This is a genomic window from Bifidobacterium sp. ESL0745 (genome assembly GCF_029433335.1).
In the GTDB taxonomy this organism is placed as follows: Bacteria; Actinomycetota; Actinomycetes; order Actinomycetales; family Bifidobacteriaceae; genus Bifidobacterium.
Map to the genome: position 1 here is coordinate 461,370 of NZ_JAQTHX010000001.1, position 115,343 is coordinate 576,712.

General features: G+C 53.6%; 83 protein-coding genes, 2 tRNA genes and 4 pseudogenes (2 of these 89 cut by a window edge). 54 read left to right on the top strand and 35 right to left on the bottom strand.

The features are described from left to right. The 10 genes from PT275_RS01665 to PT275_RS01710 all read left to right on the top strand — a co-directional run. Window positions 1-4,085 carry the 3' portion of a type ISP restriction/modification enzyme gene (locus PT275_RS01665; protein ID WP_277151746.1) on the top strand. The gene continues 841 nt to the left of window position 1, outside the view, so the window shows 4,085 of its 4,926 coding nt (coding positions 842-4,926); its start codon lies beyond the left edge, outside the window; its stop codon occupies window positions 4,083-4,085. Between the two features lie 145 nt (window positions 4,086-4,230). Continuing rightward, complete coding sequence (locus PT275_RS01670; RefSeq protein ID WP_277151748.1) at window positions 4,231-4,530, top strand: hypothetical protein; 300 nt, start codon at window positions 4,231-4,233, stop codon at window positions 4,528-4,530. 35 nt (window positions 4,531-4,565) lie between these two features. Continuing rightward, window positions 4,566-5,270, top strand: a complete 705-nt coding sequence (locus tag PT275_RS01675) for a hypothetical protein (protein ID WP_277151750.1) — start codon at window positions 4,566-4,568, stop codon at window positions 5,268-5,270. Continuing rightward, the gene (locus PT275_RS01680) at window positions 5,267-6,904 is read left to right on the top strand and encodes a hypothetical protein (RefSeq protein ID WP_277151752.1); all 1,638 of its coding nucleotides are present in this window, start codon (window positions 5,267-5,269) and stop codon (window positions 6,902-6,904) included. Before PT275_RS01675 ends, PT275_RS01680 begins: the two co-directional genes overlap by 4 nt. 53 nt (window positions 6,905-6,957) lie before the next feature. Continuing rightward, a complete protein-coding gene (locus tag PT275_RS01685) occupies window positions 6,958-7,446 on the top strand; it encodes an S-ribosylhomocysteine lyase (RefSeq protein WP_277151754.1) in 489 nt (162 codons plus the stop codon). Between the two features lie 476 nt (window positions 7,447-7,922). Then, window positions 7,923-8,459: an N-acetyltransferase gene (locus PT275_RS01690; protein ID WP_277151757.1), complete on the top strand. Its 537-nt coding sequence runs from the start codon at window positions 7,923-7,925 to the stop codon at window positions 8,457-8,459. A gap of 298 nt (window positions 8,460-8,757) precedes the next feature. Beyond that, a complete protein-coding gene (gene alr, locus PT275_RS01695; protein WP_277151759.1) occupies window positions 8,758-10,116 on the top strand; it encodes an alanine racemase in 1,359 nt (452 codons plus the stop codon). A gap of 136 nt (window positions 10,117-10,252) precedes the next feature. Then, window positions 10,253-11,545: a deoxyguanosinetriphosphate triphosphohydrolase gene (locus tag PT275_RS01700; protein WP_277151761.1), complete on the top strand. Its 1,293-nt coding sequence runs from the start codon at window positions 10,253-10,255 to the stop codon at window positions 11,543-11,545. Window positions 11,546-11,723: 178 nt separating this feature from the next. Continuing rightward, on the top strand, window positions 11,724-13,859 hold the full coding sequence (gene dnaG, locus PT275_RS01705) for a DNA primase (RefSeq protein WP_277151763.1): 2,136 nt from the start codon (window positions 11,724-11,726) through the stop codon (window positions 13,857-13,859). Window positions 13,860-14,328: 469 nt separating this feature from the next. After that, window positions 14,329-15,522: an SLC13 family permease gene (locus PT275_RS01710; RefSeq protein WP_277151765.1), complete on the top strand. Its 1,194-nt coding sequence runs from the start codon at window positions 14,329-14,331 to the stop codon at window positions 15,520-15,522. Window positions 15,523-15,713: 191 nt separating this feature from the next. Here PT275_RS01710 and PT275_RS01715 read toward each other — a convergent pair whose 3' ends face one another. Beyond that, window positions 15,714-16,973, bottom strand: coding sequence for an ATP-binding protein (locus tag PT275_RS01715; RefSeq protein WP_277151767.1), 1,260 nt, complete (start codon window positions 16,971-16,973; stop codon window positions 15,714-15,716). A gap of 226 nt (window positions 16,974-17,199) precedes the next feature. Here PT275_RS01715 and PT275_RS01720 point away from each other — a divergent pair, with 226 nt between their 5' ends. After that, window positions 17,200-17,979, top strand: coding sequence for an ABC transporter ATP-binding protein (locus PT275_RS01720; protein ID WP_277151769.1), 780 nt, complete (start codon window positions 17,200-17,202; stop codon window positions 17,977-17,979). Continuing rightward, complete coding sequence (locus PT275_RS01725) at window positions 17,972-20,017, top strand: hypothetical protein (RefSeq protein WP_277151771.1); 2,046 nt, start codon at window positions 17,972-17,974, stop codon at window positions 20,015-20,017. The genes PT275_RS01720 and PT275_RS01725 overlap by 8 nt, the downstream gene beginning before the upstream one ends. Window positions 20,018-20,188: 171 nt before the next feature. Here the strand turns inward: PT275_RS01725 and PT275_RS01730 are convergent, their stop codons facing one another. The 4 genes from PT275_RS01730 to PT275_RS01745 form a co-directional block, all read right to left on the bottom strand. Further along, window positions 20,189-21,079, bottom strand: a complete 891-nt coding sequence (locus PT275_RS01730) for a response regulator transcription factor (RefSeq protein WP_277151773.1) — start codon at window positions 21,077-21,079, stop codon at window positions 20,189-20,191. Then, window positions 21,076-22,281 (bottom strand): sensor histidine kinase, encoded by a 1,206-nt coding sequence (locus tag PT275_RS01735; protein WP_277151775.1) that lies wholly within the window; start codon window positions 22,279-22,281, stop codon window positions 21,076-21,078. The genes PT275_RS01730 and PT275_RS01735 overlap by 4 nt, the downstream gene beginning before the upstream one ends. A 153-nt stretch (window positions 22,282-22,434) precedes the next feature. Further along, window positions 22,435-22,508, bottom strand: a tRNA-Arg gene (locus PT275_RS01740). Window positions 22,509-22,647: 139 nt separating this feature from the next. After that, the gene (locus tag PT275_RS01745) at window positions 22,648-23,751 is read right to left on the bottom strand and encodes a glycerol dehydrogenase (protein WP_277151777.1); all 1,104 of its coding nucleotides are present in this window, start codon (window positions 23,749-23,751) and stop codon (window positions 22,648-22,650) included. A 244-nt stretch (window positions 23,752-23,995) separates the two neighbouring features. On the opposite strand from PT275_RS01745, the gene PT275_RS01750 reads away from it, so the two are divergent. The 4 genes from PT275_RS01750 to PT275_RS01765 all read left to right on the top strand — a co-directional run bounded on the left by PT275_RS01750 (window position 23,996) and on the right by PT275_RS01765 (window position 27,016). Continuing rightward, window positions 23,996-24,298 carry a YhbY family RNA-binding protein gene (locus PT275_RS01750; protein ID WP_277151779.1) on the top strand — a complete coding sequence of 101 codons (303 nt, stop codon included), beginning with the start codon at window positions 23,996-23,998 and terminating at the stop codon, window positions 24,296-24,298. 368 nt (window positions 24,299-24,666) lie between these two features. After that, entirely contained in the window at window positions 24,667-25,164 is a 498-nt protein-coding gene (gene purE, locus PT275_RS01755) for a 5-(carboxyamino)imidazole ribonucleotide mutase (protein WP_277151781.1), read from the top strand. Continuing rightward, a complete protein-coding gene (gene purK / locus PT275_RS01760; protein WP_277151783.1) occupies window positions 25,148-26,317 on the top strand; it encodes a 5-(carboxyamino)imidazole ribonucleotide synthase in 1,170 nt (389 codons plus the stop codon). Before purE ends, purK begins: the two co-directional genes overlap by 17 nt. Window positions 26,318-26,575: 258 nt before the next feature. Beyond that, entirely contained in the window at window positions 26,576-27,016 is a 441-nt protein-coding gene (locus PT275_RS01765; RefSeq protein ID WP_277153617.1) for a transcriptional repressor, read from the top strand. A 189-nt stretch (window positions 27,017-27,205) separates the two neighbouring features. On the opposite strand, the gene PT275_RS01770 is transcribed toward PT275_RS01765, so the two are convergent. Together PT275_RS01770 and PT275_RS01775 are read right to left on the bottom strand one after the other, a co-directional pair. Next, a complete protein-coding gene (locus PT275_RS01770) occupies window positions 27,206-30,301 on the bottom strand; it encodes a phosphatidylglycerol lysyltransferase domain-containing protein (RefSeq protein WP_277151786.1) in 3,096 nt (1,031 codons plus the stop codon). Between the two features lie 100 nt (window positions 30,302-30,401). Continuing rightward, on the bottom strand, window positions 30,402-31,796 hold the full coding sequence (locus PT275_RS01775) for an alpha/beta hydrolase-fold protein (RefSeq protein ID WP_277151788.1): 1,395 nt from the start codon (window positions 31,794-31,796) through the stop codon (window positions 30,402-30,404). 293 nt (window positions 31,797-32,089) lie between these two features. Here PT275_RS01775 and PT275_RS01780 point away from each other — a divergent pair, with 293 nt between their 5' ends. The 3 genes from PT275_RS01780 to PT275_RS01790 all read left to right on the top strand — a co-directional run bounded on the left by PT275_RS01780 (window position 32,090) and on the right by PT275_RS01790 (window position 36,716). Then, complete coding sequence (locus tag PT275_RS01780; protein ID WP_277151790.1) at window positions 32,090-34,297, top strand: LTA synthase family protein; 2,208 nt, start codon at window positions 32,090-32,092, stop codon at window positions 34,295-34,297. A 184-nt stretch (window positions 34,298-34,481) separates the two neighbouring features. Then, the gene (locus PT275_RS01785; protein WP_277151792.1) at window positions 34,482-35,147 is read left to right on the top strand and encodes a response regulator transcription factor; all 666 of its coding nucleotides are present in this window, start codon (window positions 34,482-34,484) and stop codon (window positions 35,145-35,147) included. 174 nt (window positions 35,148-35,321) lie between these two features. Further along, window positions 35,322-36,716 (top strand): hypothetical protein, encoded by a 1,395-nt coding sequence (locus PT275_RS01790; RefSeq protein WP_277151795.1) that lies wholly within the window; start codon window positions 35,322-35,324, stop codon window positions 36,714-36,716. 82 nt (window positions 36,717-36,798) lie between these two features. Here PT275_RS01790 and purD read toward each other — a convergent pair whose 3' ends face one another. From purD to purT, 7 genes and pseudogenes are all read right to left on the bottom strand, one after another. Beyond that, entirely contained in the window at window positions 36,799-38,124 is a 1,326-nt protein-coding gene (purD, locus tag PT275_RS01795; protein WP_277151797.1) for a phosphoribosylamine--glycine ligase, read from the bottom strand. 251 nt (window positions 38,125-38,375) lie between these two features. After that, window positions 38,376-39,413 carry a phosphoribosylformylglycinamidine cyclo-ligase gene (purM, locus tag PT275_RS01800; protein ID WP_277151800.1) on the bottom strand — a complete coding sequence of 346 codons (1,038 nt, stop codon included), beginning with the start codon at window positions 39,411-39,413 and terminating at the stop codon, window positions 38,376-38,378. Window position 39,414: 1 nt separating this feature from the next. Beyond that, window positions 39,415-40,980, bottom strand: a complete 1,566-nt coding sequence (gene purF / locus PT275_RS01805) for an amidophosphoribosyltransferase (RefSeq protein ID WP_277151802.1) — start codon at window positions 40,978-40,980, stop codon at window positions 39,415-39,417. Between the two features lie 103 nt (window positions 40,981-41,083). Beyond that, window positions 41,084-42,418: pseudogene (locus PT275_RS09195) on the bottom strand (phosphoribosylformylglycinamidine synthase subunit PurQ); the annotation flags it as partial. A gap of 141 nt (window positions 42,419-42,559) precedes the next feature. Next, window positions 42,560-45,058, bottom strand: a pseudogene (locus PT275_RS09200) (phosphoribosylformylglycinamidine synthase); the annotation flags it as partial. A 136-nt stretch (window positions 45,059-45,194) separates the two neighbouring features. Then, the gene (gene purC, locus PT275_RS01815) at window positions 45,195-45,944 is read right to left on the bottom strand and encodes a phosphoribosylaminoimidazolesuccinocarboxamide synthase (protein WP_277151804.1); all 750 of its coding nucleotides are present in this window, start codon (window positions 45,942-45,944) and stop codon (window positions 45,195-45,197) included. 375 nt (window positions 45,945-46,319) lie between these two features. Beyond that, the gene (purT, locus tag PT275_RS01820) at window positions 46,320-47,591 is read right to left on the bottom strand and encodes a formate-dependent phosphoribosylglycinamide formyltransferase (RefSeq protein WP_277151806.1); all 1,272 of its coding nucleotides are present in this window, start codon (window positions 47,589-47,591) and stop codon (window positions 46,320-46,322) included. A gap of 236 nt (window positions 47,592-47,827) precedes the next feature. On the opposite strand from purT, the gene PT275_RS01825 reads away from it, so the two are divergent. Then, on the top strand, window positions 47,828-49,213 hold the full coding sequence (locus PT275_RS01825) for a glycosyltransferase (protein ID WP_277151808.1): 1,386 nt from the start codon (window positions 47,828-47,830) through the stop codon (window positions 49,211-49,213). A 169-nt stretch (window positions 49,214-49,382) separates the two neighbouring features. On the opposite strand, the gene PT275_RS01830 is transcribed toward PT275_RS01825, so the two are convergent. Beyond that, window positions 49,383-50,408: an aminotransferase class I/II-fold pyridoxal phosphate-dependent enzyme gene (locus PT275_RS01830; protein ID WP_277151810.1), complete on the bottom strand. Its 1,026-nt coding sequence runs from the start codon at window positions 50,406-50,408 to the stop codon at window positions 49,383-49,385. Between the two features lie 209 nt (window positions 50,409-50,617). After that, a complete protein-coding gene (locus PT275_RS01835) occupies window positions 50,618-51,511 on the bottom strand; it encodes a formate/nitrite transporter family protein (RefSeq protein ID WP_277151812.1) in 894 nt (297 codons plus the stop codon). A 275-nt stretch (window positions 51,512-51,786) separates the two neighbouring features. On the opposite strand from PT275_RS01835, the gene PT275_RS01840 reads away from it, so the two are divergent. Then, window positions 51,787-51,862 (top strand) — tRNA-His (locus PT275_RS01840). A gap of 83 nt (window positions 51,863-51,945) precedes the next feature. On the opposite strand, the gene PT275_RS01845 is transcribed toward PT275_RS01840, so the two are convergent. Next, window positions 51,946-52,902 carry a DUF4236 domain-containing protein gene (locus tag PT275_RS01845; protein WP_277151814.1) on the bottom strand — a complete coding sequence of 319 codons (957 nt, stop codon included), beginning with the start codon at window positions 52,900-52,902 and terminating at the stop codon, window positions 51,946-51,948. Between the two features lie 173 nt (window positions 52,903-53,075). On the opposite strand from PT275_RS01845, the gene PT275_RS01850 reads away from it, so the two are divergent. Further along, window positions 53,076-53,801, top strand: coding sequence for a potassium channel family protein (locus PT275_RS01850; RefSeq protein ID WP_277151816.1), 726 nt, complete (start codon window positions 53,076-53,078; stop codon window positions 53,799-53,801). Between the two features lie 96 nt (window positions 53,802-53,897). Here PT275_RS01850 and PT275_RS01855 read toward each other — a convergent pair whose 3' ends face one another. After that, window positions 53,898-55,262 carry an aldehyde dehydrogenase family protein gene (locus tag PT275_RS01855; protein WP_277153618.1) on the bottom strand — a complete coding sequence of 455 codons (1,365 nt, stop codon included), beginning with the start codon at window positions 55,260-55,262 and terminating at the stop codon, window positions 53,898-53,900. Between the two features lie 170 nt (window positions 55,263-55,432). On the opposite strand from PT275_RS01855, the gene PT275_RS01860 reads away from it, so the two are divergent. The 5 genes from PT275_RS01860 (at window position 55,433) to tuf (ending at window position 61,278) form a co-directional block, all read left to right on the top strand. Continuing rightward, entirely contained in the window at window positions 55,433-56,449 is a 1,017-nt protein-coding gene (locus tag PT275_RS01860; RefSeq protein ID WP_277151819.1) for an adenosine deaminase, read from the top strand. A 448-nt stretch (window positions 56,450-56,897) separates the two neighbouring features. After that, window positions 56,898-57,269 (top strand): 30S ribosomal protein S12, encoded by a 372-nt coding sequence (gene rpsL / locus PT275_RS01865; RefSeq protein WP_277141808.1) that lies wholly within the window; start codon window positions 56,898-56,900, stop codon window positions 57,267-57,269. A 5-nt stretch (window positions 57,270-57,274) separates the two neighbouring features. Beyond that, the gene (gene rpsG / locus PT275_RS01870; protein ID WP_277141807.1) at window positions 57,275-57,745 is read left to right on the top strand and encodes a 30S ribosomal protein S7; all 471 of its coding nucleotides are present in this window, start codon (window positions 57,275-57,277) and stop codon (window positions 57,743-57,745) included. Between the two features lie 33 nt (window positions 57,746-57,778). Beyond that, a complete protein-coding gene (gene fusA, locus PT275_RS01875; protein ID WP_277151821.1) occupies window positions 57,779-59,908 on the top strand; it encodes an elongation factor G in 2,130 nt (709 codons plus the stop codon). A 167-nt stretch (window positions 59,909-60,075) separates the two neighbouring features. Then, on the top strand, window positions 60,076-61,278 hold the full coding sequence (tuf, locus tag PT275_RS01880) for an elongation factor Tu (protein ID WP_277151823.1): 1,203 nt from the start codon (window positions 60,076-60,078) through the stop codon (window positions 61,276-61,278). A gap of 343 nt (window positions 61,279-61,621) precedes the next feature. On the opposite strand, the gene PT275_RS01885 is transcribed toward tuf, so the two are convergent. Together PT275_RS01885 and PT275_RS01890 are read right to left on the bottom strand one after the other, a co-directional pair. Further along, complete coding sequence (locus PT275_RS01885) at window positions 61,622-65,401, bottom strand: hypothetical protein (RefSeq protein ID WP_277151825.1); 3,780 nt, start codon at window positions 65,399-65,401, stop codon at window positions 61,622-61,624. Window positions 65,402-65,462: 61 nt separating this feature from the next. Continuing rightward, window positions 65,463-66,101 (bottom strand): hypothetical protein, encoded by a 639-nt coding sequence (locus PT275_RS01890; protein WP_277151828.1) that lies wholly within the window; start codon window positions 66,099-66,101, stop codon window positions 65,463-65,465. Window positions 66,102-66,124: 23 nt separating this feature from the next. On the opposite strand from PT275_RS01890, the gene PT275_RS01895 reads away from it, so the two are divergent. The 5 genes and pseudogenes from PT275_RS01895 (at window position 66,125) to carB (ending at window position 73,818) form a co-directional block, all read left to right on the top strand. Beyond that, window positions 66,125-67,270 carry an AbaSI family restriction endonuclease gene (locus tag PT275_RS01895; protein WP_277151830.1) on the top strand — a complete coding sequence of 382 codons (1,146 nt, stop codon included), beginning with the start codon at window positions 66,125-66,127 and terminating at the stop codon, window positions 67,268-67,270. A 161-nt stretch (window positions 67,271-67,431) separates the two neighbouring features. Then, window positions 67,432-67,998 carry an elongation factor P gene (gene efp / locus PT275_RS01900; RefSeq protein WP_277150715.1) on the top strand — a complete coding sequence of 189 codons (567 nt, stop codon included), beginning with the start codon at window positions 67,432-67,434 and terminating at the stop codon, window positions 67,996-67,998. Window positions 67,999-68,098: 100 nt separating this feature from the next. Continuing rightward, window positions 68,099-68,485 (top strand): annotated as a pseudogene (gene nusB / locus PT275_RS01905) (transcription antitermination factor NusB); the annotation flags it as partial. 657 nt (window positions 68,486-69,142) lie between these two features. Then, entirely contained in the window at window positions 69,143-70,447 is a 1,305-nt protein-coding gene (gene carA, locus PT275_RS01910) for a glutamine-hydrolyzing carbamoyl-phosphate synthase small subunit (RefSeq protein WP_277151832.1), read from the top strand. Beyond that, window positions 70,447-73,818, top strand: coding sequence for a carbamoyl-phosphate synthase large subunit (carB, locus tag PT275_RS01915; RefSeq protein WP_277151835.1), 3,372 nt, complete (start codon window positions 70,447-70,449; stop codon window positions 73,816-73,818). Before carA ends, carB begins: the two co-directional genes overlap by 1 nt. Before the next feature lie 99 nt (window positions 73,819-73,917). Here carB and PT275_RS01920 read toward each other — a convergent pair whose 3' ends face one another. Beyond that, complete coding sequence (locus PT275_RS01920; protein WP_277151837.1) at window positions 73,918-74,196, bottom strand: helix-turn-helix transcriptional regulator; 279 nt, start codon at window positions 74,194-74,196, stop codon at window positions 73,918-73,920. 242 nt (window positions 74,197-74,438) lie between these two features. On the opposite strand from PT275_RS01920, the gene PT275_RS01925 reads away from it, so the two are divergent. The 11 genes from PT275_RS01925 (at window position 74,439) to gmk (ending at window position 82,738) form a co-directional block, all read left to right on the top strand. Continuing rightward, on the top strand, window positions 74,439-74,840 hold the full coding sequence (locus tag PT275_RS01925) for a hypothetical protein (protein WP_277151839.1): 402 nt from the start codon (window positions 74,439-74,441) through the stop codon (window positions 74,838-74,840). A gap of 56 nt (window positions 74,841-74,896) precedes the next feature. Further along, window positions 74,897-75,304, top strand: a complete 408-nt coding sequence (locus PT275_RS01930) for a hypothetical protein (protein ID WP_277151841.1) — start codon at window positions 74,897-74,899, stop codon at window positions 75,302-75,304. Window positions 75,305-75,372: 68 nt separating this feature from the next. Continuing rightward, entirely contained in the window at window positions 75,373-75,690 is a 318-nt protein-coding gene (locus tag PT275_RS01935) for a hypothetical protein (protein WP_277151843.1), read from the top strand. A 46-nt stretch (window positions 75,691-75,736) separates the two neighbouring features. Continuing rightward, the gene (locus PT275_RS01940; protein WP_277151845.1) at window positions 75,737-76,495 is read left to right on the top strand and encodes a hypothetical protein; all 759 of its coding nucleotides are present in this window, start codon (window positions 75,737-75,739) and stop codon (window positions 76,493-76,495) included. A gap of 83 nt (window positions 76,496-76,578) precedes the next feature. After that, window positions 76,579-77,463 carry a hypothetical protein gene (locus PT275_RS01945; RefSeq protein WP_277151847.1) on the top strand — a complete coding sequence of 295 codons (885 nt, stop codon included), beginning with the start codon at window positions 76,579-76,581 and terminating at the stop codon, window positions 77,461-77,463. Window positions 77,464-77,646: 183 nt separating this feature from the next. After that, complete coding sequence (locus PT275_RS01950) at window positions 77,647-78,540, top strand: hypothetical protein (protein ID WP_277151849.1); 894 nt, start codon at window positions 77,647-77,649, stop codon at window positions 78,538-78,540. Between the two features lie 67 nt (window positions 78,541-78,607). After that, entirely contained in the window at window positions 78,608-79,048 is a 441-nt protein-coding gene (locus tag PT275_RS01955) for a hypothetical protein (protein WP_277151851.1), read from the top strand. A 13-nt stretch (window positions 79,049-79,061) separates the two neighbouring features. Then, a complete protein-coding gene (locus PT275_RS01960) occupies window positions 79,062-79,355 on the top strand; it encodes a hypothetical protein (protein WP_277151853.1) in 294 nt (97 codons plus the stop codon). Between the two features lie 443 nt (window positions 79,356-79,798). Further along, entirely contained in the window at window positions 79,799-80,551 is a 753-nt protein-coding gene (locus PT275_RS01965) for a hypothetical protein (protein ID WP_277151855.1), read from the top strand. Between the two features lie 256 nt (window positions 80,552-80,807). Beyond that, window positions 80,808-81,641, top strand: coding sequence for a hypothetical protein (locus PT275_RS01970; RefSeq protein ID WP_277151857.1), 834 nt, complete (start codon window positions 80,808-80,810; stop codon window positions 81,639-81,641). A gap of 476 nt (window positions 81,642-82,117) precedes the next feature. Then, window positions 82,118-82,738 carry a guanylate kinase gene (gene gmk, locus PT275_RS01975; protein WP_277151859.1) on the top strand — a complete coding sequence of 207 codons (621 nt, stop codon included), beginning with the start codon at window positions 82,118-82,120 and terminating at the stop codon, window positions 82,736-82,738. Between the two features lie 77 nt (window positions 82,739-82,815). On the opposite strand, the gene PT275_RS01980 is transcribed toward gmk, so the two are convergent. Both PT275_RS01980 and PT275_RS01985 read right to left on the bottom strand, forming a co-directional pair. Beyond that, window positions 82,816-83,193, bottom strand: a complete 378-nt coding sequence (locus tag PT275_RS01980; RefSeq protein WP_277151861.1) for a hypothetical protein — start codon at window positions 83,191-83,193, stop codon at window positions 82,816-82,818. Further along, a complete protein-coding gene (locus tag PT275_RS01985) occupies window positions 83,190-83,402 on the bottom strand; it encodes a hypothetical protein (protein WP_277151863.1) in 213 nt (70 codons plus the stop codon). The genes PT275_RS01980 and PT275_RS01985 overlap by 4 nt, the downstream gene beginning before the upstream one ends. Window positions 83,403-83,614: 212 nt before the next feature. Between PT275_RS01985 and PT275_RS01990 the strand changes: the two genes are divergently transcribed. After that, window positions 83,615-83,857, top strand: a complete 243-nt coding sequence (locus PT275_RS01990) for a hypothetical protein (RefSeq protein ID WP_277151865.1) — start codon at window positions 83,615-83,617, stop codon at window positions 83,855-83,857. A 230-nt stretch (window positions 83,858-84,087) separates the two neighbouring features. After that, window positions 84,088-86,376 carry an excinuclease ABC subunit UvrA gene (locus PT275_RS01995; RefSeq protein WP_277151867.1) on the top strand — a complete coding sequence of 763 codons (2,289 nt, stop codon included), beginning with the start codon at window positions 84,088-84,090 and terminating at the stop codon, window positions 86,374-86,376. 227 nt (window positions 86,377-86,603) lie between these two features. Here PT275_RS01995 and ilvD read toward each other — a convergent pair whose 3' ends face one another. Then, complete coding sequence (ilvD, locus tag PT275_RS02000) at window positions 86,604-88,463, bottom strand: dihydroxy-acid dehydratase (protein ID WP_277151869.1); 1,860 nt, start codon at window positions 88,461-88,463, stop codon at window positions 86,604-86,606. A 166-nt stretch (window positions 88,464-88,629) separates the two neighbouring features. Between ilvD and rpoZ the strand changes: the two genes are divergently transcribed. The 9 genes and pseudogenes from rpoZ to PT275_RS02045 form a co-directional block, all read left to right on the top strand. Then, window positions 88,630-88,923 carry a DNA-directed RNA polymerase subunit omega gene (gene rpoZ / locus PT275_RS02005; RefSeq protein WP_277151871.1) on the top strand — a complete coding sequence of 98 codons (294 nt, stop codon included), beginning with the start codon at window positions 88,630-88,632 and terminating at the stop codon, window positions 88,921-88,923. A 191-nt stretch (window positions 88,924-89,114) separates the two neighbouring features. Beyond that, window positions 89,115-90,338, top strand: coding sequence for a methionine adenosyltransferase (metK, locus tag PT275_RS02010; RefSeq protein ID WP_277153619.1), 1,224 nt, complete (start codon window positions 89,115-89,117; stop codon window positions 90,336-90,338). A gap of 423 nt (window positions 90,339-90,761) precedes the next feature. Beyond that, window positions 90,762-92,072, top strand: coding sequence for a class I SAM-dependent methyltransferase (locus PT275_RS02015; RefSeq protein WP_277151873.1), 1,311 nt, complete (start codon window positions 90,762-90,764; stop codon window positions 92,070-92,072). Between the two features lie 307 nt (window positions 92,073-92,379). After that, window positions 92,380-95,073, top strand: a complete 2,694-nt coding sequence (locus PT275_RS02020; protein WP_277151875.1) for a primosomal protein N' — start codon at window positions 92,380-92,382, stop codon at window positions 95,071-95,073. 91 nt (window positions 95,074-95,164) lie between these two features. After that, the gene (locus PT275_RS02025; RefSeq protein WP_277151877.1) at window positions 95,165-95,875 is read left to right on the top strand and encodes an HAD family phosphatase; all 711 of its coding nucleotides are present in this window, start codon (window positions 95,165-95,167) and stop codon (window positions 95,873-95,875) included. A 144-nt stretch (window positions 95,876-96,019) separates the two neighbouring features. Next, the gene (gene fmt / locus PT275_RS02030) at window positions 96,020-97,051 is read left to right on the top strand and encodes a methionyl-tRNA formyltransferase (protein WP_277151879.1); all 1,032 of its coding nucleotides are present in this window, start codon (window positions 96,020-96,022) and stop codon (window positions 97,049-97,051) included. A 222-nt stretch (window positions 97,052-97,273) separates the two neighbouring features. Further along, window positions 97,274-98,128: an aldo/keto reductase gene (locus PT275_RS02035; RefSeq protein ID WP_277151881.1), complete on the top strand. Its 855-nt coding sequence runs from the start codon at window positions 97,274-97,276 to the stop codon at window positions 98,126-98,128. A 137-nt stretch (window positions 98,129-98,265) separates the two neighbouring features. After that, window positions 98,266-99,828, top strand: coding sequence for a proteasome ATPase (gene arc / locus PT275_RS02040; RefSeq protein WP_277153620.1), 1,563 nt, complete (start codon window positions 98,266-98,268; stop codon window positions 99,826-99,828). A gap of 169 nt (window positions 99,829-99,997) precedes the next feature. Beyond that, window positions 99,998-101,584, top strand: a pseudogene (locus tag PT275_RS02045) (proteasome accessory factor PafA2 family protein); the annotation flags it as partial. 422 nt (window positions 101,585-102,006) lie between these two features. On the opposite strand, the gene PT275_RS02050 reads toward PT275_RS02045, so the two are convergent. The 11 genes from PT275_RS02050 to PT275_RS02100 all read right to left on the bottom strand — a co-directional run. After that, window positions 102,007-103,026, bottom strand: a complete 1,020-nt coding sequence (locus PT275_RS02050) for a class C sortase (protein ID WP_277151883.1) — start codon at window positions 103,024-103,026, stop codon at window positions 102,007-102,009. A gap of 25 nt (window positions 103,027-103,051) precedes the next feature. Continuing rightward, window positions 103,052-104,809 (bottom strand): isopeptide-forming domain-containing fimbrial protein, encoded by a 1,758-nt coding sequence (locus tag PT275_RS02055; RefSeq protein ID WP_277151885.1) that lies wholly within the window; start codon window positions 104,807-104,809, stop codon window positions 103,052-103,054. A gap of 811 nt (window positions 104,810-105,620) precedes the next feature. Continuing rightward, window positions 105,621-107,162, bottom strand: a complete 1,542-nt coding sequence (locus PT275_RS02060; RefSeq protein WP_277151888.1) for a proteasome accessory factor PafA2 family protein — start codon at window positions 107,160-107,162, stop codon at window positions 105,621-105,623. After that, entirely contained in the window at window positions 107,162-107,356 is a 195-nt protein-coding gene (locus PT275_RS02065) for a ubiquitin-like protein Pup (RefSeq protein ID WP_277151890.1), read from the bottom strand. Before PT275_RS02065 ends, PT275_RS02060 begins: the two co-directional genes overlap by 1 nt. A 211-nt stretch (window positions 107,357-107,567) precedes the next feature. Then, the gene (locus tag PT275_RS02070) at window positions 107,568-108,425 is read right to left on the bottom strand and encodes an inositol monophosphatase family protein (protein ID WP_277151892.1); all 858 of its coding nucleotides are present in this window, start codon (window positions 108,423-108,425) and stop codon (window positions 107,568-107,570) included. Between the two features lie 132 nt (window positions 108,426-108,557). Then, a complete protein-coding gene (locus PT275_RS02075; protein WP_033521170.1) occupies window positions 108,558-108,842 on the bottom strand; it encodes an HU family DNA-binding protein in 285 nt (94 codons plus the stop codon). Between the two features lie 216 nt (window positions 108,843-109,058). Then, entirely contained in the window at window positions 109,059-111,590 is a 2,532-nt protein-coding gene (locus PT275_RS02080) for a lysylphosphatidylglycerol synthase transmembrane domain-containing protein (protein WP_277151893.1), read from the bottom strand. Then, window positions 111,587-113,032 carry an adenylosuccinate lyase gene (gene purB / locus PT275_RS02085; RefSeq protein ID WP_277151894.1) on the bottom strand — a complete coding sequence of 482 codons (1,446 nt, stop codon included), beginning with the start codon at window positions 113,030-113,032 and terminating at the stop codon, window positions 111,587-111,589. The genes PT275_RS02080 and purB overlap by 4 nt, the downstream gene beginning before the upstream one ends. 89 nt (window positions 113,033-113,121) lie before the next feature. Then, complete coding sequence (locus PT275_RS02090) at window positions 113,122-113,766, bottom strand: DUF6466 family protein (protein ID WP_277151896.1); 645 nt, start codon at window positions 113,764-113,766, stop codon at window positions 113,122-113,124. Next, window positions 113,763-114,821 (bottom strand): VWA domain-containing protein, encoded by a 1,059-nt coding sequence (locus PT275_RS02095; protein ID WP_277151898.1) that lies wholly within the window; start codon window positions 114,819-114,821, stop codon window positions 113,763-113,765. The genes PT275_RS02090 and PT275_RS02095 overlap by 4 nt, the downstream gene beginning before the upstream one ends. Continuing rightward, a protein-coding gene (locus tag PT275_RS02100; RefSeq protein ID WP_277151900.1) for a VWA domain-containing protein crosses the window boundary here: on the bottom strand, window positions 114,818-115,343 show its end. It continues 533 nt past the right edge of the window; 526 of the gene's 1,059 nt are visible here — the last part of the coding sequence; its start codon lies off the right edge, out of view; it ends in the stop codon at window positions 114,818-114,820. The genes PT275_RS02095 and PT275_RS02100 overlap by 4 nt, the downstream gene beginning before the upstream one ends.

A 115,343-nucleotide genomic window follows, 5' to 3' on the forward strand; every position in this document is an offset into this window, starting at 1 on the left:
TTACCAAGAAAGATGATGCACTGAATGTTATTTTTTCGACGTATCAAAGCATTCAAGTCATTCATGACGCCCAAGAAGAAGGTCTGCCTGACTTTGATTTGACGATTTGCGATGAGGCTCATCGAACGACCGGTGTGGTCGATGGCGAAGGCGCTTTCCAAAAAGTGCATGACAATAACTTCATTCATTCTTCTAAGCGTCTGTATATGACGGCGACTCCGCGAATCTTCAGCGAGGGAGCCAAGAATAAGGCAAATCAGGGTGCCATTGAAATTGCGAGTATGGATGACGAAAGTAAATACGGCAAAGTCGCGTACCGTTTGAGCTTTGGTAAGGCCGTAGATGCCAGGTTGCTCACAGATTACAAGATTGTGATCATGCAAGTCACCGAGGACATGATGGGCAAACCCGTGCAGGATGCTTATAGTGATGAAAACTCAGAAGTCCAGCTTCCAGACGCTATGAAATTCGTTGGTTGTTGGAAAGCGCTTTTTGATAGACGGCATGCCAGAGCTATTAATCAGCCATCTAATGGTGGCAAACATTCGGTAGCTGTTGGAGCTGATGACACCGAGCGTGTTCTTCATCATGCCATTGCATTTGCCCCATCGATTAAGGCTTCCAAGGCGTTGACTTCCAACTTCCGCGCGGTTATTGACAAGTACACTTCTGCTTTGCCCGATACAGAAGGGAATGAAGCCACACTTGAAGCCGGGCATGATGTGCATGTGCAGTTCGACCATGTTGATGGAACGATGGATGCCGCAACACGCCATACGAAACTTGACTGGTTGGCTGCCGATACCGAGCCTAACGAATGTCATGTCTTGTCCAATGCAAGATGCCTCGCTGAAGGCGTCGACGTTCCTGATTTGGACGCTGTGATGTACCTTTCGGCCCGCAGCAGCAAAATCGACATCATCCAATCCGTAGGACGCGTGATGCGTAAATCTCCTGGCAAGGAATATGGGTACATCATCATTCCTGTAGCAGTGAAACCTGGTACGGATCCAGCGATGGCGCTTTCCTCGGATTCCTACAAGATTGTTTGGGATGTGGTTCGTGCTCTTCGAAGCCATGATGAGCGGCTTGACGCCATCATCAACGCCGCAGCACTTGGTGATACCGATTCGTTGAGCAAAATTGTGGAGGTTGAGGTTCTTGACGAGTCGAAGCTGAAGAAGCATAAGCCGAAAAAGCCTGAAGGCCCTCATATCGGTGATCCTGACCCGGATGAACATACGAAGTGCGGTGATGGGGGAGAGAGCGGTTTAATTGTCGACGCTCCCGAAAACCATCAAGCAACCCAGCCTGAACTTGATTTGGAGATGGCTGAACTTGCTAAAGGCATTAATGCGCAGATAGTCCGCAAATGTGGAACTAAAATCTACTGGGGCGAATGGACTGACGATATTGCCGATATCACCCGTCACCGTGCCGCTCAGATTGCCGAGCTTGTTGATAGTGACAAGGCTCATGGCCCGTTCATGGAGTTCGTGCAAGGTCTCCGTGACTCGTTGAATTCCGGCTATTCCGAGACAGACGCCATTGCGGTTTTAGCTCAGCATGAGGTTACCAAACCTATTTTCGAGACTCTGTTTACCAATCGTGAGGTGCTCGAAGGCAATCCTATTGTTCAAGGTCTTGATCGGGCGTTGGATTCGCTCTATGCGGCAGGACTTCCTCAGGACATTGACAACCCGACATTGCGCGATTTGTATGCATCGGTTCAGCTTTCGGCCAGTCAGCTTGAAAGCGATGATGCCAAGCAGAACCTTATCAAGGAAATTTACAATGAGTTCTTTACCAAGGCGTTCCGAGAAACGGCCGACAGCCTTGGCATCGTATATACGCCGGTAGAAGTAGTTGACGCCCAGTTGCACATGGTTCAGCGTGTCTTGCAGCAGGAGTTCCATCAATCGCTGGGAACTCGGGGAGTGCATATTCTTGATGGCTTCGCTGGCACGGGTACTTATCTTTGCCGTCTCATCGAAGATAAGAGTCTTATCAAAGATGAAGACTTGCCATACAAATATGAGCATGATTTACATTCCAATGAGATTGTGCCGCTCGCGGCAACGATTATGGATATTAACATCGAGCAGTCCTATCACAAGCGTATGGGTGGCGACTACAAGCCGTTCCCGGGTGCATTGCTGACTGATACGTTCCAGATGTATGAGCAGGATGATCCGCTCGATTTGGGTGTGTTCAAGGAAAACACTGAGCGTGTAAAAGCTCAGAAGGAATTACCTATCAAAGTCATCATCGGCAATCCGCCTTATCGAGCTGGAGATTCAGAAAACACAGGCAATCAGAACACTAAATATTCAGGGCTTGATAAACGGGTTGAAGAGACTTATGTAGCGAATTCCGATGCTACTCTTAATAATTCTTTGTATGACCACTATATCCGTGCTTTCCGTTGGGCAAGTGATCGCATTGGTGATTCAGGAATAGTTTGCTTTGTTTCTAATGGAGGCTGGTTGACTAGTGCTTCTGGAGCTGGAGTTAGACGCTGCTTTAGTAATGAATTTAACGATATCTATGTGTATAACCTGCGGGGCAATGCTAGATGTCAAGGAGAGGAAAGACGAAAAGAAAAAGATAATGTTTTTGGAGCTGGAACGCGCACGACAATTACTATTACTCTGCTAGTAAAGAATCCTGATTCTACAGAAAAAGGAATAATACATTATCTTGATATAGGTGATTATTTGTCGCAAGACCAGAAACTTGGAATACTTCGTGACACAGTTAAGAATAATCCAGACTGGAGCAATCTTCTGCATCAAGATGAAGATGGTGATTGGTTGAATCATCGCGACACGAGCTACTCGAAATTTATTCCAATGGGAATTCAGGAAGGCAACAAGAAATTACCGACTGGTTTGTTCTCTACTTGGTCGGCAGGTGTAAAAACTAATCGAGACGATTGGTGTTATAACTCCAGTCAGCGGATAGTTCGTGCCGACATGCAGAAGACTGTGGAAACCTACAAGGCAGAGCTTAAAAGATGGACTGAGTCAGATAAAAAAGAGGATGTAAAGATATTCCTGACTAATGACAGTCATAAAATCAAGTGGACACGGGAGCTTTATCAGGGCATAGAGCGTGGAGATGATGCAGAATTTAATGAATCGCATATTCGTCTCTCTTCGTATCGTCCATTTTTTAAGCAGTGGCAATATTTGGATTCGCAATTCAACAACTGCGTTTATTTACAGCCGCAGTTTTTCCCATATTCAGAAGCAGACAATTTCGAAATTTGTTTGTCTCATGGATTTACATTGATTACAGATTGCGTTCCTGATTTGCATTTCGTTGGTGACAGCCAATGCTTCTCAAGGTATTGGTATGAAAAGGCCGGAAGTGACGGGATTCTGAATTTAGATGATGATACAAAGACTGACGACTACGGATATGTTCGGCATGATTCGATAACGGATCAAACGCTGAAGGTATTCCAAACGGCTTACTCAAATTCGCATATTGCTAAAGATGATGTTTTTTATTATGTCTATGGAATATTGCATAGTCCTGAATATCGTGAACGTTTTGCCAACAATTTAAGCAAAGAACTTCCACGTATCCCATTGGCCAAGGATTTCAAAGCGTTTATGAAAGCTGGACGTGAGCTTGCTCAGCTTCATTTGAACTATGAGACTATGGATAAATGGGCAGTAAAGGAAACTGGTAATTCTACAGATCCTGGTCGCACGATAAAAATGTCCTATCCTAACAAGGTGAAAGATTCTGAAACCGGCAAGAAAGTCAAGGATTTGACTGTCTTAAAGGTTGCCGAAAATCTCATCATCGAGGGGATACCTCTTCGTGCATACGATTATGTCGTCAACGGCAAGAGTGCGATAGGCTGGCTCATTGACCGTTACCAGATCAGAACCGATAAAAAGAGTGGAATCGTCAATGATCCCAACGATTACAGCGACGACCCACGCTACATCGTCGACCTAGTAGAGCGAGTCATCACCGTCAGCATGAGAACCTTAGACATTATGGATTCCCTCCCCCCACTAAGCGAGCTCCCGCAGATCGCCAACTGGCCTCAGGCGTGGAATGAATAAACTGAAAATTTAGGTAACGCAGCTTAATGTTTAATAGGTGATTTTGAGGTATTTACTTAGGGAGTGGAGGATAGAATAATTAATTTGAGTATAAAGGTGCCGTACAATATTGAATATAAAATCATTCAAAGAATGCTGAGTAATAATGGTTTCCTATACTTTTGCTTCATCTGAACGAACAACTGCTTCAGGTAACGATGGTGAGACCAAGGCAATGCTGCATTTGCTGGATTTTGATGAGCAAAATGATGAGATTTCTGCATTTGCAATTGATTGTTTTAATGACGTAACGGGGATGGATCATAATTCGTTTCGTCTTTATGATGTTCAGTCAAAAGCCTCAAAAAACAATTCACCTAAAAAAATTGGTGAATCTCTTGTGACATTATTCCATAATTTTACTAGCGAATTTAGCGATTATTTTGTTGAAGAGATTCTTTTTTAGGTGGCATTTCAAATAGCTGCGTCAAGGAAAAGAATTTGGAAATTTTTAAGTATAGAGATTTTACCGATTCCGCTCAGGAAAAAATTTATACTGCTCTTACGGATATTTGCAATGAAAAGACATATATACGTTCCAACACAATTTCTGAACAAGCAATTAATTTATTTTTAAATAATGTTATTTTTGTAATTGCAAAGGATTCAAAGGCTGATTATATCCGTCCTCTTATTAAGGCGAGCGTTCGTCTTCAGCCGCCAGATAGCTCATTGGAAAGGATATTTAATGAAATCCGAGACAAACAAGCAAGTTTAAAAAATAACGAACAGATAAATGCTGTGACTATTAATTATCCAGATGAAGTTGGGAAATATGGGCGAGTTCTTAAGCGAAAAGAAATAGAGTTAATGGTCATAGAACGTGTGATTAATGGCAATCCCTTTGATAAAGGATGCCCTACAGGTTTCCGTTCTTTTTTGGATAAGCAGCCTCCGGGGATGGACGAAGACATCATTGAAGATTGTCAGCAAGATTTAGCTCTGCAAATGTTCGATAAAAATAATTCTCAGGCATTTTGGAATTTGTGGGATGCGATTGTCACCACGATTAGAGCAAATCCAGAGAAGGATGTTTATTATATTTATCGATTATTAAGTCCGGCTGTACTTATGGATTGCAAGCAAATGCACCCTTTAGATTTTGAGTATTTTATTGCTTTTGTTAAGGAAAGGATGGGGAAATGATAAAAGTTGACGCTGTCTATATCGGTAATGGAAAAGAATCGTTCATTGAAGATAATTTCGAATCGGGAATGAACGTAATTTTTAGTGATGACAATGATGTCGGGAAAACAATTGTAATGCAATCGATTATGTATGGGCTTGGAGCAGTCCCGATTTTTCCTAAGGGATTTGATTTTAGGCATTATTTCTACATTGTAAAACTCGATAACAATGGCACTGAGATAGAAATTTTACGAGATAAAAATACCTTTATTGTTTTGAAGAATCAGCGGATTTTGCCGTTCGAGAGTGTTAAAGCTTTTCAACAATTTTGGAATCAAAATATCACCCAACTCCCGGAGATTATAAAGGATAGCCGTCCTGTTCAAGTCGGTTTAGAGCTATATACACAAATCTTTTTTGTTGCTCAGGACAAACGGAATTCTTCAAGAGTTAACTCCTCTTGGTTCAACAAACATGATTTTGTGGAGATGCTCTATGGAATAAAAAAGCTTAATGCCAACTCTTTAGACAGTAAGCAAATTAGCGAGTTAAAACAACAACAAGCTTCACTCAAGTCAGAAAAAAGCGACCTTTTAAAACAAGTGAAAGTAATACGTGAGATTGGGACGCCGGTTTCATTTATTAGCCCGACCGCTGACGCTAATGAGCAAGATGAACTTTTACAAAGACTTAATGCTTTGAAAAAAGAAATTGCTGGTTTACGCAAGGAACGAAATCACGATTTGGCGCGAAAAACAAAAAATGAGACTGTGCTTTCTGAGTTAATATCATTAAATCGAGATATATCGGTCGGGTCTGTTTTATGTTTAAACTGCGGCTCTAAAAATGTTGGCTATAAACCTCAAAATGCTGATTATGTTTTTGATATTACAACAGCATCTGTTAGGAAACAGATTATTGATTCAGTACAACAGAAAATCGAATATTATGATGATCGTATCAATTCGATTAATGCACAATTGAGAAAATCGCAAGATGAATTGGAAAATCTACTTGTGGACAAGGAGGTCACTTTAGCTGATATTGTTTCTACTCAAGATGACTATCTTTCAGAACGCGAAATTGACCTTAAAATCGGTACTATTAATAGCGAATTAGAAGATATTAAAAGAAAAATTGAAACTAAAAAACAGGTTTCAGATCAGACTCAAAAAAATCGGGAAAATTTTATGGATACGCTACTTTCCGATATGAATTATGCTAGGAAAAAGTTCAGTGATGAAAATGAAAAGGAATATAACGCCCTTTTTACAACAGAGGATAACGTTTATTCGGGTAGTGAATTACCTGAATTCTTGACTGCGCGTGTATATGCACTTGCAAAAGAGCTTCATCATAATTTGCCAATAGTAATCGATTCGTTTAGAGAAGGTGAACTTTCTACAGGTAGAGAGAATAATTTGATTGATTTGTTGGGCGAGCTTTCTAACCAAATTATTCTAACTGCTACTGTTAAAAAAGAAGAGGGAACAGCCAAATATAGCCATGATTTGCGTTTGCATGCCATTAATTACTCTGGACACACAAAGAATAAGATTTTAACTTCTAAGGATAATGAGGAATTCAAAGCTGAGGTAAAAAAATTTGGAATAGTCTTTTCTGAAGATTCGGATATAACATCCTTAAACTAAACTGGTGATTATAGATTTGTTATCGGATCTATTTAAAACCGAAAGGAAACCAAATGTCAAAAGAAAACAAGCCGGAACCGGAGAGCTTTAAGCTCGATCACACCAAGGTGAAGGCGCCGTATGTGCGCTTTATCGATACCGAGACGGGCGAGAAGGGCGACGTGATCTCCAATTATGACCTGCGCCTGGTGCAGCCCAACGAGAACGCCATCCCGACCGGCGGCCTGCACACCATCGAGCACACCATCGCGGTGCTGCTGCGCGAGCGCATTCCGGGCTACATCGACTGTTCCCCGTTCGGCTGCCGCACCGGCTTCCACCTGCTGACTTGGGGCGAGCACAGCACCGAGGACGTGGCGAAGGCGCTCAAGGAATCGCTCGAGTTCATCGCCTACAAGGCGACCTGGGACGACGTGCCGGCCACGGACATCAAGAGCTGCGGCAACTACCGCGACCACAGCCTCTTCACCGCCAAGGAATGGTGCAAGAAGATCTTGGACGAGGGCATCAGCTCCGACCCATACGTCCGCAAGGTGGTCTGATTTCACAAGGTTTGCAGGCTCGTTCAATTGTCTGCAAATGTTCGAATCTTCGAAAACGAGAGGCGTTGGCAATGTATTTGCCGGCGTCTCTTGCGTTTTATGTGATGATATCTGAACAAGTTTTTAGAATCAGGCAAACAAAAGTGCGTCCGCACTCCCAACTGTCGGCAAATGCCGATAGACCCAGGAGTTTGGACACTTTGGGTATTGGGATTTGATTGGGACACGACCCTGCCTGTGTACGATTTCCAATCGTTTACAAAGAAAACTGATTGGAAGACAGATGGTTGTCATGTCCGATGCATATATCAAGTAAATCACTTGTAATTCCAGCGATACCGTGATGCTTGAAATGTTCGCCTTTGTGCAAGCGTGAACGGCGGTTCTCACTGAGCAATAATTTTGCCTTACCGGAAAGCCCCGTGTTAGGCTTTCGTTCGGTATTTATAACAAATGTAAGCGAGGTAGGTAGTTTCATGAGCGGGCAGCAGTCGGGCGAACATATTCGGAAGGCGACGCAGGCGGATTTCGAAGCGATCCAACGCAACTTTGACCGTGCGCGCAAGCTCATGGCGCGCAACGGCAACCCGACGCAATGGGGCACGACCTGGCCACCGGCCGAACTTGTCCAGAAGGACATCGACGGCGGCAACGCGTTTCTCTTGGTGGACAACAAGGGCGAAAACGGCTCGGAACGCATTCTCGCCCAGTTCGCCATGTTCACGGGGCTGGAACCGACCTACGCCGAAATCGAAGGCAAGTGGCTTGACGACGACGATTACGCGACGATGCACCGTCTCGCGGCTTCCGGGCTCAAGCATCACAGCGCCAAGACCTGCCTCGATTGGGCGGTCGAACAATACGGCAATGTGCGCTGCGACACGCATCCCGACAACAAGGCCATGCAGCACGTCTTCGAGGCCGACGGCTTCCAGCGTTGCGGGCTGATCCACGTCATGAACATCACCGACAAGCCCGACGTGCGCGTCGCCTACCAGCGTCACGATCATTGAGGATATGGCCTTGTGGCATCGAAGTGGAAAGTTCTCGGTTATAGCCGAAAGTTCGGAGTAAATAAAGATTCCGCTTGGTTGCGAATCAACGAATGGCGACCGAACGAGGAAGCGGCCAAATCCTCATTCGGTCATTTTCTGAATAAGTGAATGATTGATAAGTCAAAGGTCGTAAGATAAATTGACATTGCATATTCTGGGCGTGTCAATTTGTTCCATGTCACGGTAATTTGCCAATTGTGTAGCACTTTCAGCTTGATGATTGCGTTCGTCACCTGCCCGCGACACAATAATGACTATGACATTGAACGCACTCGATCCATGGCCTTTTTCCTCCACTCTCGGCAAGGCGAATTACGTTGCCGCACTGCGACGTTACCCCGGGCAGGCCATTGTCGATCTTAGGGCGATGCGCGACAATATGCGGCACCTGGTCGAGGTCGTCGGCGGACCTAAGTCCGGTACGGCCGTGATGGGCGTGGTGAAAGCCGATGGTTACGGGCACGGATTGATTCCTTCCGCCTTGGCAGCGCTCGCGGGCGGAGCGACGTGGCTGGGAACCGCACAACCGCGTGAGGCGCTGTTGCTGCGCATGGCCGGCATCGATTCGAGCCGCTGCCATATTCTCACGTGGATGTACAACGGGCGCAATGCCCCGCTGATCGAGCTCATCGCCAGCGACATCGACATTTCCGTGGGCTCGCTTGACGGCATCGACGCCGTGGCCGCCGCCGCGCGCAAACTTGGCATACCCGCGCGTGTGCACGTCAAGGTGGACACCGGCTTTGGCCGCAACGGCTTTACTGCAGAAGGTTTCCAAGCTGCGCTCGACAAACTGGTTCCGCTGGCCAAGGAAGGCGTGCTTGACATCGTAGGGCAGTGGAGCCACTTCTCCGTGGCCGACGCGCCCGACGTTCCGGAATTCGTGGAAGCCACCGACCAGCAGCTTGAAAGCTTCAAGCAGTTCACCGCGCGCATGGAGAAGGCCGGCATCCCGCCACGTATCCGTCACATCGCTAATACCGCGGCCACGCTTTCGCGCCCAGAAACGCGCTTCGAGCTGACCCGTCCGGGTATCGGGCTTTACGGCTACGAGGCCGATCCGGCGATGGGCGTGCCGGCGAACTACGATCTGAAACCCGCCATGACGCTTCAGGCCCAGCTGGCCACGGTAAAAGGCGTGGAGGCGGGACACGGCATTTCCTACGGGCGCACCTACATCACCGACGAAGCCACCAGCACGGCCATTGTGCCGCTGGGGTACGCCGATGGCATCCACCGCTCCGCCTCTGGATTCGATGAAGCAGGGGCCAAACATACACGCAAACCCGGAGGTCCGGTACGTGTGATGACCAATGAGGGGCCAAAGCTGATGCGCGTTTCGGGTCGCGTATGCATGGATCAGTTCATTATCGATCTGCATGGCGACTGCGAGAAACTCGGCGTGCACGAGGGCGATACCGTGGAGCTGTTCGGGCCAGGCCGTGGCGAACAGTACGTGGAGCCGACTGCGGACGATTGGGCTCGTGCCGCCGACACCATCAGCTACGAGATCTTCACCTGCCTGCGTACGCGTATCCCGCGGCTTTATCTGCACGCTGCAGAAGTGCTCGACCCCCAGGATATGAGCAAACTCAGCGCAAAGACGCTGTTGTAGACGAGAAAATGACATTATGCTGGCAACGATTCGCAGCAGCTGACAGTGCGATGGGTTTCGCTACGAGGCCGACAGTGCGATATATGGCTTTATATTGATGATTGGTGGACAATATCAGGCCAGTTGAAAGGAAGCTATGACCAAGACGCATACCGCAGATGGCGAGGAAGTGCTGGCAGAGGAGGGCTATGACGCCTTCGATGAGGAGCGCTGGGCTCCCGAGCCCCCGAAATCGCAGTCCCGTACTGCCTTCCAACGCGACCGCGCGCGTCTCATTCATTCCTCGGCCTTGCGCCGGCTTGGTGCGAAAAGTCAGATTCTTGTAGCCGGTACTGATGATTTTGCCCGTACCCGGCTGACCCATACGCTGGAAGTCGCCCAGATCGGCCGCCAGATCGGCTCGATGCTCGGCTGTGATCCGGACGTGGTCGACTGTGCCTGCTTGGCTCACGACCTTGGCCATCCGCCGTTTGGACACAACGGCGAGCGGGTGCTGGCCGATATCGCCTCTGGCATCGGCGGATTCGAAGGCAATGCGCAAACGCTTCGGTTGCTGACACGGCTTGAACCGAAAGTTTTTTTGCCTGACGGGCGTTCCGCAGGCGTCAACCTCACCCGCGCCTCGCTGGACGCGGCGGTGAAATACCCATGGACGCTTGAGGAGGCCTCGAAGCACCCGAAAGGGGAGCGCAGCCTGAAATTCTGCGTTTATCCCGATGATGTCGACGTGTTCAACTGGCTCAAACAGGGTGCACCGAAAGACGCCAAACCGATGGAATGCCAGGTCATGGACCTTTCCGACGACATCGCCTACAGTGTCCACGACGTGGAGGATGCCATCGCCACTGGTGCTTTTAATCCGTTGGCGCTGGCCGATTCCCGCGTTCTCGACGGCGTGGTGGAGCTCACCCGCGAATGGTATGGACAGCAGTGGGATCCGGACGAGCTGCTCAAGGCATTGCAACGGCTGAAGAAACGGCACATGTTCCCCTCCCATTTCAACGGCTCGCGTCAGGCGTTGGCGCAGTTGAAGAATATCACCAGTTCGCTTATCGGTCGGTTCGCCGGTTCGGTCGAGCAGGCGACCCGCGAACAATATGGGCAGGGCAGGCTGACGCGATACAGCGCCAACGTGGTTATTCCCGACGAAACCAATTACGAAATCGTTGCGCTCAAGGGCATCGCCGTCTATTTTGTCATGGCGCCGCGTGAACGCGAACCGTTACACGAGCAGGAGCAGCAGATCGTCGCCGACCTGGTCGACGTGCTCATGGCCGATTCGCCGCGTCCTTCCGATGCGTTGGAAACGGTGTTCCTTGAGGATTGGAACGAATCCACCAACGATGACGAGCGCCTGCGCGTCGCCATTGACCAGGTGGCCAGCCTGACCGATGGTTCGGCGATGACCCTGCACTCCTTGATTTGCTGAATTCTGGTCTTGTCTGTTTGAAAAGTGGTGCGAAACGGAGGGGTTTATCCGCCTTGCAACGGTTTTGCTGCCTCTGTGTGCATTCGTCTTTCTATCGATATCAAGAAATCTTGATTTTTGACTCTCAGCGTGCGTTTTGATTGTGCCTCATGCACGCCGCGCGGTAAGGTGAACAATTATGGCTGGAATGATTCTCAAATCGGACGTGGAAAAGGTGCGTGCCACGGCGGACCTGTATGACATCGTCTCCTCGACGGTGACGCTCAAGGCCGCAGGCACCGGTACATTCATGGGTCTGTGCCCCTTCCACGACGAAAAAACACCCAGCTTCAGCGTCCGACCTTCGCTAGGGGTGTGGCATTGCTTCGGTTGTGGACTCGGCGGGGATGTCTTTGCCTACGTCGAACACCGTGAGAACATCGACTTTCGCGAGGCTGTGGAACTTCTTGCCGACAAATACCATATCGAGCTTCATTACGAGAAAGGCGACGGGACTGAGGAAGAACATCGTGGCTCCAAGCGTGCCCGACTGTTGGAAGCCAACGAAGAGGCTCAGCGCTTTTTCGTCTCCCAGATCATGACGTCTGAGGCGTTGGCGGCACGAAAGCTTCTGGGCGGACGCAACTTCAGCCAGGCCGATTGCCAGCGCTTCGGCTGCGGCTATGCCCCTCAGGGTTGGGACAATCTTGTCCGTCATCTGGCCAACAAAGGCTTTACCCAGCAGGAGATGCTTGATGCCGGGCTTGCACGGCAGGGGCAGCGCGGCATCTACGACTATTTCCGAGGCCGGGCCACTTGGCCGATTCGTGATTCGACGGGGCGGACGCTCGGCTTTGGTGCCCGCAAGTTGTATGACGATGACGCTATCAACGCCAAATACATCAACACCCCCGACACCCAGCTTTATCGCAAAACGCAGGTGCTTTACGGCATCGACTTGGCCAAATCGAGCATCGTCAAGAAGCGCCAAGCCGTCATCGTCGAAGGCTATACGGATGTGATGGCCTGCCATCTGGCCGGTATCGACACCGCCGTCGCCACCTGCGGCACCGCGTTCGGCGAGGAACACGCCAAGATCATCCGCAGGCTCATTTCCGACGATTCCTTGGGTGCCGTCCAGCTGGTCGGTCCGCTGAAAGTCGAGGGGCAATCCTTGAGCTCACGCATCGTCTTCACGTTCGATGGAGACGCGGCAGGGCAGAAAGCCGCTATCCATGCCTTCGGACTGGATTCGGCGTTTCTTTCCCAGACGTTCGTGGCGGTGGCCGACAACAACCTCGACCCCTGCGACCTGCGTATCCAACAGGGCAACGAGGCGGTGCGTTCGTTGATCGATCACGCCAAACCGCTCTATGATTTCGTCATCGACACTGCCATCAACCGGTTCGACACCTCATATACCACCGGTCAGATGGGTGCGGTCAAGGCCGTGGCGCCTCTGATCGCGCAGATCCGCGATCGTTCGCTGCTCGATATCTATACCCGCAAGGCGACTCGTCGCATCGGTGTGGACCTTGACATCATGCGCCGTGAGGTCAACAACGCGCGACGTCAGCTACACGTACGCGATGATGATGCCTACGCTCCCAAACGTCGGATCGGTGGCTTCGAGAACCATAACCGCAACAATGAGAACACCTATGCCAATCCGGCCGCGCGCAAGGCGCTGCAACACCGTGATGCCGCCGATCAGGCCTATTTCCGCGTCGACGATGCCGTGTTCATTTGCGAGCAGCAGTTCATGGCGGTGCTCATCCAAGTGCCCCGGGCCGTCGATGTGAACGCATTCGCCCGACTGACATTGGCCGACTTCATGACCCCTGTATTCCGCACCCTGTTCCAGGCCATCGCAGCGGCCGGAGGATTGCCGGACGGGAATACCCCGCAAGGCCTTTGGCTTCACAATCTGACCAAGGCCGGCGGCCCGATGCTCGAGCAGGTCATCAACGAGCTGGCCGTCATGCCGCTGCCTTTGCCCAATGGCGATGACCAGAACGGCAACGCCAACGAGGCGAACGGTGCCGGTGCCGCCATTGGGCAGAACGGTGGGGGTGTCAACGGCAATGCTGACGGCATGCCCAATCCCACCGCAGCCCAGTTACGGTCCCCGACTCAGGAAGAGCAACGCTATGCCGCGGAATTGACCGCCAGGTTGTTGGATGTCGGCTATATGCGTCGTATCGGCGCCGCGAAACGCAAGATGGCGCAGCTTCCTGATGGCGAGGAGAAAATCAGGATTTTGGGTCAGATCACCGACATGGAAGCGGACCGGAAAGATCTGCAAGCGCAGGTCTATGGCAACGCCATCGCCTGAAGCGACTATGGGCTCATGAGAAGGTGTCTTGCAAGGAAAGGCATTATAAGCACCATTTCCTCCCGAAACCGTCTATAACGAAGCGGGCACGGCATTTTTTCAAGTTTTTTTGAGAATTTTGGTCGCTTTTTGCTAACCCAAAAGAAGCCAATAAAATCTAGGATTTTTCTCCCAATTTCTTGGCCGATACCTGAAAACGGTCGCTAAAAGCCCGTTTTTCCGTCTCAAACCACTCCAGATTGCCCATACAATAAGAGGGAAGAACACGAATATGCGCACCGATTCAAGTCCAGGATCATTGTGAACGCGCGTCTTCGCGGATATGTGAGTCATGTGATGGATGGGAACATAGGATGGTCGAGATGTTTGCAGGTATCTGGCGACAATGTCGCCTCGTGATCGGACTGCATCAATGAGTCGCGGTCATGATGTCGCGTATTTCCCGACGATGGTTTGGCTGGCGTAACTGATGCGTAAGTGGATTGTCAGGGAACTGAAAAACGACACCATTTTGGTGGTGGCGACGATACTCGCCATCATTTCGTGTTTCATCGTCCCGCCGGACAAACAGTACCTCGGCTATATCCACATGAACACCATTGGCCAGCTGATCTGCCTTATGCTGGTGGTCTGCGGGTTCCAGCGCATCGGCGTCTTCCACTTCATCGGCACCAAACTTCTTGAACATGTGCATACCGAAAGCATGTTGGTCGTTTCACTGGTTTTCCTGGCATTCTTCTCCGCGATTTTCATCACCAATGACGTTTCCCTGGTCACGTTCATCCCGTTCGCGATCTCGGTGCTGGTGATGGCCAAAATGGAGGACAAGGCCGTTCTGGTGGTGACGTTGATGACCATCGGTGCCAATACCGGCAGCATGCTGACCCCCGTCGGCAACGCCCACAACCTTTATCTCAAATCCGTTTCCAAGATGCCGACCTCGGAGTTTTTGGAAGTGATGGGCCCGTTCTCGCTTGCTGCGGCCATCATGCTGCTCATCATCGTTCTGGTTGCATTCCGTCGGCGTAGCAGCCAGGCCGATTTCGCAGGTCTGGGACGCAAAGGTATCGAGCAATCGCTGTTCGCGCCGCAAAGTGAGAAGCAACCCGACGAAGTGCGTGTGCTCGATTACGGGGCCGGGTACGGCGGTTGGCGGGCAGTCGTCTACCTTGTTCTGTTCCTCATCTGCATTTTCACGGTCGGCGGCTCGATTCCGCTGTGGCTGATGTGCCTGCTGGTGTTCGGCGCGTTCCTGGTCTGCGACCGTCGTGCGTTCCTCAAAGTCGACTGGACCCTGCCGCTTACCTTCGTCATGTTCTTCATTTTCATCGGCAACATGCGCCGAGTACCGGAGTTCTCGAACTTTGTGGCCTCGATTGTCAACCAGCATCCGATGGAAGTCGCCGTCGCTTCCAGCCAGCTCATCAGCAACGTGCCTACTTCCATTTTGCTTTCGGGTTTCTGCAACCAGTGGCGTGAGTTGATCATCGGCACCAATCTGGGTGGTTTGGGCACGTTGATCGCGTCGATGGCCTCGCTGATCTCCTACCAGCAGATCGCCCGTAAATACCCAGACAAAAAGGGTCATTACCTGCTGGTCTACACGGTGACCAATGTGCTGTTTTTGGCGGTGTTGCTGGGGTTGGCGTTGATCATCAATTAAGGCGAGAGGCCAATAATACGTTGTAATTCAATTTGTTTATGATCTTTTGATATTTAACTTTTGGTCCGTGTGGTTTTGTCTGATTTGCTTAAAATTTCATCTGTATTGGGCAGCCGAAATAACCATGGCAACACCAAAGGTGACATCAGCAGTTGCATGTAAAACAGCTTGATATGACCACCAATAATTGTTTAGCGTGGTAACGCGTATGTCGTCGTTGCGCCACAGGTGGTGCTTTGCAATTCGCCCTTTTGAGTAAGGCCCTCAAGTACATCCACGATTTGTCCGGAATCAGTGCCCAATTCGGTTTGGATCTGTTTGAGGCTCATCGCTTCTTTCCGCTCTGACAAGAGACGTTTGGTGATTTGCTCAAGCGTGTCGATTTCGAATTGATGTGTTTCTGTGCCGGTTTTCCATTGCTGCAATTGAGATTTGACACTATTGGGCAGTCCGTCCAGTGTTTTCTGGTCGGGGTTGCCAGTAAGCAGCTGCCAGACTTTGCTTCCCGCAAAGACCACGGACGAGAGTGGGGTGACAGCAAGTACTTGGCCTTCGACACGGGCCTCGGTTGGATTGGTGGTGAAAAGGTGCGGTCCGCCCAGCGGGAACGTGTAGCGTTTGGCTTTTCCGGAACCGGCATCGGGATTATCGCTATCGAAACTATCCGTTTTGTTTCCGGATTCTTCCTCGTTTCCGTTAGCGGAATGAGGCTCAGTCCACACCGAATCGAGTACCGGCTTTGGCAGAATCATCGCCACTGAACCCGGGCCAACCCGAAGTTGGGGGCTGGCAAGGCTTTCGGAATACGAGTCAAGGATGCGTTGTACGCCCGTACCGCAGTTTTCGCTCAAATGCAGGGCCTCGAACACGTCGGCAAGCCACGGGTTGCGTGATTCGCTGACACCATTCAAGAGATCATTGACTTCAAAGCCGTCGACCAAACCGCCGGGAGAAACGATTTCAACGCTGGAATCGAAAAGACTAATGAGTATTGGCCCGTTCTTGTCGTAATCGCGGTGCAGAACGGCGTTGACCAGCGATTCACGCAACGCATCTTCCGGCCAAGCGTTTTCGGTATTGTGTTGGTTCAGGAACATCATCGTGGCATCGATTTGGTTCAGAACCGAGCCGGAAACATTCTGACGTTCGGTCAGATTTGCCTTGGTGTCGCCGTCGAACACCGCGCATTTGACAAGATAAGGGCATTGGTCGGAGAGTAGGAGAGCGGTGTTGCCGGCTTGCTTTTCAGCATCGAAAAGATGGAGCCGAACAAGATTCTCGTCAGACCATTCGAGTCCGGCCGATGCAAACGCCGGTTTTGCATATTCGAAGGTCAGGTTCTGATTGGCGCTTAAACGATGATCAAAGGGCATCGCGGATGAAGACGCGTCGGCGGCTTGCCGGGCGTCGTCGTTGTCAGCAGTCTGAGACGTTTCCCTGTCCGAATCCATGGTTCGAGCTTATCGTCACTTTGCGACACAAATATTACATTTTTATTGAAATTCCGCCATAATTCAGCACTTTACGATTTCCACACCAGTCATCTGGTTTTTCCGATTATTTGCCATTTTCGTATCGGCTATCGGTGGTTTTCAGCTCGGTATTTTGGAGCACCTAAGGGAAAACAGTGACTTTCGGCATGGGGCATGGTCTCTTGGAATATGTGACGATAAAAATATGAAAAAAGAAAACATCACAAGATATGCAACGCAGACGTATCCTACACAACAAAAGACGGGAACCAAGGAGATTTTGCGGGCCGAAGGGCTGGTCCGTGACTTTGGGTTCAAGTTGGGGCCGATCGACTTGACGCTTCGCGAAGGCGAGACGGTGGCGGTTATCGGACCTTCGGGATGTGGCAAGTCGTCATTGCTCCGGGCGATGGCCGGAATGGACAAGCCTACACATGGAACAGTGATGTTTGATGGCAAAGTGCTGGCAAAGCTTGGTGAGAAGAAACTGGCCAAACTGCGTGCCTCGCGTTTCGCGTTCATTTTCCAAGACTATATGCTGCTCGAAAACCTGACTGTAGGGGAGAACGTGGCATTGCCCGCTTCGATTCGAGGCGAGCGGATGGGTGACGACGAGATGCTGCGTGCTCTGGCATGCGTCGGTCTCGCCGACAAACCGCCGGATACGCCGGTCACCAGTCTTTCCGGCGGGCAGCAGCAGCGTGTCGCCATCGCCAGGGCGCTCGCGATCGGTGCCGATGTGCTCTTCGCCGATGAGCCGACCGGCAATCTCGACCCGAAGGCGCGCGACGAGGTCATCGAAACCATCCGTGCCTCCATGCGCGCCGGACTCAAAGCCGCTTTGATTGTTACGCACGATCCGGTGGTCGCCTCGTCGGCCGACCGCGTGGTGCTGATGGCCGATGGTCATGTAGTGCGTGAATATGGCGATGGGCTTTCCGCCCCTCAGATTGAGACTTTGTTGCTGGGAGGCCGTCATGAGTAAGCCCGGAACCGAGAGAGTGAGGAGCGTGAGCGAGGAAGGTTCCGAAGTCGGTATGCGTAATACAATTGGTATGAGCGGCGCAGGCAGTACAGGGAATGGACTACGAAACAGCGTCAGGATGAGCGGCGTGCATATCGTCTCTTCGCTTTGGAGAGGCAACAGGCGCTTGCAGCTGCTCAACGGTGCGGCGAACATGGCGGCAATGACGCTGATATTCGTGCTTGCATGGGCTGTGAACTCGGTTCCCAGCGTGGCCGGTGACTTGGGAACGTTTCTTGTCTTCATGGTTGTTGCCGCAGTGCTGATCGACAAGACGACCACCGACCATGCCTTCATTGCCAAGTGGGACGACCTGATGCGCTTGAGGATAATGGGTGCCACTCCGCGTTGGCTCATCGTCGCCATGATCGGCGTGCAGGTGCCCATTGCCTTCGTCTCGGCGCTTGGCGCGTGTATCCTCGGTGTGCCGGGCAACGCATTGTTCTACTTTCTCTTCAGACTCATCGGTACGGATGCGGTTAAGCGCACCGGTTTCGGGTTCCTTAACGCGGTTTGGCAGACCATTCTGATTTCTTTGACGTGTGCGGCGGTCTCCGCTTACCTCTCCGGGAGGAAAGTCGGCAAATCGCGTCTAGCGCTTTCCGCCGTCCCGGAGCGTAGTGCTAAGAGGGGTGCATATACTCGGATTTCCGCTATTATTCGCAGCCTCGTCACGGTGGTCATGTTCGTCGTCGGTATTGGCTGGGGTATCGCGTCTTCACGCTCTAACAGCGATGCGGCGCAGGTAGGCAACGGTGTGATGCCGCTCTTGGTCTGTTGGGGTATCGCCCGGCTGGCCAAACCGATGTTGCGTGGCATCGGCGGTGGCATAAGTAAACGGCTGCATGGCCGTTCGTGGACGGACATCGCCCTGCGCGACGTGACAGCGCTCAAATCCGTGTCGATTTTCAGCATCACCGTTGTGGCTGTGGCTGTTTTCGTGTTCTTTTATGGGTTGCAGACCTTCCAAGACCATGCCGCCAGCTCCTCGTTGCACGCGATTTTCGATGGCACATCGGTGATGGAGACCGGACAGGCAGGAAAAGCCGGCACAAGGAATCTGCGTGAATTGGCAACCAAAGCCGATTCTCGCGCATTGGTGCTGGCGCCGACTACGCAGGTGAGATATCTGTACTCTGATTCTAGTGGCTGCGACAAACAGATGAAAGAGGATTTGGCCGAAGGCTACCCGTCTGGTGAAGGCCTCTCTTCTGTAATCGATAGCGGCTCGCTTTCGGATTTCATACCGGTCGGCGCGAGGCAAGGCGACGTGGATGCCCGCAATGGCGTGGTATCAGCTGGGGAAGGCAAAATCGGTCAGCCTGTCTGTATAGCGGGAGCGGACGGTCACTGGCATCGTAGCAAAATCACTTCTGTCATACGAATGGGTGGCGGGATGACTGGCAATCTTTATGTACCGCGTTCGCTTAATCCATTGGAAAACCATCATGGCCACCGTATGGCGATCATTCACCACGACCGTGTGGGTCAGGCACGTGCGATGGCAGTCGGTAAAGAAGGTCGCTTCTTAAGCGTTTCGGACACCAAGAATGCTATCAACAAGTTGCCGTTTGGCGCGGTGTCCCAGCGTGAGTCCGCGGGTGGCAACCGAGTCGGTGTATATTTCTTCGTCTACCCGATTCTGCTCATCTCCGTGGTAGGTCTGGTTTCCGTGGTCGCCAACGATGCGGAATCGCGCCGCCGTGAGGCCAGGGCTGCATGGATGATTGGCATGAGCGAACGGCAATGGGCTATGACCGGCTGTATTCGTACGGGTATCGAGGTCGGTACGGCAGGGCTGCTCTCGATGGCGACTGTCGCCATTTCCGCCAACCTCACCGAGCAACCTAGGCTTGCCAGCTATTGGCATGCGGCGCGGGTGTATGTGCCATGGCCGCAGCTGGGCATGATGGCGCTCGCGTTGCTGTTTGTCATCGGCTGCGGTGGACTGCTTTACCGTTCGGTTTATCGGGGCATTGTCCGAAACAGCGGTCGATGATTGCCTTCCTGCACCGCCCGCTACCAAACAGGATAATTCTCTAACCGTCGAAAGGCTTTATGTAGCCAATGGCGCTATTCGACGGTCTGTTCTTCGCTCATATAAATATTCCAGGAATTTCGCGTGATGGATGGTTGTGTTCGGGCAAGCGGGGATATCCAGATTGTAGGTTCAATCCAATGTGCCACCGAGCATGGCGGTCAGTTCGGTGCGGTTGCGAACGTTGAGGCTGGCGAAGATGTGGCTGGCGTGGTTCTTCACCGTTCCGGGGGAGAGGAACAGCTTGTCGGCGATTTCCGAATTGGTGTGGCCTTGGGCGATAAGCAGGGCAATCTGCTGGTTTCGCGGTGTCAATTCGGCGAGCAATCCGCGGGTCTCCGGACTCGCTTGAGTGATGTCGGAAACGTCGCTTGTTGCGATATAGGAGTCTTCATCAGCTTCCGTGTCTCTGTCGGTGTGCTTGTCGGGTATGGATTTGTGAGCGGTTACGGTAGAGGAGACATCGGGTTTCTTCGCGGTTCTTTCGCTCACAACTTGTTCGCCGGAGTTGGCTGAGAAAGCAGCATTATCACTCTCTTCATCATCGCGATTGCCTGATTGCGAGATGAGACGCATGACATGTGCGGTGGCGCTGGCGCCGATGATCCGACCTCCTTCGGCCGCGCGATGGATGGCGTCGGCGAGGTCGGCTGTGGAGATGTCCTTGAGCAGATAGCCGACAGCACCGGCTTTCAGGGAATTGATCAGATTATCGTCCTCATCGAACGCGGTGAGCAGAATGCATTTGATGTCAGGATATTTGTCATGCAATCGTGCGATCAGCTCGGGCCCGTCCATCTGCGGCATGCGAGCGTCGATCAGCGCGACATCAATCGAGTTGAGTGTGTTCTCTGGCAGCTGAAGCACCCCCTGGCCGCTTTGTGATTGCGCGGTTACCTCTATGCCGGGCATATAGGTAACGAGTTCGGCAAGTCCTGTGAGGATAAGTTCCTGATCGTCCACGATGAGCAGATGGATGGACTGGCCGGGAGTGGTTGCTTCGGATTCGAGAGCATCGCTCATGACTCGTCCGCTCCTTTTGCGGTTGACGTTGCGTTATTTCCCCTGCTTTTCTTAGAAGCACGGCTTGAGGTATTCGAATTCGATGATTGTGATGGCTCTGTTGGTTCCTTCCCGCTTGGGTTCGGAATGGTCACCGTGATACTGGCCCCACCAAGCGATTGCGATTCCCCTAACTTGAGGTTTCCGCCGATCTGCTCCATGCGCTGGCGCAACGACGCAAGACCGAAGCCGTGATCGATGTCGTCTGCATCGATGCCGGGTCCGTCGTCCTCGACCCGCAACGTCGTCTCGTGGCCGCCGACGGCGATGGTGAGCCGTACCTTGGTGGCGTGGGCGTGGCGCACGGCATTGGTCAGCGTTTCCTGCAAGGCGCGGAACAGCAGCGTTTGCTCGTCGCTTCCCAGCAAACCGACTTCTCCGGTGATATCGGTCTGCATCTCAAGTCCTGCTTGGCCGAACGAGCGTGCCATCGCGTCGATCGACTCATTGGTGAGCGTTTGACCGAACGCCGCCGGATCCAGGGCGCGTGCCATCTGACGGACTTCGGACAAGGCGTCTTCGGCAATCTCATCGGCCCTGGCGATGGGCTTGCTGATGGCTGCCCGTTCTGCTTCGGTCAGGCTGGTGGCGGCAGTCGTGGCATTGGCCGCGGATTCATGAGCATAGTGTATCGCAGTAAGTTGTTGGCCTATGGAATCGTGCATTTCGCTGGCCATTCGTGCCCGTTCGCGCGAAAGAGTCAGCGATTCGATCTGTTGTATATTGTCTTGGAGTTGCTCGTTTGCCCGTTGCAGTTTCTCCGATTGAACGGTGTAGACCATGAAGAGGATGCCGGCGAACAGGATGTAGCTTGATGTGGCGATGAAATCAGGAGTATGCAGGCTTTGCAGATTATTAAGTATCGGCGAAAGTATCCACATGGCAGCTGCGGAAATCGCGATGGCGATGTACCCGAATGTGGCATTGAACAGTATTGATGCTTCGGTTATGACGATATAGGTCAACAGTTGCCCGCCGTGGCGCAGATACGGCGCCGACCAGATGCAGACCACTATCAGAATCAGCGCCGCCGCACGTTGCCAGAACAGTTTTGGCGCTTTGAGCATGGCAACATAGAACAGCAGAATAAGTATCGGCTGCAGAATCATGAGTACGAAGCGGCCCATATACGCCGACTCGGGAAGCAGAAAAACGAATCCCAAAGCAAAAATCGGCGCGGAATATTTTGGAAACCGGCGTTTGGGTGCTTGCAAGTCGATGCTTGTTCCTGATGATTTCGTCATTGAGGTGTCTCTGTCGTATCGTATCGTCCGGTTTCTGCGGCGAGAGGGATTGCTTCCCGTCTCCAGACCAAGTGACCCCGGCGAGATTCGAACTCGCGACCTACAGATTAGAAGTCAGTTGCTCTATCCAACTGAGCTACGGGGCCGAACAACAATCCTTTATTGTATCAGCACTCCTGACGCAAAAATGGCAGGAACGCCGCCATAATCATCTTCGGCGACGTTCCTGCCATTCATCCAGTTACCAATCGGTCATTCGATCGTCGAACGGCCGACCTTAAGAATTTAGTAGACGGAGGCCACTTCGGTGGCGGCGCGCAGCGCGATCGCCACGTCCTTCGGGGTCACCTCGAACGGCATGTTGGACATGGTGTCATCCTTGCTGCAGGCGAGTTCGCCGACCTTCAAGAGGTCCTCGTCGCTCGGGTTCTCGACGCCGATCTCGGCGAGGGTGGTGGGCAGGCCGACCTTGCGGAAGAAGCCGTAGGCCTCGCGCAGGTCCGCTTCGGGGCGGTCCTCAAGCACGAACTGGGTGAGCGTGCCGTAGGCTACCTTTTCGCCGTGCAGGTACTTGTGTGTGCCGGGCAGCACGGTGAGCGCGTCGTGGATGGCGTGCGCTGCGGCGAGGCCGCTGGACTCGAAGCCGAGGCCGCTTAAGAGGGTGTTGGCCTCGATGACGTTCTCGACCGCGGGGCTGCACAGACCCTGACGCACTGCGGCGACGGCCTTGGGACCATCGGCGATGAGCAGGTCGTGGCAGAGCTTGGCCAGCGCGATGGCCGCGTTGGTGGAATGGCCGCCGGTCATGGTGATCGCGTTCGACTGCTTGCATGCCAGCGCCTCGAAATAGGTCGCGTAGGCGTCGCCGAGCCCGGAGATCAGGAAGCGCACCGGTGCCTTCGAAATGATGGTGGTGTCCATGATCACCATGTCAGGGTTCTTGGGCAGGGGCAGGTAGTGGTCGAACTCGCCGCCGTCGGTGTAGACCACGGAAAGGCGCGAGCACGGTGCGTCGGAGGAGGCAGCGGTCGGGGAGATGATTACCGGACGCTTGCCGAAGTGCGCGACGGCCTTCGAGGTGTCGAGCGTCTTGCCGCCGCCGATGCCGATGACGGCGTCGTTTTCGCCGAGGGCTGCAACATGCTTGTTGATCTCGTTGTCGGAGCACTCGCCGCCGAACACCACGAGCTGGTACGGGGTGTTGCTGCTTTCAAAGCTGGAGACGATCTGATTGTGATAGGTCTTCTCGATGAACGGATCGACGATGATGTAGGCGCCTTTGCTGCCAAGGGTGCGGTACTGGTCCGCAAGTTCGATGATGGCGTTGGGTTCTTGGATATAGCTTCCAGGTGAGCACAGAATTTTCTTCAAGGTGTCCTTCTTTGACATTGATGAATATAAAACGTGATGTACATCACATCACTTTCTATTGTATTAAATTAACGTTAGATGTACACCTGTATTACGTGAGCGTTAACAATCTTATATTCGCAACGCTTATGCCAAGTATGTTCGCAGGACAAGCCGTCAGGATACAGTAGAGACAGCGAAAATACCTATTGCTGATGTGTTAATCAGGCCTGAAAAGCGCAAACGACAATCGGCAAGCACAATGATTGGAACGTAAGTGGCAATGAAACTGAACAAACGACAAGTCAAGCAACTCAAGGCACTGGCGAGCAAGATTTCGCCGATGTTGTGGATTGGCAAGAATGGGGTCACGGATGCCGCCGTGAAGCAGGCATCGGAGACGCTCGAATCGCACGAATTGCTCAAGGGCGTGGTGCAGGACGGCTGCCCGATTGACGAGCAGGAAGTCGGGGAGACTCTGGCGGGTCAGATCGGGGCGGAGCTGGTACAGGTCATTGGCCATCGTTTCGTGCTCTATCGGCCTTCGAAGAAGCCCGGCATCACCAAAATCGAACTCGTCCACTGACGAAGACGTTTGACATCGGGAAGCGTCGTCTGAAGAATCATTGGCGTCGGTTTACTGGCATTAGGGTGTGTTCAATTGTATTGGTGCTGGTAAATGGTATCTGAACGAAAACAAAAGTCTGTTTGTCGGCATAAATGCGCGTCCGGCTGTATTGGTGCCGGGGAACGGGATTTAAAGAATAGTCAGAGTCTGGTTGCCGGCATCAGCCCAAGCACAAATATAGTCATCAATAAAATGCCACTGGTGTTTGTCGATGACATTTTGCTGAAATCGTACGTTTTGCAAGGAATTGAACAGACGGGTTTTCTCGTTCCCGCCGCGTAAAGTGGGAGCCGGCTCTGGTTTCCCAACGATACTTCGGAGGTATCATGGCAGCTCACGCACCAAAAGTAGCAGTGATTATGGGTTCGGCAAGCGATTGGGAGACGATGCGTCACGCTTGCGAGACCCTCGACCAGTTCAATGTCTCCTATTCCAAACAAGTCATTTCCGCCCACCGGACTCCCGAATTGATGGCGGATTTCGCGCATAACGCCCGCAGAAACGGCATCAAGGTCATCATCGCCGGAGCTGGGGGAGCCGCGCACCTCCCCGGTATGGTTGCCGCGCAGACCACGTTGCCGGTGATTGGTGTACCGGTGAAATCGCACGCGCTTTCCGGTGTGGATTCTCTGCTTTCCATCGTCCAGATGCCCGGCGGCATTCCCGTGGCGACGACGGCCATCGGCAATTCCGGTGCCCAGAACGCCGGCTTGCTGGCGGTCAGTATTTTAAGTATTACAGACGATTCCTTGGCGCAGGCACTCGCGGACTATCGCGAAGGCCTCAAGAAGAAGGTGGAGGAATCCAATGCCCAGCTTGTCTGAAGAGACCAACGGCAAGATCGAAACGCTGATGCCGGGCGCTACCATCGGCATCATCGGCGGCGGACAGCTTGGACGTATGATGGCGCTTTCCGCGCGCTACCACGGCTTCCGCATCGGCGTGCTCGATCCGACGCCGGATTGCCCGGTCGCGCAGGTCGCCGATTTTCAGGTCACGGCCGATTACGATGACAAAGCCGCCATCCGCGAGTTGGCCGAGCGTAGTGACGTGCTCACCTACGAGTTTGAAAACGTGGATGCCGACGCCATCGACGAGGTGCGTGGCAGCGTCGCCGTTCCGCAGGGAACCGACTTGCTGCGCGTGACGCAAGACCGCGTGTTCGAGAAACAATTCATCAACGACCACGGTACGCAGACCGCGCCGTGGCGTCAGGTTGACAGCCTCGCAGAATTGGATAGGACCATCGAGGAAATCGGCTATCCGGCGGTGCTGAAAACCCGTCGCGGCGGATATGACGGCCATGGCCAGGTCGTTCTGCACGGGCCGGAAGATCTGGCGAAAGTTCATGAACGCGACAAGCGGGGTACTTTCCCGCCGTCCGTCTTGGAAGGTTTCGTCGATTTCGCGTTTGAGGCCTCGATCCTCATTTCCGGCAACGGCAAGGATTTCGTCACGTTCCCCATCGTGCGCAATGAGCATCGCCACAATATCCTGCACCTGACCATTGCGCCGGCGCAGGTCAGCGATGAGATCGCCGAGGAGGCCAAGGCCTTGGCGCTGCGTCTTGCGAAAGGCTTTGAGCTGGCCGGTACGTTGGCCATAGAGCTTTTCATCACCAAAGACGGTCGTGTGGTGGTCAACGAGCTCGCCCCGCGCCCGCACAATTCCGGCCATTACACCATCGAGGCCTGTTCCATCGACCAGTTCGATGCCCACATCCGTGGCATTGCCGGCTGGCCGCTGCCACAGCCGAAGCTTTTGAGCCCGGCCGTGATGGTCAACGTCTTGGGCCAGCACGTCGCTCCGACGCGCAAGCTCATCTCCAAACACCCTGAATGGTACGTCCACGACTATGGCAAGGCGCAAGTGCGTCAGGACCGCAAGATGGGTCATATCACGGTGCTTACCGATGATACGCAACGCACGGTCGACGAACTTGAGGCCACGGGCTGCTGGAACGATCTGCGGCAATAACAGCTGGGATTTGCAGCGTTGCCCGTCATTCGGCGTTTGCTTGGCATGGTGTAAGCCAGAAGTGACGGTTCGGTTGTTGTGGTCTCTGGGAGCCGAACAGGTCTTTTCAAGGCGGGCAAATGCAGGTAAAATGGTTTTGCCTGTGAAAGATGCCGTGAATCCCAATGGCGGCAACCAGGCGATAGGTGTGATTGACGAAAGAGGCTTGCGACGGTGACAACCTACGAGCAACGCGATAAAGAACGTTCCGTGAACAGGATGCTGGGACGTACTGGCAGGCGCGGAAGCCAGCATACCTGGCAGAAGGACGCCGTACTCAGTGCGCTTAGTAATTGCGATGATTTCGTTTCCGCCCAGGATCTTTACCGGATATTGAGCGAGGACGGGCAGGGGATTGGTCTTTCCACGGTCTACCGCCAGCTCAATGCCTTGGCCGATGACGGCAGGGCCGATACCATCCACCTGAACGACCAGCAGATGTTCCGCATCTGCAAGGACGGTGAGCACCATCATCATCTGGTCTGTGAGAACTGCGGCAAGACGGTGGAGATCGAACCGCCGGAAGAGTGGGTGCGCAACATCGCCGAGGAACATGGTTTCAGCGTGATCTCCCATACGCTGGAGGTATTCGGGCTTTGTCCGGAGTGCCAACAGTTGCAAAAGCGTATTGACGGTTCCGGCAAAGTTACAGACGATTGATATTTAGTGCTTTGTAAAACTAAATAATGGTGTGTTATGGTTGGCGATTTAACGGTATCGCAGCACCATCGTTGATTTATGAGTTGTCATAGCTCTAAAAGGCTGGCGGTCATCTTCTTTCAGGAAGATGACCGCCAGCCTTTTAGAGCTCGTTGCTTTTATCCTTGGACGATAAAGCAACCGCTATTGCTATTGCTTATCGGGTTTGTCGGTCTTGCCCGTCGATGTCATTTGTTTGACGATTTCAACGACCTGCTTCGGCTTGAGTTCCGGCACGTAGGCGTTGATGACCGCGAAGGCGATTTGCGCAAGCTTGGCCGAATCCGGGTAGCAAATATAAATCGGGGCCGGGCTGGGCTGAAACTTCTTCTTGAAGAAGAACAGCGACTTGAAAGCATAGGCGGGTTCAAGTATATCGGCTGCGATTTGCAGGGCATGTTCGATGATTTCGGTACCGCTGGGCGAATTCTGCTTCTGCTTGCTTTCGGACTGGGAGGAAGCACTTTTATCCGTCGAATCGTTTCTGGCGTGATCTTCGTTCTTCGATTCTGCTGGCGATGCCGCGCTGGCATCAGAGGAGACTTGTGATTCCTGCTTTTGCGCGTCGGTGTTGTCCGATTCATCAGCTTTTGCGGGTTTGTCCGTCTTAGCCTTTTTCTTTTCGCCTTCTACAGCCTTGTCGGCGGCCGCAGGGGCTTTTTCACCCATACCGGCCAGCGGAGCCGCGGAAAGGCTCATGAACTCGATGGCATTTGCAGGATTCTCCAGACCTTGGTCGCGCAGGCGTTCGGCCATACGGGCGATGAGGAATTCCATGATGCCATTGGGACTGTCAGTACGGTGACGCATGAAATCAAGGGTCCATCCGATGACCCGGCCGTCACGATAAGTCGGCAGCCAGCTGGTGACACCCAGTACCTTGCCTTCGGCGTCCACCGCATACAGCAACGCCACGCGGTCGTCTCGCAGTTCCTCGATGCCGCCGAGTGTGAATTTCATTTCCGGCAGCGCCTTGAGCTGCGACCACTGTTCGGAGATGTCGACGATCTGCTGGTCGATGTTGAAGCCGGCCTGGTCGTACGTGGTGAGCACGTCGGTGATTCCGTCACGCTTGGCCTTGTTGATGGCGGTGCGGATGTCCTGCCATTTCTTGCCGCGTGTCTGCCAGCGGTTCGGATCGAGCACCATTTCGGTGCCGACCTGAATGGAGGACCAGCCCATGGATTCCAGTTCCTCGCGCTGGTCGTCGTGAACCGCGTAGAAGGAAGGCGACCAGCCTTTTGCGTCGCAGAACGAGCTGAATTCGCGCAGGTCATCGATGTATTCATTCGGATCACCGAACGGTCCGGTGACGGTCAGCGCGATGCCGTGCAGCACGCGGTAGGCGATGGCGGAATGGCCGCTGGGGGAGAACCAGTAGTGGTTTCCTTCCCAAGTGGTCATGAAGCTCATGGATTCGCCGCCCAATGTGACCAGCGCTTCGGCCTTGACACGGTCACGTTCGTCGGGGGTCACGTTGTCGCGGAACCACAGGACGAAGACGATGAGCACGGTGAGCCAGAAGATGACCGTCAGACCTTCGCTGACCAATGTCGCCATAAGTGTCTGAGGGACGATCAGGGAAGTGGACTTGCGGCCGCCGAACCCAGTGGGCAGAAGCCTGCGCAGCATGTCCATGATGAGCAGTTTGAAGGTGGGCCTCGGCCTGAAGTCCTGAGGGGCTGCCACGGCAAATCCGATATACACGAAGCTGGTGAGCAGGAGCATGCCGACCATCGCGATGATGCCGTTGCGAACCCGCCACGATTCGGTCGAGACGCTGAAGTGCGGCAGCTCACGGACCATCAGGACAATGAGTACCAAAGGCGGAAGTGCTGTGGTGATGAAGGCCGGCATGAAGTTGTATTTATCGGCCATGCTGGTACTGAGCGGTGTGATGGTCAGCGGGAAGACGACATAGTAGAGCAGTGCGAACACGACTGCCGCGCCATTGAGTACGATACTGACCCAAGCCGCCAACCGACGCCCGTGGTACAGTCCCCACGCCACCAGAGCCAAGGCAGCGATGGGCAGGAGCATATGCAGCCATAAACCGGCAATGGCCAGATGTTGTCTGGTCGCCACCAGACGCAGACAGCTGGTCAAGGAGCTGTTGACGCTGCAGGAAGCCAGGAGCGAAGAATCGCCCCATATGGAAGATGTGAAGAGCCCGAACGTCGTCAAGGGGCCAAGGTGTGAGGTGGAGGTCAGCGCCAGCAGTGGGCCGACGGCGAGTACCAGTTGAGCGAAGGCGAACAGACGCCTGACCTCATAGTCGGAGGTATTGGCCCATCGGATACGGTTTTTGATCGGGCCATGCATCAGAAGGCCGGTAAGTTGGCCGACGATGGCGGCGCCGAGTGTGCAGTAATCGCCGGGGTTGCCGCTGAACAGCAGCAATGTGCCGATGACGGTATAGCCGATGAGAATGATGCGCCGTCGCCAGAGTACGGATTCGTAGGCGCTGTCGGCCATCAATGCGCCGATGATGATGGTCAGGGGCGAAAGCAGGACGGGTAGGCGTTCCATGCTCTGCCAGCTATGCATGGCCATATCGACCAGCACACAGACCAAAAGACCCAAAGTCGAGCCGATGATGGCACTGAACAGTGCCGCGAATGTTGTCTTCAACGCCCCCATTTTGGATTGTGCCACAGAAAGAATGACGACAATCAGCAGGGTGTAGATGATGAGCATCAACGGGCTGCGTACGAATACGGCCGATCGCAGGATTTTTGTCAGCCATGGGATGATGTCTTGGCCATGCAGTGGCTGTTGGAACGGGTCACGTGGTTTTCCGCCGTTGCGCATGCGCCCAAGCAGGATTTCGGTAAGGCTGATGGTGCGACTTGAAGCCGGGCCGTGCAAATGACGCATGGCCGAAAGCACCATGTCGACGATGTTGACCGCGAGAAACACCACGGCAACGACGATGGTGAACAGGTGGGCGCGCATCCATCCCAGGATGTCATGGCCCAACACCATCCAGCTCGACGGATTGTGTTTTTTGGTTTTTTTCGGTGCGGGTCGCGAATTGTCGTGTTTTGGCGTTTGGGGGTTCACGGTCGGACCAGTATTGCCTGAATTGTCGGCATTCCCGGGGTTTTTGGCCTTGCCACCATCGGGTTGCTGGCCTTGTGCAGATGTTTTCGATGCATCCGGTACAGACGGAGTCTCGGCGCTCAGCGTAGAAGGCACAGGTGAATGTGCCGTTGGCTCGGTATTGTGCTCTTCGTGTTGTTGCATCTTTGTGACTTTCGTTCTTCAATCGTAAGGTTTATTGTTTCCTGATGCAACAACGGCGTCTGAAGACTTCGCCTGTATTTATTGCATTAAGGAAACGTTGCTAATCGCTTTCGCGGTTGGTGTTCGCGGTTACCACTTGAAGATTGGGATAAGAGGAGATTTCCCTGCCGGTGTCACCCAGCCCGGTTTCGGTGCCGAACAGGTCGATCTGTGCGGTCATTCCGGCATTCACGGTATGCCAGTCGTGTGCGGTCCCCTTGACGACGACCGTGGTCACTGACATGCCTGCCTTCATGGCCTCCATGGATATGGTTTTTTGGTTCTTCTGGGATTTGGTGTCAAGCTGTCCGGCGGCAGAGAACCAGGTCTGTGTAGAGGGAGCGTGGCTGCGGATGATGGAAATGGGGACGTGCTTGTCGAATTCCTTTTCATCGCCGCCAAAGAAGCGTTTCACCGTGGATTTGTGTGATCCGTCGGTGGGTTCGATTTCGCCTCCGGCGCTATAGATGTGTCCGTAAAGGTTGGGATAGGCGGGGCCAAGCTGGGTGGCGCACGTTCCACCTTGCGAATAGCCGCCGATAAGCCATTTGTCCGGTGTTTTCTCGACAGGCAGAGTCGTCTTGATCCAGTTGGTCACGTCTTTGGTCAAATAGGTTTCGGCATTTCCGAACACCGGTGTGTCCGAGCACAGGGAGTTGTGGGTGATGGTCCCGTTCTGGTCGGGGGAAACGGCGATGGGAGCCAGACCGTAATGTTTTGCCGCATAGTCATCGAGCTTCTGACCCAATTCACCGGCGCTGAAGAAACGGTCCGGAGTGCCCGGCTGTCCGGCCATCACAATCATGACGGGCAGTTTTGGCGGATTCTTGGTCAAAGCGGCCGGAGGAAGATAGACGTTGGCCGTCCTCGCCTTGAAATGCGAGGTGGTTGCAGGAATATCGACCGAACGGACGATGCCACGTTTGGGCATTTCAGGCAGTTTGTTCTCTTGGCCGAGCTTTTTCCATTCGTCCACGGTATTGGGCTGTGTGGCCGAGGCCTTGTGCACGTTCTTCGATTCGAGGGCGGCGAACGCATTGCGGCCGAACAGTGAACCGACGGTGGCATATTCGCCATAGATAATATCTACTCGCAGCGCGAATGTGATCAGCGTCAGAATGGCCGTGATAATGGCCAGCACGCGACGCAGTGTTCCCGAATCGAAGCACATGGCTATCAGTGCCGCGATAAACCCGATGCCGAAAGCGATGTTGAATTCGATGACTCGTCCAAGACTCACGCCGAACACCATGAATACGTCGGAAAGCAGCCAGATGAGGACATAACCGCCGATGGTGCCGATGAATCCCCAACCAAACTGCTTGAGTAGGGGATTGAGCCAGCCATCTTTGGATTTAAGGACGATGACGGCCACAAAACCAATCAGGGTGGCTATTTTCAACGTACTGGGCAGCCATCCCTCAAGCAGCTTGATATTGTAAAACCAATCCATCATTTCCCCTCGCCGAGTAAAGCGCGAATATTATTACGTGATGATTCTAGACTCATGAGCTGGATAGCGTCCATCAGTCCTGAGAATGATTCCGTTTTCGACGCAATTGTGTGCCGTGGATATAATAACGTGCCATTATGATTTATGATTATTGACGTGCATAATTGACGAGGCGGAAAAGAATTTACAGTTTTCCTGCATATCGGCGTGATATAGATATATAACGATGACATTCATCGGGTTCGATACGAATCAAGGCATAGCCCGAATATTTGGAATTAGGGGAAAAGGACGATATGGACGAAGTCGAAGGACAGGAATTCACTCAGGGCAAACCTGTCAATGCGGTTGACCAGACAGCGTTTGATACCGCCTCGAAGAAAACCGGAAAATCCGCGAAGTTCGGCTCGGCTCCCCGACATATGCACATTCCGTCTTGGGGCTATGTGCTGCTGTTCCTGTTTTTCGACATCGCTATGGTGCTTGTTCTGCAGCAAGGCGTCTCTCAAAGCAACACCCGTGTAAAGCTTGCCAGTCCGCTTAATGGCGTATGGGATCTGATCTCCAAGATGTGGACCAAGTTCAACTTCGTCTTTGTGCTCAACCTGCTGTTGCTTGGATTCATCTATTTGGCAGTCCTTATGCTTTTCAATCGCTTCTGGATTGCCACGCCGATACTGTTCGTATTGGTCATCCTGATTGCGGTCATCGAGCATTTCAAGGTGAGTGTTCGCTATGAGACGATTCTGCCTTCCGACCTGAGTTTCGTCTCGAACGGCGACGCCGGGTCGTTGATGAGCTTCATTCCTTCAGGCTCCGGTGGGCTTATCGCCGGTGTCGTTGTCGCGATGGTGGCGGTTGTCGTGCTGTTCGTGGTTTTGAATCATTTCGATGCTCGGCATGGCAAAGTGTTTGGTTTTGAAAGCTGCGGGTCCGGTGATAATGGCGGTGCCCATGGCAAGGGTGCAAGTAGGGACGAGGCCGAGAGAAACGGTAACGATAAGGAAGGCAACGGCAAGACGAAAAGCAAAAGCCTTGGTGCCGCGTTGCGTCTTGTGCTCATTGTTGTGCCGCTGCTTTTGGTGGTCGGCTTCAGCTATCAGGTAGGTCAGGTCAATACCTTTACCAACTCCTTCGCCAAGGTGATGGGCTACACGCCTTCGATGTGGGATTCCGTTTACGACGCCCAGCGCAACGGCCCGCTGGTCTCCTTCCTTGGCCAGGCCCATCCCAAGGTGATGGATCAGCCAGGCGATTACAACGAGAAGACGATGAAAACGATCGCCAAGCGTTATTCAGCCAAGGCCACTGAAATCAACAAAACCCGCAGCGCGAACATGAACGACAGCAGCGTTGTTTTCATTCTTTCCGAATCGTATTCCGATCCCTCGCGCGTGCCCGGTCTCAAGCTCAACCACGATCCGATGCCCAATATCCGCGATATCAAGGAGCATACGACCGGAGGCTATATGCTTTCTTCGGGCTATGGCGGAGGCACTGCCAACCTTGAATACATGAGCCTTACCGGCATGTCGATGGCCAATTTCGATGCATCGCTGACTAGCCCATACCAGCAGCTCATTCCGGGCGAAAAATGGACGCCGACAGTCAATCAGCTGTGGGGAAGCAAGGAACATTCGGTGGCGTTCCATCCCTACGAGCCCTCGATGTATCTGCGCGCCAACAACTACAAGAAGTTCGGCTTCTCGCATTTCTATACCTTGGAGCCGCCTGAAATTATCGCGCACCGGCAGAAGATCGATTCCTCGCCTTACGTTTCCGACGCTTCGGCTTATCAGAGCGTCTATGAATCGATGAAAAAGAATCCGCAGAACGAATTCGTCCAGCTCGCCACGATGCAGAACCATATGCCGTATCACAGCTGGTACAAGGGCAACACATTCAAGGCGACATCCACGGATTCCTCCGATTCGCTCGGAACGGATGAGAACAAGTCGATCAACACCTATGCCAAAGGCGTGGATATCACCGACAAGGCCACCGCGAAGTTCCTCGATCAGATGGATTCGCTCAGCAAGCCCGTCACTGTTGTCTTCTATGGCGACCACCTGCCCGGCATCTACAAGAGCGCATCGGCCGATGAGAAGAACTCGCTGGCACTGCACACCACCGACTATTTCATCTGGTCGAACAAGGCAAGTGGACGGCAGGGCTACAAGAGCCCGAACGGGACGTATTCCTCGCCGAACTTCTTCATCGCGCAGACCGCCGAACAGACCGATTCAAAGGTCACGCCGTTCCTTGCCTTCCTCACCCAACTGCACGGCAAGGTCGCCGCGATGGAACCGCCTGTGGTCAACCAGATCCAGGGTTGGTCGCGCATCCCCGACGGTCAGCCGATCTACCTCGATCCCAATGGCCAGCCGATGGTCGCCAGCGACTTCGACAAGGAGACCAAGCAGCTCATGCACGACTATAAGTTGATCCAGTATGACGTCACCGCCGGTAAGGGTTACCTCAAGGACGCCGGGTTTATGGGGTAGCTGTCGCTTCTTTAACAAAAGTTCGATTGACATCAACTAAAATGGTTGTTTTTACTATTCCGGATTTGGTACCGATCGAACTTTTGTTGTTTTGGAAGTTGTTTCTTCCGTAATTGGTGAATGCTGTAAAGTTATTAGGCAAATAGTGACTCAACGGTAATGGATTACTCTTGGCGGGAGGGTGATGGCGCAACGCAGCGTGGGGATTCTTGACAATGACGAGCTGACGGTGATGATGCTTTCGCACTTCCTTGAGGCCAATGGGTTGGGGATTGCTTGGTGCGCGACCACGGGGAAGACTGCAATCGAACAGTGTCGTTCGGATCGTGATATGCCCGATTTGTTACTTGCGGATATGTCGCTTAACGACATGACCGGGGTCGAGGTTATCGAAAAGCTCAGAGTTGCGGACAATTTTGTGCCGGCGCTCGCGTTGACCTCGTTTCCGTTGGAACGTTACGCACAGCAGGTCGCTGATGCCGGAGGACAGGGCATCGTTGCGAAACGGAGTCTGAAAGGGATAGCTCAGGCAGTAATCGTGGTGCTTGCTGGTGGAACATGGAACAAAGATATTGAAGAAGTGTCGTTTCCGACGATTGGGCAATGTCGGGAAAGCAATCGGAACCCGCGAGTTTCCTTGAAGTCATTATCGCAATCCGATAAAAGTGTGGCGCTTACTCCACGCGAACAGACGGTGATGGGTCTGTTTTCCCATGGCCTTACCAGTGGCGAAGCGGCGGAACACATGGGCATCAGTGTCAATACCGTCAAGACCTTGGCCTCGAGAGTGTACGCCAAGCTGGGTGCCGTGAACCGCAGCGAGGCCGTGTCGATCTGGTTGAAGCGATGAGTTTCTAAAAACGGAATACACCCGTTTGGGTGACAAATCGATTGCTCAATAATAAAGAATGACAATATGAGGATTAGACATTGCCGATTGGAGTTGTCGATATCTGTTTGAGAACACTCACATCGGCATTGGCGATGATATCAAGTGATTTAGGACGAACGTGACGAGGTAATCATGGAAACGAAACGAACAGATGAAACCACGCTGGCGGACGAATTGACGCCGTTGCATGGCGAGTTCACCAGTCAACGACGTTTTCTGGTGGTGGTTTCGCCGCTCTGCGTGATGTATGCGGTTTCAGCGCTGCTATATAGACATTCCCGTTCTCAGATTGTCATGTGGTGCAACGTCGCCGCTTTGCTGTTGCTTGTTGTGATGTTGGTGTGGTTCATGTCCCGAAAACCGTCCAAGAACGACTCACGAGGATCCGGAACCCCGCTTCATACGCCGCGATGGGTCGACTTGTTGTTGCGTTTGGCCGGCAGTGATGTGTGGTTCTTCGGCATGACCGTGGCGCTGCCGATCGTGTTGATTGTCGTTTCCGTATTGGCCGACCAGCTACAGGTAGGCGGCGCGTGGCTAGGGTGGGTTGATTCGGTGCTGGGTGCCGTTTACTTGATGTACCTGTTGGTACTGATATTTGCCGCCGGCTACCGTGCGATTGTCGTGCTGCTGACTGCAAACCAGCGCGAATTGCAACATGCGCAACATGAAGCTGCCATCATGCGGCGGCAGAATGAATTGGCTAGCAAAACCCATGACACCGTCGCCAACAGGCTTTCCGACATCGCGATGCTGGCCGAGCAATTCTGCGATGAGACTAGGGCTGCCGATAGTTCTATGGGCAATGTGATAGCTAACAACGTTGATGGGTCCAACGCCAATAGTGGAGGCGCTGATGACGCTGAAAAAAGGGCTTGGCATCTGGTACACGATGTCGCCTTGCATTCATTGGATAATCTTCACGCTGTTATTGATTTGCTGGGAGTGCCTGAGACCAGTAAATCCGAGGCAGAGACCGCTGCATCTTCGGTGAATGAAAAGGTCATAGAGGGCCAAGTAAAGATAGCCCAATCTTCCGTGACTACAGAAGCAAGAGGAAGCAAAGCAACAAAAAATAGTGCCAATGGAGGAGTCCCAGCGTCATTGGCGGATGAGCTAGGCCAAATGATCGAGCGTGGCGAAGCATCATTGCGGCGGCAAGGATTCAGCGGTCATACCGAAACGAAAAATCTTTCGTTACTACCGGTAAGAAGTGTTAAAAATGCGGAACAATACGACGAATTACTGAGCCTAATCGGCGAAATCTACGCAAACATCGCTTATCACGCCGACAAACCACAACCATGGAAAATGAGTGTTACCTATCGTGATGGCACAATCACGATCAAGCAAAGCAATACCGTCGCACCGCTTTACGACCAATCCATACGCAAGCGCATCCCCTCAGCCCGTGGCCTCAACCTGCATAAGCAAACTATTCAAGATCTAAACGGTACGCTGGAAACGCAAATGAATAAGGGGATGTGGAAGCTTACAGTTCACTTGCCAATTTCAAGTAACCAATAATCCATATAGTTGGAAGGTCATAGATTATTGGGTACATAAACCACTGAAGAACGAGGTTCATGTACCCAATATTTTCGATGGATTATTTGTTGTCTGGAACGACGGCTTCCAAGGCCTTGGCACCGATGTCGTGACGGTAGAAGAAGCCGGTGGTGTCCAAGGCATTCAGGGTGTCGTAAATCTTGGATTGGGCGTCCTGAAGGGTCGGGGCGACGGTTTCGTAGACCAAGACGCGGCCGGAGGACGAGACCAGGCCAGTTGACGAGGTCGAATCGGTAGTCTTCTTTTCTACAGGGTTCTTCGCGTTTTTCACACCGGCGTAATAGATATGGGAATCAGCGTCGGCTGGGATAGTCGGGACCGGGGTCCCCTTCTTCGGCTTGTCGGGATAGCCGTCGGCCGCCAGAACGACGCCAAGTCCGGTGGCGTCCGTGCGCCAGGTGAACGTCGGCTGTTCGTCGTTGAGGATTGCGTTGATGCCTTCGCCTAGGTCGCTGGTGAGCAACGGCAACACGACCTCCGTCTCGGGGTCTCCGAAGCGGGCATTGAACTCGATGACTTTCGGGCCCTCGTCAGTGGCGATGAGACCGGCATAAAGGATGCCCGTGAATGGCATGCCTTCTTCGGCCAACGCTTCAACGGTTGGGCGCACGATGGTGTTGATGGCCTGTTCGACCGTGTCATCGCTGATTTGCGGAACGGGGCTATAGGCTCCCATGCCACCAGTGTTGGGGCCTTTATCGTCGTCGTAGGCACGCTTGTGGTCCTGCGAAATCGGCATGGGCCAGAATTCGGTGCCGTTGACAAAGCTCATCAGCGAAAATTCCTGACCTTCGAGGAACTCCTCGATGACGACCTTGAGTCCGGCGTTGCCGAAACGACGCTCGAAGAAGATGTTTTCAAGAGCGCCAAGTGCCGTTTGCACATCGAGTGCGACGGTTACGCCTTTGCCGGCAGCAAGTCCGTCGGCCTTGATGACGATGGGTGCACCGTGTTTGGTAACGTACGCAGCGGCGGCTTCGTAGTCGGTGAAGCTACGGTAGGAAGCGGTCGGGATGGCATGACGGGCCATCAGTTGTTTTGCGAATTCCTTGGATCCTTCGACCTGCGCCGCGGCTCGGGTGGGGCCAAAGGCCTTGAGCCCGACTTCGTGGAAGTCATCGACGATACCATGTATCAGCGGAACTTCAGGACCGATCAGAGCCCAGTCGTAGCCGCTCGACTGCATGAATTCAATCAGCGCCGCATGGTTCGACGGATCGATATGCGTGGTGCGGATGCCGTCGAGTTCCATGCCCGGATTGCCGGGAGCCACGGTGACTTCGTCGACGCTGGCGCCCTTGAGCAGAGTAGTGGCAATGGCGTGCTCGCGTGCTCCCGATCCGATGACCAAAATCTTCATACCCATTTCATGTCCTTTCCGCAGTTTGTGCCGGTGGAGGTTTGTCGTTGAGTGTCCTCTTGATTCGTCCGCCGGAAGTTTTCCGATACCCATACCAAGTATAGGTGAACGATTCCAGGTACAGGCACTGTTGCCTGCTGAAACCTTTCATTTGCCAAGTCCTGATGAACGGTTTGCAACATGATTACCAGTTTGTGCCGGAAACCATTCGTTGGTGGCCGCTGAATGAACGGTTTCCGGACATTCAGCTTGCCTCATCAGACGAACAAGACCCGTCCCTGTTGCGAATCCGGAACGATTGAGCCGATGGTGTGGCCGGTTTCGCCCACTGATTCGAGGGTTTTGAGTGCCTGATCCACGTTTGCCGGATCGACGGCCAAAACCATGCCGATGCCCATATTGAAGACGTTGAACATCTCTTGATGATCAATGCCGCCGGCACGTTCGATAATGTCGAAAATCGGCGGAATGCTCCATGTGCCGATTTTGATTGATGCAGCGAGTCCTGCCGGGATCATGCGGGGAATGTTTTCGATGAACCCGCCGCCGGTGATGTGCGCGACGCCCTTGATCAGTCCGGTGGTGAAAAGCGGCTTGAGTGCCTTGACGTAGATTTTCGTCGGGGTAAGCAGCACATCGCCCAAGGTAGCATCGCCGAGTTCGTCAAGTTTCGTGTCGACGCTGTACCCGGCTTCATTGAACAGAGCTTCGCGTACCAGCGAAAATCCGTTGGAATGAAGCCCAGATGATTCCAGTCCGATTAGCGTGTCACCTTCGCGGATGCCCGAACCGTCCACAATCGCGGACTTTTCGGCCACGCCGACCGCGAACCCGGCCAGATCGTATTCGTCGGTCGCATACATGCCCGGCATCTCCGCCGTTTCACCGCCGATGAGCGCCGATTCGGCTTGAACGCAACCATCGGCCACGCCGGAGACGACCTGTTCCAGAAGGGCGGGGTCGTTCTTGCCGCAGGCGATGTAGTCGAGGAAAAAGAGCGGTTGTGCACCCTGGGCGGCGATATCGTTGACACACATCGCCACACAGTCGACGCCGATGGTGTTGTGCTTGCCAGCCATTTTGGCGACCACGAGCTTGGTGCCCACGCCGTCGGTGCCGGAGACCAGCATCGGTTCCTTATAGCCGAGGCTCGCCAGGTCAAAAAGCCCACCGAATCCGCCGATGCCGCCGACAACACCGGGTCGGTTGGTTCGTGCGACGTGCGACTTGATGCGGCGAACGACCTCGTAACCGGCCTCGACGCTGACTCCCGCTTGTTCGTATGCTTGAGGCATGCTATGCCCTCCCTGTGGTGGTGTTGATGGTATTCGTGGCGTTTGCTCCGGTGACGCCGTGTGCATTCGATTCGATGCTGTGGTACTCGTTGTCCACGTACTGGCTTTCGTATTTGGCGAAATGCGGCAGGCGTTCGCGTTCTTCGGGTTTCAACGAAGCGAGGAATTCGTCTTCGTAATCATCCAGAGCGGTGGGGTAGTCGCCATTGAAATAGGCGACGCACAGACCACTGTATGGTGCGTCGGCGTTGAGGCCAATGGATTCAATAAGGCCGTCAAGGCTCAGGAATTGCAGGGAATCCGCACCGATGTACTTGCGGATTCCCTCGACGCTCATGCGTGCGGCGATCAGTTCGCGGGTGGTGGAGATGTCGATGCCGTAGAAGCAAGGGTATTTCAGCGGCGGCGAGCTGATGCGCATGTGCACTTCCGCTGCTCCCGCTTCGCGCAGGAGCTGAACGATGCGTTTGGAAGTGGTGCCGCGCACGATGGAATCGTCGATGACGATGACCCGTTTGTCTTTGACCACGCCGCGGACCGCCGAAAGCTTCATCCGCACACCTTGTTCGCGCAGTTCCTGAGTGGGCTGGATGAAGGTGCGGGCGACGTATTGGTTCTTGATAAGTCCCATCTCATTGGGCAGGCCACTGGCCTCGGCATAGCCGGAAGCCGCGGAAAGAGAGGAATTCGGCACCCCGATAACCATGTCGGCGTCGACCGGCGCTTCTTTGGCAAGGCGCGCGCCCATACGTTTGCGGGCGGAATGGACGTTGACACCGTAGATATTGGAGTCGGGGCGGGCGAAATAGATGAATTCCATGGAGCAGATCGCCAGTTGGGTTTTGTCGGTATAGGTCAGAATCTGATAGCCGCTGTCGTTCACGACTACGATTTCACCAGGCTTGATGTCGCGAACCAGCTCAGCGCCCACGGTATCGAGCGCGCAGGTCTCGCTGGCGAGCACATAGGCTCCGTTGCTCATGCGTCCGAGTGAAAGCGGGCGGAAACCGTTCGGGTCGAGTGCGCCGATCATCGCATTTTTGGTCATCAGCAGGTAGGCGAACCCACCGTGGACGATATTCAGCGCTTCCTTGAGTTTTTCGATGAATGTTGGCTTGTTCGATCGGCGAATCAGGTGCATGAGCACTTCGGTATCCGAGTTCGAATGGAAAATGGCACCTTCGTCCTCGAGTTTGGCGCGTAGTGCGATGCAGTTGGTGAGATTGCCGTTGTGGGCCAGCGCTATGTCGCCGTCGTGGAAGGAGAAGATGAACGGCTGGATGTTGTCGATGCCGCTGGAACCGCTGGTGGCATAGCGAACGTGGCCGATGGCCCGGTCGCCGGTGAGCCGTTCGATTTCGTGCTCGTCGTGGAACACTTCGGTCAACAGTCCCAGCCCGCGATGGCCGATAAGCCTGCCGTGGTCGTTGGAGACCATGCCGGCGCCTTCCTGCCCGCGGTGCTGGAGGGCGTGCAGGCCGAAATAAGTCAGGCGCGAGGCGTCGGGATGGCCCCAGACGCCGAACAGGCCGCATTCCTCGTGAATGTTTTCCAGTTCGAATGACATCTCAGGCCTCGCTTTCGTCGGTCGGGTTGGCAGGATCGGTCAGGTTGGCGATGCCGTTAAGGTAGGCGGTTTCGGTTGTCTCGTCTTGTTTTGTCGTTTTGCCGGTGAAATACCGAACTCCCGCTTCGAAAATCGGCTGGAACTCGCGGCCCGGAACGTTCAAATACAGTCCGTTGCCGCGGCGTTCGGAATGTCCCATTTTCCCAAGTATGCGGCCGTCCGGGCTGGTCAGCGCTTCGACGGCGGCCATGGACCCATTGGGATTGTCAGCCAGGTCCATACTGGCGTTGCCGTTCTCATCCACGTACTGTGCAGCGATCTGTCCATTGCTCGCAAGCTGCCCGATTTGCTCTGTCGTGGCCACGAACCGGCCTTCGCCGTGTGAAATCGGAATGGTGTAGATATCACCAACATCGCTACCGGCCATCCAAGGCGAAAGGTCGCTGGAGATGCGGGTGCGCACCAAGCGGCTTTGATGCCGTCCGATGGTGTTGAACGTCAGCGTCGGCTGATTCTCGCTCGGCTCGACGATGTCGCCGTAGGGCACGAGGCCGAGTTTGATGAGTGCCTGGAAACCGTTGCAGATGCCGAGCATCAATCCGTCGCGGTTGTTCAGCAGGTCACGCACGGCATCGGCCACGGCAGGGGCCCGGAAAAACGCGGTAATGAATTTCGCTGATCCGTCCGGTTCATCCCCACCTGAGAAACCGCCGGGAATCATCACGATCTGGCTGGCCCTGATCTCCTCGGCCAATTGGCGCGAGGATTGTGCCACGGCATCGGGGGAGAGATTGTTGACGATAAGTGTTTTTGGATCGGCGCCGGCCGCCGCGAACGCAGCCGCAGCATCATACTCGCAGTTGTTACCGGGGAATACGGGAATCAGCACACGTGGTTTGGCCTTGATCGGGTTGCCGATGTAGAAAGCCTGCCGACCATTGCGATAGCTGATGGTCTCCGCGTCCATTCCATTTTTGGCGGAAAGCCTTGTAGAAGAGCCGTTTGAGGCTGTTTGGAAGGTTTCTGCTCTGATGTCCCCGTCTTCGGTGTTCTCGCTGCGATAGGGGAATATCTCTTCCATCGCCGATTCCCAGACATCCTGAGCTTCACCGAGATCGATGGTCTCACCGGCTGCAGCGAATTCGTAGGTAGCAGTGGTCGTGCCGATAATTTCGACGTCGAGCTGTCCATCACTTTCCGGTACTTCGGCACTTTCGGCCAGTTCCACGATAAAGGAACCGTACGCAGGCTTGAACAAGGCATCAAGGTTGATGTCGTTGTTCAGCCTGACACCGAACTGATTGCCTAAAGTCATCTTGAACAAGGCTTCGGCAGTGGCGCCGTACCCGGGTGTCGAAATCGCGAGAGCTTCGTTGGCGGCGGTCAGTTGTTCAACGGTCGCTATGACGTCGAGCAAATCGTCAGGATTCGGGATAAGCCGGTAGGCGCTTGCGGAAGCAATATCGTTTCCGGGGATGGGAGCGTTCCCCGCCCTGCTTGTGGAGGTATCTTCGTTCCGTCTTGCGGAATCTCGCCCATTCCGATCCGTGGAGACCTGCCCACTTTGGTTTTGGGAATCACCGTCGTACCCATATCGCTTTGGTGTAATACGAATGATACGATGTCCGAAACCTTTGAATTCCGGCGATACCGTACGCGCCGTGTCTCCGATCGACACGGCAAAGGAAATCAGCGTAGGCGGCACGTCCATCTCTTTGCCATCCTGCTCGAAGCTGCCGCTCATCGAGTCCTTGCCGCCGATGGCCCCGACCTTCAAGTCAAGCTGGGCACTCAGTGCGCCGAGCAATGCGGCGGTGGGTTTGCCCCAGCGTTCGGGGTCCTGATGAAGCTTGCCGAAATACTCCTGGAAACTCAGATAGGCGTTCTCTCTGGTGAAGCCGGTCCCGACGAGCTTGCACACCGATTCGACCACGGACAGGTAGGCTCCCGCGAACTGGTTGCGTTCCGTGATATACGGGTTGAAGCCCCAAGCCATGGCGCTCGCCGTGTGGGTCAGTCCGCCGGGAACCGGCAGTTTGGCAACCATGGCCTGACTCGGCGTGAGCTGTTCGCGTCCGCCGAACGGCATGAGCACCGTGCCTGCGCCGATAGTGGAATCGAAGCGTTCGGCAAGGCCCTTGTTGCCGGCGATGTTGATATCGCTGACCAATGATGTCAAGCGCTGCTTGAAATCGCCGGATTTCCAAGCTTTTGGAACCGTATAATCTTTAGCCTGCACCACACGGACGTTCTGATGTTTGGCCGCACCGTTGGAGGCGAGGAACTCGCGGGAAAGGTCGACGATGCGTTTGCCGCGCCAATCCATGACCATGCGTGGCTCTTCAGTGACGGTGGCGATGACCGTGGCCTCAAGGTTTTCCTCATGTGCGTAGCGTAGGAATTTGTCTACGTCCTCGGCCGCCACGTCGACGGCCATGCGTTCCTGCGACTCGGAAATGGCCAGTTCCGTGCCGTCTAAGCCTTCGTATTTCTTGGGGACTTTGTCAAGGTCGATCTGCAAACCGTCGGCGATTTCGCCGGTCGCCACGGAAACACCGCCGGCGCCGAAATCATTGCAGCGCTTGATGAGCACGCTGGCATCACGTCGGCGGAAGAGCCGTTGCAGCTTGCGTTCGACGGTCGCGTTGCCCTTCTGTACCTCGGCACCAGATTCCACCAAGCTGTCGGTGTCCTGCGCCTTGGAAGCGCCCGTCGCCCCGCCGATGCCGTCGCGTCCGGTACGTCCGCCGAGCAGGATGATCTTGTCACCGGGTGCTGGAGTTTCGCGACGTACGTTTTTCGCCGGTGCCGCGCCGACGACGGCCCCGACTTCCATGCGTTTGGCGACATATCCGGGATGATAGATTTCATCAACTTGTCCGGTCGCAAGCCCGATTTGGTTGCCGTATGAGGAGTAGCCCTGTGCAGCGGTGGTAACGAGTTTGCGTTGTGGCAGCTTGCCTTCCAGCGTCTGCGAAACGGGAACGCGCGGGTCTCCGGCTCCGGTGACGCGCATGGCCTGATAGACGTAGGCGCGCCCGCTTAGCGGGTCTCGGATGCAGCCGCCGATGCAGGTGGCGGCCCCGCCGAACGGTTCTATCTCCGTGGGATGGTTGTGGGTCTCGTTTTTGAAGAGAAAGAGCCAATCTTGGAGCTCGCCGTCGACGTCGACCTTGATTTTGACAGTGCAGGCATTGATTTCTTCGGACTTGTCGAGTCCGCTCAGTTCGCCCTTGGCTTCGAGTTCCTTGGCGCCGATGGTGCCCATGTCCATAAGTGTCACCGGTTTGTTGGTGCGGCCCAAGTCCTGACGGACTTTCAGATAACGCTCGAACGCAGTTTTGACCACATCATCGTCGATATTGACTTGTGTCAGCTCGGTGCCGAAGGTGGTGTGACGGCAGTGGTCGGACCAATAGGTGTCGATGACCTTGATTTCCGTGATGGTCGGTTCGCGGTGTTCGCCGCGGAAATAGGCCTGGCAGCACCGCGCGTCACCCAAATCCATCGCCAACCCGCGCCGGTCGATAAAACGCTGCAATCCGGCGTCGTCAAGTTCGTTGAACCCGTCGATCACTTCGACGTCGTCCGGAACTTTGACCTCGGTTTCCAAGGTCTTGTGGATCTCAAGGCCGGTTTCGTGCGCGTCGACAGGGTTGATGACATAGCGTTTGATGGCTGCGACATCTTCAGGCGAAAGCTCGCCGTATAACGCATAGATTTTCGCCGTGCGAACGTCCGGACGTGTTCCTTGGCCGAGCAACTGGATGCACTGGCTTGCCGATTCTGCCCGCTGGTCGAATTGTCCCGGCAGATATTCCACCGCGAAAACCTGCGCACCTTGCAAATCGGGCAGATTCCGATTCGCCGTATCGACAGGAGGCTCGCTGAAAACCGTGGGAATGGCCGCTTTAAAAAGCCGGGCTTCCAAGCCCTGTGCATCGTATCGGTTGATGATACGCATGTGATCGAGTCCGGTAAGTCCGAGTACATCCCGCAACTCGTTGGCGAGGTTGGAGGCCTCGACGTCAAAGCCGGGTTTCTTTTCTACATACACACGAAAAACTGTTGAAAGCACTGATATTCCTTAGCACTACTGATCAAGAAGGGTGAAGTTATAAAGTCGGAAGGCACAACGTGCTGATTAAAGGCAAGGCCTGCAGGCGACAGCCAAAAACGCTCGCATACCTATGAGAAGGTATGCGAGCGATATGTCATTCGATCTTGACGCCTCGGCGATTGGCCAGGTCAAGCAGTCGTTTGTAGATTTCCTCGTAGGCGGGGATGATGTCACCAAGGTTTCGCCGGAAAAGGTCCTTGTCGAGATGTTCGACTTTGCCGGAACCATCTTTCATATCCCAGAGTCGGCAGGTGTCTGGCGTGATTTCGTCGGCCAGGACGATTTCACCGTCCTTGTTCTTGCCTTCCTCGATTTTGAAATCGACCAGTTTCACGTCGATGTCGCGGAAGATCTTGGTGAGCTTTTCGTTGATGTCGCGGGTCTGCCGTGAAACCTCAGCCATATCTTCGTCTGTTGCCAGACCGAGTGCCACGATGCCGTCGACGTTGATGAACGGGTCGTGCAGTTCGTCGGACTTGAAGCAGAATTCGAGGATCGGGCGCTTGAGTTCGGTGCCTTCTTCAATGCCGTAACGCTTGGCGAAGGAGCCTGCAGCGGTGTTGCGCATGATGATTTCAAGCGGGAACATCGTGATTTTCTCGTTGAGCTGCTCGGTGTCGGAAACGCGGCGGATGAAATCCGTCTCGACGCCCTCGGCCTCCAAGAGCCGGAAGAGCACCGTGGTGATGCGGTTGTTGAGGCTTCCTTTTCCTTGAATCTGGGCTTTTTTCGCGCCGTCGCCGGCGGTGGCCTGATTCATATATTCGACCCAGAGTACATTCGGGTCATCCGTTGAATAGAGTTTCTTGGCCTTGCCCTTGTAGAGCATATCCAGTTTCTCCATGATTCGCCCTTCCCGTAGAGTAACGAGATTGATTGAATGAGGTGAACTTACAACAAAAATATACCAAGTGAAGCCAACAAGTCGGTAAAGTGATATTTGCGAAAATGCGACAATCAATACTTTATTTATCTGGCACAGTTTTGGTGGTTACGTTGTTTCTCAACGAATTCGGACATTGTAAATTCCTTGTTACATCTTGCCGCGGCGGATAAGGATTTCTTCGCCTACCGTTGTCAAGTTGTGATTGGAATTGTGCGAGGAAATCTAAACGGTAACCGGACGGTTTTTGAAAGCTGTCGTCACGATTGATACGTACTTCCGGCTTTTGACGTCACGTCAGATGAATGTTCGAAGTGCGGTTTCGACCCTGCGCATTCAACTGATGGCGAGGTTGAGCCTTTCCGCCGTTTTTGCGGCGCTGTCTCTTGCTTCCGTCTCATCGCGGCCGATGGCCAGGGTAACGGCCATACGACGGTGGCCGTTTACCATCGGCTTGCCGAAAATGCGCAGGTCTGTATCGGGTTGTGATAGGGCTTGAGGGATGTCGGTAAAGGTTACTTCGCCGTTTCCGGTGACCACGACGGCATGGCTTGCTGCGACCTCACCGTTTTTGAGGCCAAGCGCAACGCTTGTTTCGGTGACGGGAATGCCGAGAATGGCTCTGGCATGCAGCGCGAATTCGCTGAGATGCTGGGAGATCATCGTCACCATGCCGGTGTCGTGCGGGCGCGGGGAGACTTCGTTGAACAGGACTTCGCCGTTCTTCAAAACGAACAGTTCGACGCCGAAAACGCCCCAGCCGTGTTCGCCGTCCTTATGGGCGATGCCGACCAACCCGCCGACAGCCTTGCGTGCGATGTCCTGCGCTTTTTCGAGCGTGTTGGGTTCGACTTGGGCCGGTTGCCATGATTCGCGGTAATCGCCGTCTTCCTGGCGTTGACCGATGGGGGAGCAGACCACGATACCCGCACCGGAAGAGACGGTAAGCATGGTCAGTTCGTAGTCAAGCGGTGCGAACGCCTCGACGATGACCCGCGAAATTCCGCCGTCTTTGGCATCCCTGCGTCCGGTCTGCGCCTCCTTCCAAGCCTTTTCAAGATCGCTGTCCGAACGTAATACAGATTGTCCGTGTCCGGAAGAACTCATGACCGGCTTTACTACGCACGGATAGCCGACGGTTTGTGCGCCGGCTTTGAATTCGTCGAACGAACCGGCGAAACGGTATGGCGTGGTCGGCAGACCCAGCGTTTCATGCATCAAGGTTCGTAAAGCCTCGCGGTCCATGCAGATCGCCGCGATACGGGAGCTGGGCACCACCTGAACGCCGTTTGAGGCCGCTTCGGCCAATCCCGCGGTTGCGATGGCCTCGATTTCCGGAATGATGATGGAAGGGCTGACTTTTGCAATCAAATTGCTTAACGCCGTAGGATCGGTCATGTCCAGCACATGGCTTTCCTGCGCGATTTGCATGGCCGGTGCGTGCTCGTAACTGTCGGCGGCAACGACGAACGCGCCAAGTCTGGTCAGCTCGATGGCGATTTCGCGTCCCAATTCCCCCGAGCCCAGAAGCAGCACTCGCGTTTGGTGGTTTGCAGCGGGATTGCCAAGCGGATAGTTGGCGGAAGATGATGCAGTTTCAGCGCTCATAATTTCATTGTCGCATGGGATGACCCCGAAGCAGGTCAATGTTCGATGGATATTGATGGATTGTGAGGTTCGCAATGCTGATTTTTGAAGACGTCATTAAGATTTTGGCCATTAACGGATTGGAATGAAACCGAAAATGCATCAATTAAATAACCAAGAATGGCATTGAGCCAACGCGAAATTCGCTTGACGTGTTTCGGTAGCCGTGAATCACTCGACAGCGTTAGGATTGAACCATGCCAGATTCCCGAAACGCTGCAGGCGAGGCCGACAATCCACTGACCATTGCACTGGTCGTGGATTCGGTCGGCAACAGGGGCAATGGCACTTCCAATTCGGCGTTGCAATATGCCAAAGAGCTTGAGCGACAAGGACACCATGTCAGGCTGGTCGGCGTAGGTGCGCCGGACTATCCGGTCGAGGTCCACCATCTGCCGTTCGTTTCATGGCTTGCGGCAAAACAGCAGATGCAGTTTGCGCAGCCTGATGATGTGGTTTTCCGGCGGGCATTCGAGGACGTCGACGCGGTGCATATCTACATGCCGTTCAAGTTCGGCAGGCGTGCGCTGGCCATTGCGCGTTCGATGGGCATTCCGGTAACCGCAGGCTTCCACCTCCAACCGGAAAACGTCACGTATTCGGCCGGTCCGTTGCGTTATATCCCCGGTATTCCGTCGCTGATCTACTACCTGTTCGATTTCTGGTTGTATCGGCATGTCGGCCATATTCACACTCCGAGCCAGATGATTGCCCGTCAGCTACGCGCCCACGGTTATCATGCGCGACTGCACGTTATCTCCAACGGATATTCGAGCCGTTTCCATCCTGCGCAAGCCGAATCTAATAATGAAGAAGATGATGAATGCGACCAGCACAGTAGAACAAGTGCTGATATTAGAACTTTGGATGGAGGTATAAGTGAACGCCATAACAGCGATCTAGCTGGTGTCGACAAAGACGACAGCGCGGAGATCGTGGTCCAGGATTCTCATGGAACTCGACCCATGTTTTCGAAAAGGCGTGTTTCCTTGGCCGCGGCGCCTGAAGTTCAAGACTCTCATGGTTCTCAGCGTGCGTTCCGTATCATCGCTTCGGGGCGACTTACCCACGAAAAGGACCACGAGACGCTGATTCGTGCCATCGCGTTAAGCAAGCATGCCTCTCAAATCGATCTGACCATCTGCGGCACCGGCCCGTTGCAATTCCGTCTACGGCGACTTGCCAGGCGGCTGTTGCCCCGGCCTGCGCATATCGGCTTCCATGCCAATGAAGATATGCCGAACCTGTTGCGGCAGGCCGATTTGCTGGTTCACCCTTCCATCGTCGACATCGAATCGCTCAGTGTGCTCGAAGGCATCGCCTCCGGTCTGGTGCCGGTTATCGCCGATTCGCCGCTTTCGGCCGCCAGCCAGTTCGCGCTGACCGATTCCTCGGTTTCCCCGGCTCGCAATGCCAAGGCGCTCGCGCGTCGCATCGATTGGTGGATCGAACATCCGCAAGAGCGTGCACAGTGGGGGCCAAGATACGCACAGGAAGCACGCGAGAAATACGCGTTGCCGCAGTGCGTCCGTCAATTCGTTGTGATGGAGCGTGAAGCCATCGCCGACGCCCGGCGTCAATAGACAGACATCCATGTTAGTGCGACGAAAAGCACGGAAAAAGATGAAAAAGCGTGCTTTTGGTCGCGGTATGGATTTCGGCGCGACGAAAAGCATGAAAAATCCTGCTTTTTGTCGCACTAGTTCATGAATCTGCGACACAAAGCAGGATGATCAGCAGCTTCAGCAGATGTTACAGCAGCGCGATGAGCTGGTCGGTGTGCTCCTGGGTTGTCGCCCAGCTGGTGCAGATGCGCATCACCGAATGCGTGTCGTCGTACTTCTCGAGGAAGCCCATGGCGACCTGCGGGGAAAGACGGTTGATGGTCGGTTGATCCATCGCCACAAAGATTTGGTTGGTCATATTCGGATATACAAGCTGATAGCCCTTGGCCTTGAGCGCCGTGCGAATCTGATCAGCCATTACGTTGGCATTTCTGGCGATCTTCGTGTAAAGCCCGTCGGTAAACAGCGTGTCGAACTGCAGACCGAGTAGCCAACCCTTGGCCAATAGCGCGCCATGCTGCTTGATCTGCGTGAGGAAATGCTTGGGCGTGTTGTGCTTGGTGAAGACGACCGCCTCTCCGAACAGGGCTCCGACTTTGGTGCCGCCGATATAGAAAACGTCGGCGATGCGTGCGATGTCTTCAAGCGTCAGGTCGTTGCCGGCGGCGGTGAGCCCGTAGCCCAGGCGCGCTCCGTCAAGGAAGAGCGGCATATCGTATTTGTGCGCGACTTCGGCGATGGCCGTGAGTTCCGCCTTGGTATACATCGTGCCGTATTCGGTGGGGTGCGAGACATAGACGCAACCGGGGAAGACCATATGGGTGTAGTTGCCATCGGCATAGAAATCCTTGCAGTATTGGTCTAAATCGGCCGCGTCGATCTTGCCTTCATGGCTTGGTAGCGTGAGCACTTTGTGCCCGGTCGATTCCACGGCTCCCGCCTCATGGACGTTGATGTGTCCGTTAGTCGCGGCGACTGCGCCGGCGTAGGCCGGGGTTATGGTGTCGATAACCGTCTGATTGGCCTGCGTGCCGCCGACGAGGAACCAGACATCGGCGTCCGGGCATCCGCAAGCCTGGCGGATCTTTTCTTTGGCGGAATCGCAATACTTGTCCGATCCATAGCCAGGCAGCTGCTCCATATTGGTCTCGGCCATTCGCTTGAGGATTTCGGGATGGGCGCCTTCCGTGTAATCACTGGTGAAATCCAGCATGTTGCTCCTTAATTCGCGTATGAGGATATGCCCCACCATAATCCCACCGGTGGTTATGAAGGACGGAAATGTGCGATTTGTGGAAAACCTGGTTTCGTTTTTATAAAGGTAAAAGGGATGTCGGCAATCGAAGTGCGAACACCCCTTTTGTTCAGGATTGGACTTGTCCGAACGGTAGAAGCGACGAAGGCTGCAAGTCTGAATTTGTGTTATTTGTTTGTTTCCGTTGCCGTGGTGATGCCGCGTTCGTCGTTCATGGTCGCGAAATTGAGTCCGATGAGGATACCGCCGCCCACGAGGTTGCCGAGGATGGCCACCACGATCACCAGGATCGCCTTCCACGCGTTGATTACCCCATACATACCGAGGATGAGGAACATCGCGGAATCGGCCACGGAGTGTTCGAAGCCGCAGAAGGTGAAGACCAGCACCGCCACCACCATGATGATGCACTTGGTGAAATCGTTGGAAAGCTTGCCGTTATAGACCATGAGCATGGCGATGTTGATGCAGAAGTTGCAGAAGATCGCGCGCACGAAGAGGTCGCCGATCCCGTCCGCGGAGTTGAGATAGTTGAGTTTGGTGTTGGCCGCCGCGAGCATGACGTCATAACTTGCCCCGGAAATGATGGTCGAGAAGCGCAGGATGACGGCCACGATGAGCGCGCCCAGAAGATTGCCGAGTAGGCACAGGCCGAGGAGCTTCAACGATTGTAACCAACCGATGCGCTTGTGATAGGCACCGACGCTGACAACCATCATATTGGAGGTCAGCAGTTCCGAATTGGTGTAGTAGATGAGCACCAGCGCCCAGCCGAAAGTGGTTCCGGCCAGTACTTTGCCCGCCAGCAGCAGCCCCGGTCCGCCTTTGGAGCTTGCCCCCATGATGACCCAGAACGCGGTGAAAAAGACGCCGACCAGAATGCCTGCCATGGTTGCGCGCTGGATGTAGCGTCCGGTCATCTTGCCGGTCATGGTCTCTTTGCTGTCAAGCGCATCGAGCACGGTCGAGATGAACGCGCGTCCTGGGAACAGTGGTCTGGTCTCGTCCTCGGTCCTTTCGACCTCGGCGATGGTGGTCTTGATTTCGGATAATTTTCCCATGGTTCTTTCTGTGTTTTTGCTCTGTCTATTGATTGATTGGAACGCCAAAAAGTTCGTAGAACTTCATTATGGGCCTGTATGTTCGCCGATTGGTTGGAATATGGTATTTTTGTAACCAAGAACACATGGCAGTTGTGAGAGACGTCACAAATAGCTTGTCATTGCTTTCTTTACGACGCGCCGATGACCCAAGGTCTTGAGAATCATGTATAGTTCTTATCTGTTGTGCGGATGTTGATCTGGTTCATTGAAACGATCGGTGTCCGACTTCGATGGTGGCCATAGCTCAGCAGGTAGAGCATCTGATTGTGGTTCAGAAGGTCGCGCGTTCGAACCGCGTTGGCCACCCCATCAATCCTCGGAATCGCAAGGTTCCGGGGATTTTGTCTTTGGAATTTTGAGTCCAACCCAATATTAGTTAATTTAGGATAACGTTAATTCTTCCAGCGCAGTCTTCCGTCGGATGCTACACGGCAGGTCAATGTATTCGAACTGCGGTCTGATTGTGCCTGTGCGCCCTCTGGTGTGCAAAATGCGCCGCCGTGTGCCTTGCCCATCGATGGTTTTTGAACCTCTTGAGGTGTAGGTTGAGGCTGTGGAACAGGTTGCGTAGCGGGCTGAGGTGCAGGTAGAGGTTGTGGCGCTGGTTTCGCAGGTTGTGCCGCCTGTTGCTGGGCCGGCTTCTGAGTAGGTTGTTGAGCTTGTTGCAGGGCCTGTTGGGAAGATTGTTGTTGATCCTGTTGAGCAGCCGCTTCTTGTTGTGCTTTCTGCTGGTCGTCTGCCTGCTGTTTCTCCTTCAGATCGGCTTGTTCTTTATCCCACTTGTCGGCTTTTTCCTGCGCAGATTTGAGATCTTTCTTTGTTTGATTCAGATCTTTTTCATTTTTCTGGTACTGGGTTTCGAGTTGCTGATAACTGTTGTTCAGCTCTCTGTATTCGGTCGAATCCTTTGGGTTGGAACTCCCGCCTCCACCCATGGCAAAGCCAATAATAAGCGCGATGAAAGCTGCCAGTATGGTCTTCCAATGACGTTTCAGAAAGCCTGGTTTCTTATTTCCCTTTCCTTTGCCATTCTCTGGGAAGTGCTTATTCGGAGATCCGCCCACTGGTGGCAATTGCTGTGTAGGAGCGGGGTTCGCTGCATTCATAGTGTTGGCATCTGCATTTATTCCGCCTTCTGCGGTACCTGTGCTCGTGGTGGCGCTTTTCAACGGCTCGGAATAATACAGTCCCGTGCCGGGTATGGAGGCGCCGACCGTGGCGCCGTTTTTGTTGACCGTGACATGTGGCTCCCCGTGCTTGCCAACAGTGAGCCCGGTTATTCCTTTTTTGCCAATGTTGACGCGCAGGTCTTTGCCTAAATTGACGCTCTTCCTCAATCTCCATCCCATGATCTTCTCTTTCGTTTGGCGATGGTGCCATGTCTAGTTTACTGCAATATCTGCGAAATTTCGTCAATAAAGCGATGTCAGATAAGGTCAGAGCGTTATTTCCCGTTATGCGGCCTTACCTTGGAGGCGTTATCGAAACGTAATACGTCTTGTGATATGAAGAGAATGATGATATGAGATTGAAAAGATGGGAGTCGGCTACCGAATGGCCATTGACGATTCTTTCGGTTGTTTTTCTTGTGATTTATGCCTGGCAGATTCTCGCGGAACCAAGAGGGTTTTGGGGCAGTGTCTCAGAATGGTCGATGAATGCGCTTTGGCTGCTTTTTGCCATTGACTATGTGGTTTCTTTCCTGCTTGCCGATGGCAAATGGAATTTCTTCAAATCGCATCTGTTCGACTTGGCTGTTGTGGCATTGCCGATCATCCGACCATTGCGGGCGTTGCGCGTTCTCAGCGCACTGAATGCGCTGCACAAGACCAGCGGCATGGCACTTCGGGGCAAAATTGTGATTTACGTGGTTGCATGCGCCGTTCTTCTGGTAATCGTAGGCTCTCTCGCCGTACTTGACGAGGAGCGTTACGCGCCAGGAGCCACCATCAAAACGTGGCCGGACGCGCTATGGTGGACGTTCGTCACCATCACCACGGTGGGGTATGGCGACTATGCCCCGGTCACAGCGACCGGAAGGGTGATAGCGTTTGTTCTTATGGTCGCCGGTATCGGCATTATCGGTGTTGTCACAGGCACTTTTGGCTCGTGGATCGTCGACCAGGTAAGCGTCGACGAGGAAAAGAACACTGAAATAACACGTCAGCAGATCGAGGAGTTGTCACAGCGTCTCGAGCATATCGAGCAGATGCTGGAAAAGGAGAATAGCGACGTTCCTTCTAATTAGGGTATGTCCAATAAGATAATGTCCCTCATTTGCCGGTATAAGGTCATAGTCCAACGATGGTGTCGAGACCGGCCGAAAGACAATTCAAGTTATCGGCTACCGCAAAGTCGATTTTGCGTTTTTGAACCTTGGATACGGCGGATAAGTCAGTCTCAACGTATCCGGGAACGTTGGCTTGCTGGTCACGGTTTTGACGTGGCTGAACTCGAGAAAACCGGTTTTGCCGTGGTAGGAACCCATGCCGGAGGCCCCGGCGCCGCCGAAGGGCAGACGACTGGAAAGCAAGTGTCCAAGTGGCAGGTTGAATCCGAGCGCGCCTGAGCTGGTATGCCGTTCGAAGAGCTGCCGGGTGGCCTTGGAACGGGTAAATACATATAACGCCAACGGTTTCGGGCGTTTGTTGATGAACGTAACCGCCTCTTTTGCGTTGCGCACGGCAATAATCGGTAGAATTGGACCGAAGATTTCCTCTTTCATCACGGGGTCGTCAGCTCGGACATCGGTGAGGATAGTCGGGGCGATGTAGAGGCGCTCGCGATCCGTTTTGCCGCCGTCGAATGTTTTTGCGCCGTCCGGCAGCAACTTGGCAAGCCTATCGAATTGCTTGGTGTTGACGATACGTCCGTAACTGGCGGATTCAGCGGGGTTGTCACCAAAGAATTTTCGCGTGAAAGTGGCGATTTTCTGTGCCAAGGGTTTGACCAAGTCAGGAGTGGTCAGAACATAATCCGGCGCCACACAGGTCTGGCCGGCATTCGTAAAGCGGCCCCAGGCGATGCGTCCGGCCGCGACATCGAGATTGGCGCTCGCGTCTACAAACACAGGGGATTTACCGCCCAATTCAAGAGTTACCGGCGTGAGGTGTTTCGCCGCTGCCGTCATGATGATCGAGCCGACTTTGCCGTTTCCAGTATAGAAAATATGATCGAACGGTTGTGTCAACAGCTCTGTGGTTTCGGGTACTGCGCCTTGGACGACGGCAAACGCGCGGGGATCGAGATATTCGTCGATAAGCTTTTCCAACAATGCGCTGGTGTTGGGGGAGAGCTCGGAAGGCTTGAGACATACGCAGTTGCCGGCCGCGATGGCATCGACCATCGGTTCAAGGCTCAGCATCAGCGGATAGTTCCACGGCGAAATCACCAGAACGACGCCTTTGGGTTCGGCTATCGTCCAGCTTCTCGCCGGCTGCATCAAAAGTGGCATAGCCACATGGTGTCGCCCGCTCCAACGTTCTAAACGCGGCTTGACGAATTTTATCTCGTCGAGAACGAGCTTGATTTCCATCAACGCTGTTTCGGCCGCCGGCTTGCCAAGATCGAGATACACTGCCCACTCGATATCCTTTCGATGAGCAGTGATCATGCGTTTCATACGTTCGAGTTGCTCGCGGCGCCATGCCAAAGACAGTGTTTGATCGGTAGTGAAAAAGTGGTGAAGCCCGGTTACGGTCTCATTCATATCCATCATGTTCCTGTCCTTCATCGTGCGTTCGTCGGTATGCTCAACTCTATATGTCCATGGCGAACGACGAACGTAACAGTTGTCATTACGATGTTGGATTTTCTGGCTCGGGAACATGCTACATTCGTGGTGTCAGCGCTGTTTATCTTTATTGGAAAGGCATGTTCATGACCACCGAAGTTACACGCGAATTTATCCAGGGATTGCCCAAAGCCGAGCTTCATCTTCATATCGAAGGGACCTTGGAACCCGAACTGAAGCTCGAATTGGCCAAGCGCAACCACGTTGATATTGGCCAAAGCACGATTGAAGAGGTCCGCAAGACCTACCAATACGACGATCTCGCCTCGTTCCTGGCTGTGTATTATCCTGCCATGAATGTGTTGCAGAACGAACAGGATTTCTATGATCTCGCCTTTGCCTACCTCCGGCGTGCTGCCGCCAACCATGTGCGTCACGTCGAGATATTCTTTGATCCGCAGGCCCACACCTCCCGCGGCATCGCTTTCGAAACCGTGATTCACGGGTTGCATCGTGCCATCGTCGATGCCCGCGCTCTGAATGTCGACGCTGATCTGATTATGTGTTTCCTACGCGATTTCTCAAAAGAATCGGCACGTAAGACCTTGCTTGAGGCATTGCCGTTTAAGGATTGGATTCTGGGCATCGGACTGGACTCCGATGAGCACAACAATCCGCCGCTCAAGTTCGCGCGTCAGTACGAGGATGCCGCCGCCGCGGGACTACATCTGACAGCCCATTGCGATATCGACCAGGTCGGTTCCATCGACCACATTCGTCAGGCGTTGGAAATCATGGGTGTGGAGCGCATCGACCACGGCACCAATATCGTAGAAGATCCAGACTTGGTCGATTTCGCTGTCAGCCACAACATCGGTATGACTTCCTGCCCGCTTTCGAACTCCTTCGTACGCCCAGAAATGAAGGGCGAGGAGATTGTGGAACTGCTCGGTAAGGGTGTCAAGATATGTGTCAACTCCGATGATCCGGCGTACTTCGGCGGTTACATCAGCGACAATTACTACGCGCTGGCCGATCAGTTCGGACTAAGCCGAGATCAGGTCGTTCAACTGGCACGAAATTCCTTCGAAGCTTCCTGGATCAGTGACGAAAAGAAGGCACTTTACCTGGCTCAATTGGATGATTATGTCGCCAAGAATTGAGCAGGGGCTTATCGTTGGATGCTGAGTAAACATCGCTGCCCGGTGATTCCAAGCAAGTGATGTCGCACAGGTCGGAGTGTCTGCTTGAAAATGTGGCCTAGGAAAATAATTATTTGATTTTTTCCTAGGCTACGTTTTTTATGTTGACAAGATATTAGACGTTTGTTGAAAGCTAAAGTAGACGAATATCTGTTATTTCCCGCAACACGGTTTGTCCGCGGGAGTGTGGTATTCTACTTACTTGTGTGTGCCAGTGGCATGCCTTATGTAACAGGCGTGGGCACTGGGATATCCCGGAACTTGTTAGATTGCGCGCAGCAATGCGGCGGCAGGAGAGCGAAGGGCCATCGGGCCGGTGGACTGTGGCTGTCTCATTTCGATTCGTCGATTGGGGCTGCAGCGAGGCGGCTCCGCAAGAAATAAAGATCTACGAATCGGAGAACTGAAGTTGCCTACTATAGAACAACTTGTCCGCAAAGGACGTAAGGCAAAGTCAAAGAAATCCAAGACTTTGGCCTTGAAGGGTAGCCCGCTGCGTCGTGGCGTGTGCACCCGTGTGTATACCACTACACCGAAGAAGCCGAATTCCGCGTTGCGTAAGGTCGCCCGTGTGCGCCTGAGCTCCGGCATCGAAGTAACCGCCTATATTCCGGGCGAGGGCCACAACTTGCAGGAGCACTCCATCGTGCTCGTCCGCGGTGGCCGTGTGAAGGATCTTCCTGGTGTGCGTTACCACATCGTGCGCGGCGCGCTCGATACCCAGGGTGTCAAGGACCGCAAGCAGGGACGCTCCCTGTACGGCGCAAAGAAGGCGAAGTAAGAGATATGTCACGTAAAGGACCATCCAAGAAGCATCAGCTGCTCCCTGATCCGATCTACGGCTCGACCGTGGTCGCTCAGCTCATCAACAAGATCCTGCTCGACGGCAAGAAGTCGATCGCCGAAGACATCGTCTACTCCGCACTTGACATGGTCAAGGAGAAGACCGATCAGGAACCCGTCGCCGTTTTGAAGCGCGCACTTGATAATATCCGCCCGTCCCTCGAAGTTCGTTCCCGCCGTGTCGGCGGCGCGACCTATCAGGTCCCCGTCGAGGTCAAGCCCAACCGTGCGAACGCCCTGAGCCTTCGCTGGCTGACCGACTTCTCGCGCAAGCGTCGTGAGAAGACCATGGCCGAGCGTCTCGCCAACGAGATCCTCGATGCCTCCAACGGCCTCGGTGCTTCCGTCAAGCGCCGCGAGGATACCCACAAGATGGCCGAGGCCAACAAGGCCTTCGCTCACTATCGCTGGTAATTTCGCTAGACGAGTTAAGGTAAGGAAACATTTATGGCACTTGATGTGCTCAGTGACCTCAATGAGGTCCGCAACATCGGCATCATGGCTCACATCGATGCCGGTAAGACAACGTGTACGGAACGTATTCTGTACTACACCGGCAAGAACTACAAGATCGGCGAGACGCACGAAGGCGCCTCGACCATGGACTTCATGGCCCAGGAAAAGGAACGTGGCATCACCATTCAGTCTGCTGCGACCACCTGCTTCTGGAACCGTCAGACCCATGATCCCGACAAGAAGTTCCAGATCAACATCATCGACACCCCCGGCCACGTGGACTTCACGGCCGAGGTGGAGCGTTCGCTGCGCGTGCTCGATGGCGCTGTTGCCGTCTTCGATGGCAAGGAGGGCGTTGAGCCCCAGAGCGAAACCGTGTGGCGTCAGGCTGACAAGTACGGCGTGCCGCGCATCTGCTTCATCAACAAGATGGATAAGCTCGGAGCCGATTTCTACTACTCCGTCGATACCATCAAGAAGAAGCTCGGAGCTGTCCCGCTGGTCGTCCAGCTGCCAATTGGTGCCGAGAACGACTTCGTCGGCATGGTCGATCTCATCCGTATGAAGGCCTACGTCTGGAATGATGTCACCACCGATCTCGGTGCTCACTACGATACCGTCGATATCCCTGATGATTTGAAGGACAAGGCTGAGCAGTATCGTTCTGAGCTTCTCGACCAGGTGGCCGAGTCCGACGACGATCTAATGGAGAAGTACCTCGACTCTGGTGAGATGAGTGAAGAGGAGATCCGCGCGGGTATCCGCAAGCTCACCATCGAGCGCAAGGCCTATCCGGTCCTCTGTGGTTCCGCCTTCAAGGACAAGGGCATTCAGCCGCTGCTTGACGCAGTGGTTGATTACCTTCCCAGCCCCGAGGACGTCCCCGCCATCGTTGGCTTCAAGCCCGGTGACGAGTCCCAGGAGATCGACCGCAAACCCACGATGGACGATCCGTTCGCCGCGCTGGTCTTCAAGATCTCGACCCACCCCTTCTATGGCAAGCTTGTGTTCGTGCGCGTTTACTCCGGCTCCATCAAGCCCGGTGACACCGTGCTCGATTCCACGAAGGACAAGAAGGAACGTGTCGGCAAGATCTTCCAGATGCACGCCGACAAGGAGAATCCCGTTGACGCTGCCGAAGCCGGCAACATCTACACGCTCGTTGGTCTGAAGAACGTTTCCACCGGCGACACCCTGTGCGCCGAAAACGCTCCGATTTCCCTTGAGTCCATGACCTTCCCGGACCCGGTGATCGAGGTCGCTGTGGAGCCGAAGACCAAGGCCGATCAGGAGAAGATGAGCCTCGCTCTGGCGAAGCTCGCCGACGAGGACCCGACCTTCCAGGTCAAGACCGATGAGGAAAGCGGCCAGACGCTGATTTCCGGCATGGGCGAGCTCCAGCTCGATATCATCGTTGACCGTATGCGCCGCGAGTTCAACGTCGACTGCAACGTCGGCAACCCGCAGGTCGCCTACCGCGAGACCATCCGCAAGGCCGTTATGAACCAGGAATACACCCACAAGAAGCAGACGGGTGGTTCCGGCCAGTTCGCAAAGGTCTTGATGAACTTCGAGCCAATCGACCCCGCCGAGGGCAAGGACTACGAGTTCGTCAACGAGGTCACCGGCGGCCATATCACCAAGGAATTCATTCCTTCGATCGATGCTGGTGTGCAGGAGGCCATGGAGTCCGGCGTGCTCGCCGGGTTCCCGGTGGTCGGCGTCAAGGCGACCGTCACCGATGGCCAGATCCACGATGTCGATTCCTCCGAGCTCGCGTTCAAGATCGCCGGTTCCATGGCGTTCAAGACCGCGGCCCCGAAGGCAAAGCCCGTCATCCTCGAGCCGATCATGGCCGTCGAGGTGCGTACCCCTGAGGAGTACATGGGCGACGTTATGGGCGATCTCAACTCCCGTCGTGGCAACATCACCGAAATGAAGGACGCCACCGGCGTCAAGGTCATCGAGGCGAAGGTCCCGCTGAGCGAGATGTTCGGCTATATCGGTGATCTGCGTTCCAAGACTCAGGGCCGCGCAATGTTCACCATGCAAATGGATTCGTATGCAGAGGTGCCGAAGGCGGTCTCCGAGGAGATCATCAAGGCCCAGCGCGGCGAATAAAATACTTCGCCCAAGGCGTGTCTGTCTCCAGTCAGCATTAAAATTTTTTACTACTGACTGGGTTCGGGCACTTTGTGGCAGGTAACCCAGAAACCCAGTAAACTGTAGCGAGTATCCCGAGGTTGAAAGCTCGGGAATAACTACGAAACGTCCAGGAGGACAAAGTAATGGCAGAAAAGGAAAAGTACGAGCGGACCAAGCCGCACGTTAACATCGGCACCATTGGCCACGTTGATCACGGTAAGACGACCCTGACCGCGGCCATCTCGAAGGTGCTGCACGAAGAGTACCCCGACCTCAACCCGGAGTATGACTTCGATCAGATTGATGCTGCTCCTGAAGAGAAGCAGCGTGGTATCACAATCAACATCGCCCACATCGAGTATCAGACGGCCAAGCGCCACTATGCTCACGTGGATTGCCCCGGCCACGCCGATTTCGTGAAGAACATGATCACCGGCGCCGCTCAGATGGATGGTGCGATCCTTGTGGTCGCCGCCACTGATGGCCCGATGGCTCAGACCCGCGAGCACGTTCTGCTCGCCCGCCAGGTAGGCGTGCCGAAGATTCTCGTTGCGCTCAACAAGTGCGATATGGTCGACGACGAAGAGCTTATCGAGCTCGTCGAAGAAGAGGTCCGCGACCTTCTCGAAGAAAACGGCTTTGATCGTGACTGCCCGGTCATCCGCACTTCCGCTTATGGCGCTCTGCATGATGACGCACCGGATCACGAGAAGTGGGTCCAGACCATCAAGGAACTCATGGATGCCGTCGACGATTACATCCCGACCCCTGTCCACGACCTTGACAAGCCGTTCCTGATGCCTATCGAAGATGTCTTCACCATCTCCGGCCGTGGCACCGTGGTCACCGGCCGTGTCGAGCGTGGCCGTATCCCGGTCAACGCACCGGCAGAGATCGTTGGCCTTCGTCCGACGCAGACCACCACCGTCACCTCCATCGAGACCTTCCACAAGCAGATGGATGAGGCTCAGGCTGGCGACAACACCGGTCTGCTGCTCCGCGGCATCAACCGTGACGACGTCGAGCGTGGCCAGGTTGTGGCCAAGCCCGGCACCGTGACCCCGCATCATAAGTTCGAGGGCGAAGTCTACGTCTTGACGAAGGATGAGGGCGGCCGTCATTCGCCGTTCTTCTCCAACTATCGTCCGCAGTTCTACTTCCGCACCACTGACGTCACCGGCGTCATCACGTTGCCGGAAGGCGTCGAGATGGTTCAGCCTGGCGATCACGCCACCTTCACCGTCGAGCTGATTCAGCCCGTCGCGATGGAGAATGGCCTGACCTTCGCAGTCCGCGAAGGCGGTCACACGGTTGGTTCAGGCCGTGTCACCAAGGTGATCGAGTAGTTCTAAAACATAAGTTGTAGTTCGACTTAGCATTGTGCCCCGCACTAAGGTTGCGGGGCACAATTGTATTTTAGGCCGATTTTGCAAATGTTTGGGATTATTTGAAACGTTTGGGATTATTTGAAACGTTTGGGATTACTAAAAAGACAGTATCTGAAGCATCCAGGCAAAAAGAATTAGTCAGTTTCCTTTTGCCAAGTGTCACAATAACGAATGCCGTTTTCTTAGACCATGTGTACATGGTCTAAGAAAACGGCATGAACTTCTATTTGCTGTGGTCTCTGCTAATTGCGGGAATAGCAGGAGAGAAAAATGCTTATTCCTGAAACGAAACAGGGAAAGGTCAGGACTCCGACTTTTCCACATTCTTCTTTTTCTCTCTAATTTTCTCCAGCATTGTGTCATCCAAATCGATAAGCGTATATAGCATATTGTCGAATTGTTTCTTTACCTGACGAACATCGTCTGGATCGTTATCGGAATTTGATTCGATCGGTGCCGATTCCGGCGTGTTGTTTCCTGCTTTTCTGTTGCTCAAGTTCTCTTCGAGCATTGTTGACAGGGGCTTGACAAAATCGGAGAGAACGGCAGTACGATGATCGAATTTTTTTCCTGGATAAAGGAAATGGTGCTTATCGAACTCGCGTTCATCGAATGGGCCCATGACTGCCTTGCCATTTTCTTCATAAGGCTTTTCACTGCTTTCAAGTTCGATTTCCATGTCGGTTTCCTTGTTCGTCTTATCTGCATTCTCTTTCAGAGCTTCTCCTAATAGCACGGTAATGAACCGACTGCAATAGATATTGACATTGCTGTAGGTAAACCAGAAAACTTTTCCATCGATCATTCCGTTCATCAGCGGCCGCAAAGCCGTTGCAGTGGAAACGTCAAGTATGGTGTCTGAGGAGGATTCGGAATCTTGATTAGCTTCTTGGATGGTCGAATTGCCATCTTCGGCTTCAGAGGTTTCAGCCTTGGGCTTCTCTTTGTATTTTTCCAACCATTTGTCGATAAACGAATCGAGCGAAAGAAGTCTGTCCGCAGGAGCATGCCGTTTCAAAAGATTGAGATAAGTGGTATTCCATTTCTCTTGGGCATCGCCTTGTTTGCCTTGTATATCGAACACGATGGCAAGAAAATCATCGGTCCTATCTTCGTTATCTTCTTCCTGGTCCGTACCTTGGTTTGAAGTCAGGACCAGCGACAGGCTATCTGGACTTGGATTGTCTTCATCGAATGTAGACAGGCCATCAGAGATGTATTTCATGGGATCACGCAGGATGGTTCGATATATCGAATATGTTTGTTCTGTTCCGTTCTGCGTGCGAATTCTTCTGAAATGATTCAGGGACAGATCAGAACGGCCTTGCTGACTATTGGAGAGTTTGTCAGCCGCGATCATCAGGTTTTTATGTGTGATGGGGAAGAGTCCGCTTTGCAGGAGTTGGGAATCGGCGGAAGCCACGTTATAGTCTTGGGACTGATAGAATTTAATTACCGAATCCTGGTCCAATACAGCTTTGTTCTGCGAAGTCTTCGCACTTGTATCATCGGTCTTCTCATTGACGTCTTGAGAAATGATGAATCTGGCGAGTTCCAGCGTCTGGGTATATTGCGCATTTTCCGGAACAGATTTCAACGCGATGCTGATGAGCTTCAACTTGCGTTCGTTATCCTTCTGCAATGCCTGGTCATCAGGGACTTTCTTCGCAGAAGAAGCTTTCGACAAGTCCGAAGAAGTGAGGATGATATCAAACAGATGTGGTGATTGCACCAGTGTGTTGATGATCGGCTCGATACGATTGGAGTACTTGCTGAATATTTCAGGGAGAAAAATATTGCCGATCTCATCGTAATGTTTTGATGCGGTTCTGATCATTTGTTCTGCTTTATCAGGTTCATCAACATGATCTTGGTGTGCCTTGTCGAGATAACCTCTTTGAAGCAGATAACGGAATAGCGAGAGGTTTACGAGGTACTCCTTCGTGAAATCGAAATTCTCCCACTCGTTCAGCCGGAAGATTGTGGCTTCAGCATCTTTGTCCTTCTGGTTCTTGTAAAAGTCGAAGAAGGGGTCCGCGATTCCCGGGTCGATGACGTGGCGGAAGAAAAGAGTCAGATTTGCCAGATTCGGCGTTCCTTTTATTTCTTTGCCGTCCTTATCCTTGCCGGCGTTTATTTCCGTGTCGTTTTCTTCGGTGTTTTTATTGACATAGATGACATATGATTTGTCGATGTCTCCCGCAGCCATAAGGTCCTTGGCCAGCTTTGGATTCGAGGTGGGTTTTTGCTGGTAAATGATGTCGATCATTTCGCCCAGTGAGTATGTTTTTTGCGGTTCGTCGGCGTTGTCGTCAGTGAGATGGTAACGCTGCACGATATCTTTTGGAAGAGGCGCCTTGTCGTTTTCCCCATCGGTAAGAAGATACTCGAAATCGGCGTTCCAAAGCTTGTTTTCTTTTTTCCGTAGTTTCGAGATGGCCCCTTTGACTTTATCGACGGTTGTATTTTGTACTGAACTGTCAAAAGCGCTGAGGAATGAGGTGATGTCGGCGTCCAGAGCTTGGTCGTCATTATTGCCGCGGTCGTTGATTCTATTTAAGAGATCCTGTGCCTGGCTTATCTGATCGCGTGTTATGCGCATCTGTTCAGTGATGATTTTTCTGCTGCACAGATAGACGTTGTCCAATTTGCTGTGGCCGGTGGGAATACTTTCGAAATCCTCTGAATACACGGCATGATAAATGGCCATGGCAAGCCGTTTGTCATTGTCATTGTTCTTCTCCGTGTCGGGCAACTTATACATTCGGTATTCGTCGGTTATCGCCTTCAACAAACGCATATCGCTCAAATACTTGGAAGTCGTCTTGAGAACGTTACGGACTTTGGTCTTGGTGGCTTTTGCGGTTCTGCGCTCAGCGTCTGGGATTTTTTCGGCATCGGATGATGCGTTATCGCCTTCGTCTTCTGGGTAGAGAAGCCGGTCGAATTCCTGGAAGGACGTGGTGGAAGAGATGATGGGGTAGATGGGGATGATGATATCGAAGAACTTTGTCCTCGATGTTCCTGGTTGGAATGTCACATAAGACGGATCGTCGTCTGTCTTTTTGGCTTCAGCGGCCTGTTGTCGGTTATCGGATTCGAAGAGGCTGTCGCGCAAGGCATAGATAAAACGGATGCTGCGATGGTGATCCGTTCCGGTGACGGTCGGAGCATTGTTGAGTATGGAGTTGAGTTCTCTGAGACTGTTGAAAATCTCTGACTCATTGAATCTGTCAAGATCTTCGAAGACAATGATGTTCAGGTTTTTGTTGGTTTCGAACGAATAGACGATCTCATCAAGTAGCTTGTCGAAATAAGTCGAATTCTCCCCTAATTTTATCGAACTGTCACCAAATGAGGTTTCGATATTATTCAGGCTCATACTGATATGGGATTTTTGGATCAAAGAATTGCAAAGGAGGCTAAGACCTACTGCGCATGCAATCGCCAAAACCGCATAGATACTGATGATGGCAGGTTCCGGCGTATCAAACTGTTTGAGGAATGTTGCAATCGGCAGGAGAAGAAGAAGCAATATCGTGAGGGCGATTCCTGAGATGAGTGCCTCTATCTTCACCTTCTTGGGATCGGGCTGGTGCAGGCGTGCGAATTGGGAGCGTGGGGCCTGCTCGGGCTCGTTGCTGTAGATAAGTTGCTTGACAATCGAGTGCTGAATGAGTTGGCTGATGGATTCGTTTGCAGAACCATCCTCTTTTTCATCATCGTTGTCTTTGTTCTTGGTCTTCTTCTTGGTCTTGCTTGGCTCCTCCTGGGTGGGAGGCTTGATGGTCGACAGGGAGATGATTCTGGTCTGGTCGCCATAGTGAGCGTTCTTGTATGTTGCTGTTTCCTTATTGTGCAAGAGTCCATCGATAACGCTGCTTTTGCCGGAGCCGTAGATACCGGACAAAGCGATGTTGTGATTTTCGGGATCGTCCAAAGCCTGATAGAGAGCATCCAAAGTCCTTGCTTGAGACTTGGCATAATGCGGTCGGAGGTTTTCAAGTTTTGGTGCGGTATCGGCAGCGGTAAAATTATCCTCTTCGGCTGGTGGCACCGAGTCGTTTTGTGTTGTGTTCATGGGAACCCTTATTGAAAAATAATTAAGTTATAAATAGTATGAATTGAAATCAACGATGAATTTAGAAGATAAGCTTGTCGAAGCGGTTATAGCAATCCACCAGGTCCGTCAGGTGGACGAGGCCACGGATATCTACAAAATCATGTCCTCTTGCCTGCAACTGGCGGGGGTAGAAAAAGGTCTTTTCCCAGTGGTCAGGTAGGGGGCGGGATTCAGAATCGTCGTTTTTGCCGCCTTTTGATGAACTTCTCCATTTTTCCGGCAAAATGGTTGTGAGCATCTCTTTTCTGGTGAAAATAAGAAAATGAGGTACATAATCCGGGTCTTCGACGCTGAGTACGAATACTTCATTATCCTTATTATTGAGTTGGGCTCCATTTATCGAGCACCACGTGGCAATACTATAAGGATAGTAATGCTCTGTTGGCGAATGTCCGCCTGAGGCGACGCATATCTGATGCTGGGTACGGCCATCGGTACCAATAACATACATCTGCGCTCCCCGACCCCTGTTGACGGTAACGCCAAATGATGCCATGACCGCTGTCAGTGTGCGATAGGCTTTTGTGGCTGTCGTATCCGGTTGGACGTCGCTGTCTGCATCGGTTATGCCGCATAATCGTTTGAGTGTATCCATCTCCAAAGCGATGGCTTCTTCATCATCGAGTGGCGTTTTATCTGTATCTGTATTTTCCCTCACAGAGAAAAATACTAATCAAAAATATGGACTATGTTTTGAAATTCATTGAGAAATTCGTTCCTTCAAAAACATATTTGGTTTCGACAACAATCGGGTTGCCGGGACACGCTCTTTGCTATCGGGAACGCCTTTTCTGCGAAGATGTATCGCGTGTCTGTAGTACACCTCAATTAATGTATAAGAAAAGAGAAAGTGAGTATGGTGCTATGGCCAGTAAAGTAGAAGAAAATCAAAACCCAACGGTTCTTCCTGTCCCTAAGAAAACCGAATATTTGGCTCGCACCTTTTCCCGCACCAAGCGTAAGGATTTCGAGAACTATGTGCTCAATGCCGTGTGGAATCGTTTGGCGATGCCCGAAATACAACCGGTAAGTCAGCAGCTGGTCATGACAAAAGATCACCATTATTTTATCGATCTGTACTTTCCGCAAATCAACTTCGGTGTTGAATGCGACGAACCGTATCATCGAGGGCAGCTTGAACAGGATCGTCAGCGGCTTATCACTATAGAGGACACGTTCGGCGCGATCCGTGAGGATGTGGCCTATCAGTGCTATCGGGTGAATCTGAGTGTTGAAACGTCCGATGAGGTTGAGCGGCAGATTGATGAATGCGTGCGGAAGATAAGAAACCTTGTCGAGAGCCGTAAGCAGCAGGGCAAGTTCATTCCTTGGAGATTCGATGGGCGGGAATATGAGGAATATTTTGCCGATAAGGATGTGATAACGGATCACGACGATATCACGTTCCCTACCATCGCAGCGGCCTGCAATACAATATTCGGTACTGATTATGCCGGGATTCAAAGGGGCTGTTTCAAGCCGAACACCTTCGACAACGCCGGTTACAGTGATTATGTCGCATGGTTCCCCAAAATGGCTGTTGATGGTCAGCCGAGGAATAAAAATTGGAACAACACCGTTGATGTGTATCATGAGTTCATCCATCAGATGCCTACGGAAAAATGGAAGAACGACCCTGATTTCAAACCGCAGACCAAACCTGATGGCCACAAGCTGATCACATTTGCGAATATGAAGGACAAGCTGACTGGCCATCCAGGGTATCGTTTTCTTGGGATATACAAGACCGTTGAATGTTTTCCTGGCGGTGGTGACCTGAAAAAACAGGATGGGAAAGTATTCCATATTATTCGTCCGCTCAATTAGTCGTGCCGCGGCGAGAAGTTTTTACGGCTTTAAAGACCCGGAGAATCGCATTCAATCTGTAAGCATGAAGGAATTGAATCTGTACACCCGACGTGGCATAATTACCAAGGCATTTTATGAATGCAAATCGTTTGAAAAGTAAATGACTAAGGTGACGAGACGTGGCACAAACTAGCAATGACATCAAAAACGGGTCGGTATTGAACCTCGACGGACAGCTTTGGACCGTCACGAAATTCCAGCACGTCAAGCCCGGCAAAGGGCCGGCTTTCGTGCGTACCACCATCAAGAACGTGCTTTCTGGCAAGATCGTCGACAGGACGTTCAACGCCGGCATGAAGATGGACTTCGAGACCGTCGACAATCGCACGTTGCAGTATTCCTATGAGGAAGGCGATACCTTCGTTTTCATGGATATGACCACCTACGATCAGGTCAGCATCCCCAAGGAACTCGTCGGCGACCAGGCCAAGTTCCTGCTGGAAGGCACTGATTGCATCGTCAGCTTCCACGACGGCACCCCGCTGAGCGTAGAGCTTCCGGCATCCGTGATCTTGAAGGTCACTTCGACCGAGCCCGGCGTGCAGGGCAACCGCGCGAACGCTGGTACCAAGCCCGCCACCGTGGAAACCGGTGCCGAGATTCAGGTGCCGCTTTTCGTGGGCGAAGGCGAAATGGTCAAGGTGGACACCCGCGACGGTTCCTACCTCGGTCGCGAAAACAACTGATTTTCCTCCTTTCTGGCTTGGTTTGGCTTCGTCAACCAGGTCGGAATACCATATTTATCAACGGTAAACCACGGAATTGGACTGAGAGGCAACTGGCTATATGGCACGTTCGACAGCTCGCAAAAGGGCTCTGAATACGCTTTACGAAGCGGATGAGAAAGGGCAGGACATTCCGTCGTTGCTCGCCGAACGCATTGCCGAACCCGGGGCGCAGACCCCTCTGCCTGATTACGCCATCCAGATCGTCCGCGGTGTAGCCGACGAACAGGCAGGCATCGACCGCGCACTTGAGGCGCATTCCACTAAATGGCCGCTTAAGCGCATGGCCGTGGTCGACAGGAACATTCTGCGCATCGCCGCTTGGGAGATTCTCTTCAACGACGACGTACCCGAGCGTGTGGCCATCGACGAAGCCTTGGGATTGGCGAAAAGCCTTTCCGACGACGATTCGCCGGCATTCATTCATGGTCTCTTGAGCGCCTTGTGCGATGACAAGGACACGGTTCTTGCCGATATCAAGGCTGCACATGAGGCCGAGGCCAAGGAGAAGGCGGAACGAGAAGCGGAAGAGCGTCGACTTAATTCGCCGACCGCTCCCGGGTTCTTGCCGTCTCGTGGTATTTCCGGTAAGGGCGACGGCGTACCGTTCGAGACGGAAACCGAACCCGATGCCGCACAGGACGAAGAGCCAGAATCCAAGGCTTCGAAGGAACCGGATATCAACGATTCTTCTTCGAAGGAATCGGACAATAACGAATCTTCCATGGAAGAAAATACTGATTCCGTTCCTGCCGTTACCGTTGCCGACGAGGACGGGAGTTCAGGCGAAACGGTGGTTTCCTCCGGTGCCAATGTTGATAATGACACCGATTCGTCCGGCAAGACCGATGAGGTTTCGGCTCCCGAAACTCCCAACGTTTCGGATGCGGATGATGGCGAAACCGATTCCTCATCGTCCAATGATGACGTACCGATCCAGTCCGATTCGGCTGGTGAGGGACAAGCGTTGCCACCCGATGGCGACAATAATTCAATAATTGTGTAATTAGTTCTGACCGCGGTACGGTGGCCGGGCCGCGAATTTGTTTTTCCGGTCCAGTTATTTCCGAGTCCGCGCACGGGCCCGGAGCAAGGGGGACTCGTGGTGAGTCAGCAAACAGCTTCGGCAGCACAGTACTCTGAGGATGATGCTGTTCTGTTGTTGGAAGACGGACAGCTTTACGTAGGCGAGCCTTACGGCAAGCTTGGCTCGACATTCGGCGAAATCGTGTTCGCCACGGCCATGACCGGCTATCAGGAGACGATTACCGATCCAAGCTACGATCAGCAAATCGTGGTGCAGACTTTCCCTCATATCGGTGACACCGGTGTCAACGATGAGGATCCAGAGTCCAAACGGATCTGGGTGGCCGGTTACGTCGTACGCCAGCCCAGTCCGAACGTCAGCAACTGGCGTGCGGACGACAGCCTTGATGACGACCTCAACAAAGACGGCATCGTCGGCATCAGCAATATCGACACCCGTAAGCTTGTACGCCACCTGCGCAGTGCAGGCGTGATGCGGGCCGGTATCTTTTCCGGCGACGCTCTGGTGGACAAGGCCACCGGTTTGTTGCGTTCGGTTGATTCCTTGCTCCAGGAAGTCTTGGATTCGCCGAAGATGCAAGGTGCCAGGCTTTATGACCATGTCAGTACGGACGAGACCTACACTGTCGAGCCTTGTGGCGATTTCGAAGGCAAAGAGCCGCTGTTCACCGTCGCCGCCGTCGACTTGGGAATCAAGGGCATGACACCGCACCGTCTTGCCGAACGCGGATGCCGTGTGCACGTCGTACCGTCCACTGTCACCTTCGATGAACTCAAGACACTGAACCCCGATGGTGTCTTCTTCTCCAATGGCCCGGGCGACCCGGAAGAGGCCGCTCCCGAAGTCGATTTGCTGCGCGAAGTGCTCGATGCCGGATACCCCTTCTTCGGCATCTGCTTCGGCAACCAGCTGTTCGGACGTGCGCTAGGTTTTGATACCTACAAGCTCAAGTTTGGCCATCACGGCGTCAACCAGCCGGTCAAGGACATGACCACCGGCAAGGTCGAAATCACCGCCCACAACCACGGTTTCGCGGTCGATGCGCCGATTGGCAAGATTGTCGAATCTCCGTATAGCAATGGTAAATACGGCAAGGTGTTCGTTTCCCATATCGACCTGAACGACGATGTGGTCGAAGGCCTGCAATGTGTTGATATCCCGGCTTTCTCGGTGCAATACCATCCCGAAGCCGCCGCAGGCCCGCACGATGCCGCCTATCTCTTCGACCGTTTTGTAGCCCTTATGCGTGTCCACAAAGCAGGAGAGCCGGTCTCGTCCGTGCTTGCGACGCCGACATCATTATCACAACCGAATAGCACCGAAACTGGCCAATCCGCCGCTTTTGACAAGGAGAACAAGTAATGCCGAAACGTCAGGACATCAAATCCGTCATGGTCATCGGGTCCGGCCCCATCGTCATCGGCCAGGCCGCAGAATTCGACTATTCCGGTACCCAGGCCTGCCGCGTGCTGCGTGAGGAAGGCATCCGCGTCATCCTCGTCAATTCCAACCCGGCCACCATTATGACCGACCCGGAAATGGCCGACGCGACCTATATCGAGCCTATCGACGTGCCGATTCTCGAACGGATCATCGCCAAGGAACGCCCGGACGCCCTACTGCCAACGCTTGGCGGTCAGACCGCGTTGAACGCGGCCGAAGCGTTAGGCAAGGCCGGCGTGCTCGACAAATACCATGTCGAACTCATCGGCGCCTCGCTTGAGGCCATCGACCGCGGTGAGGACCGCGAGCAGTTCAAGAAGGTCGTGGATTCCGTCGGGGGAGAATCCGCGAAAAGCGATGTGGCCCATACGCTTGAAGAAGTCGACGCCGTTGTCGCCAAACTCGGTTTCCCGGTGGTTGTACGCCCGAGTTTCACCATGGGAGGTCTCGGTTCCGGCATAGCCCACAACGAGGAGGAGCTGCACCGCATCGCCGGCGCGGGCCTCCACGATTCGCCGACCGACGAGGTCCTGATCGAAGAGGGCATCGAAGGCTGGAAGGAATACGAGCTCGAGCTCATGCGCGACCGCAACGACAACGTCGTGGTCGTCTGCCCGATCGAGAACGTCGACCCTGTCGGCGTGCACACCGGCGATTCCATCACCGTCGCCCCCACCTTCACACTGACCGACCGGGAATACCAGAAGATGCGTGACCTCGGCATCGCCATCATCCGCGGCGTCGGCGTCGACACCGGCGGCTGCAACATCCAGTTCGCCGTCAACCCGAAGAACGGCCGTATCATCATCATCGAGATGAACCCGCGTGTCTCCCGTTCCTCCGCGCTGGCTTCGAAAGCCACCGGCTTCCCGATCGCCAAGATCGCCACGAAACTCGCGCTCGGCTACACGCTCGACGAGATCCGCAACGACATCACCCAGTCCACTCCGGCCTGCTTCGAGCCGACCATCGACTACGTGGTCACCAAGGTTCCGCGTTTCACCTTCGAAAAGTTCCCGAACGCCGACCCGACGCTGACCACCTCGATGAAATCGGTGGGCGAGGCGATGGCTCTCGGCGGCAACTTCCAGGAGTCGCTGGGCAAGGCCATGCGCTCCATCGACAAGCGGCACATGGGCTTCAGCTGGGACGGCACCAAGCCGAGCCAGGCCGAGGTCGACCAGTTGCTTCAAGATATGCGTACTCCTACGGAGAACCGCTACTTGCAAGTGCAACGCGCGCTCTGGGGCGGGGCCACACTTGAGCAGCTTTACGACGCCACCAAGATCGACTCGTGGTTCCTGAAGCAGTTCGCACTGATCAACCAGACCGCGATGGAAGTGCGGTTCACGGAAATCCTTTCGCCGAAGCTCCTGAAAAAGGCCAAGCTGGCTGGACTTTCCGACCTGCAGATCGCGCACTTGCGTCACTTGGGTGACGAAGGCGAGAACACGATTCGCGAGCTGCGCCACAACTACGGCCTGCGTCCGGTCTACAAGACCGTCGACACCTGCGCTGCCGAATTTGACGCGGTCACGCCGTATTACTATTCCTGCTATGCCGACGAATCCGAATTGAAGCCGCGCGACCGCGAGGCCGTCATCATCCTCGGCTCCGGCCCCAACCGGATCGGCCAGGGCATCGAATTCGACTACACCTGCGTGCACGCCGTGCAGGAACTGGGCAAGGACTATGACACCATCATGGTCAACTGCAACCCCGAAACCGTCTCCACCGACTACGACATGTCCGACCGGCTTTATTTCGAGCCGCTGACCTTCGAAGACGTCATGGAGATCTACGACGCCGAGAAGAAGCTCGGCCCGATCAAGGGCGTCATCGTCCAGCTCGGCGGCCAGACCCCGCTTTCGCTCGCCGCACGGCTCAAGGCCGCCGGCGTTCCGATTCTTGGCACTTCGCCTGAGTCCATCGACCTGGCCGAAAACCGCGAGCTGTTTGGTGAGGTGCTGCGTCGCGAGAAGCTCAACGCCCCTCGTTACGGCACTGCGCTCAACATGGACGAGGCTCGCGAGGCTGCCCATTCCATCGGTTACCCGGTGCTGGTACGCCCGAGCTATGTGCTCGGCGGGCGCGGCATGGAAATTGTCTACGACGATGCCCAGCTTGAAAAATACGTCGACCGCGCGCTCGACGAGGCCAAGGCCGACACGGTGGTTTCCGGACGTCTGCCCTCGCCGCTCTTGATCGACAAGTTCCTTCAGGACGCCATCGAAATCGACGTGGACGCGCTCTACGACGGTAAGGAACTTTATATCGGCGGCATTATGGAGCACGTCGAGGAAGCCGGTGTCCATTCCGGCGACGCGGCCTGCACCCTGCCACCCTCCACGCTTTCCGACGACCAGATCCAGCGCCTGCGCAAGGCGACGCTGGCCATCGCGGAAGGCTGTGGTGTACGTGGCGTCATGAACGTCCAGTTCGCCTACATGGCCAACACGCTCTACGTCATCGAAGCCAACCCGCGCGCCTCCCGCACCATTCCCTTCGCCTCCAAGGCGACTGGTGTGGCGCTCGCCAAGGCCGCAGCGCGCATTATGGTGGGGGAGACCATCGCCGACCAGCGCAAGTGTGGGCTGCTGCTTCCCAAAGGCGACGGCGGCACCATCCGCCCCGGCCAGCAGGTCGCCGTCAAGGAATCCGTCCTGCCGTTCAAGCGTTTCAGGACCGTCGCCGGCAAGTCCGTCGACACGTTGCTCGGCCCGGAAATGCACTCGACCGGCGAGGTCATGGGCTTCGACCGCGATTTCCCGCATGCCTTCGCCAAGTCCCAGCTTGCCGCCTACAAGGGAGGGCTCCCCACACACGGCAACGTGTTCCTATCGGTTTCCGATACCGACAAGCGCCAGTTGCCGCTGATCGCCACACGCTTGAAGGAACTGGGCTTCACGGTCTGCGCCACCGAAGGTACCGCTTCGGTCCTGCGTCGTTACGGCATCGATTCCAAGGTCGTCAGCAAGATTTCGGAGACGCCGGATCACGAGCAGGAGCTGAAGGCGGAATACGGCGACGATTACATCAGCAAGAACCCTGTCCAGATGATCGAAGACGGCGAGATCGACATGGTCTTGAATACCCCGTCCTCTCGCGGTGCACGTAGCGATGGCTACGCGATCCGCGCCTCGGCCATCATCGCCGACATCCCCGAATTCACCACCATCACCGAGTTTTACGCGGTGCTCCTGGCCATCGAAGCCGTACAGGCCAACGATTACCAGGTGATGAGCATCCAGGAGCATGCCAAGCAGCTTTTCGCTTCTGAAATCGAATAAATCGGTGAAATGGAAGACAACCCGGAATGGGGAGTCTGCCAACAATCGGATATTTTATCGTCTCACGAAGGTTATCTCAGCTTTCGTGGGACAATTTTGTTATTTGGCCCGTAAATCCGGCCAAGGCGAAGGGAGAAGCTTCTGCAGGGAAACCCCGAGAACCTGCGCGATGGCCATGATGTTGTGGAGGCTGGGGTTGGCCGGTGTTCCGGGCATGGACTCACCTTTCTCGAATTTCTGATAGGTATAGCGGGAAAGTCCTGCATCGTATGCAACCCGTTCCTGGCTGAGGTTTCGTTCCAATCGTAGACGTTGCAAATTCAAACCCAATTCTTTGACATAGTCGTTCCAAGTTCCTGATGGAGTATTTTTTGACATAAAACTCAAACTATGAAGCTCTTTTACTGTATATGGCCTCCCTTATATGGCATCTGTGATATTATGCTAAAAGCAATTCCGGATGCATCCCTCGTGCTAAGGGCAGCTGGGAGAGATTCGGAAGGGCCAAAACGTGCGCGTCGTGGTGCTTCCAAGCTGGATTCTAGGTAGGAAACGATGGCGTTTCGCATGAGTTTTACAGAGAGGTAAAGAAGTTATCAGTATTTGAGAGAAAGGTAACGATGTCTGGAACAATCAGTGGGAATACCAGTTGTAAAGCCAAAACCGACGTACACGGCAATAAAATTCTGGCACTGCTGGCGATGCTTGTCTGTGTGGTCACGCTTTTCAGCGGCTGTGGAAAGCCGTTCAGCATTGTGGGTTCATGGGAAAACGAGGGGCCGGGCACCTATGGCCAGGCGTATGAGCAGGGAAAACTCATCCAATTTGGTTCGAATGGGAAATGTAACCTCTGGAGCCCTAGCGACAAATATGCGTTGAAAAAGGAATCCAATGGTTCCTACAAATTGGTTATCAACGGGCTGCTCGGAGGCGGTGGCGTGTTTGATGTGCAGGTTAAGGACAACGACCATATCACGCTCACCAAAGGCAATATCACACTGAATTTCGAACGTGCCGGATAGATATCGCTGCTGAAGCGCTTTGGTTATTGAAACAAACATAGAGAAAGAAGACAAGGATGCCGGGTAACAACATATCGGCTGCTGTTTCAAAGTGCGATGTTCAACGCAATCGTATTGGTATGTGTAGGTTCACGGCGGTGCTGGCGGTGATGGCATGTGTGCTGACCATACTTAGTGGCTGCGGCTCTTTCAGCATTATCGGAACATGGAAGAACAACGGCCCCGACAGCTGGAGCTCAACGCATTCGGACACCATCACGTTCACTGAGGACAACTGCAATGTTTATAGTCCCAAAGACACCTATGAGTTGAATAAAGAGTACGGAGATAAGCAATACGACTACGATCTGGAAATCGCTGGTCGTTCGGGTGGCGGTGTATCGCTTGGCGTGAAGGTTAAAGACAACAATCATATTGTGCTTTCTAATCGTGCCACCACTTTGAACTTGGAACGTATCAAATGATCCATGAAACGGTGCTTATCTCGCTTCGGTTTACCAATTATCAATGAATTAACAAAAGGAAAATAATCATGGACACTATCGAGAATCCCTCTTCGGCAAGTAACAACAAAATTAGTGACGTTGATGTGTCATTATCTTCACGAGCGGAGAAAAGCAAAGAATCTGGGAGTTCAGTGACGAAGAAGAAGCACCATTCCGTAGGCGCGATTATTCTCTATGTTCTCTACGGCCTGATTGCTTCCGCGATTGGCATTGCCTTAATGGTTTACAGCAATGGCGATACCACAGGAATTGTTGTTGGATTGGCTCTTCTCGCTTATGGGCTTTGGGTGTTCAGTGGGGCATTTACCGGTGGCTGGCGACCTATTTTCTATATTGTCGGATAGCGCGATGAACTGTCGGGAATATTAAGGCACAGAGAAAGAGAGAACAATGCAAGCAACGGCGATTCTGCTGATGGTGATTGCGCTGGCTGGTTTATGTGTTTGTGGCTACGTGATATATCACACTCGAGAGGTTCGCCCGAGTTGGGGCGGTGAATGGACTTCACTTATTCGGCCGATACTCTATCTTAAATATGGCTGGACACTTGCGATACCATTGACGATTTCAGTGATTGGCATATTGGTTAGCGGCTTCAGCAATGCTGGTTCATATGTGGGCTATACCGCAGGTTCGGTGTTCAATCCTGATAATTATGAGGAAAATCCCGCCGTGTTTATCCATGGTTCCAATATCGGCATCAGTGCGCAGAGCCTTAACAAGCACTTGGATAAACTGCGGGCCAGAAATCTGTTGTTAGTAGCTGTGTTTTTGTTGTTACTTGTCGCAGTCATCCTTCTTCTCGTCACATTGAGTTGGACAATGGCCTCTACTGTCGGGTATATGCGTGACGAAATCGCCAGTAGCGATAAACTCAACCGTTTCATGGCCGCTCAATATCAACAAAAATTCGGCAAATACGAACCAACGGGTCTGGAAAAGCTCTATCCCTTTAAGTACTACCAGTTTACTGTCGAATGCGTGCTCTCGCCGCAATGGGTAAAAAGCATAATCAAAGCGGATGAGTCTGAACCGGCCAAACAGATGTGGAAACATTTGGCGGTGGAGTTCGGACTGCCGTGGGGCAAGCCCTATCTCTGGTTCCAAGGATTGAAGCAGGATGAGGGCGGATGTCTCGTTTCCGCATAAATCTGCGACTAACCAGGGTGAACAGCGTTAATAAGGTTTCTGCAATTGAACCAACCGAACAAAAGTTTTAAAAGGAGACAATAATGAAAAATTCAAAATTGGTGAGAGCTGCGGCAGCGATGTTATGTGCGGCGATGGCACTCGCAGGCCTATCGGCTTGTGGATCGAGTAGCAGCAGCGCTGAAGGGTCTTCGACCAGTTCTGATGGACAAAGAACCGAGCCTAAGTCAGAGTCGAATACGAATGGTTCCGACAACAGTCAGCAGAAAACGAAGCCAACTGAGCCAGAACCAAGAACATTTTCAGAAATTTTTAATGGTAAACAGTCGATTTGGTTCGCAAGTAATGAGATAACAAAGGATGCTCATTTCAGGTATGTATTGGTGTTTGATCATGGCAAAGTAACAACGTATCCATTCAGTTGGGGCACTCTAGGTGATCAACTCAAGCTTGTTGGTGGTTACGGATTTGCTGATTTGCGCGGAGTGCCAATGAACCAAGTACTCGCCAAAGTACAGGAAATGGATCGCGGCAGTTTTGATAAGCAAGTTGAGTTAGGGAAAAATCTAAATCAAAAAGAGCATAATGATAAAGCTGTAGCAGAGTTTCAAGCTATGGAAGGCCATTATCCGGTTCCGGTTCCAACAGATTTTAAATTGAGTGTGCAGACTGATTCAACCGGAAATAATGTTATCAGTGAAAAATTGGTTTGGAAACGTACTCGTTGTGAATGGCATACAAATGTTGAAGGGGTACATATGGAGCAAGAAGAAACTGAGGAACCTGTAGAATTTAAAGGTTACGGTTCATCTTCTGGTCCTGGTGGTGGCACTCAGACGGTGTATGATAAAAATTTCACTGGCACTAGTGGACTTGTCAGAATGAGTTCGACAGGTGAACAACTTCCGACTATTCCTGAATTCGATCGTGTTGGCGCTCCAGGAGTAATTGAAGATAGCGCAAACTGAGGAAATATATATTTGTACTTCAAAATCTTATAGTCAAGATAATCGTCAAAGAATGCCTTTTTCGCCGAGGATTTTGAGGACAAAAATAGGAATATCAATGAAGACATTAACAAATATTGTTGATAATTCTTGCTGGCTAATTGTATTTCTCAAGTATGGATGTATGGATGGATTCAAAGCGATATGAGTTTTGGCTTTGGATTCATTAGAAATTCAAAAAATCCTGATTATGAAAGAGAAAAAGTAATGAAGAGTTCAATGTTGACGAGAGCGACAACGGCGATTTTGTGTGTCGTGGTGGCATTTGCAGGCTTATCTGCTTGTGGATCTTCCTCGTCGAGTGATTCGAATGAGGAATCTTCAAGTGAAGCAAAGACTGATGATACAAAGTTCAAGATGACGACTTTCTCCGAATTGTTGAACGGGAAACCGACGATCTGGTTCCGGAATGGCATGGTCACCGCCGCATGGGATGATGTACATATCCCGGAAGTGTTGGTGTTCGAGAACAAAAAAGTTACTATCTATTCAAACGGTGAGGGATGCGAGAGCGATCCTGAATGCGGCATCTTCTATCGTGATTTTAAGGGTGTCAGTGATGACCAGATGCTTGAAAAAATAAAAGAATTGAACCACGTCGCTTTTGACAAATATGTAGCAAAAAACATACAAACATTGCAGAAGTCTTTAACTAAAGCCAGTCCTGCTAACGTCGATAAACTGAAAAATAAACTAGCAAGTTATCAGGCCTTGCAAAGCCATTATCAAGAACCTCAGCCGTATGATTATTCGTTGAGCGTTAAGACCAATAATGACGGGAAGGTTAATGGCGAAACACTTCATACAAAATATTACAGCCAGGTTGATGCCAGTGAAAAAGGTAATGGTAACTACGGTTACACCATGGAACTCAATGATGAATCAATACAGCATCCAAACAATAGTGTGACGACCGTCTACGGTACAAAGCTTATTTACGAAGGGCGTCTCTACAGAAGGATTCCAAAGGATGAAGAACCGCTTCTGGTCCCAAAGTTCGATAGCCTTGGCACTCCTGGGGTGACCAAAGAGAAATAAAACCGGCTCAAATTTCAGTAACCCAATTTGATGTCATATTCATTCGTTCGAGAGAAAGAGAAAATCTATGCAAGTGTTGTCGGCATTGTTCTTCATTATTGCAATCATCCTGTTGGTTGCAATTGTCTATGTGTTTTACCGGTTTAAGAAGACCCATTCGGATATGCCGATTAAGTTGGTGGATCTTATTTTGCCGGTGGTGTCCGTTAAGTACGCAAAACTGCTTGCGATACTTGCTGTCGTGTTTGTAATTGGCGCGTTGATCGCCGGTTTTAGCAACGCAGGTTCCTACGCTGGCTATGATGCAGGTTCGGTTTTTGACCCCAAGACCTACCATGAAACCGGGGTTACCAAGATGTTCGGCTCGGACATCGGAATGAGCGCGCAATCGCTTAACGACCACCTTGATCAGCTAAGGGCCGGCCGGTCCCGCTCTGGCTTGGTTGTTCATCGCACTGTTGATGCTGGTTCTGCTGGTTTTAGCGATATTGGTTTGGGCTTTGTTTGATACCGTGCTTTATATGGACGATCAGCTCGAAGATGCTTCCACTCGTGATTTCTTCGTTCAGCAATACCAAGCCGAACGCGGGGAGTACAGGGAGACGGGCCTCGAATCGTTGATTCGTTTTAGGCTGTCACAATTCGCCATCGAATTCGTTCTTTCGCCGGCTTGGAAAGATGCTCAGGCCAAGACTGAGGCAATGGGTAGCATGTGGAATCAACTGCTTTCCGCGCTGGAAACGCCGCAAGGCAAACTCTATCTTGTTTTCCAAGGCCTGAGACTGACGAGCGACTCATATCTGACGAACCGGTGAAAGGATGTGAGATATGGGCTTTGCCTATGGATTGACTGATTGATATTGACATGGACGGTCACGACTATCCCCAATCAGTCCTTAGCAATCAAGATGCTGACGGCCGGTCTTTTTGACAACAGTTAATGATGTATTGTTACCTTCTGGCTTTAGAGGGTAACAGCGAAGCAATCACGTATTCGTATGTCTATGAGAACGCTTTGTCCGATTTTGAACAACATCTGAAGTCACCGTCGAAAAAAGAATTGTTCTACATTATCGAGCTGAGCCTTTATTCGTAAGAGATATGCAATCGCAGTTGAATGCATATTCTGATTGGTGTCTTAACTGAACAGAAAGTTCCGCAGACCCCACCGGATCGGAAGGATGCTGTCACTTGTTAATTGATGTGTGTTTCGTATGTATAGCTGTTCGAAAGCAATAAATTATTAAGGAGAACAAAGTTGTTATCATTTGGAATTGCAGTTCTTGTGGCGACCGTTATTCTTGCCGCTGTCGTCGTATACAAATCATCGAAAAGCTACAAAGATTCCGGTTTCGGATCGGCACTACCTGCCTTGATTGTAATGCCGTTGGTAACGATGAGATATCGTGCCGTGCTCTGGGTATTGGTGGCGATTCCGATTATCGGTGTGTTGTTCTTTGGTTATAAAAGTTCCGGGTACTATCAAGGCTATGCCGCGGGATCGGTTTTTGATCCCAAGACTTACGAAGAGACCGCAGTGACTCGTACGTTTGGTTCGGATATCGGACTTTCCGCAAACGAACTGAACAAACGTGTGGGAATGCTGCGCTCCAAAAATTTGGGTATGATTTTCGTATTCCTGGCCGTTTTGCTACTGGTTGCGATTCTTCTGTTGGTGTTGGCATTGGTGATGACCGATGTCGTCGCAGAGGTTTGTGCAAAGTTCGCTGTTCAGCCCCAGCTCAAGACTTTTTTCATTGAGCAATATGAAAAGGACAACGGACCTTACTCTCCGAACGATGTCGAAAGTAAAGTCCCGATCAAGCTGAGTCTTTTCGCCAGTGAATACCTTCTTTCGAAGGAAAGGTGGTCGGTTGAGAACAAACCGCCGTTGGAGACGGAATTGGAACAGAAACTGAGCGCGATTATGGAAACGGTCAAAGGCAAGGTCTTTCTGCTTTTCCAAGGTCGAAAACTTTCTGGCTCAGGTTATCTCGAACCGTTGTTCTGAAATCATATTGTGATGAGCCCCTGCACACTTTTCATTGTCGAACCTACTCGAGTGTGCGGTGTTTGTTCCGAAATGACAATAAAGAGATTGTAAAAATGAGGGTGCGGGTACGAACTTTAGAACGATTACAAGGTTGCTGACTCGATGCTGACGGCAATCTGATGTATAGAAGTTAAACAGTCATTTATGGCATGCATCTGCACATTCTTATCTGTTTGCGATTAGCAATAAATAAAAATATCTAAAAGGAATTACAATGAAGAATTCAACTATACAAAGAGTGGCGGCATCGGTGTTGTGTGCTGTGATCGCGCTCGCAGGTCTGTCTGCTTGTGGATCGAATAGCGGCAGTGCTGACGGGTCTTCGGCTAGTCCCGATGGACAAAGAACCGAGCCTGAGTCCAGTTCTAATTCTGATAATAAGCAGAAAAATGAGTCTGAAACAGCGAAATCTCAGACTTTTTCGCAAATGTTCAATGGCAAGCAGACTATCTGGTTTTACTCATCTGAAAGTGCGTATATTGGCAAAGACTTTCATCCCGATGCGATTTTTGTCTTTGAACATGGAAAGGTAACAACATATAAAAATTGGCAGGATCGAGCTTCTGGAACCGCTTTTACCTTTGGTGATTTTAAAGGAGTTTCTGAAGACCAGCTTCTAACTAAGGTGAAAGAACTGTCGAAGGGTTCTTTTGACAAGGCGACACACGGGGCGAAAGGACAATATATTGAGCCAAAGCCTTATGACGTTACATTTAATGTAAGAACCGATTCTTCTGGTAACGCAGTAGCTAGTGAATTGATAAACATTAAATACTGGTCGCAATCCAAAAACAAAGAAGATGAAATCCGGCTAGAACTTGAACAGAACGGGACTACTTACAGTGGGTCCGAGATTAAAAGCAGAACCATTTACGACAAGCAATTCACAGGATTTACTGGGGATGGTCGTTTCTTCTTTGGAAGAATGAGCACGGCAGGAAGTCCTGAACCCACAATGCCGACGTTTGACTCCATAGGTACAGCTGGAATTACCGAAGAAAAGGGTATGCCGTTGAATGTGAGTGGTGAAATAATAGAAAGAATGTGATTATCAGGGATAGGTTTTTAGAAGAATTCTATGGGAAGCCGGTTGTTGCATAGATGCAATAGCTAGGTAACAACCGGATAGGGGACATTAGGTTAGGAGTTGTGTGAGCAACAATGACGGATTTGCTCTAGATGTCACAGAAATAACGAATAGTAGCCGTTATCGTAAGCAGAAAGTTGATTCTTGCTTTTTGACCTTATTGATTTGTTCAACCGTGACGTCAACGAATGTGCTGCAGATGAACTCAATATCGGAATCGCAGTCGGAACTGGGCTGGTTTAAGAAGTAAAGCCAGTGGTATTTTTGTTTTATTACACTGACTATGCGGCTTAGAGACTTTACGCCTTTCGTTTGCAATTATGACTTGATACTGATTCTCAATAATTGTAATGAAGGTCAGTTTGGAACTACTAATTGTTCTTGCAAGCTCATTCCGCGGGCTTAAGTAGACTGGAGTCCATCGAGAGGAGCATATCTTGAGCGAGCATGTCAGAAACGAGAAAACGAAACAGTCGCATAAAGGACGCCTTATTGTCTTGACCGGACCTACTGCCGTCGGCAAAGGAACTGTCGAGGCAAATCTGCTCAGCAAACATCCCGAAGTTTGGGTTTCTGTGTCTGCCACCACACGTGAGCCGCGGCCGGGGGAAGTTAACGGGAAGAATTACTGGTTCATGAGCGAGGATGAGTTTGTCGCTCGCGAGAAGCGCAACTGGTTCCTTGAGACCGCCGTCGTGCATGGCATGGCCCATTACGGCACACCGCTGCAGCCAGTGCTTGATCATCTCGCCAAGAACATCCCGACGATTCTTGAGATTGATTTGCAGGGCGCCCGTCGCGTCAAGCAACGTGCCGCCGAACTCAACCTTGAAATCGTTTCGGTGTTCATCGCGCCGCCGAGCTACGACGAGCTGGTCAAGCGTCTGATTGGACGTGGCACGGAGAACGAGGAGCAGCGCAGAAAGCGCCTTAAAACCGCGAAAGTCGAGCTGGCCGCCGAGCCGGAATTCGACGTCAAAATCGTCAACGACACCGTGGACCGCGCCGCCGACGAGCTCTGGGGCGTCATCGCCAAGGAATACGGCATCGCAAAGTAAACGGCTTACTAAACCGGCTTAGTCTGTTTATCTGTTTTGCGCGGTTTATCCGGTTTATCTAGCATCAGGTTTCTAAATCAAGCCTTGACCAACTGGTGAACCCGCTGGTACGAGATACCGAGCATTTTGCCGATGTCGCGTAGGGTAAGACCCATTTCGTGAAGTGTTTTGGCAGCAAGACCTGTTTTGAGTTTGGCTTGGCGTTCTGTTTCCTCCGCCAGAGCCCGTTCGCGGTTGGCATCAGTTACGCAGGCTTGTGCGGCCTCAGGAAGCTCAATGTGGACGTCCAGTTTGATGTCTTTTAATGGTTCATTAGTCATGATATGGATGAGGTCGCGGGCCATGGTATCCACTTCCTGCAGATTAAGGGCCTGCGTGACACGCTCAATTTGAGGTACGTCAACGAGCCATGCATCTTCATCCCTGGTCACGTTGACCTGATAGACCGTGCTCATTTCCACCAATCCTTACCGAGTTTTTCTTCGCATTCCTTGCGAATTCGTAAAGCTGTATTTTCTCGAATTTCATTGTGCCGAGGTATAGGTATGACTTGATCTCCTAAATGCAATAGTTCATGATTGCCACCCTGACTTGAACTGAAAGGCACGCCAGATTTCCGGGCCTGTGCCCGTATCTCCTTGATGAGTGCCTGACGTTTTGTCATAGAGTTAGTATAGCAAGATAGACAAGCTTATGTCAATTTGGGTTGACAAATCTATGTCTAGGATAGTAGACGGAATTTTGTGACGGTAAAACATCAACGCATAACTATTCAAAAGAATTGGCTTTTTCTCTATTCTTCGTTTATGCTTGATTTATTCGGTTTGGCAGTGTTGCGGTGATTGGATTCGACATCGACGGTTGAAGGTTGCCTTTATGAAAGACATTGACTGGAAAGAGAACGCGATATATTTCCTCATCACCCTTGTCACTTATTTTGTTTTGGGCATTTTCTGGTTTGATCATGGCAATCTCATGGCGGCATTGGCGGATGCGAAGCTCTGGTTCGAGGCCGTAGGTCTTGCTGTGGTCGTGGTGATTGTGCATGTCGCAGAAGACTTGTGGAAAGGCAAAAAGAAGCACGAAGCCGAGCATTCAGCGAGTACGAGTGAAGGATAGTTTTGGTCTGTTCGCAGATATCTGCATTTGATAGTTTGATACGAACGATAACCTATCAATATTTCTGTATAAAGTGGTTCCGTATATGGATTAAATCATATATGGGACCACTTGCAATTAGCAGATTGCCAAACAATTAGCACATCACGAAAGTTCGGAGAGCTTGTTGTGCTCGCCAAGCAACTTATCGAGCGGTTGGAACGTCGACGCATGGAAAGTGACCAGGAGTAATGAACAAGTACGAGTCTATGAACCAGAATCTGGGCAACGACGTCATTGTCGTGCACGGTGCGACGCAGAATAATCTGAAACATGTCAACCTTACATTGCGCAAGCATGCAATCACCGTGTTTGTCGGACTGTCTGGTTCCGGCAAATCCTCGCTGGTTTTCGACACTGTCGCGGCGCTCTCTCGGCGAGAACTGAATGAGACGTTTCCGAGTTTCACTCAGCAATACCTGCCGAAGTTCGGCCAGCCGTCGGTTGAGCGCATCGACAATCTTCCGGTTGCCATCGTCATCGAACAACGGCGGCTCGGCTCGAATGCGCGCTCGACGCTGGCAACATACACCGGAATCTATTCGCTGTTGCGACTGCTGTTTTCCCGCATCGGCAAACCGTTCATCGGTTATTCCGACACCTATTCGTTCAATCTCCCACAAGGCATGTGTCCGAAGTGTCAGGGGCTGGGCTATATCGACGATATCGATGAAAGCAAGATCATCGACAAGAACAAGTCGCTCAATGAAGGGGCCATGACTTTCGTGAGTTTCGGGCCGGACACATGGCGGTGGCGGCGTTATGTCAACAGCGGTCTGTTCGACAACGACAAGCCGATCAAGGACTACACTCCTGAAGAGTATGACCTGCTGATGCACGCCCCACAGCAGAAACTCAAGAATCCGCCCGCCAACTGGTACAAGACCGCACTCTACGAGGGTATTGTGCCGCGTATCCGTCGCTCGATTCTGCATAAGAAGGAGGCGAGCAAGCATAAGGATGCCATTGCCGCAGTGGTGGCACATGTGCCGTGCCCGGCCTGCCATGGCACAAGGCTTAAACCGGAAGTGCTCGGCGTCACCATCAATGGTTCCAATATCGCCGAAGTAAGTCACATGGACCTGATTCATGTCGTGGAATTCTTGGACAACGTCACCGATCCTTTGGCTGCCGAAGTGGTGCGGGAACTGAAGACCAAGGTGCAATCGCTGGTCGATATCGGTTTGGGGTATCTCACGCTCGACCGAGGGACCGGCACGTTGTCGGGCGGCGAAGCGCAGCGCATTAAAATCGCCAAGTATCTGACCAGTTCGCTCTCCGATATGCTCTATGTGCTCGACGAGCCTAGCGTCGGGTTGCATCCGCATGACATTAAGCTGATTGTGCAGGCGTTGCGTCGGCTTAAAGATAAAGGCAATACAATTTTCATTGTCGAGCACAACCCGGAGGTCATCGCCCTCGCGGACAACGTGGTAGAGATTGGGCCTGGAGCCGGGGCCGAAGGCGGAACGGTGACTTTTCAGGGGACTTATGCTGAGCTGATGGATTCTGACGCGATGACTGCGCAATATCTCAGGCAGAAACCTGCATGGCCCCAGGTGCGTCAGCCTCAGGGCTGGTTCGAGATTGACCACGCCAAAACCAATAATCTGAAAGAGGTCAGCGTTCGCATACCCAAAGGTGTGATGACAGTGGTCTCTGGCGTTGCCGGCAGTGGCAAAAGCTCGCTAGTCGCCGCATTCAGGCAGCAACTTGACAAAAACGGCACCGAATACGTCGACCTTTCGCAAGGGGCGATCGGCGTCAACATTCGCTCGACGCCGGCCACCTATCTCGATATCCTCGATTCGATCCGAAAACTGTTTGGCGCGGCCAATCATGTTTCCACCCAGCTGTTCAGCTATAACGGCAAAGGCGCATGTCCGCGCTGCAAAGGCAAGGGCGTGACCATCACCAATATGGCGTTCATGGACCCGGTGGTGCAGACCTGCGAAGTGTGTGGCGGGCAGCGGTACAATCCCGACGTTTTGCGCTACCGTTACCACGGGAAGAACATCGCCGAAGTGCTTCGTCTTTCGGTTGCGAACGCCGATGCCTTTTTCGCCGGAGAGCCTCAGATCGCGACGAAACTGGATAACCTTCGTAAAGTCGGGCTTGACTATCTTTCGCTTGACCAACCGTTGACCACATTGTCTGGTGGGGAACTGCAACGCCTGAAGTTGGCCTTCGAACTGAACAAGAGTGGCGCGGTCTATCTGTTCGACGAGCCGACTGCCGGCTTGCACCTGAAGGACACGGACAAGTTGCTTGACCTATTCAGGCAGTTGGTTTCCCAAGGAAACACGTTGGTTGTCATCGAGCATAATCTCGCCGTCATCAGTCAGGCCGATTGGCTTATTGATGTGGGTCCAGATGCCGGCCGCTATGGCGGCGAAATCATGTACGAGGGCACACCTGCCGGTTCATGTTCGGTTCCACGCTCCAAAACCGGCCAAGCGCTGTCAGCTTTGTTCTTCTAGGGCGTTTATACGAATAAAAATGTAGTTGATATTTCCGTAAAAGTGGTCCCGTATATGAATCAAGTCATATACGGGACCACTTGCGATTAGTTGATTGCTAAACTGCTAGTGCATCACGCAAGTCCTGAAAGCTTGTTGATGAGATCAGGATTTCGGGCCGAACCGTGAAGCGGGGAGTCCTGTGGACTCCCCGTAGGTGAGGTGAGCGACCGTTAAAGTCGCGAAGGCTACTTGAGACCGCTGAGCTTATTGATAAGATCGGGGTCTCGAGTAGCACCCTTGTCCGCGGAACGGGCGAAGGCGGCGTAGGCCTTGAGGGCCAACGAAACTTTGCGGTCGCGGTGGGCGACGTAGCCATCTCCGGCTTCGAGTTCCTTGCGGCGCTCCTCGAACTGCTCGGGGGTGAGCTCCACATTGATGGTGCGGTTCGGGATGTCGATGTCGATCATGTCGCCATCCTTGATCAGGGCAATTGGCCCCTTGTTCGCCGCCTCGGGGGCGACGTGGCCAATGGCGAGACCTGACGAACCGCCGGAATAGCGGCCATCGGTGATCAGCGCGACGTCCTTGCCAATGCCCTTGCCCTTGACGAACGAGGTGGGGTAAAGCATTTCCTGCATGCCCGGGCCGCCCTTCGGTCCTTCGTAACGAATGACCAGTGCTTCGCCTTTCTTGAGCTTGTCGCCCAAGATGACTTCGACGGCCTGCTCCTGGGACTCGACGATGTGGGCTGGGCCGCGGAACTTCCAGATGTTTTCAGGCACGCCTGCGGTCTTCACGACGCAGCCGTCAGGGGCGAGGTTGCCACGCAGAATCGCAAGGCCGCCTTCCTTGACTGCCGGATGGTTGATGTCATGAATGGCGCCGTTGACGCGGTCGGTGTCCAACGAATCGGACAGCGTTTCGTGCGTGAACGGTTCGGGGGACTTGATATGGCCCGGAGCCGCACGGTAGAGTTCCTTGGCCTTGGCAAGGCAGGTGGGACGCATGATGTCCCAATCGTCAAGCTTGGATTCAAGGTCGGGGTAATCGACGGAATGCACGTCACGATGCAGCTTGCCGGCGCGGTCGAGCTCGCCCAAGATGCCGCAGATGCCGCCGGCGCGGTGTACGTCGGAAATCTCCCAGTCGCCAGAGGGGCTGGCCTTGCAAATGCAAGGCACGGTGTGGCTGATGCGTTCGATGTCGTCGAGCGTGAAATCGACATCGGCGCTCTGGGCGGCGGCGAGGATGTGCAGCACGGTGTTGGTGGAACCGCCCATGGCCACGTCCATGGTCATGGCGTTCTCGAAGGCGTGCTTGGTGGCGATGGCGCGCGGCAGCACGCTCTCATCGTCCTTGTCATAGTAACGGTGCGCGAGGTCGACGATCTTCTTGCCGGCCTCGATGAAGAGCTGCTTGCGATAGCCGTGTGAGGCCAGCGTGGTGCCGTTGCCGGGCAGGGCAAGGCCGAGCGCTTCAGTCAGGCAGTTCATCGAGTTGGCGGTGAACATGCCGGCGCAGGAACCGCAGGTGGGGCAGACGGTCTTCTCATAGGCGAGCAGGTCTTCGTCGGAGACGTTGTCGTCGGCGGAAGCATACATCACGTCGATCAGATCAGTGGTTTCGGTCTTGCCGTTGGACAGCGTCGTTTCGCCGGCTTCCATCGGGCCGCCGGAGACGAAGATGGTGGGGATGTTCAGGCGCAACGCGGCCATCAGCATGCCGGGGGTAATCTTGTCGCAGTTGGAGATGCAGATCAGGGCGTCGGCGCAGTGCGCGTTGACGGAGTATTCAATGGCGTCGGCGATGATGTCGCGGCTCGGCAGCGAGTAGAGCATGCCGGTGTGACCCATGGCGATACCGTCGTCAACGGCGATAGTGTTGAACTCGCGGGGGATACCGCCGGCTTCTTCGACGGCTTTCGAGACGAGACGTCCGACCTTGTTGAGGTGGACGTGGCCAGGCACGAACTCGGAGAACGAGTTGGCGATGGCGACGATCGGTTTTCTACCCAAGTCTTTCCCTGGCACGCCAGCGGCGCGATAGAGTGCTCGGGCACCGGCGAACATGCGGCCGGTCATGATGTTATGTGAGCGCATTTGCATGATTCTATATAAGTTCATCCGTTTCGTATTTGCCGAATAGCGACCAAATGATGAACGTATTTTTTGTATTTTTCTCGGCCGATCACATAAAACCATGGTGAAATCGCAGTATCCGCGTATACTTGACTATTTGAGTAGCTTTATTCTTCTTTAGGGAGCAAACAATATGGCATTTGGCACCGAGCCTACACCGAGCGGTCTTGCCGATCCGACGATCGACCAGTTGATGGAGCATTCCGATCACAACAAGTATTCGCTGTCGATTTTCGCCGCGAAGCGCGCCCGTCAGATCAATTCCTATTTCACCCAGCTCAACGAAGGCCTTCTGCAGAACGTCGGCCCGCTGGTGGAGTACCAGAACAATGAGAAGCCGCTTTCCATCGCCTTCCGTGAGATCAATGAAGGCCTCCTGGAAGAGACCCTCGGCGAGGACGACCTGAGCGAAGGCAGCATCGACTAGTTTCCGTTCTTTAAAAGCCCGATTCCGTTCAAGGAGTCGGGTTTTTGTTTATTTGCTACCGATATTCATATTTATATTGCGATAGTCTTGTTGATATAGGGACATGCGCGTACAGTGAATTTTCGTATGTATACACGTCAGCCGCTATGCGGCTCTGGCATGGAAGAAAGAAGTTCACTGTGTCTACAGAAGTGACAAAAGAGCGTCGCCTGATTTCAGCGGAATCGGTTACCGAAGGGCATCCGGACAAGGTCTGTGATCAGATTTCAGATGCAATCCTTGACGATATGCTTCGTCAGGATCCCCATTCCCATGTGGCGGTGGAAACGTCGGCCGCCATCGGGCAATTTCTTATTTTCGGTGAGGTGACCAGCTCCGGCTATTCCGACATCCAGCATATCGTGCGCGATGTCGTCAAGAACATTGGTTACACTTCTTCCGAAGTCGGCCTTGACGCCGATTCATGCGGTGTGCTGGTCTCGCTGACCGAGCAGAGCGCCGAAATCAACCAGGGTGTCGACCGGCTCAACCCCGAGCAGGAATCAGCGGTTTCGCGCGAGGAACGCTACGAGGCGCAGGGTGCCGGCGACCAGGGCATCATGTTCGGTTACGCCTGCGACGAGACGGACGTGCTGATGCCGCTTCCGATTTATCTTTCCCACCGATTGGCATATCGTCTGGCCCAGGTCCGCAAGGAGGGCATCGTTCCACATCTTCGTCCGGACGGCAAGACGCAGGTCACCATCGAATACGATGACGACGACCGCCCGGTTCGCGTCGATACCGTATTGATTTCCACACAGCACGACCCCGAGGTCGGCCATGATTGGCTCATGGAGCAGCTGCAGGAGCACGTCATCAAGCCGGTGCTCGAAGAGGTGTGCGGCACTTCGATCCGCCACGACGATTACCGTGTGCTGGTCAACCCGACCGGTTCCTTTATCCTTGGCGGACCTGCCGCCGATGCGGGACTCACCGGCCGCAAGATCATCGTCGACACCTATGGCGGGGCGGCCCACCACGGCGGCGGCGCCTTCTCCGGCAAGGACCCGAGCAAGGTCGACCGTTCCGCGGCCTACGCCACGCGTTGGGTGGCCAAGAACATCGTCGCCGCAGGGCTTGCGCACAAGGTCGAGGTGCAGGTGGCCTACGCCATCGGCGTCGCCGATCCGGTGAGCGTCAACGTCAACACCTTCGGCACCGAAATCGGCGGCGTGACCCGCGAGCAGATTCAGGCAGCGGTGCGCAAGGTCTTCGACCTGCGACCGGCGGCGATCATCGACGAGCTTGATCTGCTCCGCCCGATCTATCTGAAGACGGCGGCATACGGCCATTTCGGCCGCACCGATCCCGACTTCACATGGGAGGCCACCGACAAGGTCGACGAGCTCAAGGCGGCCATCGCCGAGAGCTGAAAGACGTAAACTGATTCTATTCTTTTTTGAATGTCCGATTTTGGCCATATTCTGCAGCTCCTGCTATGTAGGATATGGCCAAATTTCATTTCTGAAGAGTAATGGCGATGGATTTCCGATTCCACTCGGCTATATCTCATTTTTTGACCCTCTTGGCGCGCCAAGAGACCCGTTTTTTACGGATTTCGGTTCGATTCTTCAATTTTTGATCCTCTTGGCACGCCAAGAGGATCCATTCCCATAGATTTGAGTTGATATCTTTGATTTTTGGTTCTCTTGGCGCGCCAACAGGGACGGAACCATGATAAAAGAAGTAAATTTTCACGCGCAGCAAAACCGTTACAGTGTCGTAACTGGGCAATAGGCTGAATATGATTTTGCATCAGGAAAATGCATCAATTGCACTTATTTTGGAGGTTGCGCATGGCCGCTATGACCGTAGCCGATATGGTCTCAATGTTCCTCGAGGACAATGGGAAAATCAACATCACCGCATTTGACGGTTCTTCGTTCGGGCCCCAGGACGCCCCGCTGCACATCACCGTGAACAATTCGCGCGCCGTCTATTATATGGTCGATCATCCCAATGATCTCGGCCTTGCACGTGCCTATCTGCAAGGCGATATCGCTTCTCCGGAACTTATCCCCGGCGATCCGTATGAGGTGTTCAAGAAGCTTGTAGCGCTGAAGCCGGATACGAGGAAACCGAGTCCCGCCGATCTGGCGCGTATCGTCGCTTCCGTCTATTCGCATGGCATCCGTCATCCTGAAGCCCCTTCAATCGAAGGCCCAAGCCGCTGGAAGCGACGCACCGAAGGCCTGATGCCCCACTCCAAGGCAGGCGATGAGGCCACCGTGAGCTATCACTATGACCAGTCCAACGAGTTCTACCGTCTCTTCCTTGGTTCCTCGATGACCTACACCTGCGGCGTATTCACCTCGCCCGAGGATTCGCTCGAGGATGCCGAATGGCGCAAGCTCGACCTCGTGCTCGACAAGCTCAACCTGAAGCCCGGCGACCGTCTGCTTGATATCGGCTGCGGCTGGGGCTCCATGGAAGTCCGCGCCGCTCAGCGCGGCATCAAGGTCCTTGGCGTCACCCTGGCCGGCGAACAGGTCAAGTGGGCACAGGAATGGATCAAGCGCGAAGGCCTCGAAGACCTCGCCGAAGTCCGTCAGATGGATTACCGCGATGTGCCCGAAGGCGATTTTGACGGCATCTGCTCGATCGGCATGATGGAGCACGTCGGCTTCAAGCACTATCCCTCCTACTTCAAGGAGATCTTCGACAAGCTCAAGCCCAACGGCCGCCTCCTGAACCACCAGATCACCCGCGTCAACTCGATGACCGGCAAGTCCGCCGGCGAGTTCATCGACCGCTACATCTTCCCCGACGGCCAGCTGGCCTCCCCAGGAGAGATCGAGACGGTCATCCAGGACACCGGCTTCGAAGTCGTCAACCAGGAGAACCTGCGTCAGCACTACGCGCTGACCCTGCACAACTGGAACAAGAACCTCGTTGCCGGCTGGGACCGCGCCGTCGAGCTTATGGGCGAGCCCAAGGCGCGTCTGTGGGGCCTCTACATGGCCGGTTGCGCGCTGAACTTCGAGCTCAACAACATCCAGATCCACCAGTTCCTCTGCGTGCGTCCGGACGACGAGAAGATGACCGACACCTATCCGCTGCGTCCGTGGTGGGTCGAGGATTCGACCGTCAAGCCGACCAAGATCTGAGGTCTGACGGATTCGGTGTGATGGGGTCGCATGCTTTTGGCATGTGGCCCTTTTCGTTTCCTGTTGTCCGTCGGCTCCGACCCAATTCCGTGGCACATCGCTAGTAGTCGTCACCTAGTCTTCAACGGCATACAATGCACGTTTTTCGACCAAATTTCGTGCATTTTATGCCGTCATCTCAAAGTAACGGCAGGAAATGCGCGTTTCGGAGTGGTATTTCGTTCATTCTCTGCCGTCAGACATCAGGAATGATAGTATGGTGTCAGCTTTTGTTTTCAACAATCCGAGGCCTTGCTATCCTTGAATCATGAGTGAACCACAGGCGCAGCAACCGGCGCTCGCAGGGCTGGCCCCGCGAAAGCGCCGCAAGGCAGTCACCCATACTCCGGCTACAGTCAATCCCATCGTGCAAGTCGTCTTGGACGTGCAGGCCACTCATCTGGGACAGACCTTCGACTACCTCATCGACGAGAAATTCTCGGAAACAGCGCAGCCTGGTGTCATGGTACGGGTTCGCTTTGGCGGCAGACGGGTCAACGGCATCATCTGGGCTCGTGTCGCCAAAAGCCATACCGCAGCATCGGCATTGCGTTATATCGAACGGGTCATGACACCCGATGTGCTTGTGTCTGGCTCGATGCGCCGCGATATTACGGCGATTGCGGAAGCATACGGTGGTACGCGAGCCAATATCCTTCGTCTGGCCGTTCCGCCTCGGGTTGCCAAAGTGGACAAGGAACAGCATTTGGCCATGTCCGGGACATGGGTCGGTAGCCGTGGCCGCGTGAGGCTGGATAAAGGGGAACTTGAACGGGGTTCACAGCGGATGAGGGCGAGTTATGACCAGGCTGTGGCTGTTGAGAATGCGCTGCGCGGCGGGGGATTCACGTCATTTGTGGTCGATGCCCTGCCCGGAGTCGGGCGTTGGGCCGATGACCTGGCGTATATGGCGTCACTTTCCCTTGATTCGGGGCGCACGGCCGTGTTGGTCCTGCCGACCATGCGCGAAGTCAATGATGTCGCCGTGGCCCTGCGACGATTTGGTTTGAAACCGTTCAGGCAGATAAACGCCGCCAATGGTGGCTTTGAGGGTGATTTCGACCTGCTGTCCGCAGCTATGGCACCGTCCGAACGCTATCGCTCGTATCTTGCGGCCGCGAGCGGACAGGTGCGTTGCGTTATCGGCACGAGGGCTGCGATGTACGCACCCGTCGAGGGGCCGGGACTATTCGCCATCCTTGAAGATGCCGCTTACCAGAACGCCGACGGTATGATGCCGTATGCTGCGGCTCGTGGTGTGTTGCGGCTTCGCGCCAAGCTGCATGGCGGTACGTTCATGGCCATCGCCAATGCCCGCAGCGTCATCAGCGAATGGGAGGTGAGCGCGGATTTCGGCAGGATGAATGAAGTCGCACCTGATGGTGATCCGTCATTGGATTCTTCTCGGATGAATAACACTGCCGATTCCGAGTCATCATCACGATTTGACAGTGCGCAAACGTCCGGAAACGCTATTGCCGATATGACAAAGACCATCGGAAACGCGGATGACGTTGTTGACGCTGCTGAAAACAGGTTTGCAAACGTTGAGGTCACCGACGCGAATATGTCTGCCTTTGTAAGCGATACGGCGAAAAACGTCATTGCCAAAGGAAACGCAACCGGTGACGAGGAAGCTTCTATTGCCACTGATTCCTCATTGGCTTCGGCTCAGACCCAGCATGAACCGATATTGGAGACCGGCGAAATGTATCCGCTGGGCGCGAGTCACGCAAAATACCCGATAAACGGAGAAGAAACAAGCACGCAGGCTAAGGCGGATGACGCGATATTTTCCGTTGTGCCGACGTATCGCGTAGAGGTGTGTGAAACGCCGGTCAGCGGCTTCAGTACGGCGGTGCATCCACTGCCGGCCGTAGTCCAAGAGGCCTCGCCATGGATTCGTTGGCTTAACCTCGACGAACTGGCCCGCTTGACCGACCCTTCCATCGGTGCCCGCGTACCGCACACCGCCGTTCGTGTACTCTCGGAAGCCTTGGAAAACGGCCCCATTCTATTTTCCATTCCGCACGACGGCATTGCCGAAGTCCTCAGCTGTTCGCACTGTCATCAGCAGGCCAGATGCCCGCGTTGCACAGGCCCTTTGCAACAAGTACGTGCTGGAGCGCCGCGTTGTCGGTGGTGCGGGGCTCCGGCCAGCAACTGGTCTTGTCCGAATTGCCATTGCAAGCACATGAGCGTGGTGCGTGTCGGCGCCGCCGGGACGGCAGCTCAGCTGCAGCATCTGTTCCGTGATATCCCGATGGTGCTTTCCAGCCCCTCTCAGCCGAACGGCATCGTCGAATGGGTACCTGACCGGCCGTTGATTGTCATCGCCACGCCGGAGGCCGAACCGCACGTGAAGGCGGGGGATGGGAAAGCCGGTCATTATCAGGCGGTGGCCATTCTCGACGCATGGACGAGCTTGTACGCGCCCGGTGTCGATGCCCGTGTCGACGCACTCACTGCCTGGATGCGCGCGGCTTCGATGTGCGCTTGCCGTGAAGACGGCGGACAGGTGCTCCTCATTGGGGAGACTGACCCAATCATCGCGCAATCGCTCATTCAGTGGGATTCGCGCATTCTCGCTGCAGACGAGCTGGATGAACGCGCGGAAACGGGACTTTCACCGGTTTTCGCCGTTGCCTGCGTTTGGGGGCGTCGCGATGCGGTGATGACCACACTGGAGCGTATCGGCGCCTTGACAGGCGATTGGAGCCAGATCAAAACCGAGGTCGGCGAGTTTCCGGCCGTGTTGGGTCCGGTGCCCATTGCACAGCCCAAAACGGTCGATGCGCGCGAACTGGAAGCGACCCATGACCGCGTTAAGGCGGTGGTGCGCGTGCCGCAGCGTTTGCGCGCGGAACTGGCGCAACGGCTTCATAGCGAAGTAGCGCGTCATGTCGCGACGCGCGCGCCGGGTGAGTTGCGTTTCCAGCTTGATCCCAAGGATTTGATCTGACAAGTTTCTGCCGGGTTAGGCCTCGCTTACGTCGCCGTTGCGTGGGAGCATGGAATTCACGGCGGAATTGAACAGTCTTCAAGGAGGAATTATGAAAAGCAGCTGGCCGGGCGATGTGGAAATGGAAAGCAACGTGATTGTGTCTGGTGACGAGGCAAAAGGTGCTGCCGGTAAGCCGATCGAGAACGTGATTTTCGATTTTGGCAATGTGTTGGTCGATTGGGAGCCACAGGCCGCCCTGCTGCCCAGGTATTCGAAGGAACTGACCGACAAGTTCCTTGATAATGACAATTCCGGTTTTTGCGACATCAGTGACGCCATGGATATGGGAGGCACCAAGGCTGAAGCCATTGCCGCCATGCGAGAGCAATATGGTGAGCCTTGGACCAGTATGTTCGAGTATTATCTTGAGAACTTCCTTGATTCTCTGGTGGGCACGGTCGAGGGGATGCGTGTCATGGTCAACGATCTGAAAGCCGCAGGTATCGGTGTATGGGGGCTTTCCAATTGGTCTGCTGATTTGTTCCCGCCAGCTAAGGAAGTGTACCCGATTCTAAGCAGCTTGGATGATGCAGTGATCTCTGGTTTTGTCAAGCTGCGCAAGCCGCACTGTGACATCTTCAAGTTTGCGCTGAAACGGTTTGATATTCCCTCCGATACCGCACTTTTCGTCGATGACAAAGGCATGAATATCGTCGGTTCCAATTCCGCCGGTATTCGTGGTGTGAAATTCACCGATGCTTGCAACCTGAGAAAACTGCTTAAAGGACAAGGTATTGTTATTCCCGGCATTATCGGCTGAGTATCCCCGATTGTTTCCCGCCTTTCAGGGAATGATTTCGGTTCCTTCTTATTGCTGTTTTGGTATTTGTCGGTTTCTGTTACGATAATGACGCCGTTGATATAGTATTCGCTCGAGTTTGTCGAAAAGAAGTGGGGAGTCTCCATGTTGAAAGTTTTGTTTGCTGGAACGCCTGATGTGGCGGTTCCCGCGTTGCGTGAACTGGCGGGTGACAAGGAGCATTTTCAAGTCGTCGCAGTGCTCACCAGGCCGGACGCCCCCCAAGGCCGTGGACGCCGGCTTATGCCAAGCCCTGTCAAAGAGGCCGCGCTGGACCTGGACATCCCCGTTCTGGAATGTGACCCCAAGGAACCGTCCTTCATCACTGAGCTCAAGGCCACGGGTGCCGAAGCAGGGGCGGTGGTCGCCTACGGAAAGATTCTGAAAGAAGCTGTGTTGGGCGCACTACCAATGGGCTGGTACAATCTCCATTTCTCCTTGCTGCCACAGTGGCGCGGCGCGGCCCCGGTGCAGCGTTCCGTCTGGAGAGGCGACACCATCACCGGCGCAACCGTATTCAAGATCACCAAGGGCATGGACAGCGGCCCGATTCTGGCCCAATCAACTTGTCAGATTGGTGCGCACGATACATCCGGGGATATTCTCTCACGTCTTGCCGAGGATGGCTCGCACCTGTTTGCTTCCGCCTTGACCGCGATGGCCGAGGGCAGGATTCTTCTCCGGGAACAGCCTCAGGGAGCCTATGAGGTAGCCAGGAAAATCACCCATGAGGACGCGCGCATCCGCTTCGATGTACCGGTTTTCGCCGTCGACCGCCAGATCAGAGCCTGTACGCCCGAACCAGGGGCTTGGTGCATGCTGCATCCGAAAGGTTCGGATGAGGGCAATGGAAAAACAGAAGGTGACAATTCCGAGGTTTCATCCAGCGCCGAACGTGATATGGGTGACACCGAACCATTCCATGTCTTGAAGGCTCGCCCTGCCTCCGCCGATGACCCACAAGTGCCAAATGGGCTGAAACCGGGTATGCTGGCATCCAGCAAAAAACACGTATGGATCGGCACGGCCACGGCTCCGATCGAGCTCGAAGAGGTCAAAGCCCAAGGGAAAAAGGCGATGCGGGCTGCCGACTGGGCCCGTGGCGCGCGCTTGTCGGCTGATGCCTATGCCGATTGACCGCTTATTGGGATAGCCTTGCTTCCGGATTCGGTAGTGCGGTGTGCGCAATCTGTCGCTTCCGGTTTTTCTTTCGATTGTGCCGGTTGATGCCGTATATTCGATTGTGTGCAATCTTGTTATTTCGTAAATATGATTTCATGTTAAGAAGTGCCCGTAAACTTGCTTGATGAAGGCAACGGGACCACGCTTGAGAAGCGTGGATATGCACAAAGGAGGCATATGGTGAGGGAAATCAATATCGCAGGGCAATCGGTGCCGGCGGTAGGCATCGGTACATGGCACATGGGCAGCGAGCCGGGGAAGCACGATGAAGAGCTCAAGGCAATCCAAGCTGGTATCGAAGCCGGGGCAAGGGCAGTCGACACTGCCGAGGTTTACGGTCAGGGCAAGTCCGAAATGCTGGTGGGCGAGGCATTGCAACCGTTCGACCGCGACGATATCTTCCTCATCTCGAAAGTAAAGCCGGAGAATGCTTCCAAGACGGTGATGGAACACCATCTCGATGCCAGCCTGAAACGTCTGCAGACCGATCATCTCGACCTGTATCTTTATCATTGGCGCGGCCCTATTCCGCTGGAAGAGACGGTGGCCGAACTCGACCGTCTGCGTTCCATCGGCAAGATCGGCGCTTGGGGCGTTTCAAATTTCGATATCCCGGATATGCAGGAATTGGTGGCGCTTCCGGCCGGCGGCAATGTTGCAGCCAATGAAGACCTCTACAACATCGAGTCGCGTGGCATTGAATACGACCTGCTGCCGTGGCAGCATGAACAGCATATTCCGCTGATTGCCTACAGCCCCGTCGGCGGACTTTCCAACAATCTCGACACCAGTATGTTGACCGATCCCGATGTCCGTAAAGTAGCGGCCAGGCACGGCGTTTCGACGTATGAGCTGTTGATTGCGTGGGCTGTGCGCGATGGCAACACGTTGGCCATTCCACAGACCTCCAACCCTGAACATATGTGTGCCAATATCGCTGCTGCCGGCATCGAGCTGACCGACGAAGACCTTGCACAGCTTGACAAGCGCTATCCGGCACCGACTCACCGTATCCCGCTCGACGTGGACTGAGTCGGAACGGATTGCAGAAGAGAAGTGGATTTGTGATGAGCAACGGTGAGCAAGGCGGCAATGGGCAGGCATCCGATCAAAACAGGACGAATGATCTGTCTGATGCAGGCAAGCCGGGCAGTACAGGCAACACGGATATGAATGGCCACTTCGATTCGGATTCTATGCACGCAGACACGTTCGACGATCTTGCGCGTGAAAACGACAACCTGCGGGCCAAGAACCACGCACTGGCGGTGGCGTTGACACGAGCCGGCAAAGAATTGCAGAAAGCCAAATCCCAGCTCGGTCTGATGGCCGCGCCGCCGTTGAACTTCGCCACCATGGTGCGCGTGGATTCGTGCAGCACCGATGAGCAGGGTGTACAGCACGCCAAGGCTGAAGTGCTTTCTGGCAACCGTCGGCTTATTGTGCCTGTTGCCTCGAACGTGTCCGCATCACGCCTGGGCGGTGGCAGAACGGTGCTTCTGAACGAAAACATGGTGTTGGTCGAGCAACGAGGGCTTGAGATTTCCGGTACCGTCCGCACGGTCAAGCAGGTTTTGGACGACGGACGGCTGATGGTCGCCGACGAATCCGGCAATGTCACGCTGGTTGAACGGGCCGGTGCGCTCGCAGATGTCATCATCGAACCGACGGCGCGAATACTGGTGGACGGCATGGCCAGACTTGCGCTGGAAGTGCTTCCCGTCGAGAACGCCACCGACTTGGTGCTCGAACAGACGCCTGATGCCACCTTCGATGACATCGGTGGTCTGGATTCCCAGATCGAACGAATCAAGGACGCTGTCGAGCTGCCGTTCCTGCACCGCAAGCTGTTCGAACGCTACGATCTTCGCCCGCCCAAGGGCGTACTGCTGTATGGTCCTCCGGGCAACGGAAAGACGCTGATCGCCAAGGCCGTGGCCAATGCGCTTTCCGGCGGCGATGCCGACAACGGCGTATTCCTCTCCGTCAAAGGCCCCGAACTTTTGAACAAGTATGTGGGGGAGTCGGAACGCCTGATCCGGCTGATCTTCAAGCGGGCGCGGACGCGTGCGGCCGAAGGGAAGCCGGTCATCGTTTTCATCGACGAAATGGACTCGCTGCTGCGCACACGCGGTTCCGGAGTGTCCAGCGATGTGGAGACCACCATCGTCCCGCAGTTCCTCGCCGAACTTGACGGCGTGGAAAGTCTTGACAACGTTATGGTCATCGGTGCCTCGAACCGCGTCGATATGATCGACCCCGCTGTGCTGCGCCCTGGACGTCTCGATGTCAAGATTCGCATCGATCGGCCGGACAAAAAGCAGGCGGCGCAAATTGTATCGCACTATCTGACCGGTAATTTGCCATATCAGGCCGGACAAAGCGCCGAAACACTGACCCAGGTCCTGGTCGACAGTGTCTATACGGACGGGCCACAACGGCATATCTGCGACGTATGCGACGAGCAAGGCCGTTGGTCGAGGGTCACTTTGGCCGATGTGATGTGCGGCGCCATGCTCAAGAACATCGTCGACCGCGTCAAGACCCACGCCGTCAAGGATTCGATCACCCTTGGCCGGTCCGTTCAGATCGGTGCCGATTCGGTGCTGAAAGCTGTGGATGACGAGTTTGACGAAACCAGTGATTCGGTGATGGATTCGGATCCGGTGCAATGGTCGAAGATCAACGGCATCGCCGACGGCCATGCGGTGCGTATTCGTCCGGCTGAATAATGGCTATCCTGCTGTCGGCAAGTCCATGACATTCTGATTTGGAGTGTAGTGACTGCTTTTGCCGTGACAGAGAATAGTCAATGGCTGAATATGGGCGGCTGTTAAGCTGGTTTCAACCAAGCTTGCTCGTGTCAGATGAAATACATGCAGTGTTGAAGAGGGAATACCAATGAGCGTATATAGGATGATGGGAACCGAAACGGAATACGCGGTTTCGGACATGGAAGCGGACCATTACAATCCTGTACAACTTTCGTTCGACGTGGTCAGTGGCGCTGCGAACCCGCAAACGCAGCATATTCGCTGGGATTACCGGCAGGAAGACCCATTGAACGACGCCCGCGGCACCCGTCTGCCTCGCGCCGCCGCTCGGCCGGACATGCTCACCGACGAACCACAACGTCAGATCGTCAACGTCATCGCGCCCAACGGTGGCCGCGTCTACGTCGACCATGCACATCCCGAATATTCCGCGCCTGAGACCATGGACCCGTTCGAGGCCGTCTCTTACGACCATGCCGGCGACCGGATCATGTTTGAAGCGGCGCAGAAAGCCAATGAGCGCAACGGTTCCCACATCGTTTTGCATCGCAACAACGTGGACGGCAAAGGTGCCAGCTGGGGGACGCACGAAAACTACATGATGCGCCGTCACGTTCCGTTCGACCGGGTGGCGGCGTTGATGACGCTGCATTTCGTCTCGCGTCAGATTTATACGGGTTCTGGTCGGGTCGGCATCGGCGAAAAAGGCGAGGAAGCCGGGTTTCAGCTAAGCCAACGCGCCGATTACATCCATTCCGTTGTCGGCCTGCAAACCACCTTCGACCGGCCGATCGTCAACGCGCGCGACGAATCCCATGTAACCGGCGACTATCGCCGTCTCCATGTCATCGTCGGTGACGCCAATCGCATGGATGTGCCGCAGACGTTGAAGCTCGGCACGACCAGCATGCTGTTGTGGTTGATCGAGCAGGCCGATAGCGCGGATACACGTATTTCTGGCAACGATGTTGACGGTACTGCAGGCGATACTGGCGACAAAGGGGAACTCGGCAATCTGTCCGGGAATAGTGCCGATAATCCACAGATATTCGGAATTGACAATGCGTTCGACTTTGATGAGCTGCTTGCCGATTTGCAGCTCGTCGATCCCGTTGAGGACATGCATATTGTTTCGCATGATCTGACGCTTGCCGCGCAGCTGCCGCTTGAACAGGGAGGAAACACAACGGCCTGGCAGATTCAGATACGTCTGCTTTCTGCGGTATCCGCGCAAGGTGCCGTGACATACGGCACTGACAGCAGGGGAGAGGTGATTTGGCCTGACGAGCCGACCAAACGAATCATGGCGATGTGGCGTCAGGCGTTGATGGATGTGGCGGCGGTGCGTCACACAAGCGATGATGAACGGCTGAAGATGGCCGACGAGGGCTCGCGTTTGGAGTGGTTGCTCAAATGGCAGTTGCTGGAACGTTTGCGTCGCAAAATCGGTGCTGATTGGTCCGACCCAAAGCTGGCGGCCCTTGACTTGAGTTGGGCCGCGCTGGACCCCGCCCATTCGGTTTTTGCTCGCCTGCAATCCCAGACACAGCGTGTACCTCTACGCCCGAACGAAAGTCAGGACCAAGCCGACGTTGAGGTTCAGCATGCCGCCTTAAAGCCTCCGGAAGACACCCGTGCCTGGCTGCGTGCCGAAATTATCAGGCGTTTTCCCAAGGAAGTGGTCGCCGCGTCTTGGTCGCATCTGACCGTACGGGATGGAAACCGTATGGATAATGATGATGAAGACATGGCTGGCCTCCATCAAACGGCAAAGGCGCACATCGGAAAGGTTCCGGCCGATAATTCGCGTGATTGTCAATTGCCCTTAACCGATGTGGAAGGAAACGTGATGGAAGCTTCAGGACCAGAGCTTTTTTCCTTGGATATTTCACAATCAAGGCGCTGGACCAAGCAGCGTTGCGGGGAAATCCTCAACGAATGCGGTCATCGGCATGAAACAGCTGCACAGACGCTGCGCAGCCTTAAAACTGCTGTTAGATAAGTGTCAACGGGCATCGCCCTTGCATTGACACTTGAAGAATTGGATCTTTGCCGGTCTTTGTTCGTTTCGGCCCGTGTTTGTCTGTGCTTCCGGTCCTGACCATGCCGAAAGCCTGAACGTGAAGACAACACCTACTAGCGACTGGTTATGTATTTGTGATGTTTCGCAGGGATGGGCTTGTTTCTTGTCTGCACGTATTTTATCGTCAGACAGCTGATCGCAGCGATGATGATGATGGACATTTCCAACATATCGGTCCTTTTCGTGTTCTTGCCGTTGGTTTCGGCAGGTGTGATCGTACGGATTGCGGAGACCAAAAGCCGATGGTCGTTGATTCCGTAGGGGGTACATGTCATGAGTGTGACCCTGTCTTGCCCGGGTTCGATTCTGAGTTTGCTGTCGTCGTCGGGCAGGATGACGTTGATGCGGTCGACCCGATACGACAACGTCCTGCCCATCGATTTGATGGAAAACCCGTCCCCGATACGCATCTCATCAAGTCTGGTGAACATCAATGCGTCGGTCATGCCGGTGTGGGCGGCTATCACGGCGTGTGTGGAAGGACCTCCCACCGGCAGCGAACTGCCGTAGAGATGGCCGGCTCCGTTGGCGAGAATCTCGTCGTCGGTGCCGTGATAGATCGGCAGCCGCACTGAGATCTTGGGTATGGTAATCGTCGCCATGATGCCTTCGCCTTGGTCGAGCAGGGATTGATAGCCCCCGGCATGGTCGGAGTCCGATGATGCCGGGATTGTCGAATATGGGGAGTTCGTGGGAATTTCCCCCAGAAATGGTTGACCGGTCTTGGCAAGTTCGGTGTTGTAGCGATGCGCCATCTCCAGCTCATATTTCAGATGTTGCGGTGATTGGGATTCGGCAAGAACTTCTGATACTTCGGCGTTGTGCGCCAATTTTCTGGAGGATATTTGCTGGAGTATCAGGGGATAGGCGATGGCGGAAATCCCTAGTACGATCAACGCAATCGCACAGGCCTTGAGAATAATGGGGGCGATCGGTGCATGGGTTCCACCGCCGCCTGACCATGAATCATTATTGATGGGATTGCCGTCAAAATCGGATGAGACCACATCGACCTGTTTGCTCGACATGCGTCGGCAAATCGATGGTGGTGACGTGGTCTCATCCGTTTTCATATCATTCTTCTTTTAAGCGCTGCAATCAGCGGGAAGCCGCGTTCTTGCCGACATGTGAACGTTGGCTTCTGCGCACGGCGAGGTAGATTCCTGCACCGGCGCCAACCAGCAGCATGCCGAGGATAATGCGAATCGTGATGCCCGCTTTGCCGGTGCTGGGCAGATCGATGACGGTCTTGATGTTCTTGACGATGTAGAGCTGCGGATTGGTGTCGTCTTTGGAAACGAGGCCGTAAAGGTCATCGGCGGGTGCTGAATAATTGACGGAGTCCAGCGTCTGGTCGCTCCTGAATGACGGGGTAATGGTCACGCTGAATTTGAAATCGGTGGGGATGATGTAGCCATCGGTCGGTTTGATCTCTTTCAATGTGTAGGTGCCTGCATCGACTCCTGAGATCGTGATGGTGCCGCTCGCGGGGACCACCAGCTTGTCCACACTTGCCTCGCCAGTCTGAGGTGGACGATAGCCTCCGTTGCCGTCGCTGTACATGGGCATCGGTGTGGTGGATGTGCCTTGGAAGATCTGGAACTCGGTACCGGGCAGCACCGTGCCTTCGGACTTCGAAATCTTCCTGATTGCGAAGTTGAAGGTGTAGACATGCTTTTCGACGCTTGGGGTGGTGGTCCCATGACAGTCGGTGGATTGATTGTCCTTGTAGGTGACTGTCGCGCTGTTCTTGGAATCCCCATGATCGATGGTGATTGCGTCATCGTTGAGCACCACCGTGTAGGTGATTTCGATCGGTTGTCCGGCAAGACTGTAATCCTGAATGCTCATTTTGCCTTTGATATATGCGGAGAGGTTGAAAACGAACGAGGCGCCCTTCGCTGTGGTGTGGCTGGAAGCAACGGTGGACACCGGTTCCTGATGCTGGTTGAACACCGAAAGGGCATATTGCCCTGTGGTGAGCGTTGTATCGCCGATTTTCACGGTTGGGTTCAATAGCGACGAGTCGTAGGTCAGTCCGGCAGAAAGTTGGTCGTTGACTTGCAGTATGTAGGTGTTCGGATCGTAATGGGTGTAGAGGGGAACCGTTGAATTGATGGTGAATTTGATTGGGTCGCCGACTTTGTGTGTCGGACTGTCCACATTCTTCACCGGTTTTTTGAGATATGTGGATTTCACCTGGGCCGATGAAGTCATACCTGGCAGGTTCACGCTTGCGCCGTCGACCATTTTGCCGGCTTTGGTGCTTACCAGCATGGGGATGGTTTGCAGCGTACCCGTATTCGGATCGGGTTGCGGGGTGGTGTCTTCGATCAGATAGATGCCGTTGGGGATGTTGAAATGGGCAACCGCATTCCCGCTTGCGTCGGCTGCGCCTCCTGTCGTTTTAACCGTTGAAGTTGAGATCGCATTGGCAATGTCGGTCTGGGTGGCGAGATTCTGGATGAAATCACGGACGTTGCCGGCATAGGGGGACTGTCCGGATGTGTCGTGGTTGAATCCCCAGTTTTCCGCGACCCAGCTGATGGGATCAGTGAACTGGGCGTGTGCGTCGGTCGCGGTCAGTGCGGTGGAGGCCGCGTTCCTGATTGCCGTGTTGCCCACGGAGACGACCTCCATGGTATTGTGTGCGGGGTCCTGAAGGTTGTAATCGCCGAGTTTGACGGCGACGAAGGTGTGGTTGCTGATTGTATCCTGGGCGCCGGTAATGTCGAAATCGACGTTGGGCTGGTCTTCTGTGGCCGACGCGATTGTCGCGGTGCTTGCAAGCATGGCTGTTCCGGTCAGCAAAGCCAGAGCGGAAATCATGAGTTTCTTTGCAGATAGGTGTTTCATGGGGAGGTTCTCTCCTGTTTTCTTCGATGAGATAAGGGATTTTTGATATGCCGTTATCGTTGCTCGATGGATTTTCGCAAATCGGTTGAGTACTCCTGAAACCAATGAGAGGCCGCCATACGGAATCATTCGTAGCTGTAAAACGACAATTTGTATTACCGATGAACAGGTTGTGTCCATGGCAGGCGTTGGTCCCGTTTATTGGTCAGGAAGCGTTTGGTTTGATATTCGGCGGACAGGCCATTATCGTCGGGGTAAATGCAATATGTGTTACGCCCCGGGAGTAAGATAAAAAAATGGTAGCGAGTTCACCAAAATTCGATACCTTGACTGTCTCCTGCATGATTTTGAACGGATCGCAGGAGACAGCATTTTTATCATTGGTCTTATGGGTTGACTGGATGCTTGACGTTAGGGGCATCCTTGTTGATTGTTCGAGCAACTATAGGCTGTTGCTCGCTTTGATCTCAAGACGGTGCCATGTAAACTCCTCGCGACTGTACATATATGTTGATAGACATCAATATTGGTTAGCATAGCGTCAAAAATATTGAGACATGTGTCTTGATAAAGCGTAAAACGATATGATCGAAGCGGTATAAGAATTTTTCGAAACCATTGATGTCTTTGAGAAATTACAAGACTGCAACGATGCGGAAATCAGTTTATTCATCAGTTAGTTATTTTTCGCTATTGATGATATTTTTTAATCAGATAGGCTTTTTGACGTTTATTGTTGTGGTGCATACTATGAAAACAAATTGGCCCGTTTTGCAATTCGTTGTGCAAAACGGGCCAATCCATGCAAAGGTTAAAGGCTTGCCACCAGCAGACGATACCGATCATCAGGCATAAAGGCGAACGGATCGATCAATACGGCTTCGTGATGGGTTGGAGCTGTCGTCTTCAAATGCGTCCAGTCGCAGCTGAACGTGGCACCCGATTGCAAGGCTCGATGGACGAATCCGCCGCGCAATGCGGCCCGGGTGTCGTGAGGCGGGTTTTTAACGGCATATTCGACGGCACCATCCGATACGAGCGTTTCCATCAATCCGTGGCCTACCAACAACGGATAAATGCTTCCATTGACGATGTCATGATAGTTCATATCGATTTGTCGGGCCTGTGCCGGTGAAAGCGAAGGATTGCGTTCCTTCATTTTGCCGAGCAGCTGGTATTTCGCCACCCAGTCGACACGATTGGAAAGCCCGTCGAAATCCTTGGCAGACAACGCATCGAGTGCTGTTTTCCACTCACGCAGAATCGTGGTGCAATTGGTATCCGGCAAAGAGGATTCTATCTGAACGCGATGGGATTCGACAAACCGTGAAACAACGGTCCAGTACAGATATTGGATTTCCAAGGCGGTGACAGCCTGAGAATCCGCTTTGGAATCCGTACTGGCATCAGCATCAGAGTCCGGAGATTGCAATCCGAATTCCCTCTGCGTCCTGCGAAACGCCGCAATATCTTCAAGCCCAATCACCGTCTTTGCACAACTCAAATCGGCGCTCATCGCCTTGTTCGATGCGCTGGGGTCGCTCAACGCACAGCATTCGAAACCTGAGGCAGCGCCCCGTTTCGCGGCGTCTTCCATGACGCAAAGCACCAAGTGGGTGGTGGCGAGTTTCATTTTCGTCGCCCATTGCGAACGGTTGGAATCGCCGATGATGACATGGAGCCTGCGGAATTCGTCCGGGTCGGCATGCGGCTCGTCGCGTGTATTGACCATTGGACGGAAACGCGTGGTCGATGAGGAAACACCTTCATCAAGGAACGCAGCACGCTGGGTGATTTCAAAACCGCTTTCGCTTACGCGTCCGGAACCGGTGAAAAGCTGACGGGTCACCAAAAACGGCAGAAGCTGCGCCTTGATGATGGGCAGCGAAACATAGCGGCGCACCAGATAGTTCTCGTGGCAGCCGAAGGCATGACCGGCCGAATCCACGTTGTCCTTGAACAAGTGAATGGTCGCATGTTCACCGTGGGTCTTGCGCAAACGTTCCTGCGCGCCGATGGCGAGACGGCGCATGATTTGCTCGCCGGCCAGATCCTGTACCAGCGCTTCTGCGGGGTCACGCGCCTCGGCGGTCGCATATTCGGGATGTGAACCCACGTCGAGATACAGCCGTGAACCGTTCTCCAAATAGGTATTGGTGGAACGCGAACGCGAAAGTATCGGTGCGAACATCATCATCGCAACCTGGCCGGGATCGCAAGGATGGTTCGCCCTGGTCACCGAGACCCCGTATTCCGTTTCGATGCCGAAAATGCGGTGGAACGAATCGTATTCGGGGGAGCGCGACGTGGTGTTGCCGGGTCCTTGATTGCTGCTGTCACGCAGCTGCGGCATCACTCGCCGCCTTTCTGCACGAAGCTCGAAACGTACGTTTCCGCATCGGTTTCCAAAGTCGAGGAGATGTCGTCGAGTACGGCGTCCAGAGCGTCTTCCTGTTTCTCGGCCTTTTCGGCATTCTTCGTTTTGTCTTGTACTTGTGATTCGGGTTCTTCGCTCTGATGCTGCCGTTGCACGAACTTCTGTGTCATTTCGCTCCTTGGTCTTGACAACCGTAAGCTGAATCAGCTGATAACAGTTGCCATGAATACACGTATCTCTTATCCACTTTAGCGGAACCCGAATGCAGCGGCCTCTTGCTTTTCGTTGGCTGATATCCGGTCTGCGCTCATCGAAAGTAACGAAGGGAACACAGCCATCCGAAGCCAGAAAAGCTGTCGCGCTGAAGTCAATTCAAGTTTTTTATTGGAAGGGATAGTCTAAATCGACGAGATAAGGTTTTAGTTCGTCGGTGATAAGGCCATTGGTGGCGACGATGTCATTCTCGCTGCGCCAGTGGATGGGGTTACCGTTCCAACGGCTCACTTTGCCTTGCGCCTGCCGGACCACGACGGTGCCGGCCGAGACCGCGGGAATATCCCAGCGGTGCAGATGGGGTTCGAAATAGGCATCATAGGTGCCATCGGCCACTTTGCACAGGTCCAACGAAACCGGACCGATACGTTTGACATCGGCCGGCTTACCGGCGATCTCGCTTAAGACATGGAATGCTCGTTCGGATTCGGCCGGAACATGGGACATGCCGAAGCTCACGATCGAACCGTTCAGGCTTCTGGTGGTTGAGGGAATGACCTTTCCGCGCTTCTCACCGATCGGCGTGCGGCGGATGCGGATGGCGCCCTGCCCGGAAGCGGCCAGATAGGTCAGCCCAAGTGCCGGGGCATGGACAACTCCCAGAATCGGCTGTGCCGAATTTTCCTTGTTGAATTCGAACAGCGAAACGGTGATGGTCCATTCGCTCATGTTGCGGCGGAAGTTGATGGCGCCGTCAATCGGGCCGACGCACCAGAAACGGTCTCCTGGCTTGGCGTTTTCCGGTCTGTCGCGCCACATCCCGTCAAAGGGTTCAAGATAGTTGAGACGGTTCTCGATGAAGGCGATGAGCTTTTTGTCGATATTGCTCCCAAGCTGCATGCTGGTGGCGGGAATTTCAAACTCAGCGAAATCCTGCGGATTGATTTGGTCATGAAGCGCATGTTTGCCGGCGTCCTGTGTCACCTGAGCTACTTTAAGCGCCAATGCCCTTGGATTTGTCGTCATGTCTACCTGCCTGTTTTCAACTTTGCCGTATATATACTATCCCGTAGGCTTTATAACCGTGGATAAGGCATAAAAAACCTCCGATCGCATGACAATCGGAGGTATTGAAGATCATATGATCTTGTGGTCAGCTCACTTGGAGGCAACGGCCTTCTTGAGGAGGCTGCCAGCAGAAATGCGAACACCGTAGGATGCCGGAATCTTGATCGTTTCGCCGGTGCGCGGGTTGCGACCGGTGCGAGCAGCACGGCGAACACGCTCGGCGGAGAAGAGACCGGTCAGCTTCAGGCCTTCGCCGGACTGCATTGCCTCGACGAACACATCCTGGAAGGCGTTGACGGCCGCTTCGGCCTGAGCCTTGGTCAGGTTGGACTTCTGTGCAATCTTCGAAACGAGATCAGACTTGTTGTATGCCATGAAGAATCCTTCTTGATTAGGGGCTTTCCTGTTTGGTAAAAGCCACGTTTCAGTTGTTCATTCTAGTCCAAAGTCTCGCCAAATACCGCCAGTTACGAGAGTTTTTTATCGGATTTGTAAAGATTTGGGCACGCCCAAGCACCAATTTGGACGATTTTGATGACAAAGTACCTCAGATGACTATTTCCCTGATTTCAGAGGCACGTTGCATAAAAGTCAGAGCAGGTTACGGTGGTCAAGCCGCTTCATGGCCAATGCACCGATGGGGATGCGCAGCCAGTAGAAGCCGACACGGTAAAGCAGAGTCGCGCTTAATGCCACCGCAGGCGGCACGCCAATTGAAGTGAAAGCGAAAGTCAGCGCCGCTTCCACTGCACCCAAGCCGCCGGGGGTCGGTGCCGCGCTGCCCAAAGTATTGGCCAGAAGGAACACGAACGTGGTCTCCAACGGATTCGACGAAGTGCCGAAGGCCATCAGCGATGCCCAGAAGCCCAGTCCGGTGGCGATATTGAGAATCAATGCCCCGACGATGCCGCCGGCAAGCTTTTGTGGCTGGGCCAGAACCTCGACAAGCTGATGGGCGTAGGAACGCAGGATCGGCAGGTATTTGTCGACGATCCTGCGTCGGATGGGGGTGATGGCCATGCACAGGCACAACACCAGTACGATCGCGCCGATGACCACGACCAACGTATTGGTCGGTACCATTCCGGAGAACATGTTGCGCCCGGTGAAAAGACCCATCAGCAGAAGCAATATGATCGTCGTCAAGCCCTGTACCGCCCAGGTCACCGACATGATGGCCGTGGCCGCAGTGTTCTTGTAGCCGTTCTTGCGCAGGAACTGAAGATTGACGAAAGCGGGGCCCACGCCGGCGGGCATGGAAACGGCGGTGAAACCGGAAGATGCCTGGGAACAGAACAAATCGAACCAGTGCCGTTTCCCGTTGTCCATGAACGAACCGAGGGTGATGGCCGAACCGACCCAGGCAAGCATGGAAAGCAGCAGACACACCAGTGCCCAAGCGATGTTGGCGTGGCGTACGGCGGAGATGACCTCGTTGGGTCTCAACTGGGTGAAGATGACGGCGACGGCGATGATGAGCAGGGTGATCGAAACGAACGATTTGACATTGAAACGAGCCAGCGTCACCGGTTCCGTGGCTTCGGCTTCATCCTGCGGGGCCAGGGCGTTGAGGCCGTCGCGTACCTGAGCGAGCAATTGCTTGTTCCATCCCGGCAGGTTTCTGGTGGACGAGGGAATCGCGACCTTCTGCACGAAAGGCGCCAATGAAACCAACGTCTTGCGCTCCCAGACCTTCAGTGCCGCCTTGATGGCGAGATCCGGGTCGGTGAGTGTGGCCAGGAGCACCAAAAGCTGCACTTTGTCCATAGCCACGTTGGTGCTGCCGCTGGCGTAGTCGCCGTTTTGCCAGCCGACGATGACATGTTCGCCATGGATTTGGGCCAGGGTATCGGGGGTGATGCGACGGTGGGTGTACCCGCGACTATTCGCTTTGGAAAGATAATCCATATAGTCGACCATCGCCGCCTCGTTGAGGTCGTCAAAATCGAACGGGGCAGGGGTATCGGTGGTATCGAACACCAGAATCGAGGATTCCTCGCTGTCCATCACTCCATAGGGGTTCGGCGCGCTCAGACCACAGGATTTCAGTCCCAGCAGCATCGAGAAATGATGATGGATCGCGTCGCTGGCAGAACGGTCTCGGCGTATGGCGACACCGGTGAAACGCAGTCCTTGCCAAAGCTGGTTCAGGTAACCGGCGGCATGCGGCAAGGAGTCGAGAACGGAGATGGTATAGCGTTTACCCTGAGCGTCTTTGGCATCGTAGATACGGGAATTTTCGATGAGATCGTCGTCAAGCCTGGACTTGAAGGCTCCTGTTTCGTTGTCGGCCTTGTATCGGTGCAGTTCGGTGAGTCTCAAGCCGATGCTGTTGACGGCGTTGACGATTCCCGACCCCCAAAGTCCCTGGGTTCGCGTGCCCATTGCGAAGCGCAATACCAGGCCGATGATCCGTCCGATGGCGAATGAGACGATGGTGCCGGCCACCGAATGCCACGAAACGATGACGAAGATGGCCGCCGCGACAAACAGCGTGTTCCATCCCCATTTAACTGAGGAATGGGAACGTTTTGGCCCTGCCACCGTCAGGAACGCGCCGATGCCGGCATAGAAGTCGGGCAGCATCGCCGGCCCTGCACCTTCGCTGGACTTGACGGCGGCAAGCAACGCGGGAACGCCAAGATGGAAGAGGGCAAAGGAGAGGAACAGAATCACCGCGTATCCGATGAACAATGCCACGACGGATATGGCCGATTGCAGCCATTCGCGGTTGATGAGCAAGTGAATGAGCACGCTGATGACAATGGCGAAGCTCAAAAACTGCTGAAGGATGGAAACCGGCAGATCCATGAGCCAGGTGAACGCCTGGCCGGCGGTTTTGGCGTCGTGTTCCACACCGGTGGTGATGCCATGCATATACGTGGCGAACACGATGATGACGACGGCAAGGATCAGCGCCCCCACCGCGTGAAGCAGATCGTTGGCGTTGTGGGCCCGCTGTGGGGCGACGTCATCGATATCGGCCATCTGACCATGTCGTGGCGGCTGAAGCGTGCCGTGATCAGTGGACTCGACCCGAATCGAAGTCTGGTTCGTTTCAGAATCGCCAACCGATGAAGGTGAGCTTTTTCCAGATGGCGAAGCGGGCGTGTTATCGCTCATTGGCGATCAAAACCCACCAAAATCGAGGCCAGTCCGGTATAGGTCTGTGGGGTCAACGCCTTCAAACGGGCCGCTGTGGCATCGTCGAAGTCCGACGAGTCGATGAACGTCTCGATGTCGGCCTTGGAAATGCTTTTGCCGCGCATCATTTCCTTGACCTTCTCGTACGGGCGTTCCATGCCTTGCCGTCCCGCAAATTCCTGGGCACGCATCGCAGTCTGGATGGGTTCGCCCAACACTTCCCAGTTCTGATCAAGCTCTGTGGCGATGACTTTAAAATTGGGATGGATGGATTCGAGTCCGCCAAGCAGGTTGTCGAGTGCCAGAAGCGAATAACCAAGTGCTGCGCCGATGTTGCGTTGGGTGGTGGAATCGGTGAGGTCGCGCTGCCAGCGGCTTTCGACAAGCGTGCTGGAAAGGGTATCAAGGAACGAGCAGGAGAGCTCAAGGTTCGCCTCGGCGTTCTCGAAACGAATCGGGTTGACCTTGTGCGGCATGGTCGACGAGCCGGTCGCGCCCTTGACGGGAACCTGGGCGAAGACACCACGGGAGATATACATCCAGATATCCACCGCCAGATTGTGCAGGATGCGGTTGGTGTGGCTGATCGTACCGTAAAGTTCGGCTTGCCAATCATGGCTTTCGATCTGCGTGGTCAGCGGGTTCCACGTAAGCCCCATACGGTTGGTGACGAACTCGCGCGAGATCGCCAGCCAGTCGGCGTCGGGGCAGGCCACGATGTGTGCACCGAATGTGCCGGTGGCGCCGTTGAGCTTGCCGAGGTATTCCTGGTCTTCGACGTGCTTCAACTGACGGTTCAGGCGGTGTACGAATACCGCCAGCTCCTTGCCCAACGTGGTTGGCGTCGCCGGCTGTCCGTGGGTCAGGGCGAGCATTGGCAGGTCCTTGAACTCCTCGGCTTTATCTGCAAGGAAATCAGTCAGCTTACGCGCCTTGGGAAGCCAGACCAGAGTGACGGCCTTTTTGATGCAACGGGCATTGGCCAGATTGTTGATGTCTTCAGATGTGCAGGCGAAATGAACCAAGGTCTTGAGGTTCGCAAGCTGCGTGTCCTCGCCGAGAACGCTCAATGCACGGTCGAGCTCGTCGTCGATGTAGTATTCCACCGCTTTGACGTCATGATGCGTTTTGGCCTCATAGGCCGCGTGCCTGGCGATGCCCTCGGCTCCGAAATTCTCCGGGATGGCACGAAGGTAGTCGATTTCTCCGGCGGTAAGGGGCTTGACTCCTTCGAGGACAGGTTTATTGCCGTTGCCATCGAATCCATTAGCCAAAAGGATCATCCATTCGATTTCCACGGTGATCCGTTCGCGGTTCAGCGCCGGCTCGCTGAGGTATTCGACGAGCGGAGCAGTTTGCTTGTGATAACGTCCGTCCAATGAAGTCAACGCGATTGCCGGAGAAATTTGGGTCAGGTGCATAAGGCTTTAGCTTAGTGCAACCCGTTGTCTGAGCGACAGTGTTCACCATAAACCAATGATGTATCACATTCTCTGTAGTCGGGGTTTACTTACCAAGGCTTGACATTTGTGTTCCCGCCATTGTTGGCAGGGGTCTTCTTTTCACTGCTTACCGGACCGTTGGGCTGGTTGGCTTTGAGCGTATCCTCGACCTGTTTGCGCTGTTCGTCACTAAGCCCTTGTTTCTTGTTGTCGTCAGAAGAGGTTTTTGAACCGGAGACGTTGGCTTTGGACGAGGATTGGTTCTTATCGGCTTGCAGCTTGCGCATAGTGGAATCTGCAAGATCCTTGGAAATGCTGCTGTTGAAATCGATAAGCCTTTTTGTTTCGGGGGCAACAACAGCGCCAAACCGTTTTGCCTCATCGAATTGCGTGTCCGTCTGATCGAGCTGGGTCTTGAGCGTTTGCGCATCTGCATCAGGCTTTTTGGAATAGGCAATGTTCGCGTTCAGCGATGCGGTGGCCTCGTTGTAATTGTCGATCGCGTTGATATTGACCAAAACGATTGCGGCGACGGCCACACAGAGAAGCGCCACGACTGCCAGCGCCACACGTACCGGAAGAGCGACCATTGCGGTGCCACGTTTTTGCGTTTTTGATGTCGCGTTGCCGCTCTGCTTTTTACCGGGTCGATGATTTTTGGGTGGTGCAATCGGTGGTTGGGGAGCGTTCTTTTGCTTGTTCTTTCTGTTCACAGAAGCCTCCTTGACATACCGATCCAGCTAGCCAACTCGAAGGCCAGCAATACCGCCAATGCGATGGAAAGCGGCCAAACCATCGGCATGACTCGTTGGCGTCGTTTCGGGGTTTCCACACTTCTCCAATGTTTCGAAAGCGCGGAAACCGAGGATTTGCCGAGTTTATGTGTGCCGTCGAGCAGAATGCATTTGCCGCTCATTTCATCGGCGATGTCCGTCAGGTTCTTTTTGTCCATTTTCGATATTCCTGGTGCCCCGGTGGCTGGGTCCTTCACCCAATCCTGGTTGTCTTGGGCTGGCTGGTCACTCGGTGAATCGGTGGGTCCCGCCTTGATTTCCGGTATTTGCCCGCCCTGTTCGCTGCCGACACCAAGTGTGAAGGCATCATCAAGGTATTGGCGAAGGGAGGAGAAAGTACGGCGTGATTTGTCCGAGGTCTGTTCTCCGTCGGATATGTAGAACAGCACTATTTTATCCTGAGGGTGCGTGGAGCGCATCGATTTGAGTGCCACCAAAAGCGGGTCGATCGGAGCGTCCAACGTCGACCCGGAGGATATGGCGGTCGGTTCGGGGCTTAGTCCCGATGCCCAGTTGCGTATGGCAGCGGTATCGGGAGTCAGCGGCACGTCCAGTGTCGCGCTGGCACCGAAATGGACGGCGGCGAAACTGGAGTTGTCATAGATCGTGGTCAGGTCGTTGATGGCCTTTTTGGCCGCATCCAGCCTGGTGATTGTTTGCGCGGAACCGTATTGGGCGTCATCAACGGCCATGGAACCGGTTACGTCGGTGGCGATGACCACGTCGGTGGTGTTGACAGCCCTGCTTGTGGTCGTGGTGACGGTCGACGGGGTCAATGCCATCAGCGCAATAATCACGCAGATGGCACACCGGCGTGCGCATGCCCACACCGTTTCGTCGCTGTTGCCGCTCCTATGTCGGTGGACGACGACAAGCGCGACCGCCAGGCCGATCATGACGGCGGCGATGGCGATCCCGGCAGGCCAACCGAGGGCCGGGCTAAAACGCAAGTTCATAAGATCGTCGAGGTTCATCGTTTGAGCCTCCAAGCAAGGCCTATCCAAAGCGTGACCAAAAGCGCCAATGCCAGCGTCCACCAGCCGGGCGCGTCGACCAAAGCGGCCTTGCGCACCTTTTGTTCGTCACGGTTCTTTCGTTTTTCAATGGTCTGAACGAGGTTTTCTATGGGCTTGCCCGAATGTACGGAGAAATACGAGCCGCCGTGGGATGTGATGTCGTGTTGCATCTCAATGGTCGACGCATCATTCTCGTTGCTGGCCGGGCCTGCGTATAACCCGTCCACCACGATGCCGGCCTTTTGCGTCAGGTCCAAAGCGGATGAAAGCGTGTACGTCGATTTGCCCGAGAAATTATCGGTCGCCAGCACGATTGAGGCCTTGTCAGCCTCGGCTGCGGATCGGTTCGACTTGCCATAGGTGAAGCCCGGCAACATGGCGGCACAGCTGACCAATCCGTCGCCGATAAGGCTGGTCTGGTCTTTTCTGTTCTGTGTGCCGTCGATAAGATCCGAGAACTTCTGCAATGTGCGCGGATCG

Excerpts from the sequence above, each read along its gene's own strand:
- PT275_RS01970 (WP_277151857.1), top strand. The coding sequence starts at position 80,808 with ATGAAGAATTCAACTATACAAAGAGTGGCGGCATCGGTGTTGTGTGCT.
- purK (WP_277151783.1), top strand. The coding sequence starts at position 25,148 with ATGCCCAGCTTGTCTGAAGAGACCAACGGCAAGATCGAAACGCTGATG.
- PT275_RS01685 (WP_277151754.1), top strand. The coding sequence starts at position 6,958 with ATGTCAAAAGAAAACAAGCCGGAACCGGAGAGCTTTAAGCTCGATCAC.
- PT275_RS01780 (WP_277151790.1), top strand. The coding sequence starts at position 32,090 with ATGGACGAAGTCGAAGGACAGGAATTCACTCAGGGCAAACCTGTCAAT.
- PT275_RS01935 (WP_277151843.1), top strand. The coding sequence starts at position 75,373 with ATGGACACTATCGAGAATCCCTCTTCGGCAAGTAACAACAAAATTAGT.
- PT275_RS01700 (WP_277151761.1), top strand. The coding sequence starts at position 10,253 with ATGACCAAGACGCATACCGCAGATGGCGAGGAAGTGCTGGCAGAGGAG.
- rpsG (WP_277141807.1), top strand. The coding sequence starts at position 57,275 with ATGTCACGTAAAGGACCATCCAAGAAGCATCAGCTGCTCCCTGATCCG.
- PT275_RS01920 (WP_277151837.1), bottom strand. The coding sequence starts at position 74,196 with ATGTCAAAAAATACTCCATCAGGAACTTGGAACGACTATGTCAAAGAA.
- arc (WP_277153620.1), top strand. The coding sequence starts at position 98,266 with ATGAATGGCCACTTCGATTCGGATTCTATGCACGCAGACACGTTCGAC.
- PT275_RS01710 (WP_277151765.1), top strand. The coding sequence starts at position 14,329 with ATGCGTAAGTGGATTGTCAGGGAACTGAAAAACGACACCATTTTGGTG.
- fmt (WP_277151879.1), top strand. The coding sequence starts at position 96,020 with ATGTTGAAAGTTTTGTTTGCTGGAACGCCTGATGTGGCGGTTCCCGCG.
- PT275_RS01925 (WP_277151839.1), top strand. The coding sequence starts at position 74,439 with ATGTCTGGAACAATCAGTGGGAATACCAGTTGTAAAGCCAAAACCGAC.
- PT275_RS01785 (WP_277151792.1), top strand. The coding sequence starts at position 34,482 with ATGGCGCAACGCAGCGTGGGGATTCTTGACAATGACGAGCTGACGGTG.
- PT275_RS01945 (WP_277151847.1), top strand. The coding sequence starts at position 76,579 with ATGAAAAATTCAAAATTGGTGAGAGCTGCGGCAGCGATGTTATGTGCG.
- alr (WP_277151759.1), top strand. The coding sequence starts at position 8,758 with ATGACATTGAACGCACTCGATCCATGGCCTTTTTCCTCCACTCTCGGC.
- PT275_RS01830 (WP_277151810.1), bottom strand. The coding sequence starts at position 50,408 with ATGCTGGATTTCACCAGTGATTACACGGAAGGCGCCCATCCCGAAATC.
- PT275_RS01885 (WP_277151825.1), bottom strand. The coding sequence starts at position 65,401 with ATGAACACAACACAAAACGACTCGGTGCCACCAGCCGAAGAGGATAAT.
- PT275_RS01940 (WP_277151845.1), top strand. The coding sequence starts at position 75,737 with ATGCAAGCAACGGCGATTCTGCTGATGGTGATTGCGCTGGCTGGTTTA.
- dnaG (WP_277151763.1), top strand. The coding sequence starts at position 11,724 with ATGGCTGGAATGATTCTCAAATCGGACGTGGAAAAGGTGCGTGCCACG.
- purC (WP_277151804.1), bottom strand. The coding sequence starts at position 45,944 with ATGGAGAAACTGGATATGCTCTACAAGGGCAAGGCCAAGAAACTCTAT.
- PT275_RS01855 (WP_277153618.1), bottom strand. The coding sequence starts at position 55,262 with ATGAATGAGACCGTAACCGGGCTTCACCACTTTTTCACTACCGATCAA.
- PT275_RS01995 (WP_277151867.1), top strand. The coding sequence starts at position 84,088 with ATGAACAAGTACGAGTCTATGAACCAGAATCTGGGCAACGACGTCATT.
- PT275_RS01715 (WP_277151767.1), bottom strand. The coding sequence starts at position 16,973 with ATGGATTCGGACAGGGAAACGTCTCAGACTGCTGACAACGACGACGCC.
- PT275_RS02075 (WP_033521170.1), bottom strand. The coding sequence starts at position 108,842 with ATGGCATACAACAAGTCTGATCTCGTTTCGAAGATTGCACAGAAGTCC.
- PT275_RS01845 (WP_277151814.1), bottom strand. The coding sequence starts at position 52,902 with ATGGGATGGAGATTGAGGAAGAGCGTCAATTTAGGCAAAGACCTGCGC.
- PT275_RS01835 (WP_277151812.1), bottom strand. The coding sequence starts at position 51,511 with ATGGGAAAATTATCCGAAATCAAGACCACCATCGCCGAGGTCGAAAGG.
- PT275_RS01725 (WP_277151771.1), top strand. The coding sequence starts at position 17,972 with ATGAGTAAGCCCGGAACCGAGAGAGTGAGGAGCGTGAGCGAGGAAGGT.
- tuf (WP_277151823.1), top strand. The coding sequence starts at position 60,076 with ATGGCAGAAAAGGAAAAGTACGAGCGGACCAAGCCGCACGTTAACATC.
- PT275_RS01850 (WP_277151816.1), top strand. The coding sequence starts at position 53,076 with ATGAGATTGAAAAGATGGGAGTCGGCTACCGAATGGCCATTGACGATT.
- PT275_RS01670 (WP_277151748.1), top strand. The coding sequence starts at position 4,231 with ATGGTTTCCTATACTTTTGCTTCATCTGAACGAACAACTGCTTCAGGT.
- PT275_RS02095 (WP_277151898.1), bottom strand. The coding sequence starts at position 114,821 with ATGAACCTCGACGATCTTATGAACTTGCGTTTTAGCCCGGCCCTCGGT.
- PT275_RS01895 (WP_277151830.1), top strand. The coding sequence starts at position 66,125 with ATGGACTATGTTTTGAAATTCATTGAGAAATTCGTTCCTTCAAAAACA.
- purB (WP_277151894.1), bottom strand. The coding sequence starts at position 113,032 with ATGCACCTGACCCAAATTTCTCCGGCAATCGCGTTGACTTCATTGGAC.
- PT275_RS01790 (WP_277151795.1), top strand. The coding sequence starts at position 35,322 with ATGGAAACGAAACGAACAGATGAAACCACGCTGGCGGACGAATTGACG.
- PT275_RS01730 (WP_277151773.1), bottom strand. The coding sequence starts at position 21,079 with ATGAGCGATGCTCTCGAATCCGAAGCAACCACTCCCGGCCAGTCCATC.
- ilvD (WP_277151869.1), bottom strand. The coding sequence starts at position 88,463 with ATGCAAATGCGCTCACATAACATCATGACCGGCCGCATGTTCGCCGGT.
- PT275_RS01985 (WP_277151863.1), bottom strand. The coding sequence starts at position 83,402 with ATGACAAAACGTCAGGCACTCATCAAGGAGATACGGGCACAGGCCCGG.
- PT275_RS01990 (WP_277151865.1), top strand. The coding sequence starts at position 83,615 with ATGAAAGACATTGACTGGAAAGAGAACGCGATATATTTCCTCATCACC.
- PT275_RS01765 (WP_277153617.1), top strand. The coding sequence starts at position 26,576 with ATGCTGGGACGTACTGGCAGGCGCGGAAGCCAGCATACCTGGCAGAAG.
- PT275_RS02050 (WP_277151883.1), bottom strand. The coding sequence starts at position 103,026 with ATGAAAACGGATGAGACCACGTCACCACCATCGATTTGCCGACGCATG.
- PT275_RS01980 (WP_277151861.1), bottom strand. The coding sequence starts at position 83,193 with ATGAGCACGGTCTATCAGGTCAACGTGACCAGGGATGAAGATGCATGG.
- rpoZ (WP_277151871.1), top strand. The coding sequence starts at position 88,630 with ATGGCATTTGGCACCGAGCCTACACCGAGCGGTCTTGCCGATCCGACG.
- PT275_RS02065 (WP_277151890.1), bottom strand. The coding sequence starts at position 107,356 with ATGACACAGAAGTTCGTGCAACGGCAGCATCAGAGCGAAGAACCCGAA.
- carB (WP_277151835.1), top strand. The coding sequence starts at position 70,447 with ATGCCGAAACGTCAGGACATCAAATCCGTCATGGTCATCGGGTCCGGC.
- PT275_RS02060 (WP_277151888.1), bottom strand. The coding sequence starts at position 107,162 with ATGCCGCAGCTGCGTGACAGCAGCAATCAAGGACCCGGCAACACCACG.
- PT275_RS01720 (WP_277151769.1), top strand. The coding sequence starts at position 17,200 with ATGAAAAAAGAAAACATCACAAGATATGCAACGCAGACGTATCCTACA.
- PT275_RS01825 (WP_277151808.1), top strand. The coding sequence starts at position 47,828 with ATGCCAGATTCCCGAAACGCTGCAGGCGAGGCCGACAATCCACTGACC.
- fusA (WP_277151821.1), top strand. The coding sequence starts at position 57,779 with ATGGCACTTGATGTGCTCAGTGACCTCAATGAGGTCCGCAACATCGGC.
- purE (WP_277151781.1), top strand. The coding sequence starts at position 24,667 with ATGGCAGCTCACGCACCAAAAGTAGCAGTGATTATGGGTTCGGCAAGC.
- PT275_RS02020 (WP_277151875.1), top strand. The coding sequence starts at position 92,380 with ATGAGTGAACCACAGGCGCAGCAACCGGCGCTCGCAGGGCTGGCCCCG.
- purT (WP_277151806.1), bottom strand. The coding sequence starts at position 47,591 with ATGAGCGCTGAAACTGCATCATCTTCCGCCAACTATCCGCTTGGCAAT.
- PT275_RS01770 (WP_277151786.1), bottom strand. The coding sequence starts at position 30,301 with ATGCAACAACACGAAGAGCACAATACCGAGCCAACGGCACATTCACCT.
- PT275_RS02080 (WP_277151893.1), bottom strand. The coding sequence starts at position 111,590 with ATGAGCGATAACACGCCCGCTTCGCCATCTGGAAAAAGCTCACCTTCA.
- purF (WP_277151802.1), bottom strand. The coding sequence starts at position 40,980 with ATGTCATTCGAACTGGAAAACATTCACGAGGAATGCGGCCTGTTCGGC.
- PT275_RS01960 (WP_277151853.1), top strand. The coding sequence starts at position 79,062 with ATGGACGATCAGCTCGAAGATGCTTCCACTCGTGATTTCTTCGTTCAG.
- PT275_RS01930 (WP_277151841.1), top strand. The coding sequence starts at position 74,897 with ATGCCGGGTAACAACATATCGGCTGCTGTTTCAAAGTGCGATGTTCAA.
- PT275_RS01860 (WP_277151819.1), top strand. The coding sequence starts at position 55,433 with ATGACCACCGAAGTTACACGCGAATTTATCCAGGGATTGCCCAAAGCC.
- PT275_RS02035 (WP_277151881.1), top strand. The coding sequence starts at position 97,274 with ATGGTGAGGGAAATCAATATCGCAGGGCAATCGGTGCCGGCGGTAGGC.
- purM (WP_277151800.1), bottom strand. The coding sequence starts at position 39,413 with ATGCCTCAAGCATACGAACAAGCGGGAGTCAGCGTCGAGGCCGGTTAC.
- purD (WP_277151797.1), bottom strand. The coding sequence starts at position 38,124 with ATGGGTATGAAGATTTTGGTCATCGGATCGGGAGCACGCGAGCACGCC.
- PT275_RS01950 (WP_277151849.1), top strand. The coding sequence starts at position 77,647 with ATGAGTTTTGGCTTTGGATTCATTAGAAATTCAAAAAATCCTGATTAT.
- PT275_RS01745 (WP_277151777.1), bottom strand. The coding sequence starts at position 23,751 with ATGTCAAAGAAGGACACCTTGAAGAAAATTCTGTGCTCACCTGGAAGC.
- PT275_RS02070 (WP_277151892.1), bottom strand. The coding sequence starts at position 108,425 with ATGACGACAAATCCAAGGGCATTGGCGCTTAAAGTAGCTCAGGTGACA.
- PT275_RS02025 (WP_277151877.1), top strand. The coding sequence starts at position 95,165 with ATGAAAAGCAGCTGGCCGGGCGATGTGGAAATGGAAAGCAACGTGATT.
- PT275_RS01680 (WP_277151752.1), top strand. The coding sequence starts at position 5,267 with ATGATAAAAGTTGACGCTGTCTATATCGGTAATGGAAAAGAATCGTTC.
- PT275_RS01750 (WP_277151779.1), top strand. The coding sequence starts at position 23,996 with ATGAAACTGAACAAACGACAAGTCAAGCAACTCAAGGCACTGGCGAGC.
- PT275_RS02055 (WP_277151885.1), bottom strand. The coding sequence starts at position 104,809 with ATGAAACACCTATCTGCAAAGAAACTCATGATTTCCGCTCTGGCTTTG.
- PT275_RS01955 (WP_277151851.1), top strand. The coding sequence starts at position 78,608 with ATGCAAGTGTTGTCGGCATTGTTCTTCATTATTGCAATCATCCTGTTG.
- PT275_RS02015 (WP_277151873.1), top strand. The coding sequence starts at position 90,762 with ATGGCCGCTATGACCGTAGCCGATATGGTCTCAATGTTCCTCGAGGAC.
- PT275_RS01690 (WP_277151757.1), top strand. The coding sequence starts at position 7,923 with ATGAGCGGGCAGCAGTCGGGCGAACATATTCGGAAGGCGACGCAGGCG.
- PT275_RS01775 (WP_277151788.1), bottom strand. The coding sequence starts at position 31,796 with ATGATGGATTGGTTTTACAATATCAAGCTGCTTGAGGGATGGCTGCCC.